Origin of the sequence: Streptococcus gallolyticus subsp. gallolyticus DSM 16831, from assembly GCF_002000985.1 — a bacterium.
GTDB classification, from domain to species: domain Bacteria; phylum Bacillota; class Bacilli; order Lactobacillales; family Streptococcaceae; genus Streptococcus; species Streptococcus gallolyticus.
The window spans coordinates 253,015-368,357 of the sequence record NZ_CP018822.1; the positions used below are offsets into that span (position 1 = coordinate 253,015).

A 115,343-nucleotide genomic window follows, 5' to 3' on the forward strand; every position below is an offset into this window, starting at 1 on the left:
TATTTGTGAATGGACATGTAATTTCTCCTTTATTTATTAGGTTTCGAAGCTTATAAAATAAAGAAATTATAACCAATTCAGATTATTTATTTAGTAATTGTTTTAAGTCATGTAAGGAAAGTTCTATTTCTCCTTTTTCGTTAGAGATTTTATTAAATATTTCAGTTGTTTGTACTTTGAATTTGTTTTGTAAGGTCTCTTCTTCCGCTTCTAACTTGAATAAGCAGTTCTGTAAGTCCTTTAGTTTATCTAAGGTCTTTTTCTTTTCTTCATGGATAGATTGTAATTTTTGAATATCCTCGTTATTTAGGATATTCAAATTTTTACTAGACTGTGCTAAATACACCAAATGAAGATAGACAATTTTAGCATCTTCAGTAAGATTTTTCAATGTGTTTTCTTTTTCATCTCTTCCTAACAAAAATGGAACTGATACACCAAAATAATTAGCTAGTTTTATAGCATTTTCTTTTTTAGGCGTCCTAATACCTTGATTGTAAGAACTTAAAGCACCGTAAGGAATGTCCGCTTCTTTACTAATCTCTTTTAATTTTTTTCCAGATTTTATAATTAGCTCTCGTATTCTTGTTGGTGGTTTTTCAAAAATATCATCAATATTAGACATATAAAACTCCTTTCAAAGTATTATTCTATCATTTTTAAACAAATAAGTATAATTTTAGTTGACAAAAACAAAATTGTTTTATAAAATCTAATTATTAAACAAATATGTTTATTTTTTCGAAGCTTATACAATAAAGAAAGGGGTCAGCTATGGCTTACACGCTAGAAGAACGAGAAACGATTATTCATTATGATGAAATGGATAACTGTTGGTATTTTGAAAGTAACGTTAGAAGACACATTACAAAGATTTTGAAAATGGAACACGCTTTCGATAACGTCGAAAAAGAGCTTGAAAATAATCTTTGTGTTTCTGTTCGTGCTAGATTGTCAGATTTAGATAATTTTTCTGTCAATCCATTTGTGAGAAACAAAATAAAATTAACTGATGAACAGAAAAAAGCAAGAGCCGAACGTTTAAAAACTAATTCAAGATAATATCGTCGATAATTTAGGGCAAAAATCGACCTAAAAATCTTCACCGGTATATTTACCCTAGGAAGATGTTTAAGTTCCGTAACGCTATATTACAATAAGCGTTTCAGAGCTTAAAATCGATTTTAAGAAAAAGGAGAACCTGCAAATGGCAGAAGAATTTATTTTACAATTACCTAAACGAAAAGAAAAAGAGCTACTAGCTCGCTACGATAACATGCTACAAACCGCCATTGAAAAAGCCCTTGAAGACAAGGAACTTTATAAACCTATTGTTCGCATGTCTGCCTTGTGTCGGTGGTTGTCAGTCTCAACCACTACAATAGTGAAGTGGCAGAAGGAAGGTATGCCCCACATGGTTATTGACGGAGTAACTTTATACGACAAGCACAAGGTCGCTCAATGGCTACAACAATTTGAGAGGTAAACAGAATGATTGATTATGAGAACGATTATTACTTGATTCCTAAGGCTTTCTATACGAGTCCTGATTATATGGGTTTACCTTTAAAAGCAAAGATAACCTATGCAATCTTACGTGACGAACAGCGTAAGGCGGCAGAAAAGGGGCAATTTGATGAGAATGGAGATGTCTTTTTAGCTTTTTCAAATCGAGAATTAGGAGTCAAGTTACAAATGAGTAAGCCTACTTTTGTAGGTATTAGAGATATTCTTGAAGAATATGGCTTATTGGAGACAGAAATAATGGTGTCGCAAGTTACAGGGTGCTTGCCAACAAGAATTTATGTCAAGGAGATTTAAATATGTTAAAGCTTTATTTTGATAATAATGCCGTTAGACGTCACAATATTGAACAATGGTTATTTAATCATAATATTCAATTCCAGAGTTACAGCATTGATGATTTAACTCAAACTGATTTACTTCGATTGTTTACCAAGACTGAAGATTGTTTTAGTTTTCTTAAGCGAACGACTTGGCACTATAAACTAGACAATCAGACAACTATGAAAGGCTTTATAGCTATAATTTTAGCAGACAAAAAGAAATATTTAGATTTTCCTTTGCTAGAGACGGATACACAAGTTTTAAGTAATGTTTTGGTTGATGATTTGGGTCAGTTTTTATCACGAAAGCAGAAGGGATATGAGAGAAGAGAGCTTCTTAGGAAAGCTCAAGAAATCTCTCAAGGTCGTATCTTTTGGGAAAATGTTGCTTTTTATCGTTCTAAATTCCATATGAGGTATTTAACTTTGTATCAGAATATCTTTACTTTGACACATACTTTAGAAATAAGCCCTATGGATTTTAATAGATTCTGCAACAAACTAAAGGAATATCGTAGTTCTTATCTTCTTCCTCCAGAAAATTGGGTAAAAGCCATTGCTGAAATTTTTGAGATTGGAGTTGATGAGCTTTTTCAAGAAAAAAATACAGAAATTTTGATACAAAAATAGCACACATTTTCATGGTTGGTACAGAAGACTTTTTTAGATAAAAATTTTGAAAGGATAACTATATGGCACAAAGAAGAATGTTCAGTAAAAAAATTACAGATTCTGATAAATTTCTTGATTTACCGTTGACTGCACAAGCCCTCTATTTTCATTTGAATATGCACGCTGATGACGATGGTTTTGTAGACAATATCAAAACTATCAAACGAATGATTGGAGCATCTGACGGTGATTTAAGAATATTAATGGAACAAGCTTTTGTTTTACCGTTTGAAAGCGGAGTGATTGTGATTAAAGACTGGAAAATTCATAATTACATTCCAAAAGACAGATACCAAAAAACCGTCCACACCACAGAATTTAGCCGTTTAACGCTTGAAGAAAATAAGTCGTATACAGAACGTATACAAAATGTATACAACTTGGATACGCAGGATAGGATAGATAAGGATAGGATAGATAAGGATAGGATAAGTAAGGATAAATTAGTAGTAGTAGAAGTTAGTGAACCTGCTACTGCTACTGAAAAATCTAATTTCAATGTCATTGATTATTATCAAGAAAGAATTGATGATTTAGATGATTATCAGTTGCAGAAACTTAAAGATTACATCCAAATTGATAATTTAGCTCCTGAATTAATTAAACGAGCAATTGACAGAGCAGCTGATAATTCTAAACGTAATTTTGGCTATGTCAATTCAATTCTTAAAAAATGGGCTCAAAACGGTATCAAAACAATTGTTCAACAAGACGAAGAACAACGCAATTTTGATGTCAAAAAAGCGCAACGTACTTATTCTAATCAGCAACCAGCAAAAAGCAACGTGCCTGAATGGGTCGATAAAGACTACAGACACGAAGCTACTGCTGAAGAACAAGCTCAGCTAGAAGAATTGAAAGCTAGCATGCTTGAAAATGAAAAAGGCTCTTAGCTAAAACCAAGAGCCTAACACTAGGGGCGAATTGTTTAATCGCAGTTCCAGTTCTTTAGGAGATGATTCTCCAGGGACAGCACCAAAGCCCGTTGAGTACGAAACTCAACCTGATTTTCCTACCAATGTTCCGTTATATTCTACCACACAAAAGCCAGATAAGTCAAAAAATAGCTTTCAACCTTTTGGTTGAAAATCCTATAATACCAAGGCTTTGAAAGGTTAAAAATGAGAATAAAAGATTATGCTGATAGCTAAAAAAGTGATGATGAGCTAATGAACAATTTTTAAGATTAAACACCAAAAAATGACTTTCAACCTTTTGGTTGAAAATCTTATAATACCAAGGTTTTGAAAGGTTAAAAATGAGAATAAAAGATTATGCTGACAGCAAGGGAGTTACCAGTCAGACGATTTATAAAAAAATGCGTTCCCAAAAATATAAAGACAGGCTGAAAGGTCATCTCTATCAGGATAACGAAAAGGTTGAAAATATTGATTTAGTAGGCATTAAGATACTAGAGGATTATCATTTTGAAAATGATGTTGCTGAATTAGAAGAAACCCTTAAAGTTCTTGAAGAAAAACACAAGCAAGAAAAAGAAATACTGCAATTGATAGTTGATGAACACGAACAAGAAAATGCGAAACTGGAACTAAGACTAGAGAAACACAAATCAGAAAAGAAAAACATGCAGGATAGAATAGATACATTAGTTAGTAAGCTAGACAATTCGCTTGAACAGAGATATGACTTGCTAGAATATATTAAGGCTTTGGAACGACAGAAAATTATTTTGGTTGTTATCATTGCTGTATTACTCGTTTTTCTGATAGTGATTTGGCTTGACGTTTTTTAACGGCATGTCGGACAATGCGAAGCCGTCCGACCTTTGGCACTGACTAAGTGCCCTACTCGCTTCGGCGAGTATAATCGAAACTCCTCTTGTGGCTCGAGAGGTGGTTCGAAGTCGCTCCTGTATTCGGAGCAACTAGCCGTCTGCAAGACCCTTCGGAGAACGCACTTTTACGAAGTAAAGCGTAGTGCGTTACACTTTACATGGAAGTAGTGCCGACCTCTTAAGAGGAAACTAATTGTGTGGTTGCTTATTCGTGGTGGCAATTTCAGCCACCACCTCGGCGACCTTTTGAGCCGAGAAAGGAGCATTGAAATATGAGCTATGTTGTAGCTAGAATGGAAAAATACAAGTCTAATCAATTGAGTGGTATTTATAATCATAACGAACGTGTTTTTAAAAATCACTCTAACAAAGATATAGACCCTAGTCGTTCTCACCTTAACTATGAACTAACCAATCGTGACAAAACTCAAACCTATCATAAACAAATAAAGGAGCACATTAATGAAAATCGCATATCTAGTCGTGGAATCCGTAAAGATGCTGTACTCTGTAACGAATGGGTTATTACATCAGATAAAACGTTTTTTGAGTCGCTAGACCAAGAACAAACTAAAAAATTCTTTGAGAGTGCTAAAAACTACTTTGCTGAAAAATATGGAGAAGCTAATATTGCCTATGCTAGTGTACATCTTGATGAAAGTACACCACACATGCACTTGGGAATTGTACCAATGAAAGATGGTAAATTGAGCTCCAAAGCACTTTTTGGAAACCGAGAAAAATTAAGAGAAATTCAAGATGAACTACCAAAATACCTTAATGAACAGGGGTATAATCTGCAACGTGGTGAGGTAGATAGTAAGAAAAAACATCTAAAAACCGAAGAATTTAAAGAAAAACAAAAAATACTTAAAAAAGCTGATGAAGCCATCAATAAGAAAAACAGCGAAATTGACAATGCCAAACATCAACTAAATAACTTACAAAATGATATTGATAATAAAAAACAAGCCCTTTCAGAACTTGAAAACAAGGAATGGGAGACTGTAGGAACCCTTGAAAGATACGAAAAAGAAATCAAGGAGCTTTCAAATTTAAAAATAGATTTAACAGAACTTGATAACTTTAACCTTGATAACCTACAAAAAAATAATCTCATCAAGCGAACATTTGACGGTAAATTGAAAATGGATAAAGAAACATTCGAAAAACTCTATCATACCGCAAAGAAGAATATATCAGATAACACTAAATTAAAACAAGAATTAAATAAACTTCAATCAGAAAACAATCAACTATCACGAAACTTATTGTCTTATCGTAAGACAAGTGATGAGAACTTAATATTAAAACAGGAAAATCGGCAGTTAAAAGACAAAGTCAAAAATTTAGATAGTCAAGTAACGCTATTAAACAAAAAAGTGGCTATTTGGAGAGAGAAAGCAAAAGAATTTATGCCAAAGCCAGTTTTCCAAAACACACTTTCACTTGTCAATAGCTTAAGCCCAATAGGGTTAGCTAAGACAGTTGTTAGGCAAGTTAAAAATCTTGTCGACAAAAATAGCTAGTATCACTTTTATGCCGTGAAAGCTACTTGATAGCAAGCCATGCGATTTAGACTAAATTTGACGAGCTGTCAGACTGAAGAGCTGACAACCGACAAATTAGAAAAAAATAGCATGGGTTACTTGCTGTCAAGTAGACCATGGAATAAATTTTTTAATGCAAGGAGTACATAAAATGATAAATAAAGAAGTCTTTTACTATTTTCATCATGACTTATCAAAAAAAGATAAAGGTGGCATAGATCCAATATATACTGGTAAAAATCTCTTATTTTTATTATGGTGGACTTTTATTCACACAGATTATAACAATTATGTTGATATTGAATCTGGTGTTCAAGATGATGTCACTAAAGCTGTTAGGGAAACAAAAGAATTTAAGGAATTTTACAAAAGCGAATTACAGCTTTATCGCATAAAACAGGAACTAAAAAAATATAATATCAAATTTGCATATGTAACAGATAAGGAATTCGAGAAACTCGGATACAAAGTTCCTGAAGAACATAAAGGAAAAATGCTAATTGGAATTGCACCTATGGACGAAGAAACCTATGTCAGAGGGTATTTAAAATTCATTGAAGATATTTCCAGTACTGATACTTGCTATGGGATATACCACAGGCTCATTAAGTCTGAAAGTACAATGCTTCCAAAGGAACATATCAATTACCTAAGAAAATTGACTGAAATGACTAAAAAATGATATATTAGTTCCAAGGATAGGAGAAAGTCGAGCAACTGGTAACAGCCTTGTTCAAAGGTATTGTTTATCAATACAGGGTTGGCTCTGCCTTGAGAATATCTAAACAGCCCAAACTAATTTTGCTCCTAACTTAAATCATCTTAAAAGCCTTAGTGTTACTACTAAGGCTTTTAGATTGCTATTTGAACAATTTCACATAATCACTTCGAGTTGAGACAATATGGGTAATGACAACTTCCTTTTTTTCATCATTAACAAAATATAAAGCTATATAATCTTTCCCGATTGTTAAACCTCTAGTTTTATGACGCTTATCTAAAGTTTTTCCAAATCTTTCATCAGCATCAAACCCTACTTCAGGAAAAATCTCTAAAGCACTTATTTTTTGCATGATATTATCAACTACCTTTTTCGCTGATGTTTCTGACTTGAAATTATTAATTATATATTCTTTTATTTCTACCAATGCTTCCAAAGCACCAGCGTTATAACTTATTTTATAATCCAAGACGTTTTCTCACCTCTTCAGCTGAATAAGTATTTACACCAGCTTCATAATCATCTATAGCTTGCTTTATTTCTCCTTGAAGTTGTCTAAATAACTTCTCTTTTTCTAGCTCTTCTTCGTTCAACAAGTCAATTTCATTAGTAACAACAACATTTTGTAAAAATAATCTTAAAGCATGTGATAATGTCAAATTCTTTTTATTTAAAACTTCTTTAGCTTCGCTTACTAATTCTTTATTAGCTTGAAAAGTGACGGCTCTATTTTTTTCTGCAACTACCATTTATGTAACTCCTTTATGTAATTTACTTAATTATCTCATATATATTAAAAAAGTCAATAAAAAACGCTCAATACAATTGAGTGAGATTTCATTATTTTATAAGCTCCGAAACTATAGAAAATTGATACCTTTTTGATACCGTTTAGGTTTAAATATTTGTCTATAAATAAGATTTCTAGTGATTTTTTACTTTAGAAACGTTGATTTTAAAGGGATTTGACTTTAAATAATATAGTGAACCAAAAACCAGGTCTTAAAAAAGCTCGTAAAGCTTCACAATTCTCAAAACGTTAAGAACAGCTTTACAGCAACGATTACAGACACTCAATGTTTACCTCATTGGGTGTTTTTTCGTACACTTTTTGAAAAACTCACCTCAAAATTCACCTTATTTTTACCTTATTTATTTTTGAGCTCTCTATAAGCAGTTTCGCCAGCACTAAGTGGAACAACATTTGAAGTATTAACATAAATCTTTGTTGTACTCAAATCACTATGTGTTAAAGCTTCTGAAATGGATTCCAGAGACATTCCTGCCTTCTTAGCTAAAGTAGCACCAGTATGCCTTAACATGTGAGGAGTGGCATGCCTAAGATTTTTATGGCGACGTTCTACAGATTTCATCTTGTTATTAAGGTAATCTGCATGCAGAGGGCTATTCACATTGCCTTTAGTGTCAATATAAGTAAATACATATTGTTCTGGAGTTTGAATGATACCAAATTTTGCTAATTCTGATTTTTGTTGAATTTTCCATTGATATAAGAGAACAGTTAGTTCTTGAGGAATAGCAAAAATTGTTTTCTTTTCTCCTTTAGTAGACTTAGGCTTCTTATATTTATCCAAGGCTTGAATTAAACCAATTTCAGATGTATCTAAGGAGATATGTTTCCACTGTAAAGCATAGCTTTCCGATTTACGGTCGTTTAAGATAAAAGTTGTAAAAAATAAAACATAATCTTTAAGCGACAATTTTTTGTTTTCTAGGTCTTCTTGGAACATTTCAAACCATTCCCGTAACTCACTTAAAGTAAGGTATAAATCTTCATCACGCTTAGCTTCTTGTAATTTGATTTTTTTAGTAGCCTTAATACGACTGATTGTTTTAGATAGGCGATTCATTTCAATATATTCTAATTCCTCTGCCCAGTCAAAAATGGAGTTAACATAACTACGTATGACTTTGAAATTTGCATATTCATTTGCTTTAGCAGTCATCAAATTTAAAACAACTGTTTTATTCTGATTTAAAAATTTAATGGAATAATTTCCAAACATTGGTAAAATATGTAATCTAAAAACAGTTTCTGTATTGTTAACTGTTGGAAGAGTGGGTGGTTTATTTGTTGAAGTCGTTTGACCTGCTTTATAGGCTTCCCACCAGACATTATGATAAAAATCTTTGAAGAGAATATCGCCATTGATTGCTTGATGTGGTAATGCACCCCCTTTTTGGATAGTGTTAATATTTATTAAAATTTGTAGTTCAGCTTCTTTAGCCTCCTTCTTTGTTTTAAAACGCTTATCGTAGTAATTTCCTGAAATTCCCAAAGAAGGTCTAGCTTCTGTTGGAACATAGAGTTTTAAACGATAAGAACCATTTGAGGTTTTTGTAATTGTCATAGTAATCTCCTTTTTACTGAGCTAGAAAATTACCCTGACTTTATTATAATGAAATCAAAAGTGATTTTCCAGTTGTATCATCCATCTACGGATACTGTCTTTATCAAATCGAATTGTTTTTCCAATCCGAATATGTGGCATTCCCTTTCTTATCCAGATATCCAGCGTGTTATTTGAAATTCCCAGATACTGACAGGTTTGCTTTTTATTTAAAAAAAGGACTAATTTGTCCTGAATCTTCTTTAACGGTTTCAATCTCATTTTTAATAAGATTTGCAACAAAAAGTTGAATTTCTTTTGTTTGTTCTTCTGGTAAAATAACTTGCATAGTTTTCCTCCCTTTTAGGCAATAAAAAAAGCAAGAGCTATAAAGCCCTTACCTTAAGGAGATTATGAAAAAGAAAAGTTTTAGGATTATTTATAATATAATCGTATAATCTTAATTTTCTCTTAAAAATTTTTCAAATCTCTGTTGGTCATTTTCTGTTAACTTTCCGATTAAGCGAACTTGAACAAGTTCTACGTCTAAATCATAAAGTTGAACGGTATCAATCCAAGATGGTTTCACTAACCCTGCCTCTTCCCATTCTTTTATTTCAAAGTATTTTGAACGGATATAAGATGATTTACGAGAATACTGACTAGTGATACGGTAGGTTCTGATAACTTCTTCATTATTTGCAATGACTAGAGCAGGACGTCTTTTAGCTCCTGTCCCATCACTAAAAGCAATAGTTGCTACCAGAATATCATATGGGTTATAGTTGGCCATGTCTTTCCTCGTATTCTGGATAGTCTTCATCAAAGAAATCTGCGATTGCTTCTGGATTAGAAGCAGTCACTTTGATAACATTTGAGTTTGCCAAAGCTAGTCTTTCTAAAGGATTATCAGAAATAGCATGGACTTGTTTTCTTAAATCAAATGGCAATCCATTCACCTCCTTTGATTTTTGTAAGAACATCACGAAAGCGTCACCTACAGAAGTTCCTAAGGATTTGTATAGTACCGATACTTCATCTAGTAATTCTGAATCTACTCGCTTTTGAAACATTTTTTTAGTCATACAATCACCTCTTTTGTACTTCAATTGTACGACAAATGTAGTTTTTTGTCAAATTTTTACTTCCCAATCACGTATGTAAATTGGTTAGCTGTTGCTTTATCAAATGTGCGGTAAGAAACCACTCCAAGCCCTTTGGCATTGGCTTCTGAAATGAGGATAGACCCGTCTGATTTGACCTGCTCCACAAATGCAATGTGTCCATAAGTTGGGTCTGCGCCAGCTTGACCAGGAGAGAAGCTAAGAGCACTATGCTCAGTTGGTGTATGTGTGGTTTGGTAGCCTACTTTCTGCTTCCAATCCCCACCATTGCCCATATAAGGGTCAAAATGAACGTCCACCTCTTCGGCTCGGTTATAGACAAACCATGTACATTGTCCCCAAGGATAAGTCGCAGAAGTATAGTTAGAAGTGTTGATTGCCTTTGTAAGGCTATATCCAGCTGGCACTCCATCAGAAGTTACGCCTCCACCGTCTCGTGTTTTGGCATTGGCTGTATCACCTGTTAAAGTGTCTTTGAAGATGTCATACCATTTTCTCGCATTCTTTTTTAGGTCACTAGCTTTGGTTTGACCGTCTGATAAAGCGACCCCTTCATAATGTTCTGACCAATAAAGGGCTGCCTCTTCAGGGTCAGTTGCTTTTTGCATTTCTGTTTTGACTTTGCTATAAGAGCCGTTTAGCTCGGTAGATAAAAGGTCTAGTTCAATATCAGAATCTAATTTCTTTTGTTTTGCCTTTGACCAGCGATTGCCATTGATAGTAGAAGACCAGCCCGACCATTGGAAATAGCCAGCCACACCGCCACCTGTATTAACTGCTTTAGGGTCAAAGCCACTTTCACGTTCCGCAACGGCTAAACTTCCAGAAGCTCCTGCGATAGTAAAGTGTTCTTGTGAGAGTTCATGATTCAGAATTTTGATGACATCACTTGCCCGTTCTTCTGAAATATTGGCTTTTTGAGCCACCTCTTTAGCAGTTAGTTTCGTTTGTAGTCCTTTGGCTTGCCCATTGGAAGACGCACTACCCGCAAAAGCTCCCATGATAATGACGACTAAGAACAAAGGTAAAAACAGAGCACTTAAAGCACTAACAATTACTAATTTTTTCTTCATCTTCCCTCCTAAGTCTTCACATAGATTGTCATCATCACTGTTTCAAATCGCCATTGAGCCGTTAAAATGAGAGGATTTTCTTTAATAGTTGCTAACAGTTGCTCCTTCTCAGCCTCTTTTACTGAAAATAAAAGGAGAAAGTCAATAGAAGGCTTTCTCCTTTCATAGGCAAGGGCAACCGCATTGTTCACCGTCTGTTCAAAACCTCTTTTAGAATAAATGCGTGTATTCATCATTCCTTTCCTCCTCTCAATCGTGCTAATTCCTCTATTATCTGATGTTTACGGTTGATATTGACTTTTAATTTATCGTCTTTTGGTAAGGTTTTACGATAGTTCCTGATAAAGGCATTTGAACCTTGCGCTTGGTATAGTGCTTCATCATCTTTGTAAGGTTCTAGTTCCTTTTCAAGTTTATTGATATGATGTTTCTGTCTCCAAGAGAGGCGATTTTGACGCCGTTCTTCAAACTCTTCCTGTTCTCTGCTTTGCTTTGTATCCATTAGCATTAGCGGAGAAGGTTCTGTGTCAAAAGGTTGAACGCTTGTGTCTTCTTCCTGAATAGCAGATTCAAAAGTCTCCATTGGCATATCTGGTTCTTGAAACGGTGTTGTTACCTCGTCAGAAGCGCCTGTTTCTTCAAAGGAAGAAGTAGTGGGTGTTTCCTCCTCGTCATTTTCTGGAGGCGTTGAAGTTCCTGTTTTTTCTGAAGTCGGATGTGGATTTGAAAAAAGACTTTTCATCTGCTTACCAGCATTCATGAAGAGTCCCACTCCAAATCCTGCTCCAGCAAGGGAAAAATTTCCGGATGTTTGAGCCATTTCAAAGGCGTTAGTGGCTTTTGCCGGCAGCTGCTTCATGGTTTCTTGTCCATTTGTCACGGTTTCTTTGACTTTGGTATTTACCTCATCAAACGTAATCTTAGCTCGTGAGCCGAGTAACAATTCAATCAATTCTCCTTTGTATTTCCAAAGCAACCAATAAATCACACCTTTGGCACAAACAGAGATGATTAGTTTAAAGAGAGCGCTAAAAGTAGACAAGGAAGAAAAATCTCCAATGACCTTGTCAAAGCCACTACTTACTAAGTTTTCAATGATTTTTTCAAGGTAAAGTAAAGCCAAAGTTAACAGGCTTGTAATGGCTGGAAAGGCAAGACCTCCAAACATGACCTTAAAAACTCCAAAGAGAATATCTTGCATTTTGGGAATAAAGGAAACCAAAAGGGTAATAGGGAAAAGAAGAATCATGATAAGGACAAGGGCTTGTGCAAGGACATTGAGCAACTGAATTAAAACAATAGGAATGGCAATGACAATCGCTTCTACCATTTTAAAAAGGATATAGAAGAACTTAACAGGGATATAGTCAGGAATAGCCGATACCCAACGGTTTTTCTCTTTATCATCGTTAGCTCCGTCTCCCATTTTTAAGTAATCATTCCTATCAGCGGTAGAAACGGCTTTAAACTTGCCTGATTTATCTAAGCTGCCTAGGACTTTTGAATCCTCAAACGGTTTTTCTTCTCCTGTTTGCCGGTCTTTGTATTTTCCGTTTTCTTGCCCCGTATTAACAAAAAGATAGGCTTTATAAGAAGTTTCTGCGATATAAGAATCAGCGATAGAAGACCCTACCTTTAAAGATTGATTTTCTCCATAGGAGACGGATACATTGGAAATGTGATGAATCGTGGTACTGGCGATACTGTCTACTGTGTTGAGCAGATACAATCCACCAGAAGTTCCAGCAACTGTCCCAAACCAACCAAAGCCTAGAAAGAGAACCAGAAGGACATGAAGCAATTTTCGAGAGAAATTGCCTTTAGAAATGAGGAACTGATAAAAGAGATAAAAAGCCAAGCAAAGGAGAAGCAGAAAGACTAATGATGATTGAGCCACACCAGAAGTAGCTCCTGTAAAGCCTCGCCAAATGGATTGAGCTCCATTGAAGACATATTGCTTGTAAGTATCGTAAAGATGGACATTTTCTAAAATCCGAATCATCAAGGAGAAGAAACCAACAATGAGGTTAAGGAGGAAAAAGGGGAAGTTGACAAAGATTTCGTTGAACATCACCCAGATTCCGCTAATATCCAAAAATCCAGTTTGTACTGTATAAGATTTTAAAGAAAAAATATCCATGCCCTTTAATTTTTCAAATGCTTCTTGCACAAGCTCACCTCCTTAAGATGCGTATTTATTTTCAAGATTGGAAGAAACCGTAGCTTTCATTGGTTTTAGAAGCGGGTCAATACTATCAAAAATGTTATAAATGGAAATCATATTGAGATTGCCATAAACATCTTTATAGAGGCATTGACCTGAAATCATATTCTTTATCCATTCCAGATTTTCTTCATTATCCGTTAGTCCAACGTGTTCTAAAATGTCGGAAAGTTCATTATCTTCTCTAAAGGCAAAGAGTGTCCCAAATCCTGTAGTATCATCATCTCCTTCAGCGTCATGGACGGATTGCGTAATCAGGCAGAGGACATTATTAAAGAAACGTCCAACACGGCGCATGGATTGAATAACGGCTCGTCCTTCTGCCGACTTCATCAGTACCCACGCTTCATCAAAGAATTCAATAGTATCTTCATAACGATTGAGTTCTCCAAAGCGTGTACAAAAAGCTCCCAAAGCAAACATCAGCGCTGTAGAATTGATTTCTTTATCTTCTGGGGTGACATCTTGTTGAGTGTCTTTATCTGGTAAGGATAAGTCCGCTACTTCTAAAACAGTCACCCGTTTATCATAGGACAATCCTTCTACATTGCCGTCTGAAAAAGCCAATTCCAAAATAGAATTTTCAACAATAGATGTTAGATAGTCTCCCACTTCAAAGATAGCACTATCTGGATTATTGGTGAGCTCTTGGAGGACGTGTTTTAACCCAACCGTTTCTCCCGCTTGTCTTTGAGCCACCACTTTGTTAATTGCTCTAGAAATAGCGGTCATTTGCTTCATGGTGACCTTAATTCGCTTGTTAGAGAAAATGAGGTAATTGAGCATATTCTTTGAAACCGAAACAGCGTCATCTTTATCGAGCATGACAATTGGGTCAAGAGCTCCATGATTGGATTTCACCTTACTATCTAAGGTGACAAAGTTTATCTGTTTGATATGTTTAGCCAGAAGCGGGAACCGTTTTTCAAAGTCTGGGTGGTGGGCAATTGCTTCAAAGTGTTTTCGGATAGAGCGTTTCGGGTCAACATACAAGCATTTTACATCTTGAAGAGAGGTGAGGAGAAAGATAAGTTCTGCCAAAAAGGATTTTCCTTCACCCGTTGCGCCAGTAATCAGGATATGTGGGTTCTTCGTGAGCTTCCCTGCAATCCCTTCTTTATTTCCAACGGTCGCATTAAAGAGCACCATATTTTTAGACGCTTCTTGTGCTTTTTCAATACTTTCCCACCGTCCTGTCCAATTATCCACCCGTCCGATATGCCAGCCAATATGGTTTCCTGAAGCTGTATTGGTAAAGGGCATTAACTCCGCAAAACCTCTTGGAGTGACATAATGTGTCCACGTTCTGGTCTTATTTTCAAGTGGTCGACCATAGAGGAGAGACTGGAAGAGGTAAGGCGTATCATGGCTAGCTTCACTGACCTCTACGTGCATATCCTCAAAGTAACTTAAGACCACCTGACGGCGACGTCGTAATTGGGACAGGTTAGACGCAGCAATAATGAGATAAGCTCCGTATTCAATGACTTCTTCTTTCCCACCAACTTTTTTCATCAAGTCTTTGAGAGACATTGCCCCCAGAATGATTTCATCTTGTTGGACGGTATCGGTACTTTCTGCCTCATTCATAATGTTGCGGTAGCGAATATTAGAACGTGCCATTCGCCCTTTTAAAGAGTTCTTTTCGATAAATTCTGCCTTTATCCGTAGTTCTACAGGGAAATTAAAGCGTTGAGTAAATTCTCCCAGATGAAAGCCATTAAAAATAATGGGTGTTTTAGCAATCGGAAGAATGGTGAGAAAAGAAGAACCATAGGGGCTATCTAATTTCATAAAGCCACCCGTCAGTGGTCTTAAGACAGTGTCTGTCACATTAAAGAGTGCCCGATTGGCTGTGACTTCTTGCTTTAGATGAGGAATATAGCGCAAGTATTGCATGCGTTGATAGTAAAAGAGCTCTTCATTGGTCAAACGTTGTGCCCGAAGAGCAGAAAGGGTTTGATAGATGGTCATTTCACTCATCAGATACTCTTGTGCCCAATCTTCAGGAATCTCATATTGAAAGCCCACGCTATTGGCAATCATTTCAGAGACTTCAGAGAAGCGCTCAACCGCCATATCCTGAACGGTGGTGTTTTGGTCATCTTTTAAAAGATTGACGCCAATCAACCAGTCAAATTGATAAGGAATTTCCATTTCTTGTGTCAATTTGTCTGTCGAATACTGCAACAGTTCTTCCCCCAATGCTTGACTATCAAAAGACAAGGCATGAGAAAAGTCTTTCATCTTTTCTTCTAGCAAATAGTCCTTTGGAATCAAGGAGACTTCAAAGGACTTGTTTTTAACTAGTTTTTTTATCAGTTGAGCAGTAGTCAACTTGTGTTTTAGTTTCTTGGCTTTATCGGTAATGGTGATGGGAGTATTGGGAATACGATAAAAACTCATCGCCATTTTATCTGTCGTTAAAGCTATATTATCCTGTGTTTTAAGAATCGGATAGACCAGTTTTAAAACCATTAGACCTCCTTTATAAATCTGTTTTTTCAAAGACGATTTCTTCTTCATCCATCGTTTTCATTCTATCTTCATGATAAATCGCTTTACGATTGAGGCGAAAATCCATAAGATAGCAGAGATAATCCCATAAGAAAACGTGCATTTTCTTTCCCTGTGGTTCATACTCTGTATAGAACTTAGCGAGTTTATAAGGGATATACCAATAAAGATAACATGAAATGGAATGCGTTAATTTGTTCAACGGAAGAAGAAGTGAGCTAAACACCGTCAACATTAAAATCAAGACGAGGGCAAAGACCACAAAAAAGGAAAGTTGCATGGGTGTTGCAAAATACCAAATGCGTTTTCCTTTTTGTGTTTTAACTTCTTGAATCCAGTAGGGAGCGTTTATCCCTCTAGCGTAATCATACAATCGTTCTTCTTCCATATCACAACCCCGTTTCAATTCCAAAGAGACGGAGGAACCAGCCGACAACATGAAGTAATTGTCGTCCGCCTCCTGTTAAAGAGGCAATCACTGCGTAGAAAACAAGCGTGGTAAATAGTCGCCCCCAAGAGCTGTTTCTCCAAGCTAAAATAATCAGGATAATCGCTCCAAAGGTAATAAACCAGAAACCATCTCCTTGTAACCATGTTTGTAAATTAGATGAACTCATCGATTAAACTCTCCTTTTATTCTTTTGTATCTGCGTAATTAGCAGGGATTGTATGGCTGACTTTCTCCACATAATAAGACTTCCCTTTTTCTGATAAGGTCAAGGTGAAGTTTTCAGCATGTGTCGAGCCTGCAACTTCAAATGTTACTTGAACATAGGCCATAACTGCTTTATCAGTTGCTTTGTAGTAACTAAAATCCAAGGTTTTAAAAGTGGAATTTTTTACAATTGTTACATTGTGAGCTACTAAGTCCAAGTTATCTTGGTCAGTCGTATAGTTAGTAAAGAAAACATTGAGAAATTTATCCAGTTTCTTCTTTGTTTTCTCTGAAAGCCTATCAGACTGATTGAGTTTGACTTCTGTATCGGTGTTTTTCTTATTTGCTTGGCTAGTAGACAAACCAGAAAACCAAGGTAAGCCGGTAACGTAGTAGCCTGTTTTTGTTTTGGCATAGGGGATATTAAACCCCGTCACCAATTCTTTTTCTTCTGTCTTATCCCCATTTTTTACCGTTTGCTTATAATGCACCTCATACGTTGCCACATTATCCGTAACCGTTAGTAGGCGTGACCAGCTCAATTGACTAGGATTTTTGACTTGACCTTGTGCTTGAATATCAGGATCTGAACCGTAGAAGCTCGTTAATTGCTTAGCTTGTTTGGTTTGACCGTCTGAATCATTAGGAACGGTAAAATAGCAATTAACAAAGTCATTCAGATAATACTGCAAGCGATTATCAATTGTTGTTGTAGCAGAAGAAGTAGAAGAAGTAGAAGAAGTGGCTTGTTTAGAAGCCATCAGTTTTTCAAGATTGGTGACTTTACTAGACATTGTCATAGCACGAATACCCCCTAATAGCCCTACAAGTAAAATAAAAGCCAATCCTGACAGAACGGCAAGATTGGCTGTTTTTTTGTTGGCAAGGGTTAATGTTGGTTTTCCTTTCTTTTTAGGGTGCTTAGAAAAACGTCCTAAATAAGCTTTTACTTGATGTAAAATAAGTTTCAATTTATCCATGATTTCTCCTTATTGATTGGCTAGTTCAATCAATTTATTTCCTTTGGCATAAAGTTGTTTATGAAGTTTATTGAGTTCCCCATTGACATAATAATAACCACGCAGTTCAGAGCGGAGGCTTTCGACCAGCGCTTCTGGTATTTGCTTAGCTTCTTCTTTTTTGAGGAGACTGTTTAATTCCCCTGCTTTTGTCCAAGCTTCTTTGTTATTGTGGGCTTTCATCAATTCTCCTAGCTCCAATGAGACCGCTCTAACTTTCTTTTCGAGTGTATTTTGTGTTGCCATTATCAGTTCCTCCCTAAATTTTGTTTGATTTTCTAAGATAACTTGTCTAAAAAGATGAATAAGTTGTGTCGTCATGTGTTGATTGAAGTCTAACACTTTACCATCCAATGTGAAATAAGCGTGTTGGTAGTGGGTAGGGGAATCAAGGTCAGGGTTTTTCCGTGCAAAAGCGTCTAAGAAGTAATCTGTTTCTTTCATTAAAACAATGTAGAGATTCCAGAATTCGTTTTTATCAGGAAAACAAGTAATGCCTTCATATAATTTTTTAACAAGTATCATTTTTAAAGCCCTATATATTATAATTCATCATTTTTCATTTTCTTCTCATAGTCAAGAATCTGTTCCCAAGTCAGCCATTCTGGTTTCTCTTGCTCAGGAAAACTTTGCCAGAGCTTTTTCATCTCTGCAATTTGTCCCTCTACACTGCCAGCCCATAATTGCGGTTCATAACGACCGCCATATCCTAAGAAATAATCACAATCTTGTTGGAGACGACCCAACATCATGTAATTAAAGTGATAAGGATTTTGTTGGTTTATGTAACTTTGAAGAAAGTCTTTTAGCTCATAGAAAGATAAATAGCCATCTAAACCATAACCAAAAGTATCTATACCTTCTATAAACATTACTCCTTCAAAGGTTTCATCAATACCAATTTTCGATAGAGAGCTCAGTGTAAATGGTAATGGGAATTGAGCCCTTTGTCTCGTCTTAGTATTAGTAATAGTTATCAATTATTAGTTCCTCCTTATAGCACCAATTGAGCATAGCCCGTCTGTATGAACATCTCTGCCACCCAGAGAGCGTTTTTGCTCATCTTTTTTAATGGCTTTGTTTTTAACTCCTCAAAAAAAGCCTGTCTAGCTTCTTGTCTAGTCGCTTTCTTTATCGCATTTTGTCGGTGGTTTTCATCTTTAAAGGGTTGCTTTCTAATTTGTTCCGCATATTTCAATTCAGAATCTTTCTTAGGTGGATAATATAAGAGCCCCCAGTAATCAATCAAATCTTTGACCAATTCAAAATCGTAAAACGATAGGTAGAGTTCCTCATAACCAACTGGAAAGGTTTTTATTTGAAGAGGGCGATTGAATTTATCGGGAACATTGAGTGGTTTATATCTGTCCGACAATGACATTAAAATCAACTCCATTTCGTTCACAAATTTCTTCTGCTAGTTTTGTATGATTGTTACTCAGATAGGCTTCAGAAATGATTTCTGAAAGCTCATCTGTCTGATAGACCATATCAACGATTTTCAACAATTTCAAAGCACTAGAGACTTGTTTTGTGACCCAATGTTTTGTCCTTGCATAGTTAATTTGACGGGGACGTGTGACAAATTTAAAACCCGCTTGTGTTCCAAGCAGGTTATCCCATTCACTATCATAGTTACCATTCCAATCTTTCACTTCAAAATAGTTATTTAAAATCCGAGCTCCTATTTTGGTCAAGTCTGCTTCCAACGTATACCATTCTTTCAAAATATCAAACGCCTTGGTATCATGTAGTTCAATCTCATAGCGGTTTTTGTAATTATAGGCTTCATGGATATAGTCAACAGAAACATCTTTTAAGAGGGCTTGTTCATAATCCTTTTGATAAAAGCGAATCATGAGGCTGGATTGACGACTGCCAAAGTTTAAGGTCAATCCCTGATTGACAAATCGATTTTCAACTTTTTTCAAGCCCTCAATAGCGGTAAAAGTGCGGAGTTTTCGCATGATGATTTTATTGTCAAAAATCCGATTTTTAATATCAAATAAGTCAAGATTCCCTGATTTTTTGTATAATTCATCAAGGGCAATATCAAAGCGTGGAAAGGCTAAAAAGTCTTCCAAAGGTCTATCTTTTCGTTCTTGTTCCGCAAAGAGAAAGACATCATGAAGAAAAGAAAACCAATCCCGGTCTTGTTGTTTTAATAACAATTCAAGCTCACGACAACCACTTCCCGTCAAGTCAATCAGCGTTCCAGCTTCTGTCTTCTTTTCAGAATGGGAATAAAGCACCCGAATTGAACCATAAGTCACCATATCTGAATAGCTATATAGGCTTTTTCCTTCATGAAAAAAGTCTGCTGGTCTTAATTTTAGAACAGAGGTGATGACAGCTTTAAAATCAAGTGTTTTGAAACGAATTTTTAACCAATCCACCGTGCTTTCTAGCTTGGTTTCTGATTTACGATTCAGAAAGTGAAAGAGTGCTTTTTCAAATTCTTTGGTCATTTTTCGTTGACCCTGTTCAATGTTTCGGTAGTTGTAGTAACTATAACCAATCATGGTCGCCATTTTGCGTTGGGTAAATCCTAACTCAAGCCTGATACGTTTTAATTCAGCATTTGTCACAATTTACTTTTCCTCCTTTTAACAATAAAAATAGCAGCCAATGGATAATGACTGCTTTTATTTATAATGGTCTCGAAAGGATAAGAAATAAATTTCATCTTCTTCCACCATATAGACTAATCGGTGTTCATCTGTAATTCTACGAGACCAAGCACCAGAATAACGGTATTTTAAGGGTTCAGGCTTTCCAATCCCTTCAAAAGGATTTCGTTTGATATCCTCAATTAAACGATTGATACGTTTAAGTATCTTTTTATCTTCTTGTTGCCAAGAAACATAATCTTTCCAAGCTTGTTCTGTAAAGTTAAACATCTTTCACCTCTAATAATGGGCGTTGAATGACTTTCTTTTGCTTGACTTGTTCCATTCCTGATAGAACCTTGTCTGAAAGATAATCGTTATTCATTAGGCGGATAGTTTCTTGAATACTATCCCAGTTTTCCTTAGATAAGACCACAATATTTTCATCAGGATTTTTATTGACAACCATTAGAGGTTCATATTCATCGTTGACTTTTTTCATGTAATTCTTTAAATTGTTTCTAAAATTTGAATAGACGACAGCTTCCATTTTATATCACCTCACTTTAAGACTATTCTTATTATAACACTTGACAGGAAATTGTACAAGTATTTATTTTTTGTGTTCATGCTAGCTAGGCTAGTCATTAGGATAAGAACAGCCTTTTAAAAGCTTGTGTTAGTTTTAAGCCCCTATTAGTATCGGGAGGTTAAGCCCTTTTGGGGCGTGCCTAGGGCACACCCCAAAACGCCCGCTTGTCAGCTCGGTCGGGCAGGTCGGACGGGCGTAGCCCTGACCTTGACCTTCGTGCCTACGCTGGCTCAGGAGGTGTTTCAAAGTGTTGAAGGACAACTTGCTTATAGGGCAAGTCAGCCTGTTCTTTCTCTGTCACAATTTCCTCCAACAAAGCCCTATCTGCTTCATCTAGCAGAATACGGTTGTCCTCTCTTCTGAATGTATAGTCCTGTTCTTCTATGTATTTCACAAGGTTTCGTAAGGTTGAAATGGGCACATCAAATTCTTTGGCAAAGTCATTCAGAGGAAGGAGGGGAGATTCTGCTTGTTCAACGGACAAGTCAGATGATGACGTTTGAGTAGTTTTTGTTGTTTCTAATAGTGGGTCATCTAAGACGGGTAGTTTCTTGTATTCCTCAAAGAAAGAAAAGCCTTCCTCAAAGGGAACAACAGGTGAATAAAATTCTCTAGCTACCTCTCCACCGTTTGCAATATAACCACGACCGAAAATCTCCTCTCCGTCAATTTCATCAATCTTTTTAAAGACTTTATTCGCATTAGCGTCTCCAAACATCATTTTATTCCCAACATCTTCTAAGTGCCCAACAGAAATCCGTTTCATAAATTGGTCACGTAGAGACGTTTTGAGGTATTCTCCGTCAGGGCGTTGCATAGCAACAATCATGATGACTCCAGATTGGCGACCTTTTAAAATCAATTCTGTTAGGTATTCGATAAAGTCTCCAGATGACTGGTAATCCCGTTCTAGTTTAGCCGCTAAGGCTGCCAATTCATCAATGACAATAAAGCGAGGCTTCAGTCCGTAAGCATAATACTTTTTCCCTGCCTGATAGTCAGGGTGACTAGTCATGTAATCATAACGTTTATCCATTTCCTGCTCAGCACGCTTTAAACAAGCTAACATTTCTTGTTTATCCCAGTAAACCCGCCCTTTAAAGACAGGAATCTGTTTCAATCCGACAAAATCAGAGCGCTTCGGGTCAAGAATTTCCACATAACCAATTTGTGCCAAGACCCAAATCAAAATCATCAAGAGAACCGTTTTACCGCCACCCGTTCCACCACCAATCAGCAAGTGTGGGTGTTTATTGAAATCCCAATAGACATCTTTCATTAGATAAATGCCTTTTTCAGTCATCTTAACATCAAAGATAGATAAGCGACCTGAAAATTGGTCAATGGCAATGGTGTAGGACACGTAGCCTTTGGTAAATTGCTTATTCATAAAGTCTCCGTCAAACATAATTTCAAGAGGCTTTTCAAGAGCAATAAAACGGTCTTGGAATCGGCTACCTTGAAGGTGGAGTGAAACGGTGATACTAAAACGGTCACGCTTCAAATACACTTTGGGTAATAGAATTCGCTCCCTTGTGTGATGATTTGATTTAACTTTCTTAACCTTATACAAGTTATTATCTAGCAAAAAGTGGGAAAGAATCCGTAAACTATCTAAACGGCTAAAGAAAAGAAATTTTCGGTAACAAATTACTTGCACTAAACCATCTAATAGTAACAATCCTAATAAACTTCCAGCAAAAAGAATCCCGTAGGTTAGCGGGTCACGTTGAAACTGATTTTGAAGCTGGTCTTGGTGCAGGTAAGCTAAAAGGCCACCTTCAAGGAGAAAGGGCAGCAGAAAAAGGGCAAAGGTTAGCTGTTTGATTTTTTCATGAAACTTCCGAACACGAATTCCCCGATAGGTGAACAGCTTCATAGGCGATTATCCTTCCTTTTTAGGTTCAGGCTTCCCCACTAACACCACATCTTTAGCCCGTAGTTTAACCCCACTTGTCAGGACACGGCGATTGTTAATAGTTTCTGAATTTGACCAGAAGCGAGCCGTAGGAGCTACCAGTGTTACTTCCTCATTGTAGTTCTTTTCCGCAGTCATTTGAGCCACTTTGGCTTCAGGAGGAACAGTTACAGTAATGTCCCCGTTTACAGCAGAAGAGTAGAGCTTCACATCTACATAGTCCACTTCGTCTGTTTCACGACGTTTTTCTTCACCTGTTCCTTCTTCAAGGTAATCTTCCCATTTCATACTAGGAAGAGCTTCAAGAAAATTAAGTGTTCCCAGCGTTTTTGCAGTATCAAAAGTTTCAATCACATCAGCAGCAAATTTTACAGTCATAGTATTTCTCCTATTCTATTTCTTATTTAGACTTTACCGTACGCATTTCTTCCGCAACAATAACATTTTCATGTTTACGTTTGCCTCCAAAACGGAAGTTACGGCGTTCAATGGCAATTCCACGAGGGAAGACGACTTTTTGACGCCCTTCAGGGACATCCGACATTTTAAACCCTTCTACAATAAGAAAGGCAGAGGGCTCTTTTCGACTTGAAATTTCAAAGATACGATAAGAGACAGGGTTATAATCGTTGGCACGGACTTCTTCCATACCTGAGACAAAGACCTCATTTCCTAAGACTTGGTTTTGGTCAACGAATACTTTTGTAATTTCCATTAGGTTTACCTCAATTTCTAGTTTGTTTAGACCGTTTTATGACTTGTCTAGGTCAAAAAATAAACTTATCTCTTCTAATATGCAGGTGCTCTTACTCTGGTCATACTATTCTCCTTACATTCCAAAATAAGCTTTTTTGATTTTAAACTGAAAAGCCTTTTTACAATTCAAAAGCTCTTTAGCAAATTTGTCATGGGTATCATGGCGTAAAAAAAGACTGTCCATTTCGTTTAGACAGTCTCGGTAGCACGTTTCACAGTGTGTAGGATTCGTGTGATAAATTTTAAGGGAGAAAAGAAACTTCTCATAGATTTGTTGGAATCGTTTTTCAAAATAATTCATGTTGTACCTCCATTCATGATGAAATCATGTTGAACTTTAAATTTGTAGTGATTTTTCCATTGGACTAATGGAACCGTTGGCAAGCCTAGTTTTTGGTAATCGTGAAACAACTTATCCATTTTTTCTAGCACTTGATAACATAAGACCTTTTGATAATGTTTATCCGGATAGATTTTCAAAGAAAAAACAAAGTTCTCATAAAGACGGCGAAAACTTTGTTCATAATCATTCATCTTTTTTCCTCGCTTTCCTTTAGAATGGCAATTTTTTGAACTGTCCGTTTGAAAGGACATGGATAGGCTAATGATTCATCAGCTTAAAGGAGTAGAAAACAAAAAAGACAGCTCACAAAGAACTATCTTCACATCTTAAACAAATCCGCATGACTGCCTGTATCGGCTAACGTTAGGGTCAAAATATCCTCTTCAATCAGATAAATCAAAAGCCAATCTGGTTTAATATGACATTCCCTAAAGCCAACAAAGTTTCCTTTGAGTTCATGGTCACGGTATTTTTCTTCTAGTGTCTGACCTAAACGAAGTTTTTCAATCACTTCATCTAAGAGTGCCATCTCTAAGCCTCGCTTTTTAATTCGTTTATAGCTCTTTTTAAAAGCAGAGGTAAACTTAACTTGGTACATCTAAGCGTCCAGAGCCTTCTTTAAATCTGCTAGATTGTCATAAGAAGCGACCGTTTCATCACGAGAAATACGCTTAGCTTCTGCCAGAGCTTCTAAGGTCTTTTGACTATAATTGGGGACTTCAACCGTGAAAGGAAGTCCACCACGCAATAGACATTGACGAAGAAAAATATTGACTGCACTAGACATATCCATCCCCAAGTCATTAAATAATGAAGTTGCTTGGGCTTTTACAGTTTCATCAATCCGAATTTGAGTTGGTACAGTTGCCATAAACGCCACCACCTTTCATTATTTATTGTAAACCATATAGTTTACGTTGTCAATCATTTGTATTTGTTTTAGTGTTTTCTACTCGTCTAAACAGATGAATTAATTATCTGTTTAAGGCGTGCTCATATCGTCGCACACTCATTGTTATTATCACCGTCCTATAGCTGTACTTGACTAATCTCTGTTATTATAGTCATCTCACTTCACTATAGCCACGATTAACCGCCTATGCTTACCCCAGCAGAACGTATCTTACCTGTCAGCATTTCCGACGCCACCAGCGCCAGCAGTTCCCCTTTGTTATTCGGTCAAGAGGGGCAAAAAGCCGAGTGCGTGAGATAACTCCAAAAAATTTTTGTGTTCATCTGCTCCAACCTCCTTGACTTTTTGCGATAAAACCTGTACAATAATAATTGCTAAATGATTATTGTGTGTTGGTCAGCTAAGCTTGAGTGAGGTTGTCTGACGCACTTTTTTATTCAATTTTCAAGGGACAAATTCAACTATTTTGCTAAATTGCCTTGTCTATTCTTTATTGAAGGTAATTTCACTTTTTAAGGAAATCTAGCAAAACCATTTTATAGCTAACAGCTATATTTATATAATATACCCTTTGGCTATATTTGTCAAGAGTTTTTTGTAAAAAAATTAAAAATTTTTAAAGAGGTACAAAATGTTTCCCGAACGCTTAAAAGCTCTGCGTTTAGAAGCTAATCTAACGCAAAATGATGTTTCGCGACAATTTGGAGTATCACAACCCACTTATTCAAATTGGGAAAAAGGCGAAAAAAAACCAACTCCAGATAAATATCCTAAGATTGCAGAGTTTTATAATGTTTCTACGGATTATCTTTTAGGTAAATCTGACTACAAAAATTCAGATGAAATTGACTTATCAACGTTTGAAGTTCTGTATCGGAAAACTTCTAAAAATTTATCTGATGAGGAGAAGAAAATACTAGAAGAAGATTTGAGAGAATTTCTGTTAGAGAGAGAAAAAGCCATTAAGGCTATGAATAAAGAAAAGAAAGACTGATGATTCGTGCAAAGAATTTACTTTAATGTTTGGAATCGTGTCAAACAAACACTTTATCCATTCATGAAATTAAATAAAGTCCATCCTCTTTATTATACTTTTCAGGATTACTTCAATTATGAAGTCAACAAGAAAAAAATACTGGTTATTCCTCACCATATCCGAATAGATATAGCAGGTTTTAATATCAATGATGATGTTTTAACGATTTCCTATCAAGATAGCGATTCTATCAATCGTCAAAATTTCACAAAATGTCATGAATTAGGACACATCTTATTAAATCACAGTGGGCGAGTATTCACTGATTTTCATGATGATTCTTTACAAGAAAGGGAAGCCAATTTTTACTCAGCTTTTCTCTTAATGTCTGATATTGTTTTATTAACTAAGATTTTTTACCAAAATAAAACATTTCAGGAAATAGAAGAAGAATTACAGGTATCAGGTCAAGCACTCAAAACTCGGTTAACTGATTTTCTTAACTTTGAATTGGAGCTTAATAGAATATCAGCCAATCAGATTGTCGAAGATTTCATTACTAGGAAAAATCTTCACATTTTAGGTTATTTTGACCAAGTTAAAGATTATATCATCTCTGATTACAACGAATTTGAGCCTAGCACATTAGAAAAGTTTAATCATTTAATGAATCAAGTAAACTTTATTTCAGATATTGATTTACCAGAGTTAGCAGATACTCAATTCATCTCTTTGGTAAAACAATGTTATCCAAAATTCAAAATTTGGGGATTGTATGACAAGGGACAATCTATTAGCTATGCTTGGAATCCTAAACAATTGACAGAAGTAGAAGCTAAACGCCATGCGAAACTCCTTTTAATAACAAGAAAATGACCTAGAGAAAGTCTCTAAGTCATTTTTTTATATTTTTCTTATAGGCTTCACTATCTTTTTTATAAACTGTTTGTTTATTTCCTCCTGTTAGGAAGTTTCCTGTATCAAATGTTAAAGTCCCATCTTTTTTAATATCATAGGTTGCAACATATTCTCTTCCAGAAGCTGAAAAACTAAATGTTTTATTTTGAGAATCTACATTAGTTATCGGATGATTGTGATTTTCATGATATGTTCCTTGATTTCCTTTAATTTCAAGTACTAGATAATCATATTGGTTATAATATTTTCCGTCAAGAGTATTTTGCTTGGAACAAGATATTAGAAATATAGTAGCAATTCCTAAAAGTAATAAGCTAAGTAATTTTTTCATTTTCCAAACCTCCTTTATAATATTATACTCGAAAAATATTACAATTATGTAATACAAAAATAGACAAACAAAAAATATTGATTAATAATTATTCAATTTCTATTGAAAAAACTAAAAAGAAGTTGTATAATGATTGCGAAAATATAGTAAAGGAATAATAAATAAGACATCAGAGCTAATTTTAATATAATAGTTAATTAAGCAAGGTAAAATAAGATGTTTTTCATCTTATTATGAGGGGGCATATTATGTCAAAAAAAAATAAGAATTTTTAATTTGATAATTACAGCAGGGTTTATTTTATTAGCCATTATTTGTACTTATACTCATATTGACTATTTGATAAGTCTAGTTGGATTAGGAGGCCTGTTAATTATACTTGCTTTAGGAAATTATTATTATAGATATTGGGATAAAAAGAGACACAATAATAAACGTAAACAAAATAGAAGTATTAATATTCCATTAATTTTATTTTTCACTTTTCTTATTTGTGAACTGATTATAATGGGTATAATGCTTAGCTTGGATGGTGATGTTTCGCTTAAAACCCAAAAGATACTAGCTTGTTTACTATGTGTTTCAATATTTTGCATGTTGGTTGCTGGATATAAATTTGAAAATAACAAATTCCAAGATTCTAAAAATTTTTCAGAAGTTAGATACCTTGGTATAGCTATAAATCCCAAACATCCAATAGGTCGTATAATCTATATTAGTGCCTTTATCCTAATATTTATTATATTTTGTTTACTATTAATTTTAGGTCCCACACATTAACTCATATAATTGAAGGAGGTAACATTATGAGTAATAAACGTATTTTTGGTGATTCTTTAAGAGATATGGATAAACAGTCTAAATTTAGTTTAGATGTCCCAACGGATATCGCAGCCTCATTGACTTTTGATAACCTATCCGAGCAAAATCTTCTAGCTCCATATGATTTTATAGAAAATGAAAGAATTCATTATGGTATGTCTAAGGATGATGTCTATTTACTGAAACCAACCGTAGAATATAGTAAAGGATGGTTTTATACCGTATCTTGTGAGACTGCTTAAGCCTTCCAGCAACTCATCGACTGCTTTGCTATCATGAACAGAAGCTGGCGTGACAATATAATTCAGAATATAGCCAGATAAGGTAACTAGCATGTGAACTTTGAAACCATAAAACCATGAGTGTTTAGACGCGTTGTAACCAATATTTGCCGACTCTTTAAAACTGCTTGCCCTATATGGTTACGAACAGGGTGACAAAGTGCTAACGGAAAACTATCTATGATGACGATGCTATCAGGTGATATCTCTTTATTCATAGCTTGACGAATCAGTTGCATCAACCAAATTAACTGTCTAGACCGACGATTAAAGCGACTTCGTTCTAGCAATCTTCCGCAAGGAAATAGTTGACAGATACGATAGAAATGACGTTGTTTCAGTGAGTCAGGACAATAATCACGATAAAGTTGATGACAAATTTTTGATAATTGTCGCATATTCCATTGTAAATGATGAGATTTAGCAGTATACTGTAAGTGGCTCATTGGGATGACCTCCTGTTTGTTTCGTCACTTACAGTATAGTCCTTTTGGGCTTTTTCTTGTTTTTTGAGTTTAACTAGCACCACGGGTACTCACTATCTTTTTCATTGTAAAGACCTCCTTTTTGAAATTTGAAAAAATTGTATCAGAAAAATGTTATAATTGTAATACATAAATGAAGAATGGAAATTTAAAAATATATTCTCTTTGTTATCTCATTCATTGCTTTTTAAATCCTTTAGAGATATAATATAAGCGGATGAAGGCGATTTTATTACAATGAATTGTAGAAGAAAATGCTATTCTTGAGAAGGATACACTGTTAACTAATATCAACATCTATTCCCATCAATAATAAATTTGAGTGATTGAATAACATATGCAAAAATCTATATTCATTTATATTTTTTAAACATATAATCCCTTTAGTTTAGTTATAATACAACAATGAAAAATATAACACTTTGAATTTTTGTATACTGTAATTTAAATGAAAGGAGCAAATTGTAATATGAAGAACTTAGGTTTATTTATCTCTGTTGTCTTTTTATTGGGGAGTATACTTTTATCATACTGTGGTTTTAAAAACGGAAATATTTTTTTAGTACTTTCTGGCATATTAGGGGTTGTTGTTTTTTTAACGAGTATAGTAAAATTAGTAAGAAAGTACGATTATGAAAATTAAAGACTAGTGGTAAAAAGTCAAGCTATGAATTGTTAAAGCTTATGCTTGAATAATTTCATAAATATAATATATATATTACGAGGAGGAAACAAATGACAAAAGTTAGTATTTTTGGTGGTAAGGGAAATATGGGTTCAGCTATCGCGGAAGTTTTTAAGCGTTCTGGCAATGAAGTAGATGTCATTGGGCGTGATTATCACGGGCAAAAGCTAGGTGACATTGTTGTTTTGGCAGTAAAATATACTGATCTAAATGCACTAGTTGAGGCCCAGGCAGAATACTTGGCGGGTAAAATTATTATTGACATTAGTAATCCTATCAGCTTTACCAATTTAAGTGAATTGCAGGTGCCTAAGGGGACCTCAGTTGCTGAAATTATAGCTAAAAAATTACCAAATAGTCAGGTGGTAAAAGGCTTTAATATTAATTTCTCGGATTCACTGGCAACTTGCCAAGTCAAGGGTAAGCCAGCTAGTCTGCTTTTTGCTAGTGATAGTGCAGAGGCAAAACAAACTATCTTTACTGCCCTAGAAAAAAGCGGAGCTAAATTGGTAGATGCAGGCCCATTAAGTCGAGCAAGAGAATTAGAAAGTGTAGGCTTATTACTTATTAGCCTAGCAGTTAATCAACAAATTGGGCGCGATGGAGGATTGGTAATTCTGTAAACGATAAAAAGAAAATCAAAACATGTCAAGTCCAAGTTAAAACGGATAGTTAAAAAGTATGTTTAGTCAGTAGAAGGTGTGATTCTAGAGTTGATAGGAGTCATACCTTTTAGTTTTTCCATAGTATGCTATAGTTGATGCAGTCTTTGATTTGGCTGATAAGACTCTCTTTATTTTGTGCTGGAAATAGCCTTAAGGATTCACTTTCGAGATGGGAGAAAAAATTCTCACAAGAAGCATTGTCATGATGAGTTTATTATCATTAAAATTCTGACAAAGTATATGCCAAAAAGAGTTGTATGACACTCAGGAACATCTTTCATTGTTTGTGTAATAGGCATGATTAACATCAGTCACTAACCTTTGGGAAAGACGTCTTGGCTAATATTCAGAGGATCCAGCAGTTATAAGAATGTAATTGACAGGTCGCTTTCAAGAAATGACTTGCCGATTTGTCTTATCTAAGTAACGGCGATTAGTAATTTTCCAAACATGAACATGTTATACTTAAGAGGACAATAAACATTTATGAATAGCAATCTAGCAACAGGTAAACTACAGTAGCAAGTCGAGGACGGTTGTCAGGTTTCAAGTTTTTGACTTAGAATTTCAACCTTGCTGAACCCATAGTAGTGTTGAAGCTTCTGTAATGGAAGTGGAGCGAAGGGGTGAACCAATAACTGAAGTGATGTTCCGCTTCGCCTGTACCTGTAACGTCGGTCTGGTAGGTAGAGAAAATTAACTCATATAGTTGATGGGAACCTACGGTGTCTCGCAGGTAACAAAACAAGAAAGGAATGACACGCCTGTCTCAACTATTTGCACAAATTCTATCCAAAGAAAATATGATGATTGCTTTCATGAAAGTGCCAATAAAGGTTCAGCTGGGGTAGATGGCATTACCGTAACTGATATTGGGTTGTATCTCAATGAGAATTGGCGAACCATTAAGGGCCAAATATTGGTGAGAAAATATAAACCATAGCCCGTCTTACGGGTAAAAATTCCCAGACCGCAGGGAGGGAAGAGGAGTCTAGGAATACCAACAGTGGTTGACAGGATTATCCAACAAGCGATAGTTCAAGTTATCACACCACTCTGTGAGCCAAACTTCCAAGAAACGAGCTATGGCTTTCGGCCTAACCGCTCTTGTGAAATGGTTATTCTCAAGCTGTTGGATTATTTCAATGACGGATACACATGGATTATGGATATAGACTTAGAGAAAATTCTTTGACACTGTTCCACAAGACCGCCTAAGGTCTTATGTTCACACTATTCTTAATGAATTGGATAAGGAACTTGAAAAAACGAGGACTACGTTTTGTTCGTTACGCAGATGACTGTGTTATCACCGTTGGAAGTGAGGCGGGCCATATCAAAACCAGTCCCATACATATAATTGTTGCTTGGCGTTTCCCAACGTCTGTAATCTAAACAAGCCTTTATCTGCCCAAAGACAGGTTCCACATCAACTGCCTTCTTCAGATAAAAGCGCCTGGCTTTCTTGGTGTTTTAACTCTTGATACCTTTCATTGACATAAAGAGCTTTTTGAGGGATGACATCTGGTTGTGGACTGCGATACACTTTGATTTTTTGTTCAAAACCTGTCTCAGTTTTCCTAGTTTGGGTATGTGAAAATGGATACACCCAACCATCAGGATGATGATAGGTCATTGTGCTTTTATCATAAGTCTAGATGTTCAGATGGTTTGATGACTGTTTGGAAGACCATTTTTGTTCGTTGTCAAATCGTCCATGTTTGATGAAATGCTTAATCCCTTGTTCATTCAACTTTACCAAATTTTCTTCACTGCTATAGCCTGCATCAGCGACAACCCTTTTTAAGGCATGAGGATAAGTTTCTAAAAATAGTGTTTTAGTGTCGGTTGGATTTGGGAAAACAGCATAATAAAGCACAAACTGATTTTCTGTGGCAATTTGAAAATTGTAGCCTGCTTTGAGTTGCCCATTTTTCATGTGGTCTTCTTCCATTCTCTTAGTGACACGGAAACGATTGGTGGTTCGATAATTGACAACAAGTTGACCAGTCAGATAGTGCATGGCTAGATTTTCAATCATGGATTTCTCGATTTTTCGCCCTGAAAAATGCCTTGAGAATAGGCAAATAAAAGAGCTGATAATAACAGTTTAGGATGGTAGGAAGGACGACCAAAATCATGATTAAAAGCAGTGAAAAAGTCTTCTTCCAAATCATTAACCACTTGTTCAACGGTAAAGACGATATGATCTTGTGGCAAGCAAGATCTGATTTCTAGTGGCAAGGTGGTTTGATTTATGTTATAGTGAATGTACATGAGATGGTCTTTCAAATATTTTCGAATCAACTATATGTTATCAAGACTATCAAGGTTCTTGATGAAAAATATTTTTTAAAATAGTAGTCATTGATAGACTATTGTCTTATTTATGGTACTGTACCGGCTTCAAAAAGGTACACGCAAACACCACTTTGTCTGGTATTTTTTAAAACAAGGTGCTACAATGAAGAGCATAAGTGGCTTTAGTGATTTTGGGTAGAACGATAATCGTAAAGCTTGTTATGCGTTATGAGGTAATACATTGTCCGAATGAGACGATGTACAGAGGCAATCGTATGTGGCTTAGTTGGATTTTTTCGTTTCTCATACAAGTCTGTGATATGACAGGGATTAGTATGATTAGCAGAGGCTATGTTGTGAATGCATTTGAAAAGAATCTTTCGAGCATACGATACGGATTCCCATGTTTGGTGATGTGTTCCTGAGCCAGATAGTTTCCAGATTCATAGTGTCTAAGATCAATGCCAATAAAGGCGTTGATCTGATTAGCAGACTGAAACCGACGAATATCACCAAGTTCGCCAATAATGCTTGTCGCAGTAGTTTCTGCGATTCCAGAAATAGAGAGCAAAATCTCATATTCTGGTAACGGTTGAGCTAGTCCTACCATTTGATCAAGAACAGCTTGTCTCTGTTCAGAAAGTCTAAGCAATTTTTTTGCATAGTAACGACCCTCTTCCATCAGGGGAGAGGTTTTCTTAACCGCACAATAAGACTGTTTAGCTAGTTCTGTAAGCTTATCTAAGTCATTCACACGCTTGTCAGCGATGCGTTTTGACGTAGACTGACGGATGATAGCTGATAATGCGTAGTCATCCACCCGTACAAAGCTATTACATGGAAAAGTCATGACCAAGTTCCAATATTGTTCACCAGTTGGCGCTGACAAGAGTGTCTCCAACTCTGGGAAAGTGACTTGTAAAACCTTGTGAAGTCGATTCTTCGCCTCCGTTAAATTTTGATGGAAACGACTTAAATCACGAAGTTCCTGATAAATCTCCTCCTGGACATAAGAGGTTTACGGTTGAGAATGAACTGAGACCGTGCTAACTTTTCTGCATCGCTTTTGTCAGTTTTGCAAACACGCAAGCTGTCAAGTTACTTCTTAGCCTCTAATGGGTTGAGCCGAGTATAAGCGTAACCATAATTCTCAAGGAATGCCTGAAGACGACGAGAATAGATTCCAGTTGCCTCAAAGATAATCTCAGGGTGATGAACGCTCTTCAAATTACCCAGTAGGCGAGAGAATCCGATAACGTCATTAGGTATGGTATAACCATGAATTTTATCATCATTGACTAAATAGCCACTTCTGAGCCGGCTTTACTCACATCAATTCCAAATACTGTACGTATGATAGTTACCTCTTTGTCTTGAGAATGATACCTTAGTTTTAGCGATATCGTTTTCAATACTCGATGTCTTATGTCCCACATACTTTGATAACATTCTACTAAAACAGGTGTCTTGTCAGTTTTAGTTACGACGTCTAGCACCAAAGGGCTCAGCGACTTAACAAGAACCTCTACTTTAACATAACGAAAAAGTAGTGAATACTCTCTGCTCTCTCCCGTCGGAGTTTTCCCAACTACTAATCTTAGTATGTTTTAATTTCGTTTTGATTTGTTTGTTATTGTCATAATCAATGTAATCAATAATGGCTTGTTTAAGTTCATCAAGTGACTTAAAGGTTTTCTCAAAACCATAAAACATTTCTGATTCGAGGATGCCAAAGAAAGCTTCCATCATGCCATTGTCGGAGCTGTTTCTCTTGCGTGATATGGAGGGGCAAATCCCCTTGGATGCCAAGAAGTTATGATAAGACTGGTGCTGATATTGCCACCCTTGGTCGCTGTGAAGAATGGTGCCTTTGTAAGACTCAGCTAGAAATATTTTTTAAGCATGGTTTGAACCTGTTTTAAATCAAGTGAGCGTGACAAGGATCTCACTATTATACCCATCAAAAACAGGTGATAAATAGAGTTTCTTATTAGTGTTTGGTAAAGCAAATTCCGTCACATCTGTATAACACTCCTTACAAAGTTTAGAACCTTTGAAGTGACGTTTAATCAGTTCTTGCCAACCTCACCCTTGTGAGAGGAATACTGACGTTTCCGACGAATACAAGTAGCCAACCCCATTAATGTCATCAAGCGTTGTACCTTCTTGTGGTTGATAACCACCCCACGATTTCGCAATTCCAAGTGAGCCCGACGATAACCATAATTCCCTTTATGCTCGTCATAAATAGCTTTAAGCTCCTTATATCCTTATTACCTTTATAAAGTTGTTTCAAGTGATAATAATAGGTTGAACGAGGTAAGCCTAAAACGTCAAGTAACATCGCTAGTGGAATCTCACCACTTAACTCTTGGATGATTTTTGTTGCTCTTCGAGCTTTACCTCGTCCTTCAAGCGGTATTCTCTCAACTTTTTTAGCACAGCATTCTCCGCTCTAAGATAGTCCAATTCTTTTTGAAGACACTCTAATTCTGTCATCTCCTCAGTCTTCTTTTTAGGCTTGCGTCCCATTGTTGGTCTCTCTCGTTGTTTCTCAACAATAGTATATCCGTTTTTCTTGTATTGTGCTAGCCAATTTGGAAGCATACCACGATTTGGTAAAGCGTAATCTAAGGAAACCAGGTCTTGTGATTGACCGTCAATCAGAACTTTTTCTATCATTTCTTGCTTTAATTCGAGAGAGTAATATCTGTTTTTACCTTTTCTAACAACCTCAACTCCATACCACTCCATGAGTTTAACTATGTACCGGAGATTAGATGGATTGATATCATATGTTTGACCTAAGCCGAGGCCATGACAATCCTTGTTTTCTTAAGTTATAAATCGTTACTTTATCTTTATAAGTTAATTTCATTCAAAAAGCACCTCAATCGTTAAATTTCATGTCTAACTTTTGGGATGCAGTTCATCAAACCATTATTTTTTGTTTTAGTCGGAGGGACTTTTGTCTTTAATCTGAAACTGAGTAAACCTCGGTTTCTATTTTTTTCAAAAAATAGCTTGAAAAAATAAAAACTCAGGAGTATAATTGCAAATATAAAAAAGAGTGAGTATTCACTCATTTTTTAAAAACAAGATTTACTGAAGGAGCTTCACATGCAACACATCTTATATTGTGGGGACAGTCAGATGATTGACGGCTTGATTTTATCAAGTTTATCGCTAGCTAAGAATACCAATGAAGCATTAGATATTAGGATTTTGACCGCAAGAATTGAGAGCGCTGAGAAAACTTATCACCCCTTGACAGAAGATTCGGCAGTTAAACTGGAAAAAATCTTGCAGGCCTATGACGAGCGTCATTGTGTGACTATTATTGATATCAGCGACTTACTCTTGTCAGAATTTCCAGTGGCTAATCAAGAGACGATTTTCACGCCAAATTGCATGTTGCGCTTATTTGCGGACAAGTTGTCTGATTTGCCAGAGCGCTTTCTTTATCTGGACACGGATGTGATTTGCTGTCGTGATTTTTCTGAGTTTTATCATCAGGAGTTGAATGATGTTGAGTTCGTTGGGGTCTTAGATTACTATGGTAAATGGTTTTTCCATCACCAATGGAGAACCTTTGACTACATCAACTCAGGAGTTCTACTGTTTAACACCGCTGAAATCCAAAAAACTAATTTGCTCGGACGCTGTCGAAAATTATGTCAAGAAAAGACTTTTTTTATGCCAGATCAGTCTGCGCTCAATACGCTTGCTAAGAAGAAAAAGATTACCAATCGCAAGTTTAATGACCAGCGTCGTTACCATAAAAACACCGTTTTTCAACATTTTACAACCAGTTTTCGCTTTTTCCCATGGGTACATACGCTAACCGTCAAGCCTTGGGAGATTGACAAGATGCACGACGTCCTGAAATTGCATGTCCACGATGACCTAATTGACCAATACTTGGCCTACAAAGAAGATTTTTTATATTAAGGAGAAGACAATGACAACTAAAACGATTCCCGTTTTTTTCGCGACTGATGACCGTTACGCTAAATACTTGCATGTTAGTCTGGTATCGCTGATTGCCCACACGTCGCCACTTCATAGCTATCACATTCATATTCTCAACCAAGGGCTGACCGACCAGCACCAAGCTAACTTCAAGAAACTTGAGACTGACAATGTGACTGTTGATTTGGTGGATATGGGTGAGCACTTTGCACAGGTCATGACTGGGGACACGTCAACTCTTCGTGGCGATTACAGCACCATGACCATTTACTTCCGTCTTTTCATCGCGGAGATGTTTCCTGCTTATGACAAGGCGATTTATCTGGACGCGGATACGATTCTTTTAAGGGATATTGCAGAGCTTTTTGAGACAGACTTATCTGGTAATCTTGTGGCAGCTGCTTTTGATAGTTTTGCCTCAGAAGTACCTATCACCAAGCGTTACGTGGAAGAGATTTTAGGGCTTGAGGCGACAGATTATCTCAACTCAGGTGTCTTGGTCATGAATTTGAAAGCCATGCGTGCGGTGAATTTCTGTCAACATTTTGTCAATCTCAGAACAGCTTACAATTTTGATTTGCTTGCTGGTGACCAAGATTATCTGAATGTCATGACTGACGGCGCTAAGGTCAAATTATCCTCTGATTGGAATGTCTTACCACAAATCCGTATAGATAGTCCAAAACTCATTCATTATAATCTCTTTGATAAACCTTGGCATTACGAAGGATTGGCTTATGAAGAATACTTCTGGGAGTATGCAAAGAAAACACCTTATTATCAAGATTTATTAGATGAACGCGCAGCTTTTTCTAAAGGGGGAAAAGAAAAAGACCAAGAAAGTTTGGCAGCACTACTTAAGCACGCCAACGAGATTGTAGGTGACAGCATAGCCAAGACCTTGAAGAAAGTGAGGGAAGAAGGACATGATGATTGGTGGCTCAAAGCGAGCGGTTATTGAAAATATGAAGCAGGCGTTGTTGGCAAGTGACCAGCATGCCAAGGTAGAGCTCGGCGACCCTGATTTGACGGCGTATGAGCGCCAGCAGTTGGTGGATGATTTTTTTGCCAATCAGAATAAGCCTTTGTTTAAGTTACAGCGCAGTTTGACGCGCTGGGCTGCGAATCTTTTGTCCCGTAGTTTAAATAACAAGACTAAATTTATTGGGCTCGACAATCTTGCAACAGTCAAAGGTGGTGCGATTGTGACCAGCAATCACTTTAATCCGCTGGAAAATACGGCCATCCGAACGGCGGCTCTCAAGACTGGGCACAAGCATTTGTATATCGTCAGTCAGGAGATAAACCTGATTGAGACGGGCTTTTTGGGCAGTTTAGTGCGCCACTATGACTTGCTTCCAGTCATGATAAATGGAAACAACCCGACTTATATGGCGCATACCTTTCCTGAAAAATTGGCTGATGTACTCGGTCAAAATGAGCTGGTTTTGATTTATCCTGAGCAGGAGATGTGGTATAACTACCGCAAACCACGCTTCCTACAACGCGGAGCCTATTTCTACGCGGCTAAAAATCAGGTGCCAATCGTTCCCTGCTTTGTAGAAATACGGGACTATGATAAAATAGAAAATGACGAATTTCTTGCAATCCAATTTGTAGTACATATCATGCCAGCGATTTATCCAACTCCTGACAAGTCGGTGAGAGAGAATTCTCAGATACTCATGCAGGCGGATTACGAAGCTAAAAAAGCTGCCTACGAGCGGGCTTATCAGAAGCCTCTGACTTATGACTTTGAAGTTGGTGACATTGCAGGTTGGCGGGATGAAACGATTTATCAGAAAGAAAGTGAAAATTATGGAGCAAAAGCAAACCCTATTTGAGCAGGCTTTGAAGTCTTACAATCTGCCCAAAAAGCAGGAGGCGGTGCTCTTAGCTAGTTTGCATCTGTTTGCGGAGCAAGGCTATGAAGCGACCAGCAGTAGCCAGATTGCGGCACGAGCGCAGGTGGCTGAGGGCAGTGTTTACAGACATTTCAAGACCAAACGTGGGATTTTAGAGGTCATTTTGAGCTCTATCACGGATGAGCTTCTCCCTCGCATGTCTGAAGAGTTTATCACTGAGCTTAAAGGTCAAACTGGACTTGATTTTCAGGATTTTTTGACATACCTTGTCCACAATCGCTTGGAGTTTCTGGTTGAAAATCAGCTTCAAATCAAGATTTTACTGCAGGAGACGGGTAGCAATCCTCAATATCTCAAGGTCTTGGTGGATAAATTTCATGACGTCATTGACACCTCTATTTGGCATATTTTTGATCATTATAAAAAGCAGGGCAGACTGGTGGATTGGGATGTCATGCGGATATTCACTTATGTGGCATGGGCGATTTTATCCGCAGCCCTTCCCTACATTTACTTACCAGCGCAGCCGTTTGACATAGACCAAAAAACCAAAGAAATCAGTGAATTTCTAGTAAAAGGACTAACACCAGGTAAACTTTAAATTTCTAGTAAAAGGACTAACACCAGGTAAACTTTAAATTTCATAATGTAGAAAAGCAAACTAAGGCTATTAGTTCTTATCAGTGTGCTTTATGAATCCTACAAAAGTCAGTAGGAAAAGTAAAGATGTTCATGACAGTATGATTGAAAGAGTAAGCTGAATCTTGAAACAAATTATCAGATTAGTTAAATGTCAATTTTAATTGCGCTAGCTTTTCAAGGTATTGGTAATAGCTGTCAGCACATGTGGAGGCAGTAGGACTGTTGGTGAAAATTGAGTCATTGGGATAGTGTGAAAAGCCTTGAAATTAAGGCTTTTGTCATATGAAGATTAGTATTAGAGTAAGAATTGTAGTTGAGAAAATAGGTTTGATAGCTTGGCAAAAGGAGGTGAGACACATGGTGAAGATTGACACGAGTGAGTGGAAATTTTTCGCTTTGTCTGAATTAGGTTTTGAAAACTTCCATGAAGAACATCTGAATAAATAAAAAACTTGAGGGAAGTATTCCCTTTGTGACTACTGGGAAAGATAATTGAGGTGTTACCCACAATATATCGGAAATAATAGAACTCTCTATACAAAGCCAGTTACAGTTGATATGCTTGGCAATTGTTTTTATCATCTATATGATTATGCTGGAGATGATAATATTTATTTCTTTGTTAATAATGATTTATCAGAAAATAAAAAGTTATTTATCTCTGTTTCAATAAATTCACAAACTTCAAAAAGTATGCTTATATTGACCAATTTAGGCAAGGAAATGCAGATGAATTGGGAGTATAACTTCCCTGTCGATCCCCAAGGGCAGTCTGATTGGTATTATATGGAAAATTATATGCCTGAGGTTTTTGCTGATGTCAAGATGTCTTTAAACTATCTACAAGCATAATAAAAGGGGCGAGCCCACTGAAAAAGTCATCGTCTAAAAAATAATATGAACAATGTAATTTAGACATTGTTCAAATAACTAAAAGACGAAAGATATTGGTCCTTCTTAAGTAAGAGCGCTATATATCATTCATTTTTTCTCTATTAGATTTTTCTAGTTTTTACTTTTCAGTGGCTTCAAAGGGGCAACTGCCTTTTTGAGTTGTTGGAGCCAAGTTTTGGCTCTTTTTACTTGTCTAGAAAGAATAGGTATTTTAAACTAAACATGACATACTGTTGGCATGGTTAGTGTGATATTATAATAGATGTAAAGGTGACAGTCATATGAAAATAGATAGGTTAATAGGGGCTCTTTCTGTTCTGCTACAGGGAAGGTAAAGTGCCAGCATCAAAGTTAGCAGAGAAATTGAAGTGTCAAGAAGGACAGTTAACAGAAATATGAACCATCTTTGTAATGCAGGTTGGTATCCCTAAAGCAAGTGGCAGTGATTGTGGCACAAAAAAGGAATCACTGGCAACAAGGAAAAATACAGTATTTCTGCCATGTGTCATCTTTGGAAAATACCACGTTTTAGCTATTATTACAAAGCCATTAAACCACTTTGGAAATAAAACTAGAGTCAAAAGTGAAAAGCTACCTTCCTGGAAAATGGAAAACAAAGCGAGATATGATGCTAGAAAAATTAAATGACTTTTTGCAATTAAAGGTATTCACCTCTCACGTCGTCGCATCATGAAACGTTTAAACCACCTCGTTTATTGTAGTATCAGAAGGTTGACTTCAAACCGCATTCTTAAAGGAAAAAATGAAGCCTGTGTCCAAACACTTAGATAGATAATTTGACCATCGAAAGCCGTTAGAAGTTCTGGTAACTGATTTGACCTATGTTAGAATGGGGAATACGCTGGGCATATGGTTGCTTCATTATTGACCTCTACAACCGGAAAAATCATCGGATTATCCTTTGTTTGGCACAAGACCGCAGACTTGGTGAAGGGAACCATTCAGAGCATCAACCCTTGGTCTTAACAAAAGCGACTATTTTTCATCATCCGACAGAGGAAAAGAGTTTGGCAATAGCGAGTAATTAATGCCTTTAACATCACACGTTCATTGAGTCAAGTCAAGCCGGCTATGCCATTATGCCATATCAGAGAGTATCTATCGTGCCTTCAAAATTGAGTTTACCAACCAAGAGAGGCTTTCATTTCCTAGAAAAATTAACTAATAAGACAAGAATTTATGCCCATTGGTGGAATTACCATCGTATACATGACAGCCTCAAGTATCAAACACCTATGATCATCCGATTAATCGCTTACCAAAAATACGCTTTATAAATTTTTTTACAAAAACGGTTGTATTTTCAATCGGTCACTAACCTTTGGGAAGGACATCTCTGCTAATGTTCAGAATGCAATCGGCAAGTCACTTTTAAGGAATGGCTTGCCGATTATCTTATCTGAGTAATGGCGATTAGTGTAATGGCGATTAGTAGTTTTCCAAACATGGGCATGTTATACTTAAGAGAACAATAAACAGCTTATGAATAGCAATTTAGCAACAGATAATCGTGCAGCAGTAGTAAACTGAGGGCGGTTTCTAAGTTTTAAGTTCTTAATTCAGAATCCCAACTTGAAATGAGCTTATCGTTTTTTAGTGATTAAGAATGATGGTCGTCTACTTTTTCTTTCTCATAGAACTGATAGTATTTTTCAAGAAAACACCATAGCTTGCACCGGAGGATTTTACCGCAATAGCTTGTGCTACGATAAGTGGTACAAATAGGTTAAGCAAACCAAGGCTGACATTTGCCCATGAAAAAAGCCCTTCCTGATTCATCACGTAGAAGCCCCAGATGGAACACAGTGGTAAAATCGTGTAGGCTGTCGCCATACCTGCATTGTAAATACCATGAATAAGTCCCTTATTATTCTTTTTCATACGAATGGCTGCGGTATGGGCTAATACCTCTACGAATCCAAGAATAAGAATGGACGTTGCTAGCCAAATTTGATTTGTAAAAAATAATGGTACAATCCCTACATAGACTGTGAGCAATAAGAGCATGATATAGCCAATACCACTATCTACCTTTGCATTACTGTCCATATTGGTTTCGTTCAATTCTTCGAAGCCAAATAGTTTTTCTTCCCAAGTATGGATAGATACACAAATAAACAGGATAGATGTGACTCGTTGCAAGGCTGGAATCTCTCCCCAGTTAAAGACTAGATAAATGCCAACGCAGATAGCAAGAACGGAAATAATAGCAAGACTATTTTTTTGAATTTTTTCAATCATGAGATGGACTCCTTTATGTTTGATGAGCTTATTATAGACTTAGTCTGGCCACTTAAACAAGACACAATTTTTGCAAAAATGTCGCTTTTTCAAAAATAAAGGTATAAACTATACTATATTAATTACGATTATGGTGAGGAAAAGGAAACTAATGAATGCAAAAGAACGTATCCAAAAAGCTTTTTGGCACTATTACCAAGAAAAACCAATTGACCAAATACGTATTAGAGAATTGACTGAAAAGCGGCCTGTAATCGTGGGACATTCTATAAATATTACATTGATATCCACGATTTATTAGAGCAAGAAGAAAACCAGCTTGTTGAAGATTTCAAAAATGGGATGCTAACCTTGTCTCAAGAAAAAATCCTCGAATCTTGGAAACTATCGTGTTACTCTACCAAACTTACGCTTTTAAACTTTCAGCTTTTTTAAAAGCAGGGAATCGCACCATTATCTATCGCCTGAGAGATTTGACTTTAGACATGTACCAAGAAAAGAGGGAATCACCTCTTTCAAAAGAAGAACGATTGACTATGGAATACTATTTTCATGGGCTAATCATGGCCTTTGACTATTGGTATAATCATGTTTCTGATATGACTATTGAAGAATTTCTAGCTATCTTAGGGAATATCAGAAAGATTTAGCTTTAACTGCCATAATAGAATGAGGTCAGTTTATGAGGGTAATTTTCGATGACAATGAATAGAGGGGAGAAAGATGTCTCAATTATTTATTGAAGAGAGAGGGCAAGAGCACCATCAGACGATTATTTTCTTGCATGCGACTGGTGCTAGTGGCCATATGTGGCACCATCATTTAGCAGTACTAGAAAGATATTTTCACTGTCTAGCGATTGATTTGCCAGGGCATGGTAGAAGCCGTGAGATAGAATGGACGAATTTTGAGGATATTACCGAGAACATAGTGGATATCATTAACAAAAAATCCCACGGGAAACCTCATCTAGTGGGACTTTCCTTGGGTGGCTCCCTCATCTTAAAGTTACTAGAAAGCCACAGTCATTTGGTGGACAAGGTCATCATTGATGGCGCCAGCCACCAGCCCATCAAGGGTTATCGGATAATGGTCATAATGGTGGGGCTGATGTCCCTGCTTAAAAACACAGCTTTCATCGAAAAGCTGCTAACAAAGATGATGGAAAAAGATGGCGTATCTAGCCAAGAAATCCAGTCCTTTTTGGCGGATATGCGAGCCGCATCCAGCAAATTTTTTCGCCGTGCCATGACTCAGGCGAATCTCTTAAGAGCTAAGCCTATCTTTCAAAGCCCTGCTCTCTTTCTTTCAGGAGGCAAGGAATCCCCCTCTATTCACGCATCACATCAGACCTTAGCTAAAGAAAATCCAGATAGCGAATGCGCCTACTATCCCGACAAAGGGCATGCCTGGCTATTCAGTGACGCCCCTACCCATATCGAGGCTGTCCAATATTTTTTACAGGGGAAGACCTTCCCAGAAAAATTAAAAGGCTTCTGACGCCGCTTTTTTTTGGATGAATCCTATTAACTGTATCAAACCTTGTATAGCATAATATCATTGAATGTGCGGAACAGAATGAGTATCAGAGCTTATAAAATAACCAGCAATCGCGAGATTACTGGTTATTTTTTCACAAAAATTTATTTCGTTAATGCGGCATTTTCAAAAATAGATGATTCACTTACTGGGGTACCTCTTTCTCTTCTAGCTTTAATTGCTTGGTCCAACGCTCTAATCTCTGAATATGCGGCAGTTCTACAATCTTCATTTTCAGGGCAAAGTGATTTCTACTTCTTGTTTAGAGTACTGTCTTCCTTCCCCTCCCCAGTTACCTCTGGCCAGTACCACAAAGTAAACAGCCTCCGAGTAATTCCTAAAAGTTCTTCGTCACTGATACTTTTCGGATTTTTTACCTGTGCTGCCAATGCCGAAAAAATCCCTGTCAGATAAATATTCATGACTATCTTATTCTTAGGCGTATCTGCAATCGTACTGTTCATCCGGTGTAGCGTTTTTTCCTGAATTCTTCGAATAAAATGAGCTCGGTTTTGATCACTTAAAAGAACATGAAGCCGATCCTTATATTCCCTGAATTTAGATAAATAAATACGAAAGAAGTCATCATTTAGTGCATTGCTCTCCCCCAACAACGGCAAAATAGAATCCAATAGATCGTTGATGAATTCATCCTCTGCGTATTCGATTAATGCAAAGATATCTTGGAAATAACGGTAAAAAGTTGTACGGTTATATCCTGCCAAATCTGTAATTTCCCGAATCGTAATACTGTAAATGTTCTTAACTTCTGCCAGTTGGAAGCATGTAGTAATAAATACTTCCCTTGTGGCATCTGTAATCTTCGGCTGCTTTTTCATCGTTTCTCCTTGTCATCTACTCTTATCATGCGACACTTGTCTGATATTGTTGCTTGATGATTCCCATGCTAAAAAGCTATACTGTAATTGTACGACATCTGTCGCACGATTTCAAGTGAGTAGGCTTCAAATATAAAGGAGGTACTTATATTATGAACATCAAAGAAAATACTGTACTCATCACTGGCGGGGCGTCTGGCATTGGATATGCTCTTGCGGAAAGATTTATCAAGGAAGGAAATGAGGTGATCATCTGTGGACGAAGCATGGATAAATTGGAAGCCGCCAAAAAAAAGCTCCCAGAACTTCATATCAAGCAATGTGACATTTCCGTAGAAGCGCAACGAATTGCGCTGTTCGAGGAAGTTACAAAAGAATTTCCTGAAATCAATGTCATCGTAAACAATGCAGGTCTGCAGGTTCAAAGAGATTTGACACAGGATGTCGACTGGAGCAGCTGTGCCAAAGAAATTGCCACAAACATGGAAGCGCCGATTCATCTGTGCACGCTGTTTGTTCCCGTACTCAAAGGAAAAGAAAATGCAACGATTATCAATGTCACTAGCGGACTCGCCTTCCTTCCAGCACCTTATGTTCCAATCTACACAGCAACAAAGGCTGGGATGCATAACTTCACCTTCTGTCTGCGTCAGCATGTAGCAGAGTGTGGCATTGATGTTGTTGAAGTTATCCCCCCTCCAGTAAATACAAACCTTGGTGGCGCTGGCGTTCACGCAAATATCGGTGCTGATCTGAACGTATATGCAGATAGTGTCATGGACGGATTAAAAGCAGGTGACAAAGAGTTGACCTTCGGTTTCAGCACGCAAAATCATGCCAAGTCCAGAAAAGAACTAGAAGCCATGGCTGCAGCCACATGGGCAAATCGCGGTAAGATGACTCCCCCCAGTCTAAAAGAACAGAGGTAAAGTAAGTGGCAAATATAGCACTGACAAATTTAAAAACACAACATTTTGTAAGAAGTGGCTGTGACAGAAAAACTGAACAAGAAAAACTAGACGCTCTCCTAGGTTTCGGTGATGGTTCAGTTTCCTTCACTAAAGAAAGAAAAAAGACGATAGTCGTATCGTCTGGGTGGAATAATGTATAAAAATTTTTTCAGTAAATGGTGTGATCAGATCTGGCTGTATCTTGTATACTTCCTGGGAATCCTGATGACCTGCTGTCTCATCTGGAACTGGGATACATGGGAACTAACTCGAAAACTTGCCTGCATGCTGACGATTGCGGTGACTTTACATATTTTTGAAGAAAATACATTTCCTGCCGGATTTTATTATATGAACAATTTAGGGTTTAAATCGAAAGAGCCGATGGTTTATCCTCAAAATCGCTGTACAAACATGGTCACAAATCTTGGCGCAACGATTGTACTGATGTTAGTGACATTCTACGTACAGAAAATTGAAACGAGTGCTATGGTTCTGATTGTATTCTTCGCACTTGGTGAAACCGTTAATCATACCCTCAGTGGAATTAAAATGCAGGCTCGTTATCAAGATAAAGGGAAAAAGACAATCTACGCTCCCGGTTTGATGACTTCTTGGTTCATTCTGATTCCATTGGCAACTTCAGCACTAAAATGGCTAGTGACAAATGGTGCCAGTTTACTTCAAATCCTAGGCGGAATCGGTATTTTTGTTGGAATCGCCGTTTTTCTCATTCTAGTACCTTTTGCCATCTCCACTCGAGTAAAAAGTAAAGAGTTTGCTTTTCGTGACAAAGGTTATTTTGAGAAATATGAAAAATAATGAAGGGAGGTTACCCCTGAAAATTCAATTATGGATGGATGACAATACCGAACGGTAGGTTGATGTCATCGCCAATGCAAGGTGTCCTCAGATAACAATACATTCAAACATAGAAAAGGAGATGTCCACATGAACGAAACCATTAAAACCCTCACAAGTCGTAAAAGTTGCCAGGCCTTCAAACCGGAACACATTTCCCGCGAAGTGCTTGACGAAATCATCGTCGCAGGATTAAACGCACCTTCCGGTATGAATTCACAGGGAGCATTACTTCTAGCTGTTCAGGATGACGAGACGGTCGCGGAACTAGCTGCTCTAAATGCCAAAGTCGCAAGAGCTATGCTGTTAAAAATGAATCCTGAGATGGCTGCTAAGTTTCCGGACGCCCCTTTCCATGGCGCAAAAGATCTGGTTGCAGTCGTTGTCAAGAAAGGACCTACTGCCACCTATGACGGCAGCCTCGTAATCGGAAATATGCTGAATGCTGCTTGGAGTCTGGGCATTGACAGCCGTTGGGTTCATCGCGGAAAGGAAGTGTTCGCTACAGACGAAGGCAAAGCCATCCTAGCGAAAGCAGGTATCACGGAGGAAGTCGAAGGAATTGGCTTCTGCATTCTCGGCCATGCGGCACAGGAAAAGCCTAAAACAGAGATTTAAGCCAACCGTACTTTTTATATCTAACCTATGTATGATGCAGAGTCGATTTGATTCTGCATCTTTTTATTGGGTTTGTTTCTTGCTTTACTCCATCAAAAGTCAGGAATGGTAAATCATTCTTGCATAATCAAGCCTAGCATATATCTGCCAGAAGTATTATAATGTGAACTTTACATGGATAAAATTTTATCACCTTTTTTTACAATATTGATATTCTCCCTATCTTTAAGAGAAAGATACTGGTAATATTGTAGCCTAAACCATATGCAGTTAATCATGCTATCCTCTGATAACCCCCGTGTGTCCTGCTAATATTATGATTCATCTCTTGTAAAAGGATTTTGTTGCGACACCAGTCCATCCATATTTCCCTTTCATCTCACAACACAGAATCCCCTCCTGTATACTAGCTATTTTCTCTACTAAAATTCCCTCGTAGGTAGTTGTCAATAGTATAGTATTTTTACCTATTTTTATAAGACTATCTTTTACTCTACTGATAGTCTCATTCAGCGTATTCTCTTCTACAAAGAGTTCATTATCCCAAATTTCTGATAATAATTTTTCACGAGTAATGATATTCGGGTGATGATTGAACAGAAGCTCTATCAATATCGCCTCATTTTTGGACAAATCAATTTGATTATTTTTGCACTTTATTGTAAATCTGTGCTTGTTAAAGGTACAATCTCCGCAATCAATTTCTGTTTCACTGCGGGCATATTCACCATAAGCTCTTCGAAGTTGAGAATTGATTTTTGCAAGCAATAACTCATGTGAAAATGGTTTTATTACATAATCATCCCCACCACTCACAATAGCTCTGATTTGATCCGCATCTTCCGCTCTTGCAGACGTAAATATAATAGGGACATTCGTTATTTTTCTAATTTCATTGCACCAATAAAAACCATCATAGTATGGAATATTGATATCCAGTAAAATTAAGTTAGGATTATAGTCTTCAACAAAGAGGTCTATCGTCTTGAAATCTTTACAAATACACACCTCAAAATCGTACCTGACAAGATACTCTTTTACAATAGCTGCTAAATCTGAATCATCTTCTATGATGCCTATTTTAAATGTCATATATATCTCCTGAATCAAACAGAGTCACAATTATTTACAGAAATAAAAGTTTTCTCCTTGTAGAATATTCCACTATTCTCATTAAATTTAGTTTTACCACTATAAAATAGCCATAGTGAAGATTGTTCTTTTTGGAACAAACAACTAGGAAGACTGTACTGAAACCCATTAATACTAAAAACTCTTTTTATTATAATGGTAGTATTATATCAAAATAACATTACAAATAGAAATACAAGGTATAATGAGAAAATATGGTGGATTGAATAATAGACATAAAAGTTACGTTAACCCCTTGAAACTACTTGATTTTTCTAGTAGAATGGTAACGGTATATTTAAATACCTAATAGTAAAAAATGGAGTTTTTGATATGAGAAAAATTAGAGATTATTTCCTATTGTTACTTACTCCCATAATTGTGTTTATGGGAGTATTGACAACGACAACAGGACAGATTGTTCATGCTGCTAGTGGGAATGAATTAACCAATGTTATTACAGATATTTCATTATGGGATGTTAACAATGGACAAACACTTCAACCAAACAGCTCAGGGACTTATAATTTAGTTAAAGATAATAGTTATCGGTATGAAACTACTTTTGATTTATCTAAATATGATGGAAAGCTGAATGACGGGGATTATTTTATATTTACTGTTCCAGCTCCAATTACAGTTGAAAATACTAGTTTTGATTTGGAAGACAAAGAAACAGGCGTAGCTATGGGAACAGCTGTTGTTACGTCAAGTGGAGACAGCAAAGGAGGAACGGTTAATGTTACTCTGAAAAATTTAAAAGATTATCTTGCTAAAAAAGGTGGAAGTCAAGTTCAAGGTGTCAAAGGAACCTTTTATACTGACTTTAAAATCACGAAGGTCACCAAAAGCGAAACACTGACATATTCAACGAACCAAACAACCAAAGAAATAACACATACCATTTCTGTAACAGAACGAGGAACGTCAGATTATACAGATACAATTGGTAAGGAAAATTTTGCCAAAATTGGTGGTGTTATGAAAAAAGAATCTTGGAGTTCGGAGATTTTAAATAAGAGTGGAGAATATATTCATAATTGGTATCTACGTGTAAACACTAACCAATCCACTTATGATTCTATTAGTCTTAAAGATGCTATTCCAAGCGATTCGGCACCTATGCAATATATTCCTGAAAAGCTAAAGATTTATGCAGGCTATTATAATACTAGTCTTGAGCTAACTGATATACAGTTGATGAAAAAAGGTGAAGACTATACCATTGAATATAATAGCGCCTATACTAGTTTTAATTTAAAAATCCTAAACACTGCTACTCGCTTAGCAACAAATGGAAAGCCAGCAACATATTCAATTTCTTATTCGACAACCTCTCCAGCAAACGGAACAGATGTTGTAAATGAATTATCAATGACTGGTGGAGAGCAAGAAATAACAACGCGTACAGATAGAACAACAACGATTAATCGTGTGACACGTTCTACAAAAATAACAACAGGTGGGACTATTCAGTTAGAAACTGGTTATCGTATTACGCTATATAAACAAGACGCAGAAACAGGTAATTTGCTGAATGGGGCAGAATTTGAAATTACATCTCCAAGTGGTGACAAAGAAACTGTCAAAATTGAAAAAGACGGTGTAGCACAATCTAAAGTTTATTCAGCTGAGGAAGCTAAAAAAGGAAAATTTACAATTGTAGAAATAAAGGCACCAAAAGGATATGTTTTAGATCAGACCCCAATTGAAGTAAGTTTAGGAGAAAACGGTATTATTCGTACAATCAAGAATAGCAAGGAAAAATTGTCTATTCCTGTGACAAAACAGTGGAATGATAACAATAACCAAGATGGTAAACGCCCAGAAGATATAACTGTTCAACTTTATGCTAATGGTCAAGTAGTTGATGGTCAAACTATGACATTGAACAATGAGAATAATTGGACGGCCCAATTTGAAAATTTAGCAAAAATAGATGATGATGGCAAAGAAATTGCCTATACAGTGAAAGAAATTAGTGTAGATGGTTATACTTCCAACATTTCAGGAGATACTGAAAATGGCTATACTATTACAAATACTTATTCACCAGGAAAAGTAGAAATTTCCGGAACTAAGACATGGAGTGATAATAACAACCAAGACGGTAAACGCCCAGATAGTATCACGATTAACCTTTTAGCTGATGGTGAAAAAGTAGATAGTCAAACTGTCACTGCTAATAACAACTGGGCTTACAACTTTACCGATTTAGCTAAATACAAAGATGGCAAAGAGGTTGTCTATACAGTAACGGAAGACCCAGTCTCAGATTATACGACAACTATTAATGGTTACAATATTACCAATTCTTATACCCCAGCAACAACCTCTATTTCTGGAACTAAGACATGGAGTGATAATGATAACCAAGACGGTAAACGTCCAGATAGTATCACGATTAACCTTTTAGCCAATGGTAAAAAAGTAGATAGTCAAAAAGTATCAGCAGCCACTAATTGGGCTTATCATTTTGGCAATTTACCACAGTATGAAAATGGTCAAGTGATTACTTATACAGTAAATGAAGATGCTGTTGATAGTTACAGTACAAGTATTAATGGTTATAATATAACTAATTCTTATACTCCTGAAACGGTTGATGTGAAAGCAACAAAAAATTGGGACGACAACGATAACCAAGATGGTAAGCGTCCAACTTCAATTACGGTCAATCTTTTAGCTGATGGTGAGAAGATAAATAGTCAAAAAGTAGTTGCTGCAGCTGATGGCACATGGACAGCTTCCTTTACTAATTTGCCAAAATATAAAGACGGTAAAGAAATTAAATACACCGTTACTGAAGAAGCAGTTGAAGAATATGAGACCATCATTAATGATTTCACCATTACAAATAAGTATATTCCAAAAGCTATTGAATATAAGGTAACAAAAGTTTGGAAAGATAATAATAACCAAGATGGTAAGCGTCCAAGTGCTATTACAGTTCAATTATATAAATCTGTTGGCGAGGCAAAACCGACACCAATAGCTGGCAAAACCTTAACTTTAACAGCCGATAATCAAACGAATGACAACACATGGGAAGCTTCCTTTACAAATCTCCCACAATTTGAAAAAGGACAAGAAATTGCTTACTCTGTGCAAGAAGTAGATACTCCAGAAGGTTATACTGCGTCAGTTGAGGGGCAAACTATCACGAATAGTCATGACCCAGAAACAATCATCATCTCAGGACAAAAGAAATGGGATGATAACGATAACCAAGATGGTAAGCGAACAACAACTGTCAAAGTTCAAATCTTGAAAGGTGAAGAGGTTGTTGATGAAATTGAAGTTAGTGAAGCAAGTAACTGGGCATTTACATCTAAAGCTTTGCCTAAATACGAGAATGGAAAAGAAATTACTTATACGGTGAAAGAAGTTGCAGTGACCGCTTATGAAACCAAAATTGAAAAAGATGATGACGGTCAATATACCATTACGAATACTCATACACCTGAAAAGATTAATTTGTCAGGGCAAAAAGTTTGGAATGACAATAACAACCAAGACGGTATTCGTCCAGAGAACATTACAGTTGAGCTTTTAGCCAATGGTGAAGCAACGGGTCAAACCGCAACAGCCAGTGAAGCAACTGCCTGGCAGTATAGTTTTGAAAATCTTGACCGTTATAAAGATAGTAAGGAAGTTAGTTATTCTGTCAAAGAAGTGAACATTCCAGAAGGCTATAAAGCTGAAGTGGACGGTATGAACGTAACAAATAACCACGTTCCAGAAACAATCACCCTAACTGGTCAGAAAACATGGGATGATAATAATGACCAAGATGGTATTCGACCACAATCCATCACGCTTCACCTTTTAGCCAATGGTGTTGATACGGGCTTAACTACGACAGCGACAGCTGATACTAACTGGACTTACAGCTTTAAAGATATTGCTAAATATCAAAATGGTAAGGAAGTTACTTATACAGTAAGTGAAGATACTGTTGGTGGCTATACTTCAGTAGTTGATGGTATGAATGTTACGAATACACATACGCCAACCACACCAACGACTCCTAAATCAGATAAACCAAATTCGCCATCAAGCAATCAAAAAAATAAACCGAAACAGTCATCTCTACTTCCAGCAACTGGAGATAAAGGTGACTTGACATTAACTATTTTAGGTGTTTTTCTTATTGTAGCTATTATCTCTGGCATGATTTATTATAAAATAAGAAAAATGTAAAATTCATGGTTAATTTAAAAATTATTAAGTCCTTATTGACTAATTAAGGTTTATCTTAAGTAATTACCTTAGTATAATGTCATTTCTGTTTCTAAGTATTTATTCTGAGGTAAATTATTTTCAATCAAAGAAAACGAGCAAATCTGTAGATGAACAGCTCCCTGTCAAGTGGATAATGAAATAATAAAAGATTTTAAGCAGCCTGATTCCTGAATTCTAAAGGAGTCAGGTTGTTTTTTTGTACTCTGATATCGCTCAGAGTTATAAAAGTAGTTATCTACTGCTTCCGCCAAACTTTCGTAAGTCGGAAAGAAATGGTAGTCATAAGCCTCTGTTTTAAAGTGACCATAGAATGATTCAATCGGCGTATTATCAATGCATTTCCCTACACGAGACATAAAACGTGTCATATTGGCCTGTGTTGTGACATGACGATACTCTTTTAAAGGTGTATTGACTTCCTCTATCGCTATGAATCAAAGGATGTGCTTCTGGATTAGCTTTTAAGGCCTTTCTCAGGGTTTCCGTCATTATAGTGACGCGACAATAGAGCCATGTATAGGTCTTTTATAGCGCTCAAATAAGTCTTTTTTCCGTCTCCATATTGTAGGAAGGTCACATCTGTACACCATTTCTGATTGGGAGCTTCAGCTGTAAAGTCTCGATTTAAGATGTTATTTTCAATATTGACATAGCTTGTTCTTGTACATCAATGACGTTTTCTGCGAATAACAGATGAGATCCCTAATATTCTCATCAAGCGATGAAACCGCTTCGGATTGTAATGAGTCTGATTGAAACGATTGAGAAAAGATCGTCATACGACGATAACCAAGAATACCGTTAAAAATCTGATGTAAAAGATAGGAGTTGCTCCATTAGCTTCTTATTCGTCTCCTCAGACTTCGTTTCGGATTTGTAGTAGCCCGCCGGGCTACGAGAAACGTTTAGAAGCTGGCAGAGAGCTTGAATGGAGAACTCAGGCTCTTCTTGGTGTAAGTCGTGGATTGTTTGGTAATCGTCTAGCTTTCTCCCCAATCTCGATGACGGTTTTGTCTCTTGATTTCTTCTAACTTTTTTAGGAGTTTAACCTCCATTTCAAGGTAACGATTGCGTTCTTCAAAGCTTGTTTTACGCCCTTGTTTCATCTTACTTAATCCTTTACTAGTGGTTGTTAGTTCTTTATCACTAGTATAGCGTTTTATCCACTTTCTGAGAACTGAATCACTTGAAATTTGATATTTATTACAAATATCTGGTAGGGAAATTTTCTGTGGAAGATAATCTTCAACAGCCTGTATTTTTAGAGCTTCAGGATAATTTCGCCATGTCCTACTTTCTACTAAGCCACCTACTCCCTACTCCCTCGTTCTGATACTTTCTAATCCATCTCATAACAGTAGATTTACCCACTTGATACCTATTTGCCAATTGGCTTATTGAGTCTTCATGATTAAGATAAGACTGTACACATTGTAATTTTTCTTCTACTGATTTTGGACTACGTTTAGACATACGAAAACTCCCCTTATAGTTTCTAGTGAATTTTTGTTTTTCACTGTCCACTATAAGGGGGGAGTATATCAAGAGATACTCGTTTTTTCTTTATATTAATAAAGATTAAAGGAGGTTTTTACCAAAATTATGAATATATTCGTTCACTAAGATATGATTCTAGACTTTTTATGAAGACTAGGCAACAGGAGGTGAAAGAAACAACCATGAGTTCATTCCATGACTCTATTGTTCTGGAAAACTTTGCAGTAGTCAAGTTATAAGAATTGTTAACACTTGGGATTGAAAACTCCCCATAAACTTATTTTACGAGGAGGGGAAGAGAAGCCAGAACCCTGATTTATCCCATCCTCTGTTAAAGTAAATTTTTTCATCTTTCACTTCTCCTTAACCCCGAGTATCTTAGCTAAAAATGCTTGTAGCTTAATATTGATAATGAGAAGATATAGCAACTTAAACGCTCTTAATCACTTGGACTTACCAATTTAAGAGTGTTTAATAGTATCACATACGTATATTATTAAAAACATAATTGGTAGTAATGCTAAAAGTAAAGCATGACGTAGCATTAATTTTTGAAAATATTGTGAAGTAAGTGCACCTATTACAAAAGAGAAAACAACTTTTGTAAATAATAATGCTAATCCCTTTTTGTTATCATCTTTAGTGAGTATAAAATCTGACCAATATAACACCATCTTTTTAATATTTCCTGTTGTAAATGCATCATTATAAGGTTGTCCATCAACTTTATCAAAACTAACGACGGTTAAAGCTAAACCAAATGACAAAGGAAATAGTGCAAGCGGGTCGCTAACTCTATCAATCAAAAAATAGCTACATATGATAGATGCTAAAAATAGAAATAGTAAATAAAATTCCAAGAAAATAAGTTGAACTTTTTGGGCAAGATATCTTGAAACAGTAATTCCTAAAATGAAACCGAGCAACGTGGAAAGTTTAATAGAAACTCCAGACCAATCTTTTAAAATGAAATCACTTGTCAGCAAAACCATATTTCCTGACTGTGTGAGTGGCAATGTATGATTGAAATTACTATAAGCATAACTATCAATAAAACCTCCCGTAAAAGTCAGGAACATAGCTATGGTGGCACGTTGATTGATAGACGTAATTTTTTTTGAAGTCTTCATTGCTTACCTTTCTAAAAAAGGAATTCATCATCAAAAGTGAATTCCTCTTTTATTGTTACGTCCAAATACCATACAAATCAGTCGCTATTGAAGGGTAAGCAAAGATGATATTTTGGACATCTTGCATACTAGCTCCCAAGTTAATGAGCAAGGCTAAATAATTTATCAGAATATCCGCAGTATCACTTAAGATTTCCGCACCAACAACTTGTTGATTTGAAGTATCAATGACAAGTTTTAACTGTGCTAGATCATCTCTAACACGCCTATAATTTTGCCAATGGCTCATATCAATATCTTTAATGTTATAGTGGTTAGGTGAAGTTTTTGCCTGACTAACAGGTATACCAACCTGACCTAACTTAGGGATACTAAAAACAGTTACAGCAGGAGCTTTAGGGTACGAAATTTTGTCATTTCGATGACCGAATAGTAAGTTTGCTAGGTATTTCGCCTGATAATCTCCATAGCTTGTTAATTTAGGAACAGGAGTATCGCAGCAATCTCCTAAAGCATAAATCCATTTTTTAGAAGTTTGCAAATAGTCATTGACTTTAATACCTTTGGAATTATAACTAATGCCTGCCTTCTCTAAATCTAGCTGTTGAATATAAGGAACACGTCCAGCAGCATCATAAATACCATTAACAATTAAGGATGTGCCAGTTGATAGTAATACGGAGTAAAATCCATTATCTTCTTTACAAACCCTTATTGGTTCTGCATTTAAATGAAATTCAGCCCCTTTTGATTGTAATCGTGTGACTAAGGTATCAACAAGCTCTCTATCAAAGCCCCTAAGAACGCCCTTGTTGTGCTGAATAACATGAACCTTGACACCAGCTTCGGTAAAGCTTGAAATGAGAGAGAGAGCAATAACACCAGCCCCAATAATAGCAATCTCTTTAGGTTTCCTATGTTGTCGTAACAAGTTACCGCTATCATCTACAAATTGAGCTCCTTCAAACGTTAACTCTCGAGGTTTAGAACCTGTTGCGATTACAATCGTATCGGCTGAAAGAACCTGTCCATCAACGATAACATGGTGATCATCTAGAAATCTTGCTTGTCCTTCAAAGGTATAAACACCAGAAGAAATAGCCCGTTCTTTTGCTCTAGCTCGCTGATCTTCAACTAACCAATCACGATGGCTAATCATATCTTCCCAGTTAATATCAGGAATGCTATCAAAGCCTTTTCCGTGAAATGCTTCAATTTTATGATGTAATTCACTTAACGCTAAGATAGCCTTTTTTGCCGTTGCACCACGGTTAATACTTGTTCCACCCCAATCCCTAGATTCGATTAGGGCAACTTTCTTCCCTTCAATCGCTAAATTACTTGAAACAGTTAATCCCGTAATACCTCCACCAATGACTAAAAAATCAAAGGCCTTTGTTTTCTTTTCAGAATTAGTCATTAAAAAGGCTTTTTTTCAGATTTATTAAACTGAATCTTTTCAGGGTCAAACCAGACAACGGGTTGAGCTTCTTGTGGGAAACGTTCTACAATGTCTTCTGATAGATTTAAGTGTTCTGCAACTGTCTTTGTAGGTACAGATGCCAGCCATTTGTTAAGGGAAATATCCGAATAATCAGGATTTGGAAAGACCTCAACAAAAACGAGTTTTTCTGTTCCTGTATTTTGAACATAGTGACCAGCGACATTTGGCACATAACCAACATCACCAGCTTTAAAATCAAATGTACGAGCTAAACCATTAGAATTAAAAACTCCCATTCTTGCCTGACCAGAAATGTAGTATTGCCATTCTGATGATTTAGGGTGCCAGTGAAGTTCACGCATACCACCTGGTTCAACTTCAACAATCGCACCTGCAATGCTTTTAGCCGCTGGAAAGACAGACTGATCAATAATCCAAACACGACCAGCTTCCGTTTCAATAGGATCAATATCGTCCAAGTGGAAGGTTAGTGGGTGAACGGTATCTCCTTTTGAGTTAGGACGTTTTTCTTCTTCAATGGATTGAGGTAGTGTTCCGTTAAAGATGTATTTTTCCTTTTTAGGAAGAGGTGCAAGAATTTCTTCACTTTGCTTGAAGTTAGCTTGAATAACTTCTTCTGGTGTATGTGCGAGCCAATCGCTTAGGAGGAGTGTCTGATTTTCTGAGAAATTTGCGTCATTAAAGACAAGTAGAAACTCACATCCTTCATCTAAAGCTTGAATAGAATGAGCTACTCCTGATTCAAAATTCCACAAATCACCAGTTTTAACATCATCAATAAAGGTTTGACCATGTTCATCAATACCTGTTACCCGTGCGTTACCATAAAGCATTAGTCCCCATTCGGCTTCTTTATGCCAGTGCATTTCTCGGTAAGCCCCAGGTGCTAAAGCCATATTGACACCAGCAAGTTCATCTGAAATTGGTAATTCACGGATTGTTACTTCACGAGCCCAACCCCCTTCTTCCATACGATTGTGGGCATCAGAGTAACTAAAGCGCATATTCGATAAGGTTCCATGGTCTGTAGCAGGAGGAACTAGAATATCCGGATTTTCACGATCACGTTCAATGTTACGAGGTCCAAAGTCTAACCACCCTTTATTATCTTTTTCACGAGTTGGTTGAGGAATATTTGTGTTAGTCATATGAATTCTCCTTTTATTTTATTAAAAATGCAAATTGAAATTAAGAAATAGAAGATTATCTTAACTTTGAAATTTTTCTCTAATATCAGATTTTAACTTATCAAACTTTTCACGACGAGCTTCTTTTTTGTCAGCAATTAAGCGTGCTTTAGCTTGATGTGCTAGATCTTGTTGAATTTCTAGGGCTGACTCTATTTCCGCTGCAACAGTAGCGACATCCCACCTAGCAATGTGAACCTGATACTTTTCAAAAATAGCATTTAAGACAGATTCATCACTTTCTTGAACAAGCGCAATAATTGCCACTTCACCATTAATAAGATTTTCGCTAACAGTTGTGATTAAGGTTGAATTAGCTAGCTCTTTATCTGCACCAATAGAAGCACCGATAGTCCCTCCTGCGGTAAAACCAAGTAGGATACCAAGTGGACCGCCTAAAATACCAACTAAGCCGCCAATCACTCCACCTTTGAAATAATCACTCCCTAAAGAATCTGTTAAATCAAAGCTATCCTTAACCTTAATAATTCCATTTTCAGACTTTACAATTGAAACCTGAGCTAATTTTGTTTTTTCAGTTTGACCAAATTGTTTTAGCTCTGAAAATGCTTGAAAAGCTTCACTTTCAATACGGAAAATTGAGACAATAATATTTTCCATAGACGACACTCCTTTTATTTTTATAGATAGACGGTATAGGGTTACTATACACAGTAGATTATAGCACTTTTGGGTATTTTATATAATACAAAGTATTATATAAAAGGTTAAAACTTTGTTACAAAACCTGTATCCTATAGTTATGGTAAAAGATAATTATTTACAGCGATACATTGCTAAAAAAGTTAAGTGCTATAGAAAAAATAAGCAACTCAGTCAGGAAGAATTGTCAGAAAAAGCTGGTTTAGGCTTAAAATACATTAATCAAATTGAAAATCAAAATATTAACATAAGTATTCAAACTCTTGAAAAAGTTATTACTGCTTTAGATTTAACGGTAGAGGAATTTTTTAATTTTAACTCTGAACCACTATCTGACCTTACTTTTAGACGATTTGAAATGAAAATAAAGCAACTTCCCAAAGAGAAACAAGCATCCCTCATTGAGATTTTTGAAAAAATACTTGATCAATTTGATTAAATCAAAATAGTGAACTACCACATTACATTATATTGATTTATAGAAGTTACTTTATGATTGACATTATAGAAAAAAGAATATAACATAGTCAAACAGAGCACTCCCTATAAAAATCTTCTATATGAGGTGATGAAATGAAACTTCGTCAATTGGAATACTTTAATGCTTTATGTACTTTAAAAACGTACTCAAAAGTAGCAGATAAATTTAATGTTAGTCAACCAACTGTTAGTTATGCTATTAAATCACTTGAAGAAAGTCTAAAGGCTTCACTTATTATTAGAGACCAATCACACTCAGAAATTTCTTTAACAAGAGAGGGAGAAATTTTTAGAAACTATTCAGAAAATGCAATACAACAATTAGATATGGGGAAAGCTGCTTTAAAATCTTTAAAGAGTAAGCGAATTAAATTTGGTATATCAGCAAACTTATCACGTTTCTATGCTCTTACTGATCATCTTACAAATATTGAAAACATTCTTCAAAATGAGGTAAGTTTAATTGAGGATGGCTCAAAAGAGATAACGAGTAAAATAGCATCTAATGAATTGGATATTGCACTATTTGCGTCATGTAAAGAGCTTTATAGTGATCACCTTGATTTAATGAAACTAGCCTCTTTACCATTTAAACTAGCAGTATCAAAAAAACATGAATTTTCTAATTCACATACAATTAGCCTGATAAACTGTAGTAACGAAGAGTTTGTTATATTTAATGAACATTTTGTACACAATGAAGTTTTCTGGAAATATGTTAATGATTCAAAGTTTATTCCAAATATTTTAGCAGAAGTTAGTGATGTAGGCAGCTTTAAAAACTTGATTGAAAGGAAAAACTCAATAGGACTATTGGTGGATTTAGGAAACTTTCAAGATATAAATTTAGTTGAACTAAATAATTCCTTTCAGTTAAATTTCAACCTTTACCTGGGTAAGCAAAAAGAATCGAAAATTAATAATACTTCTTTCAAAAAAATAGAGCGGTATCTCATTGAAGAGTTAAACAACATGTCAAAGTATGATAAATAAGCTGAACTATCTAGAAAGTAACTTTGATTACTTTCTAGATAGTTCAATTTTCTTTGCTTGGATGTAAAGTAGAAAGCGACTGAAAAGTTTTCGGCTAACCTGCAAAAACATTGCGTGAGTATTTTCAAGAAGAACTCCCTCTAGTTCATCAAGCTATTGATCAAGCTTAGCTTGAAATTTTCAAATATATTGAAACCTATTATAATCCTAAACGTCTCCATCCTACTTTAGGATATCAATTACCTATGAAATTTGAAGAAAATAGTTTCTAATTACCTTAACTTTGTGTACACTTTTTCTTGACTTGTCCAAACCCCTTAACTAAATTAATTGTTCAACTTTTTTGATGTTTTTCATCTCAAATCCAATCAAGGCTACACGTCACCTTCTGTCCCACATACCTGATATCCCATTTTCCATTAATTTGAACATCAATGTCACGACTTCAAAAATATCTTTATCTGAATCATTTTGATACCAGTAGCTTAAGGTTTGCAGAATAGCCGATATGTAGAATTCGAAAATATATATTACTTCTTGATTTTCTTCTACATCATAAAGTTCTTTTAGCCGTTCTTTAATTAGATTTTTCATCTTGATTTCGTACATGCTAGACCGTTTCTCCCTTATAAGCAAAAAAACTTGTAAGGCATTTTCTTCATAAAATTTTGCGATAGCTATTAAAAGATCAAGTGAATCAATAGTTTTTTCCATTTCTTCGGAAACCTTTTGCCATTTAGCTACCAGTCTATTTTCTTCTTGTTCTAAAAGATCATACAAATCTAAAAAATGTAGGTAAAAGGTTGAGCGGTAGACGCCGGCCTTGTCTGTTATTTGCTTAATACGGATTTTATCAAAATCCCTTTCTATCATTAAATCCCAAAAAGCATCAATTAAGTCTTTTTTGGTCTGCTGTGATTTAATTTCAAATTTATTCATTTTCGGATTAGCCATTCTGAGTTGTCTCCCTAGTTCGATTGTGTTTCGTGTTGGATTTTAGGTAAAAGGCACAACATTTTCAGAAAATTGTCCATTGATTTTCCAAAAAATCCTTATATAATATAATCTTACGACAGCTAGTCGTGTCATTAAATTTTATCATAAGGAGGTTATTATGACAAAAGAATCTATTCCTAGCGCTGAAAATTTCTTTCAGGAGTACTGGAAGGATGCTAAAACCAAAGAAGATGGACTAGCAGAAGAGCTTTGTGGAACATTGCAATTTGATTTTCGACCAAGTGAGGATGGGGTTTTCGTTATTCGTGTGGAAAATGGAAAGCTCTTACCTTTAGAACGGACAGCAGTTCCAAATCCTACCATGTCTATTCGTGTAGGATTCCCTGATTTTTATAAGGTAAAAATTGGCGAAGAAAAATTTTGGAAGTTATTACTTTTCCGTAAAGTCAAGATTTCAGGCGACAAATCTTTTACGAAAAATTTTGCTGCTGCTGGTATTAACTAGTTTTCATATCGAGAAACTCGACTCACACAAAAAAATCACAATAATTTAAAGTCTAGTGGTAAAAAGTCAATAGAAAGTTGATTAATTTTTAGTTGATTTTCTAGAAAAAAGGGTGCACTAAAAATACCTAGCAAAAAACGCTTTTTTCACTAGCTTAACCAAGGACTTGTGCCGATAATCACTTATCTTCCATAGGCCTCCTTGGTGGCGTATAGAGTTGGCGGTTACGTAGTAGCGCATCCACCAGACGCACAAATTTTCTAGCGGTTAAGACGATGGCTCGTTTGTGTTGATGTTTAGGAACTTCTTGATACTTCTTCTTGTAAAAGGCTTGATACTCGCTATCATGTCGTCTGACAGAGTTGGCGGCTTCAACTAAGTAATAACGGAGATAGCGATTGCCACGTTTGACAAGGTCAGTATTTTGAGAATTAGCGTTCCCAGATTGATTCTGTTTCCAATTCAATCCCGCATATTTAGCGACTTGAGGATGGTCTTTAAAGCGTTCAATCTGCCCAATCTCAGCGATAATCCCTGCAGCGTAAACTTTACCAACACCAGGAACAGAAGTTAAGCACTGGTATTCAGGGATGACTTCTACCATGTCTTCAATAGCTTTATCAATATCTTTAATCATTTGTTCCAGATTTCTGATTTCTCGAGCTAATAGCCCGAGAACAACATTGACGGAATCTTGTTGGAGTTTAGAGAGACGATAAGAGCCATTGATAGCTGCTTGAATAGCTTTAGCTAGCTTTTCAGGAGCTTTGAATCGTCCTCTCCCTAATTTTTGGATAAAGTCCGCTAGGTCTTTGAGAGGAACAGTCGCTAATTCGTCTAGAGTATAGTCTTCGGTCATTAGGGAAATGATAGCGCTAGACCAAAGAGAGGTCGTTAGATTCTCATTCTTGATTTCAGTTGATAAGGTATTGCACTTATAATAAATATTTTCGATAAAGTGTTGTTTTGTTCTTGTCAACTGTTCAATGAGTTGAAGCCTTGTTCTCGTTAGGTGTTGGAGAGCCATATACTTTTCTTCTTTGAGAAAAGCAGGTGAAAATCGCTCAATACGGAAATAATCGGCTATGTAGAAGGCATCAATGGTATCATTTTTACTTTCTTCAAAGGCATCTCGATATTTCTTAATCTTATTGGGTTGTTCCACCATGACTTCAACGTTTAAAGCTTTTAAGTTACTATCTTCATGAAAGAACATAGCAGGATGAAAACTATAGAGGCTAGTGGCTTCCATGCCAATGACGATACGTTCAAATGAATAGGTGTCATTGAGTTCAAGAATTTGGTTCTTGATTGCTTGAGCACCGATTAAGTTATTAGGAAGAGAAGATACAAAGGGAGTTGTTGTATCACTAAGCATGATACAGACATCTAATTTGGTAGAGCTAACGTCTAAACCGACAAAACATTTCATTTGGAAGGTCTCCTTTCATTTGTATTTGGAAAGTTTCTTGACTACTGTAAGGTTCCCCAGAAACACGTTGAACCAACAGCCTCGCCTAAGAGAATTCTAATCACTAGCTCACCTGCCGCCTGTACGCTACTACGCACAGAAGTGAGCGTAGTGGAAACAGCTAGTGTGTTGGAAGTAGGAACAACGCTTGGGTAACAGACTTAAAAATGAAGTCTAAGCAACAAGGAGAAAAAGAAACAACCATGAGTCCATTCCATGACTCTATTGTTCTGGAAAACCTTGCAATAGTCAAGTTATAAAAAATTGTTAACACTTGGGATTGAAAAATCCCCATAAACTTATTTTACGAGGAGAAAATTTATGTCATCAACTAATTGGATTTATCAAGTATGGCCTTGGACAGGGCTTGGCTTTGCACTTTCTATTTTGATTTTACTTCTGTGCACTGATTTCTTCCGCCAAGATTTTTCAAAATCACGTTGGCGTGACACAGCTTGGCTGGCCTGGTTAGGTACTTTCTGCTATCTTTTCCACAATGTAGAAGAATATGGGGTGGATATGTTTGGTAACTTCTTTCCCTTCCCAGATACGATGGAAGCGATGGTTGGATTTGCCCCACCACTTATTTTTTATATGGCAGTTAACATTTCTATGTTTTGGTTTGCTTCGCCCATTGCTGCAAAAATGGCACGCAAGTATCCTCTGATGGGGATGGGAATGTTCGGAGAACTATTTATTAATGCCATATCTCACCTTATTCCAATTGTAACAGGGACAGGGTACACGGCAGGAACACTTACAGCTGTTGTCATCTTCTTGCCAGCATCATTTTGGGCTTTCTATGTTGGATTTGGCAAAGGAGAAGGTAAATTTACGTGGAAAGCTTTTGCAACGATTATCCTTATTGCAATTGTCAATCATTTGGTCATGTTTGTGGGTCTCACCCTCTTCCAAAATGGACTATATGGTACAACAGGGCTTGTTATCTTCGAAATCTTGAATGCGACGTCTGCCCTTGCCATGTGGTACGCAGCTGACCATTTCTTAGGAAGGAGAAGAGGAGTCTAAATTTTGAGTTACAAACTCTTTCTTAAACTATTTAAAAGCAGTTAGATTTTCCAATAAGTTTACGTAGAGATAGATCAACTTTGGCATACAAGTAATGAAAAAATGGTTTGAATATGTTAAGATGAGGATGAGCTTTCATCAAATATTGTACAGGATGGGAATTCTAAACATGAAAAATGAACAAATTTCTTTAAATACCAAACGGAGACTTGCTCAAGGGCTCAAACATTTCTTGGATAGTAAGCAGTTTGATAATATAACAGTCAAGGAAATTATTGACTATGCAGAAGTCGCTAGACCAACTTTCTATTACCACTTTGAAGATATCTATAGTCTCATGGTCTGGATGTTTGAAGATGAATTGGTTGAACTTCTCAAAAAAAGTAAGGATTTATTTACTTGGGATGAGGGAATTTTACTAGTTTTAAACTATCTGGATGATCATCGACAAATGTGTTTGTCTGTCTATCAGACGATTGGACGAGATGAATTATATAGACTTTTTCATTCAAGTATTAGTCAAATTATGCAGGCATTTATTGATTATTTGCGGCTAGATATCCCAGATATTAAGGAAGAGTATGTTGATTTTATTAGAGATTTTTATACCATCGCTTTTGCTGGTACCTTGATTGAATGGCTGAAAAAAACTGATAGAAAAAGTCCTGAAGAGATGATTAACTTATTAGAAGTAACTATCCAAGGCAGTATCAAAAATGCCCTTGAATCAAGTGCCAATCAATTTTAATAAAAAAATTTTTCTAAAAAAGAATAAAATACTATACAAAGTAGCTACCTATGTAAGACATCTTACACAAGCAGCTACTTTGTATCTTTTTTTTTGCCATCAAGTAGGGGTATACTAAAACCATCAAAAGAAAGGAGCCAGACAAAATGATTGATGGCAACTATAATGTAATATTGAAAACTCCTATGGGAGCCAAGAAGGGTGAGCTTCACTTGGAAGCCACTAATGATGTTTTGACAGGGAATATCACAGTTGGTGGCAAGGGGACAGCACTTGAAAATGGAACAGTTTCGGGTGACAACTTCTCCTTCTCGGGTTCTTTGAAATCAGCTCTAGGGAACATCACCTATGATTGCTCAGGAACAGTCGAAGAGAATGCGCTTGTAGCAACCGTAAAAACGAAAAAAGGCAATTTCCAATTAAAAGGAAACCGGAAATAAGAAAGGATGTAAACATTATGCTAGGAAATTATAAGAGAACAGATGATGGACAATTTTACTTTATCGGTGGTGGTATAGGTAGTTTAACTGGTGCAGCTTATCTCCTTCGTGACTGTGGTTTTGATGGAAAAAATATTCATATCATTGAAACATTGCCAATTATGGGTGGTTCCAATGATGCGAAAGGAAATCCTGAGGATGGATGGATTATGCGTGGTGAACGGATGCTCAACCGCCAAACCTATGAGAATTTTTGGGATATTTATAGTAGCATTCCCTCTCTTGTTAAGGAGGGGATGTCTGTAACCGACGAAATTTTCGAACATTCAGAAATTCATAAAAGCATTGCAAAGGCTCGTTTCTTTGATGAAAATGGTGAAATTATGGATACATCAAGCTATGGTTTGAATAAGGCGCACCTAATGCAACTGATTAACCTATGGAAATCTACAGAAGTTGATTTAGACGATATCACCATTGAAGACTGGTTTGATGAAGCTTTCTTTGACACCATCTTCTGGTATGCCTATGAGGCAACTTTTGCCTTCCAACCTTGGTCTTCTGTTATGGAGTTCCGCCGTTATACCCTGCGTTTCTGGCATTTGATCCTCAAACTCATTACTTGTGAAGGAGTATCCTTGACACCTAACAGCCAATACGAGACTCTGATTGAACCTGTTATGGCAGTCCTTGAGGAAGCTGGTGTTGACTTCATCTACAACACTTCTGTTATTGATATGGATTTTGCTGAGGGGGATGGTATCACTGTTACTGGTTTGAAAACTGTATCAGATGGTCAAGAAGGCTATATTCCTATTCGAGAAAACGATAACGTGATCACAACTCTTGGCTGTATGACTGACAATGCTACATTTGGTAGTAAAGATACTCCTGCTACTCTTGATACTTCCTACCCGGTCAGTGCAACCCTTTGGAAAAATATTTCTAAGAAAAAAGCGGGACTTGGTAATCCAGATAAATTCTTCTCGCACCCAGATAAGTCAGCTTGGATGAGTTTTAACTGTACCTTTAAAGGACATACCTTTACAGAGTGGCTAGAGAAATATACTCATAATAAGACAGGAGAAGGGCTTACTAGTACCTTTGTTAAATCGCCTTGGGTAATGGAGTTACGACTTCAGGTTCCTGGATTCTTTAAAAACCAACCCGAAGACTATGATTTTGTTTGGATGTGTGCCTTTAATTCTTATGCCAAAGGGGAACATTATGGCAAGTCTGAATTCGACTGTACTGGTATGGAAATTTTGGATGAAATTCTTTTAAGCCTACCTATGGATGAAGAAACACGTCAAAAATGTCGTGATGAAGTTGTTGCAGCTATCCCAGTAGCCATGCCTTACATTGATGCTCAATTTCTACCGCGTTCTTTAGGGGATCGTCCTGATGTCGTTCCTGCTGGTTCAACTAACCTTGGCTTTACAGGACAATTCTGTGAAGTGCCTGAAGATGTGGTCTTTACAGAAGAATACTCAGTCCGTGCCAGTCGTATGGCAGTCTACCAGTTAACAGGAAGCAGACGTGAAGTGGCTCCAGTCAAACCAATCCGTTATGATGCTCGCATGATATTGGGTGCTGCTGTTCAATTTTTAAAATGAGATAAAAGCATAGCGACCTAGTTGAAGCGTTTTGTCCCTAAGAAACACGCTATTAGAAGATAACCCCATCTTCTTAGTTGACCTCATCAAAATAGACCTATCAGCTTGATTTGGCTCCAAAGGATAACCACTCTTGCTGATAAGCCTATTTTGATATTTTTTATTATTTAATCTAGCGACAATTATCCAAAATAATTTCCATTGCTTTTGCCACTCCACCACTAGCTTTAAAGTCCTGAGAGATTTTAATCGTTTGCTCTTTGTAAGTTGATTCTGTTAGTAATCTGTTTATACCTTGTGCGATAGTATCGGATTCAATATTATCAAGTTTTACCCCCGCACCTAATTGTAATACTTGATCCGCTACTATACTTTGTTCATCAGTTTGAGGGAAAAGTAACAGGGGAACTTGATAATAAAGGGCTTCACTGGTACTGTTCAAACCACAATGGGTCAAAAAAACGTCGGCTATTTTAAGAACGGCAATTTGATCAACTTGATGAACCACTTGGAAATTATCTGGAATATAACCCAAGGTTTCAATGTCTGTTTTATTTCCAACCGATAAAATGACAGTGACATTTTTATTGGCTAAAGCTTTGAAGCACTGTTGATAGAATTTTTCTGCTTGATTATTAACTGTTCCTAATGAAATATAAATGAGAGGGCGATTCCCTTTTTCTAGAACAGTCTGGCTTTCTCGAATAATTGGACCAACAAAATGAACATTTTGTCCAAATGTATTTCCAGCAGGTTGAAAATTTTTAGAAGTGGTAACAATAACTGGGCAATCACCTCTAGTAAAAGCGAGATCAGTTAGTTTTTTGGTAGGATAGCCTGATTTTTTGATTTTCTCATAATTTCTTAACAGTTCAGGTAATTCTAGAAGAGTCTTGAAATTGACTGAGCTATTCATCATACTAGGGGTGTGTTCATTAAAAGCAAAGTGAGTATTTGATGTTACGTAAGGAATTTCCAAGCGCTTAGCTATTACGGGTGCCCAGAAAGCAAGTGAATCCCCTACAATGACATCGGGTTGATAGTTACGAACGTCTTCCAAATAAGTGTTTATGACGTCATCCATAGCTTCTGAAATCAAAGATAATAAGCTGGTTAAGTGGTTTTTTTGATTATGAACTGGTTGATTGACGTGTTCAACTGTGAAATAATCAAGCTTATCATTGTAACAAATAACTTCTGCTCCAATATGTTCTAGAGTTTTTCGAAAATTGGAGACGCTGTAATAACGCACTTGATGTCCGTTATTGATCAATTCTTTAACAAGAAGAAGTGTTGGGTTTGTGTGCCCAAAGGCAGGAACTCCCATAAAAATAATACGTTTACCCATAAGTTTATCCGTCCTTTCTTTATGGTTAGTTAATAGTTTATCGAATCGTTAACAGGAAAACAATGGGCAAAAAACGATATTTGTTGTATAATCAACACATATCTCATATTGACTAGAAAGTGTTTTAAGTTATGACGAAGCAAGACCGTCGTTTTAAGAGAACCCAAAAGGCTATTTATACGTCTTTTGTCACTCTATTTTTAGAGAAGGATTTTATTGAAATTACGATTAATGAGATTAGCCAATTAGCTGATATCAACCGTTCTACTTTTTATCTGCATTTTGAGGATAAGTATGCTCTTTTGGATGACTATTTATTAAGCTTATTACCGATTATCGAGACTAATGGTACAGCTTTATCAAGTCAAGTTCAACTAAGGCAACAGTTAGGACAGATGTATGATTATTTGCAAGACAACCTCGCTTTCTTTAAGCGGTTATTCAATGAAACTAATTATCCTTTTGCTATTCGCTCTATTAAAAAAGTTTTAAAAGAGTTCTTTTATCAGAATGATTCTTTTTTTACTGAACAAGTTGGCAATTCAAGGGAATTTACGACTCATATTAGAATAGCCGGATTAATAGCCATGATTGAATGGTTTTTATCGCAAGAAAATTATGGTCGAAATCAGTTTATCAAAGAAACCCAAGATTTGGTAAATTTGCTGGATGGAGTGTAATAATGACTTTAAGTTTTAAAGTCTGCTAGTCTTAGAACTCCAATGAAGTATAGCAAGTTTAATAAAAAAACGTGGGATTAGTTACTTTAGAGGAACTAATCCCACGGGTATAAATATACTCAAATTGTACTTATCCTATAATTGAAGGTGGAAATAATTGAAGGTGGAAAAATTTTGGTCACCCATTTGGTCAACCTTTAAAATTTCAATACTATTAAGTAAGTGACAAAGCCCTGATAAATCACGGTTCTTGTTTTTCTATTTTGCTAATTTTAATTCAATTTTGACGGCCGCCGGTATAGTTAAAGGTCTTCGAACATAATTTGAAGGCTTTTTTCTTTGTTTTGGGCAATTTTATATTCTTTTATTTATTCATTTAATCGAAGTAAAAAGCACCTTGTCTAATAAGATAACCCCTAGCTCAGTATTTTATTTTTTGGAAGTGTTGCGAAATTTACCTTATTTAAATGAAATTATTTAAAATTATATAACATAAAGTGAAAAGTACATAGTGATAAAAGTGCAGTAATAAAGGCTTTTAGTATTTAAAGAGATATAAATTCCACCAACCAGGTCTTAAGAAAGCTCGTAAAGCTAGCCAATTCTCAAAACGTTAAGAATCAGCTACAATACAGCAATTACAAACACTTCATGGTTCACACCATGGGGTGTTTTTTGCTGATTTTTTAGCAAAATTCACACCACTTTTCACACCAAATTCACACCATTACTTTTTAAGGTTACGGTAGGCGATTTCACCAACAGCCATTGGTATGACATTTGAAGTATTGACATAGGTCTTAGTTGTAAGAGTGTCGCTATGCGTTAAAGCCTCTGAAATGGCTTCTAGTGATGTGCCAGATTGTTTGGCAAGAGTTGCCCCCGTATGACGTAATTTATGAGGTGTAGCGTGTATTAGTTCCTTATGACGGCGTTCGACTGACTTCATCTTATTATTAAGATAATCAGCATGTAAGGGACTATTAACGTTTCCTTTTGTGTCAATATAAGTAAAGACATACTGTTCATCAGATTGAATAATATTGAATTTTGCTAATTCCAATTTTTGTTGCTTTTTCCAAGCACGGAGTAAATCAGCTAGCTCAGTAGGAATATGGAAAGTCGTCTTTTTATTACCCTTAGTTGATTTTGGATTTTTATACTTATCCAAGGCTTTCACTAACTGAATTTCTTGTTTCTCTAGGTTAATGTGCTTCCATTGTAAGGCGTAGCTTTCAGATTTTCTATCTCCTAAGAAAAAAGTTGTATAGAATAACACATAATCTTTGAATAGAAGTTTGTCATTTTCTAAATCTTCTTCAAAAGCTGTGAACCATGCTTGTAGTTCTGATTGTGACAGATACAAATCTTCATCATTTTTAGCCTCTTGTAGTTTGATTTTTTTAGTTGCCTTAATACGGCTAATGGTTTTAGAGAGACGATTGGTTTCGATATATTCTAATTCCTCAGCCCAATCAAAAATAGAGTTAACATAACTTCTGATGACTTTGAAGTTGGCATATTCTTCTGCTTTTTGGGTCAATAGGTTCAAAACAACTTGTTTATTTTGATTGAGAAAATCAATAGAATAATTTCCAAGCAAGGGTAGGATATGTTTTCTAAAGACAATTTCTGTACCGTCAATAGTAGCTTGTGACGGTGGTTTTGTGGTAGATGTTGTTTGACCTGCTTTGTAAGATTCCCACCAAATATTGTGATAAAAATCGGAAAAGAGGATTGAACTATTTGTTTCCAATGAGGTTGAATCTCCGCTTAAAATTTTATCAATCCTGTTTTGTAATTCAAGTTCGTATTTTTTAGCCTCACTCCTTAGTTTGAAACGTTTTTCAATCACTTTTTTATCAATTCCCAATGATGATTTGACTTCTTCTGGGATATAGATACGTAAGCGATAAGTTCCATTTTTAGTTTTTGTAATTGACATAGTATTCTCCTTTTCCTGAATTGAGCTAGAAAAATACCGTGGCTTAATTATATCAAACCACGGTTATAATGCTACTGATTTTGTAACCAGTGATTGAGTTCAGTTTTATCGAATCGAACAGTTTTTCCAATACGGATAACTGGTAATCCTTTTTTTATCCAAGAATCAAGTGTGTTATTGGAAATTCCTAGATAGTCACAGGCTTGTTGTTTGTTCAAAAATGGACTTCCGATATTGCTATTATCTAGTCGATTTTCAATTTCTCGTTTGATTAAATCAGCAATCAAAAGCTGAATTTGATGAATCTGTTCATCTGGCAGAATGACTTGCATGCTTTTTCTCCTTGTTATTTTTATCATACCTTCTTGAATCTAGATACTTAGCGAAAAAGTAAGTCTTATCCATAATTAAGCTCAGTAATTTTGGGTTTTCTGTCCGTGCATAATGAACTAAGCTGTTAAATTCCAAGAAGTTGTGCTCTTCGATTGTATCAATTACCAATGTCAAAAAATCATCTGAGTTATTAGTGATTAGAAATTTGTCTAAATCAAAGCCACAACCTGATTCAATATCATTGATATCATAGAGAGTTTTTTCAGGGTTTTCAGCGTGAGTGAAATAGTCATACATACCTTTAGGAGACATAATCACTTCCACATGTGCTGGGGTGTTTAAGTGAGTGGTTACTAATTCCGAAACTTGGGAGTAACTTTTAAGAGAATCAAAGTAGAGAGCACCATGTTTGTGAGCTTTTTTGAATTCGCCAGTCTCTTTATTAACATCTTTGTCATGCCAAGGACTGAGGACAAAGGGAATGTGCATTTCTTCAAGAATATCTAAATAATTTTCAGGAGCACTTTCTTGGTAGAGTAAGAAAGCCCACTTGTTGGAGCGTTTTTCTTTTGCCATAGGCAGTTACCTCGTTTCTATTGGTTTATCTATCAGGAGAATTTTTAGGTGATTTTGGTAGTTTTTTTCAAAAATCGTGATTACTGATTATTGGTATCATGGGGGTCGTAGTAACCCCATGACATGATTAAATTAGATAGATTGAAAGAGCAGTGCTTCTGGCTTTCACTTTGTGAGCCAAGCACTGCCTGTTCTTTTATCGCCTTGTTCCAATGAACCAGAGTTTATTTCCAGCTCGGTTTGATGAAGAAAAGTAATAATTAGGATTGCGACTAGCAATCTCTTCTCTAATATGAGTTTCCATATCTCGAAGGAGTTTTTGAGCTTGTTGAGTTTTGGGATATTTAATACAAACTTTTACAGCTTCTTTACGGACATCTACAGTACTTTTTGATATTGTTCGATTAAATTTTTTTAAAATAGGATTGTATTTTGTTATAGTTGTTTGATTGTCAATCGAAATAACTGATTTTGAGTTTTCATCTTGCTTGAGAAATTGTCGCAAGCGAATTGTTTGATAGACGGATTTAAAGTAATTTAAAATAGAATCATTTGTAAAACGAAAAGCTAATTCTAACATAATAAATAAAGATGCTATCAATATAGAGAGACCTGTAATATTTTTAGTAATATGTTCACAGATAGTTAGCTTACTTTGTACAATAATGATTTGATTATATAACTCTGGAATGTTTATATTGTCAATAAGTTTAGTTACCAAGTAGATAATCAGGCTAAAAGTAAAGCTAATCGTTCCCAAAAACAGTAAGTTTCTAACAATATTATAGGACTTTTGAAAAAAACTCTTTCTCATTATAGGATGCCTTTCTTAGTATAGTAAGTTGGACAAAGAAGTGGGAGTACTTGGTAAGGGTGCTCATTGTCAATGATTTGGATAAGTCCCGTCCCCTTACCAACGGGAATGACAATCCCTTCAGGGTCTAAATCAGGAAAGAGAAACTGTGTAGTCTTCTTATTGATGTTTCCGATTTGGATAAGAACATTTAATTGTTCACGGACAGAGACAGGGATTGTATTGTGGTCAAAGCGCTGGCTTACTAAAAGAAGATGGACTTTAGTAGCACGACCGAGTAGAGCAATCTGAGATAATAGTGAGAAAAAAGAATCCTTGATTGTCTTATTGACCCCTTCAGAGAGTGCTAGCACTTCATCAATGACGATAGTCAAATGGTCGAAAACATGGTCTGGATTATCGTAGAGAATTTTTTGCCGTTGCTGGATGAGATTTAGGCAATTGCTAAGATTTTCATTAATTTCAGATACAAAATCTGACTTTGAACGGTTCTTTTGTGGATGAATGACAGAAATTGAATTTTCACGTGCCCATCGAGACGGGGTATCGAACTTGGGGTCAACGATAATGAGTTCTGAAAAATTTTTCAATAAACTCAAAAAATAAGTAAGGGAATAGGATTTCCCAGATCCACTGTTACCAGCGATAGCTAGTGACGTCACTTTATTAAAATCTAAAGTGAGGTTTTTCATAATCGGAAGCTTACCTTTTTTCTGTATTTTTGAAAAATCATCTAAATCCGAAATAACAAGACGCTCAGAGACACCTTTTTTCCAAGGAAAGAAGAGACCGCGTTGAACATGAATATCATCTGTGTCAAGTGCCATGAAATAGGCAGAGTTTTGTTTGAGTAACGTATATCGTGGATATAGTGAAGCATTGGCAATAAGAAAGATTTTTTGATACAAATCGTCATCAATGATATAACTAGCTGGTAAGCGAGGAATAAACAGAAAGCCATTAGGCATGATTTTAATGTCAAAGCTATTCGTATAGCTAGTTTCTCCTTGCATAAGGGCTCCAAGTCCCATGTTGAGACTCTGGAGTAGGTACTGAGCTAGTTCTTTATTGGTCATTATTTAACCTCCTTAATGTCAGTTGCACGGAAATAGACATTATAGCCAACTTCGCAGGCTTCTAAATTATTAAATTCAACCATTGCCATATAAGTTGGAAGCGCCACCTCAGATTCAAATTTCACTTGAAAAGGTGGTAGTCCCTTTTGAGAGAACCAAGATTTGTAGGCGATAATTTCGCCGGTTGGTTGTCCGTTCTCAAACTTGATTTGGGCTTCCAGTTCAGTGCTTAAGCAGTAGATTGCTTGTTTATTGTCAATATAATTATTAGCAATGTTAGAAGCATATCCAATTTTGCGATTATTTGTTTTCATAATTTTTACCTCGTAAATTTTGATTTTTATTAGCTAATAATTCTTATTTTTTGTGTCTTACGTATCGACATATTAATTATATAATCATTTTTATTCCAGAAATTGATGATAATAAATCAAGAATTAGTCATTTTGTGCCAGAAATTGGTCATATTAATGATTAACAAAAAAAGCATGAAGCCGTTTAAGACTTCATGCTTTTTAGATTTTATAAGCTATTCAAATAATATGCTACCCATTTTATTATCAGATTTTCAACTTTATTTGAGTCAAGGTTATCAATATCATCTATTTCTTTTGTTAAATTTTTAAAAGAAAATAGCATATCATTTTTTTTATCAGCAAAAAATTGTTCAAATTTTGCTTTTAAATTGATATTAACTAATTGATATTGATTATTAAAATATTCGTCAACATTAATTTTAAATTTTTTAACAATCGAATCATCCTGAAATTTTTCTTCATGAATCATTATTCTTAACAATTCATATATAAATGTTTCAAGAAAAATATCATTTGGAAAAAAGAAGAGTCGATTGGAATTGATTTTCAAACACTGTTTTAAATCAAATATGACTGAAGCAGTTAAAAAAGTTTTCCCGTTTTTTCGAACTTTTCCGTGTCTTATTCTTGACATGGTACCCGAATCGAGGGTGATATTTTTTTGTGAAGCTATATAAAATCCTAATTTTTCTCGGAATCTTTGTACAGATTCATCTAAAAAAGTGGTCATTTGACAAATTCTTTCTTTAATATTTGTCGCTATTATGAATTTAACATTCAAAATCCACTTTTGATATCTTTTTTATTTCTTCATTTTCAAAACGCATTCTTTGTGCGACATACAAAAAATGAAGTTTGACCCTCACTTTTTCATTATATATTAAGGATCGTTAATATATAATGTTTGAAATAATATTAATTTCATTTTTACTGCATCTAGATTATTAAAATAATTTAGAACTGATTTTTACAAATTTCAACAATACATATCACTGTTTTTAAGAAGATATCAAAACTTTAACAGTTATTAATTGTGTTATAAAAAGTTGAAATTGCTTTTTTTCTTGATAAAGTCTGCGAATGTTGACTTTATCACCTATTTTAAAAATTCCTCCAACAAAATCATTTTGATAAATGATTTTGCACCAATTATGTCTAAAATATTTTAGACATAATAAAAATATCAAAACTTGAAATCACAGTCAATCGCAAAAAACTATGATAGATTTTTTGAATTTTTCTCGTTTTAAAAGTAGATATAAAGGCTTTTTAACGTTTCCTATAGGCCTATTAAAAGTAGTAACGTTAGTGGTAGAATAATATATAAGATAAAATTTAGAGAATGAGGTTATTAGTGTAGTGGATGATGCTAAATGGGGAGTTGAAACAATTCAAGCAGCGGTTGTGTTGAACAATTTTGTTAAGAATGAAGAAGATTCCAATTACGAGTTGTTTTTATTGGAGTTTCTTAATCGTTCTAAATATTTTCAAGGGAAATCGAAGTATAATTTATATCAAAAGTCAGCCAAGGAAAGTAATGGAGAATGTGATGCCATCTCTATTGAGTATAGTATAGATTTTAAGTTATTAGTTTCACCATCTTGTTGTAAAGCGTTGAGATTAACAAGTAATTCAATTAAAAAAACTACAATGGGTGTTGCTTATGGTAATGCAAGAACAAGAGAAAGTCAGAAAATGACTTGGCTTCATAATTTATTTAGAGATAAGAAATTAAATGATTTACTTTTGATACGTAACGAAGAAGAAAATATAAGTCCTGAAGATATGCATGACTATGATATTCTTAATACATTGAAAACAATGGAAACCCAAAAGAATTTATTATTATTTTTCCCATTTCGTTTTTATACTGATGAAGAAATAGCATTTGATAAAATGTTAAAGGTAATTAACAAGAATTTGCAGAATTGGTTTGGAACATTAGCAGAATATAGAGAATTGGTTGGTACAGATTTTGAGACATATATATTAACTGAATACAGCAATCACTTTTTGTTGTATTTGTTTTCTTCAAGTGGTTTTGAATTGTTAGAAGTTTTTGATGATTATGAACTACCTACTTATCAAAAGTTATTAGATTATGCGAAGCCACTAAGACATATTCGATTAGATTAATGAAGATTGAAAAACAAGTACCGAATTACTTTATATGCTTTATCTTTCAAATAAAAAGCACCCTAGCATACTGCTAGAGTGCCTTTTGAATATCCAAATTTCTAATTTTATTTCACAAAAAATGTAGTCAAAAATGTAGTCATTTGGTTGATTTTCAATGCAATATACTGAAATTCAAAAAATCAATAATCGCATAAAACCAAGGTTTCTACCGCCTATTGACGTGTAGTGAATCCCTATTTCACCTCAGCACTTATTAAGTATTATGCTCTATAATTCTTTTAATATTTTATCAAACATTTCTTTCAAAGTCTCCATAGACTGTTCTGTCCATATAAAGGTTGTAAACTTCCTCATCTTATTCCGCTCAAGCATAGACATTCTGAAATAAATAGTTGTGAATAGCTAAAATATCACTAATAGAATTCAATGGTTTTTAAATGCAAGCCTGTAAACCTTCTAGCAACGAATGAGTGCTCATTTCGATAGGCTTCATCAATAATAATACTTATAATATTTGTTTGTTGATTAAGACTGTAGAATTCGGATAGGTATATTGGTGATTAGGGTCAATGTACTCATAGCCTTCGTATTGATTTTTAACCAATATTCAATTCTTTTCGTCTATTGATAATATAAGTTTTTAAAACAATCACCTCTTGAACAGTAGGTTCATAATTTTCAATCGTTGATAATCCAATACATACCAGACAATATTAAAATCTGAAAAGCTATCAAAGGGAATCCCTAAAATTGTTAATCCTTCTTTATTTATATCAAGAGTCATAACACATCTCCTTGTATAATGCTATTATACCATAAAATCGGTGTTTTCATATAAAGAGATGGGGGACCGTTATTAAAGTATGGATTTATGATAAAATAGGTTTATCATAAAAGAAATGATATAGGTGTAGCATGGAGTCATATATTACAGAAGAAAGTAGGATATGCAAAATGAGTTTTTTATGTGATTACGAGATAACAACTTTAGCTTCAGCTATTTATTCTATTACTTCATGGTTTCCTAATAGAAGGTTTTTGGGAATCGTAGATAAGCTAAATAGAGATTTTATTAATAATGAAAGTAAAATTTTGGGGAAAATTAAAATTGATTCATACGGTAAACTACTAGACTTCTATAAAAAAGTAATTGAGAATTATATACCCGAATACCCCAAAGAAAACTTCCCTATTGATACCGGAAGTGTAAGTTTTTATTCGAATAATAGGTTCCATAAAGTATTTATAGGTAATGGCAATGAAGATACTTATGAAACTTTATTTATAACGGAATCTTTAGTACATGACTTTGAACAATTTAAAGAAATTTGGTATGAAATTCTTAAATATGAAGATTTAATTATTTCATCGCTGAAGTCCTTTAAAAGTGAGTTTACGCAAGAAGAATTTGAATGTCCATCTGAAAAATATTATAATTTTATGTCTCAAAATTATAATATTTTTTATAATGATAAACTTGCTCAGTATTTTAAGACATTCAAAAGTAGCAATAGTGAGTTATATTCATTATTTACTCCTATCAATAACTTTCCAATATTTTTGCCGGTGATAAAGGATTGTTTCATAGAGAGAATGGAAAGAGAAATAGAGGAATCGAAATTTGAAAACTCCGTTTGGTTAAGTTTTTGGAGGAGATTGAATTGTAATTTCCCAAAATTCTTTGAACAAGAAGGAAATTCTTTTTATAATCTTAGGTTAACTTGTAAAGAGACTGGAGAAAAGATTGATTTAGAAAATACATTAGCGTTTTTAATTGAGGATAAATTAGTTATTTTAGAGTCAAGTGAAAATAAAATTTCAGAGCATTTGAAAAAAGGTATTATTGATAATATTTATCAGATAGCAGGTCTTTGTCAGGATGGAGAGGTTAGAGGATTTGAGTTTAAATCTCCAAGCAATATCACCTTTGTCGGGGTTGATACTAAGAATATATCTTCAAATATAGATAAAAGCTTCTTATTTAAGAAATTTGATGAATATGTACTAAATGCAAGTGCTTTAATTGGAATAATTAATAGTGCAAATGCTATAAAAGAAATTGTAGACTTTTTTATAGATATTAATAACAACAGAGACCGGCTAGTATCCTTTTCAAATGGGGACGCTCAATTCCGTATGTGGCAATCTGCAGATCATACAGTAAATGAAGGTGCTGTAGATCTTACACTATTATTCACCTCATATGAGACAGTTCGTTATAATATGGAATTATTTGATAGCATTGCTGATAATTATCCCTTTGAAGTTGGAGAATATTTTTATAATCTTTACAGTTGGAAAATAGTTGATAAGGAGCAAACTTGCTTATCACTTATCTCAAAAGTTTACCTTGGATCAATCGATATATTTTCTGATGGTCATAAGAAGATTATATATCATGAGCTACATTTTATATTAGAGGATATAGATATTAAAGATTACGAACAAGTAAAGTCTTTTGATGAAATTGTTTTAAATGCACTGAGTCGTAATAAAGAATTAATCTTATCTAGCTGTGAAAAAGATATTATAGAAATCAATTTAGTTTCTAAATCAGTACTTGATAAAAATGTCAATTCTTGGTATTTAATACAAGAAACTAAGTATTTTAATAAAATTGTTTTTAATCAAAATTCTAATCACCAGATTGCTTTAATAGCACCAAAATGGGATAGAATCTTTGCAGATAATCTTTCTAAAATTACATTGGAGTTTGAAAATACAATCCTAATAAATTTACTAGAAGGATTTCTTTTTAGGGAAAGAAGTTTATTTTTTGAAAAAATCAAACAAACAGATAATGAAAAACGTACTTCTAACATATTTGAAGTGAAAGTCAGATATTTTATTCAACCTCTTTTAGAATTTTCAGTTCCTAAAATCTCCTCTTTTAAAAATGTTAGGAAAAGTATTTCTAAAATTATCAAAGAACTTGATTTAAAACCTGGTTTATATCGTGAGGAAGATGTAGTAGGTATTGTTAGAGCTTTTAGAAATAAAATACGAAAAGATTTGGTTTCTATCATGTCTTTATATAATCAGGATAATTTAAATATTAAACTACAAAATATTTTGTCATCAATTATTTTTTATATTGATATCCACCATAAAAGATTAACCACATTTTCAGATAACGGAAATCTTCAAACTGATAAATTAAATAAATTTCGCGAACAAACAATCGATTTACGTGAAGAAGCTCGTATTTATAAACCAATATTAGAATACCTTATTGAAGAGAACTTAATAACAAAAAGGAAAGCTCATCCGTCAATTCCAAGTGATGATATCGTCGACAAATTAGTTGCTTATGGTAAATATATTTTGGATTTTCAAGTTCTTTCGGATGCAAATTATTATGGTGCTAGCAATTGGTTTCAATTAGAGATTAAAGATAATTATGTTGTAGATATCTCAGAGACTGATAAGTACTTACAATTTGCTAAACAAATGAAAGAAGTTAAATACAAATACGGTGAATATATGAATCGAAATAAAGATATTGATAGGAGTAAGCTTGCGAAGATTAAGGATGCCTTTTTTCAGGATACCAAAATTGACTTTGATTCCTTTGTTTATTTTCTCTCCATGTTTTCAAGTAATGGTAATATTTTAGAATTAAAACAACAAAAAATATTGACTGTACAAGGAAATGTTGTAGAAGGAAAAATAGAAGATTTAGCTAAATACTTTGTGGGTAATTCTAATTACTCAATTGAAATTTTTTATAGTATTTTACAATTTCTAACCTTAGAGAAGGACAAAGTAGCTTTTCATGGAGAAATTCCAATATGGGAAAAGAAGAAAAGGGTCAATAAGTTTTCTGCTAAGCCGATTGTTGTTAGTTACGAAAATATTATTTTTTCGCCTGTTATTCTTGATAGATTGGAAAAAGATTGGGTAGAAGGATTGATGAACTTTATTTTACCGTACGATACTGGTATGCAAAATACTTTAAATATAATGAATACTTGGAAGAAATTTTATGAACAACAGATAGTCCAAGATCTAAAAGACTTATTTAAAGATGATAGATACATTACTTATATAGATCAAGAATTATATAAATTGGATACTAAAGGGAATCATCCTAGAGATTTAGGTGATTATGATTTAATAGTGATAGATAATTATCTGAAAGAAATATTATTATTTGAGGTTAAATATATGCGTTTAAGTCAAACCATGAAAGATAGTATGGGGGATCAAAAGGACTACTTTTTTGGGAAAAAGGCTAAAGGTTTAAAGTTCAAACGCCGAGTAGAATATTTTGAAAAGAGTTTGGATGTAATTTGTAATAACATAAATCTAGACGGAAAGTATACTCTAAAATCGTATTTTCTTACAAATAAAATTATAAAATCTAGCTTTGTTGAATTTCCGTTTGAAATTATTAGTTTCAATGAATTTAAGGATAATATTTAGTAAAAATAATTTATTTTATAGCAAAATTGAAAGCTACTTTACCTAATATAGGATGAATTCATCCTATATTTTTATTTTTGCTTTTGTTGCTTAAAAATGGCATGAAAAACAAAAGGAGGCGATGATAATACAAATTAATTTTAAAAATTTAATTCCGAACACTGAGGCAAATCAAAATTTTTCTAAAGTTGCTCGTATAGTCGATAGTAAAGGTATAGCTATTATTTTGAAAAAATAATAAGCCTAAATATGTTTTGGTTGACTACAATACCTTGGTTCAAGAAGAACAGGCAGAAGCTGCTGCTGATCAAGCTAGTGTTGACGAGGTGGCAAGTTCTATCTTGTCACGCCATTTAGAAGCCTTTAAGGATTTAGCAAAATGAAGCGCTTAACCGTTGAACAGTTTGTTGCCTTACATAGCCAATTAATTACAGCTTCCGGAGGAATGGATGATGTGCGAGACAAGGGGCTAGTTGAATCATCACTTTCTAATATTTTTGATACTTATTTTGGTGTCGATCAATATCCAACTATTGAAGAAAAGGCCTCTAGATTTTGTTGTTCTTTGATTGAGAATCACGCTTTTTTAGATGGGAATAACGCATTGGTATTTTGTAATGCTTTTGCTACTAGAAATTAACGGTATTGTGTTTGATTGTGTTGATGAAGAGTTAGTTCATCTTGGATTAGGTGTAGCAGTATCAGAGTTAACCTATAAAGATATTTTAGATTTTGTAGAGAATCATTGATACAAAAAGCAAGTGATTATTAGAAAATCATTTGCTTTATTTTTTACTTATTCGCAGATAATAAAGGTGTGAATTTTCGATATTAGTTAGCTCAATTCATTTATTTTTGTAGTAAAATTCACACCATTCAGATGAAATTATTTAAAATTAGATGAAATTTGGTTTTCAAAAAAACGCTGAGAAAGCTTGGTATTAAAAGCTTTTGAAATTTATTCAAACAAAAGCTGTTCAAAGCAGGTCTTAAAAAAGCTCGTAAAGCAAGCCAATTCTCAAAACGTTAATCAATACGATTATATCAACGTTTCAAGACATTCAAGATTTTTATCTTGGATGTCTTTTTTTGTTTCCAAAAGCTGAAGAGCTGTCGTATTTGTTAAAAATCGGCAATATAATTCCTCTGTAGTGCATAATAAACTTTATGATAGGGAAAAATTAAACATAAGAAGATATAACTGCCGTTAAGGGTTGAAAATACCACTTGGAGTTAATACTACTGCAGTAAAAAATGCAAAAAGTAGTTGACAGTTTTTCCTAAGTTTAGTATACTAGATGAGCTGTCGCAAGAGGGCAGGTCTTAGGTTTACAGAAAAGCTAAAAAAGTTCTTGACAAAGTAAGCTTGAGATGATACAACTAATATAGTTGTTGTCCGAGAGGGGTGCGGCGGAAATCGGATTGAAACAGAGTTGAAAAAAACTTGAAAAAGTAGTTGACAAGCTGTTTCAGATTTGATAGAATATAGAAGTTGTCTCGCAAGAGGCAAAGACCTTTGAAAACTGAACAAGACGAACCAAACGTGCGGGTTGAGAAATCGACCTGTTAAGAAAATAAATCTGTCAGTGACAGAATGAGAACAAGATTAAATGAGAGTTTGATCCTGGCTCAGGACGAACGCTGGCGGCGTGCCTAATACATGCAAGTAGAACGCTGACTACTTTAGCTTGCTAGAGTAGAAGGAGTTGCGAACGGGTGAGTAACGCGTAGGTAACCTGCCTACTAGCGGGGGATAACTATTGGAAACGATAGCTAATACCGCATAACAGTGTTTAACACATGTTAGATGCTTGAAAGATGCAAATGCATCACTAGTAGATGGACCTGCGTTGTATTAGCTAGTTGGTGGGGTAACGGCCTACCAAGGCGACGATACATAGCCGACCTGAGAGGGTGATCGGCCACACTGGGACTGAGACACGGCCCAGACTCCTACGGGAGGCAGCAGTAGGGAATCTTCGGCAATGGGGGCAACCCTGACCGAGCAACGCCGCGTGAGTGAAGAAGGTTTTCGGATCGTAAAGCTCTGTTGTAAGAGAAGAACGTGTGTGAGAGTGGAAAGTTCACACAGTGACGGTAACTTACCAGAAAGGGACGGCTAACTACGTGCCAGCAGCCGCGGTAATACGTAGGTCCCGAGCGTTGTCCGGATTTATTGGGCGTAAAGCGAGCGCAGGCGGTTTAATAAGTCTGAAGTTAAAGGCAGTGGCTTAACCATTGTTCGCTTTGGAAACTGTTAAACTTGAGTGCAGAAGGGGAGAGTGGAATTCCATGTGTAGCGGTGAAATGCGTAGATATATGGAGGAACACCGGTGGCGAAAGCGGCTCTCTGGTCTGTAACTGACGCTGAGGCTCGAAAGCGTGGGGAGCAAACAGGATTAGATACCCTGGTAGTCCACGCCGTAAACGATGAGTGCTAGGTGTTAGGCCCTTTCCGGGGCTTAGTGCCGCAGCTAACGCATTAAGCACTCCGCCTGGGGAGTACGACCGCAAGGTTGAAACTCAAAGGAATTGACGGGGGCCCGCACAAGCGGTGGAGCATGTGGTTTAATTCGAAGCAACGCGAAGAACCTTACCAGGTCTTGACATCCCGATGCTATTTCTAGAGATAGAAAGTTTCTTCGGAACATCGGTGACAGGTGGTGCATGGTTGTCGTCAGCTCGTGTCGTGAGATGTTGGGTTAAGTCCCGCAACGAGCGCAACCCCTATTGTTAGTTGCCATCATTCAGTTGGGCACTCTAGCGAGACTGCCGGTAATAAACCGGAGGAAGGTGGGGATGACGTCAAATCATCATGCCCCTTATGACCTGGGCTACACACGTGCTACAATGGTTGGTACAACGAGTCGCAAGTCGGTGACGGCAAGCAAATCTCTTAAAGCCAATCTCAGTTCGGATTGTAGGCTGCAACTCGCCTACATGAAGTCGGAATCGCTAGTAATCGCGGATCAGCACGCCGCGGTGAATACGTTCCCGGGCCTTGTACACACCGCCCGTCACACCACGAGAGTTTGTAACACCCGAAGTCGGTGAGGTAACCTTTTAGGAGCCAGCCGCCTAAGGTGGGATAGATGATTGGGGTGAAGTCGTAACAAGGTAGCCGTATCGGAAGGTGCGGCTGGATCACCTCCTTTCTAAGGAAAAAACGGAAGCACGTTTGGGAAGTCTTGTTTAGTTTTGAGAGGTCTTGTGGGGCCTTAGCTCAGCTGGGAGAGCGCCTGCTTTGCACGCAGGAGGTCAGCGGTTCGATCCCGCTAGGCTCCATTGAATCGAAAGATTCAAGATGATTGTCCATTGAAAATTGAATATCTATATCAAATTCCACAATTAGAAATAATTGTAGAAAGTAACAAGAAATAAACCGAAACGCTGTGATTTAATGAGTTTAAGGTCAGAAGACCAAAATAAGGTTAAGTTAATAAGGGCGCACGGTGGATGCCTTGGCACTAGAAGCCGATGAAGGACGTGACTAACGACGAAATGCTTTGGGGAGTTGTAAGTAAACATTGATCCAGAGATGTCCGAATGGGGGAACCCGGCATGTGATGCATGTCACTCATTACTGTTAAGGTAATGAAGAGGAAGACGCAGTGAACTGAAACATCTAAGTAGCTGCAGGAAGAGAAAGCAAACGCGATTGCCTTAGTAGCGGCGAGCGAACTGGCAAGAGGGCAAACCGATGTGTTTACACATCGGGGTTGTAGGACTGCGTTGTGGGACGCAAGATTATAGAAGAATTACCTGGGAAGGTAAGCCAAAGAGAGTAACAGCCTCGTAATCGAAATAGTCTTAAACCCTAGCAGTATCCTGAGTACGGCGAGACACGAGAAATCTCGTCGGAATCTGGGAGGACCATCTCCCAACCCTAAATACTCTCTAGTGACCGATAGTGAACCAGTACCGTGAGGGAAAGGTGAAAAGCACCCCGGGAGGGGAGTGAAATAGAACCTGAAACCGTGTGCCTACAACAAGTTCGAGCCCGTTAATGGGTGAGAGCGTGCCTTTTGTAGAATGAACCGGCGAGTTACGATATGATGCGAGGTTAAGTTGAAGAGACGGAGCCGTAGGGAAACCGAGTCTTAATAGGGCGGCTTAGTATCATGTCGTAGACCCGAAACCATGTGACCTACCCATGAGCAGGGTGAAGGTGAGGTAAAACTCACTGGAGGCCCGAACCAGGGCACGTTGAAAAGTGCTTGGATGACTTGTGGGTAGCGGAGAAATTCCAAACGAACTTGGAGATAGCTGGTTCTCTCCGAAATAGCTTTAGGGCTAGCGTCGATGTTAAGTCTCTTGGAGGTAGAGCACTGTTTGATTGAGGGGTCCATCCCGGATTACCAATATCAGATAAACTCCGAATGCCAATGAGATATAATCGGCAGTCAGACTGCGAGTGCTAAGATCCGTAGTCGAAAGGGAAACAGCCCAGACCACCAGCTAAGGTCCCAAAATATATGTTAAGTGGAAAAGGATGTGGGGTTGCACAGACAACTAGGATGTTAGCTTAGAAGCAGCTATTCATTCAAAGAGTGCGTAATAGCTCACTAGTCGAGTGACCCTGCGCCGAAAATGTACCGGGGCTAAAACATATTACCGAAGCTGTGGATACCTTTTAGGTATGGTAGGAGAGCGTTCTATGTGTGAAGAAGGTGTACCGTGAGGAGCGCTGGAACGCATAGAAGTGAGAATGCCGGTATGAGTAGCGAAAGACAGGTGAGAATCCTGTCCACCGTAAGACTAAGGTTTCCAGGGGAAGGCTCGTCCGCCCTGGGTTAGTCGGGACCTAAGGAGAGACCGAAAGGTGTATCCGATGGCCAACAGGTTGATATTCCTGTACTAGAGTATATAGTGAAGGAGGGACGCAGTAGGCTAACTAAAGCGTGCGATTGGAAGAGCACGTCTAAGCAGTGAGGTGTGATATGAGTCAAATGCTTATATCTATAACATTGAGCTGTGATGGGGAGCGAAGTTAAGTAGCGAAGTTAGTGATGTCACACTGCCAAGAAAAGCTTCTAGCGTTAATTATACTCTACCCGTACCGCAAACCGACACAGGTAGTCGAGGCGAGTAGCCTCAGGTGAGCGAGAGAACTCTCGTTAAGGAACTCGGCAAAATGGCCCCGTAACTTCGGGAGAAGGGGCGCTGGCTTAGAGTCAGCCGCAGTGAATAGGCCCAAGCAACTGTTTATCAAAAACACAGCTCTCTGCTAAATCGTAAGATGATGTATAGGGGGTGACGCCTGCCCGGTGCTGGAAGGTTAAGAGGAGCGCTTAGCGTTAGCGAAGGTGTGAATTGAAGCCCCAGTAAACGGCGGCCGTAACTATAACGGTCCTAAGGTAGCGAAATTCCTTGTCGGGTAAGTTCCGACCCGCACGAAAGGCGTAATGATTTGGGCACTGTCTCAACGAGAGACTCGGTGAAATTTTAGTACCTGTGAAGATGCAGGTTACCCGCGACAGGACGGAAAGACCCCATGGAGCTTTACTGCAGTTTGATATTGAGTATCTGTACCACATGTACAGGATAGGTAGGAGCCTACGAAATCGGGACGCTAGTTTCGGTGGAGGCGTTGTTGGGATACTACCCTTGTGTTATGGCTACTCTAACCTAGATAGGTAATCCCTATCGGAGACAGTGTCTGACGGGCAGTTTGACTGGGGCGGTCGCCTCCTAAAAGGTAACGGAGGCGCCCAAAGGTTCCCTCAGAATGGTTGGAAATCATTCGCAGAGTGTAAAGGTATAAGGGAGCTTGACTGCGAGAGCTACAACTCGAGCAGGGACGAAAGTCGGGCTTAGTGATCCGGTGGTTCCGCATGGAAGGGCCATCGCTCAACGGATAAAAGCTACCCTGGGGATAACAGGCTTATCTCCCCCAAGAGTTCACATCGACGGGGAGGTTTGGCACCTCGATGTCGGCTCGTCGCATCCTGGGGCTGTAGTCGGTCCCAAGGGTTGGGCTGTTCGCCCATTAAAGCGGCACGCGAGCTGGGTTCAGAACGTCGTGAGACAGTTCGGTCCCTATCCGTCGCGGGCGTAGGAAATTTGAGAGGATCTGCTCCTAGTACGAGAGGACCAGAGTGGACTTACCGCTGGTGTACCAGTTGTCTTGCCAAAGGCATCGCTGGGTAGCTATGTAGGGAAGGGATAAACGCTGAAAGCATCTAAGTGTGAAGCCCACCTCAAGATGAGATTTCCCATGATTTAATATCAGTAAGAGCCCTGAGAGATGATCAGGTAGATAGGTTAGGAGTGGAAGTGTGGTGACACATGTAGCGGACTAATACTAATAGCTCGAGGACTTATCCAAAGTAACTGAGACGAATTGACAGCGCGTCGGAAACTTGTTAGAATATATAGGTATTCAATTTTGATTGGATAATCAATCAGAGTTAAGTGATGATAGCCTAGGAGATACACCTGTTCCCATGCCGAACACAGCAGTTAAGCCCTAGAACGCCTGAAGTAGTTGGGGGTTGCCCCCTGTTAGATATGGTAGTCGCTTAGCTTTTATCCGCCATAGCTCAGTTGGTAGTAGCGCATGACTGTTAATCATGATGTCGTAGGTTCGAGTCCTACTGGCGGAGTAAAGAAGACGGTGACAATAGCTGAGGCTGTTGTTTTTTTCTTACTTCATAAGCACTTTTGTGACCATGACAAAAATGTCATGGTCTTTTTGCGCTTTCCTTTTTATAATGGGATTACCTTTTAAGTAAGGGAAACTAACTGTCAAGGAGATTTGAAAATGATGGAAACCTTTGAAAGCTATTTTGAAAAGGTCAAACCGATTGTGCTTAAGTTGCGTCGTCACTATTTTGTCAAATTATGGGACTATGATGATTGGTTACAAGAGGGACGGGTGGTTCTGTTCTGTCTCCTGCAAGAAAAGCCAGACTTGTTGCAGGACGACTTGTCCCTTTATGCCTATTTTAAAACGAAGTTTTCCAACTATCTCAAGGATGTGATTCGCCATCAAGAGAGTTTGAAACGCAAGTTTAATCAGCTGCCATATGAGGAGATTAGTGACGTGGGGCATTGTTTGGCGCAAGCAAGCTTTCTGGATCTGGCGGATTATGTGGCTTATCAGGAGCGGCTGCAGGCGGTTGAGCAGCGACTGGGAGTAGGGGCACGAGAGAAATTGGCGAAGGTGATGCGAGGGGAGCGCTTTGAGGGCAAGAAGGCGTTTCTAACCCAAATTGAGCCCTTCTTTAACGAGTTTAGGGAAAAATAGCAAATAGAATTTTAAAACATGAATATTTTTTTAAAAATGCCAAAAATAATTCGCTTTTTGATGAATTTGTATCCGAATTAAATGGAATTTTTCTGAAAATTATGGTAAAATTGAACAAATATTATTTTGGAGGCTTCTCATGAAAGCAATTATTACTGTTGTTGGTAAGGATAAGACAGGTATTGTAGCAGGTGTTTCAGCAAAAATTGCTGAATTAGGTTTGAATATTGATGATATTTCTCAAACAGTTTTGGATGATTTCTTTACGATGATGGCTGTTGTTTCATCTGATGAAAAGCAAGATTTTACTTATTTACGTTCAGAATTTGAAGCTTATGGTGAAACGTTGAATGTTAAAATTAATATTCAAAGTGAAGCTATTTTTGATGCTATGTACAATATTTAAGGAGGAAAGACGTGGATATTAAACAAGTTACTGAAACCATTGCGATGATTGAGGAACAAAATTTTGATGTTCGTACCATTACAATGGGAATTTCTCTTCTTGATTGTATTGATCCAGATATTAATAAGGCTGCAGATAAGATTTATAAGAAAGTTGTCGAAAAAGCTGGTTCTTTGGTGGCTGTTGGAGATGAGATTGCGGCTGAACTAGGTATTCCAATTGTTAATAAACGTGTTTCTGTAACACCGATTTCTATTATTGGAGCAGCGACTGATGCGACTGACTACCTTCCGTTGGCTCATGCTTTGGATAAGGCTGCGAATGAAATTGGAATTGATTTTATTGGTGGTTTTTCTGCCTTGGTTCAAAAGGGTTACCAAAAAGGTGATGAAATTCTTATCAACTCTATTCCTCGTGCGCTTGCTGAAACTTCAAAAGTTTGTTCATCCGTCAATATTGGTTCTACAAAATCAGGGATTAATATGACAGCAGTTGCTGATATGGGACGCATTATTAAGGAAACGGCTGAATTGTCTGATTTGGGTGCAGCAAAATTAGTCGTGTTTGCAAATGCGGTTGAAGATAATCCATTTATGGCGGGTGCTTTCCATGGTGTTGGTGAAGCTGATGTTGTCATCAATGTCGGTGTTTCTGGTCCTGGTGTTGTAAAACGTGCTCTTGAAAAAGTTCGCGGTGAAAGTTTTGACGTTGTTGCTGAAACGGTTAAGAAAACAGCCTTTAAGATTACACGTATTGGTCAATTGGTTGGTCAGATGGCGAGTGAACGTTTAGGGGTTAAATTTGGTATTGTTGACCTTTCTCTTGCGCCTACGCCAGCGGTTGGTGACTCTGTGGCTCGTGTTCTTGAAGAAATGGGGCTTGAAACAGTTGGTACTCATGGAACAACTGCAGCGCTTGCACTTTTAAATGACCAGGTTAAAAAAGGCGGTATTATGGCTTGTAACCAAGTTGGTGGTTTGTCTGGTGCTTTTATTCCTGTATCTGAAGATGAAGGTATGATTGCTGCTGTTCAAAATGGCTCACTTAACTTGGAAAAACTTGAAGCAATGACAGCTATTTGTTCTGTTGGTTTGGATATGATTGCTATTCCTGAAGATACTCCTTACGAAACAATCGCTGCTATGATTGCTGATGAAGCAGCTATTGGTGTGATTAATCAAAAAACAACAGCTGTTCGTATTATTCCAAAAGGTAAAGAAGGCGATATGATTGAATTTGGTGGTCTTCTTGGTACAGCGCCTGTAATGAGTGTTAATCATAATTCATCTGCTGATTTCATCAAACGTGGTGGTCAAATCCCTGCCCCTGTTCATAGCTTTAAAAACTAATTATTTTGTTCGATATTTACCTAGAATAAGCAAAGGTTGCTATCCTAGGTATTTTTTTGCTTAAATTTAAAAAAATGATTTCAGGTTATCAAAGCTGCGTGTCAACTGATGAAGCTTTTGAAAAATATGATATAATAAAAGAGCTGAAAAAAGTAAAAAATTCATTATTTTTGTTGTCGTACACCTCTGTTTTTTATAGGAATCAAGTCTGGGAGGAATCGTTATGGTTAAAACAAGATTGTATATTGCTCGTCATGGAAAAACGATGTTCAATACGATTGGTCGTGCTCAAGGTTGGAGTGATAGTCCTTTAACTGTTGATGGTGAGCGTGGGATTCAAGAGCTTGGTTTAGGCTTGAAAGATGCAGGAATTGTTTTTAAAGAGGCGTTTTCGAGCGATAGTGGACGTACTTTACAGACAATGGAGATTATTTTACGTGAATGTCAACAGGAAAATATCCCATATACTCGTGATAAACGTATTCGCGAATGGTGTTTTGGTAGCCTAGATGGCGGATACGATGGTGAGCTCTTTAATGGTGTGTTGCCACGTGTATTTGATAAGGATATGACTAAGTTGACTTATCAAGAAATGGCGGCAGGTATTTATCAAGTCGATACAGCTGGTTGGGCTGAGACTTGGGAAGTTTTGAGTAGCCGTATTTTAGAGGGATTTACTGCTATTGCTGAGAAAATCGAGGCTTTGGGTGGTGGAAATGCTATTGTTGTTAGCCATGGGATGACTATTGGAACGTTTTTGTGGTTAATTGATCACGCAACGCCAAGAAGTTTGGGGTTGGACAATGGTAGTATTTCCGTTGTTAGTTTTGAAAATGGAAAATTTACAATAGAGTCTATCGGCGATGTTAGTTATCGTTTGCGTGGTAGGCAAATATTAGAAGAAAGAAAAAATGAGAAAAAAGCGTAGTTTACCAACTCTTATTCTAGGGTTGTTAGTTATTGTAATTTTTATAGTCGGTATTTTTGTTTTTGTCCAAGGTGACAAATTGTCATTGAGTGGAAATGCTCAAAAGTCATCAACGGATAGTTCAAGCTTGGTGAGCTCTGAGTCTTCAACGAGTTCAACAGCTTCAGCGACGGATTTGCCAGATGTTTCATCAAGTGATTGGGAGCTTGTTTTAGTTAATCGTGATAATATTACAGCTGAGATGAATCCTGATTTAACGCAAATTGATAATATCTATGTGGATTCACGTATTGCTGATAATGTTCGAAACTTTTTGGCAGCAGCGCAAGCTATTGATAGCAGTGAACATTTGATTTCTGGCTACCGAAGTGTGGCTTATCAAGAAGAATTATTTAATTCCTATGTGTCACAAGAAATGGCAGCTGATCCAAGTTTAACGCAAGAAGCGGCGGAGGATTTGGTTAAGACGTATTCACAGCCTGCTGGTGCTAGTGAACATCAGACTGGACTTGCTATTGATATGAGTACGGTAAATTCTTTGAATGAGAGTGATGCTGATGTTGTTGCGCAGGTCGCAGCTATTGCTCCTGAATATGGTTTTGTCCTACGTTTTCCTGAAGGTAAGAGTGATTCAACGGGAGTCGATTACGAAGATTGGCATTTCCGCTATGTTGGTGTTGAATCTGCTAAATACATGACAGAAAACAACTTAACCTTAGAAGAATATGTGGCTTTGTTGAAGGAGAATAATCGATGAAATCTCGTTTTTCTCTGAAACAATTTTTGACTTTTGTTTTTATCTTTTTTGTTGGAATTCTTTTGCTTTGCTTGCACCATGCAACGCCAAGTGCTACGAAGAAGCAGAGTGTTTCTTATACGCAAACAGAGTTTATTGAAGAAATTGCTCCGACGATTCAAAAAGTAGCAGCGTCATATGGCGTACGTCCTTCGATTATCATTGCTCAAGCTGTTTTGGAATCAAATTATGGGACGAATTTATTGGCAGTAAAATATCATAATTTATTTGCGGTGCAGGCACAGGATGGTCAAACGGCGATAGAATTAACTTATAAGAGTTATTTTGTTAATGAGTGGCAGACTGAGACAGGTCGCTTTGCGGTTTATAAATCTTGGACGGCTGCTATTTATGATTATTTTGATTTATTACAATCTGGCAAATTAAGTGATGGAGCGTATGATATTTTAGTGTCTAATATGGGTTATAAAAAAACAGCACAATCGTTGCAGGATATGGGATTCAGTACAGACCCTGACTATGCTACGAAATTGATTGCTATTATTGAAAAAAACAACTTAACAGCGTATGATAAATAGAAAAATTAGCACTCTACTAAAAAGAGTGCTAATTTTTTGAGTTTTTCTCTTGACACTCGTTTTTAAAGGAGTATAATAAAATCATGAATTAGCAGTCGAGGTATATGAGTGCTAAATGTAGAAAGGAGCGAGGTTATGATTACCCAACGTCAAAGTGATATTTTGAATTTGATTGTCGAATTATTTACACAGACGCATGAACCTGTCGGCTCTAAGACTTTACAGGCAACCATTGACTCGAGTAGTGCAACGATTCGTAACGATATGGCGAAGCTAGAAAAGTTGGGCTTACTTGAAAAGGCTCATACGTCAAGTGGGCGAATGCCAAGTGCTGCTGGTTTTAAGTATTTTGTTGAGCATTCATTGAGTCTTGACAGTATCGATGAACGTGATATTTATCAGGTCATCAAAGCTTTTGATTTTGAAGCTTTTAAGCTTGATGATATTCTACAAAAAGCAAGTCAGGTTTTGGCTGATATGACTGGTTACACGTCGGTGATTTTGGATGTTGAGCCAGCTCGTCAAAAACTTACAGCTTTCGATATTGTTCAATTATCGAGTCATGATGCTCTAGCTGTTTTAACCTTGGATGAATCCAAACCTGCGACAATTCAATTTGCCATTCCTAAAAACTTCATGTTGAAAGATTTGGTAACTTTGAAAGAAATCGTCGATGAGCGTTTGCTTGGACGAACGGTGATGGATATTCATTATAAGTTACGAACAGAGATTCCGCAGATTTTGCAAAAATATTTTACCGTGACAGACAATGTGTTAGATTTGTTCGACTATATTTTCGCAGAATTGTTTAAAGAATTGGTTTTTGTAGCTGGTAAGGTTAATTCGCTTGATTATGCTAATCTGGAAACATATCGTTTCTTAGATAATGACCAAAGGGTCGCGGTTGCTCTTCGCTCTTCAATGAAAGAAGATGAGATTGCGACTGTTCAGGTTGCAGATAGTCAAGAAGCAGCGCTAGCTAATGTGACTGTTTTGACACATAAGTTTCTGATTCCTTATCGTGGATTTGGGCTTCTTAGCTTGATTGGTCCGATTGATATGGATTATCGCAGAAGTGTTAGCTTGGTAAATGTTATCGGGCGTGTTTTGGCGATGAAACTTGGTGATTATTATCGCTACCTCAATAGTAATCATTACGAGGTCAACTAAGTTTAGTAATTAAATTGATAAAAAAGATAAGGGAGGGACACAGTGTCAGAAGAAACTAAAAACGAAGAACTTCAAGAAGAAGTTGAAGCCACTGATGTTGTGACTGAAGAAAAAGTAGAAGAGCAGCCTCAAGAAGATGCTCAAAATGAAGAATTGCAAAAAGCACTTGAGCGTGCGGAAGATTTTGAAAATAAATACCTTCGTGCTCATGCTGAAATGCAAAACATTCAACGTCGCGCTAATGAAGAACGTCAGCAATTGCAAAAATACCGTTCACAAGATTTAGCCAAAGCAATTTTACCAAGTTTGGATAATTTGGAAAGAGCACTTGCTGTTGAAGGATTGACAGATGATGTGAAAAAAGGTCTTGAAATGACACGTGACAGCTTGATTCGTGCGCTTAACGAAGAAGGTGTTGAAGAAGTGGTTGTTGAAAACTTTGACCACAACTTGCATATGGCAGTTCAAACTCTTCCAGCTGATGAAGAACATCCTGCAGATAGCATTGCTCAAGTGCTTCAAAAGGGTTACAAACTTCACGAACGTCTATTGCGTCCAGCTATGGTTGTTGTTTACAGCTAATCGTTAGCAAAGACTTGACCGCAATGTCATAAAACTATAACTGAAAGAAAAAAAGATAAATCATAAAAAAGAGGGATAAAATATGTCTAAAATTATTGGTATTGACTTAGGTACAACAAACTCAGCCGTTGCAGTTCTTGAAGGAACTGAATCAAAAATTATTGCAAACCCAGAAGGTAACCGTACAACTCCTTCAGTTGTTTCATTCAAAAACGGTGAAATCATCGTTGGTGACGCTGCTAAACGTCAAGCAGTAACTAATCCAGATACAGTTATTTCTATCAAATCTAAAATGGGTACTTCTGAAAAAGTATCTGCAAATGGTAAAGAATACACTCCACAAGAAATTTCAGCAATGATTCTTCAATACCTTAAAGGTTATGCTGAAGATTACCTTGGTGAAAAAGTAACAAAAGCTGTTATCACAGTTCCTGCATACTTCAACGATGCTCAACGTCAAGCAACAAAAGATGCTGGTAAAATCGCTGGTCTTGAAGTAGAACGTATCGTTAACGAACCAACTGCAGCCGCTCTTGCATACGGTCTTGATAAAACTGATAAAGATGAAAAAATCTTAGTATTTGACCTTGGTGGTGGTACATTTGACGTTTCTATTCTTGAACTTGGTGACGGTGTCTTTGACGTACTTGCAACAGCAGGTGATAACAAACTTGGTGGTGACGACTTCGACCAAAAAATTATTGATTGGTTAGTTGCTGACTTCAAGAACGAAAATGGCGTAGACCTTAGCCAAGATAAAATGGCTCTTCAACGTTTGAAAGATGCTGCTGAAAAAGCTAAAAAAGACCTTTCAGGTGTGACTCAAACACAAATCTCACTTCCATTCATCACTGCTGGAGCTGCTGGACCTCTTCACTTGGAAACAAGCCTTACTCGTGCTAAATTTGATGATTTGACTCGTGACCTTGTTGAACGTACTAAAACTCCAGTTCGTCAAGCTTTGTCAGATGCTGGTCTTTCAATCTCTGAAATTGATGAAGTTATCCTTGTTGGTGGTTCAACACGTATTCCTGCCGTTGTCGAAGCTGTTAAAGCTGAAACTGGTAAAGAACCAAACAAATCTGTTAACCCTGACGAAGTAGTTGCTATGGGTGCTGCTATCCAAGGTGGTGTTATCACTGGTGATGTTAAAGATGTCGTTCTTCTTGACGTTACTCCGTTGTCACTTGGTATTGAAACTATGGGTGGTGTATTTACAAAACTTATTGACCGTAACACAACTATCCCAACATCTAAATCACAAGTGTTCTCAACAGCTGCTGATAACCAACCAGCCGTAGATATCCACGTTCTTCAAGGTGAACGTCCAATGGCTGCTGATAATAAAACTCTTGGTCGTTTCCAATTGACTGATATTCCAGCTGCACCTCGTGGTATCCCTCAAATCGAAGTAACATTTGATATTGACAAAAACGGTATCGTGTCTGTTAAAGCTAAAGACCTTGGTACTCAAAAAGAACAACACATCGTTATTCAATCTAATTCTGGTTTGACTGATGAAGAAATTGAAAAAATGATGAAAGATGCAGAAGCTAACGCAGAAGCTGATGCTAAACGTAAAGAAGAAGTTGACCTTCGTAACGAAGTTGATCAAGCTATCTTTGCAACAGAAAAAACAATCAAAGAAACTGAAGGCAAAGGCTTTGATACAGAACGTGATGCTGCTCAATCTGCTCTTGATGAATTGAAAGCTGCTCAAGAAGCTAACAATCTTGAAGATATGAAAGCTAAACTTGAAGCTCTTAACGAAAAAGCTCAAGCTCTTGCTGTGAAATTGTACGAACAAGCTGCAGCTGCACAACAAGCCCAAGCAGGTGCTGAAAGTGCACAATCAACTGATTCATCAAACAATGGTGATGACGTTGTTGACGGTGAGTTTACTGAAAAATAATTCATCAATGATTATCAAGAATATATTTGACTGTTCTTATTTTAGTAAGTTTAGTGTGAATTTTTCTTGGTAAATTATAAAATTCAGAGGTTGCGAAAATATCAACCTCTGTTTTTGGATAAATAGAGAAATCATAGAATTATTTTTAATAACCTTTTTAATGATAAAGAAAGGAAAGTGTTCAGAAATGAACACGGGCTACGGACTGTGCCAAAAAGATAGATTTTCCTAGGACGTAAACGTCCGTTGTCAAGTCTTCTATTTTGGCTTTGTCCGCTTAACGCCCTTTGTATCTTAATTATGAACAATACAGAATTTTACGATCGTTTGGGTGTTTCTAAAGACGCTTCGCAAGATGAGATTAAAAAAGCTTATCGAAAAATGTCGAAGAAGTACCACCCAGATATTAACAAAGAACCTGGTGCTGAAGAAAAGTACAAAGAAGTTCAAGAGGCTTATGAAACGCTAGGTGATGAGCAAAAACGTGCCGCTTATGACCAATATGGTGCTGCGGGAGCTAATGGCGGCTTCGGTGGCGGAGCTGGTGGATTTGGCGGTTTCGATGGTGGTGCTGGCTTTGGTGGTTTCGAAGATATCTTCTCAAGCTTCTTTGGTGGCGGTGGAGGCATGCGTAATCCAAATGCGCCACGTCAAGGTGATGATCTTCAATACCGTGTGAATTTGAGTTTTGAAGAAGCCGTTTTTGGTGTAGAAAAAGAAGTGGCTTATAACCGTGAATCAACTTGTTCAACATGTTCTGGTACAGGTGCTAAACCTGGAACTAGCCCTGTAACATGTAGTCGTTGTCATGGTTCAGGAGTTATTAATGTTGATACACAAACACCTCTTGGTATGATGCGTCGTCAAGTAACTTGTGATGTCTGCCATGGTACAGGTAAAGAAATCAAAGACCCTTGTCATACTTGTCATGGTACTGGTCATGAAAAGAAAACTCATAAAGTATCTGTTAAGATTCCAGCAGGTGTTGAAACCGGTCAACAAATTCGCTTGCAAGGTCAAGGTGAAGCAGGCTTTAACGGCGGACCTTATGGTGACCTCTTCGTTATTATCAATGTTTTACCAAGTAAGCAATTTGAACGTAATGGCTCAACCATTTACTACAACATGAATATTAGCTTTGTTCAAGCAGCTCTTGGTGATACTGTCGAAGTGCCAACGGTGCATGGTGATGTTGAAATGACAATCCCAGCTGGAACACAAACTGGTAAGACATTCCGCCTTAAAGGTAAAGGTGCTCCGAAATTGCGTGGTGGAGGTCAAGGAGACCAACATGTAACCGTCAATATCGTAACACCAACCAAACTTAATGATGCTCAAGTCGAAGCGCTTAAAAACTTCGCAGCAGCAGGTGGTGACAAAGTTGTTAATCCTAAGAAAAAAGGATTCTTTAACAAAATGAAAGACGCCTTTGACGGTGAATAAACTCTCACAGAGATTGGAAATGTTCGGTTCTGATCTCTGTTTTTGAATATAGGGATAGGAGTTATTATGAAAGAATATTACATTAAGGAACATAGTGCGTATCTTCGTTATCAAGATTTTCTTGGAACAGAAAATACAATTTTATTCATTCACGGCTTAGGTTGCGCGGGTTCATTTGATTATTCAGGAGTAGCGGCACAAAGCGTCTTTAATGATACAAGATGTATTATTGTTGATTTATTAGGAGCTGGATACAGTGATAAGCCAACTGAATTTGATTATCGAGTAAGTTCGCATGTGCAATACTTAAAATCATTCATTGAAGATTTAAACTTAAATGACTTTAATGTTTTTGGACATAGTTTAGGTGGTCCGATTGCCATAGAACTCACAACTCTTTGTCAAGATAAGGTAAGACATTTGATTTTAACTGAGCCTAATCTCGATGCGAGTGTTAAAGGAAGTTCAAGTTTTGAAATAGCATCTTTTGAGGAACGTGATTTTATTGAGTTTGGATGCGAAAAAATACTGTCAAATAGTCGAAATTCTGGAGGAACTATGTGGGGTGCTACTTTATCTAATTGGTCGCCATATGCTGTACATCGATTATCTGTTAATGCTGTTCAGGGTGGGGAAGTATCTTGGAGGAAGTTGTTATATGATTTAAAGATTCCTAAGACCGTCATTTTCGGAAGAAAATCTTTGCCAGATGATGATTATGAAAGTTTAGACAGAGATGGGATTCCTTTAAAAGTTATTGAAAATGTAGGACATTCAATGGCATGGGAAAATCCAGTTGAAGTTGCTCAAGTTACATCTGATATTATAAAAAAATAAACTCTCACAGAGATTGGAAACTAACATTTCCAATTTCTTTTTTATGTAAAATTCTGTATGGGGACAGTTTGTTCTAAATTTTCTGGAAAGTCTTTTGTTAAGATGATAAAATACACTCATGGTAAGATATAAAGCAACGATTTCCTATGATGGTAGGCTTTTTGCTGGCTTTCAACGACAGCCGAGTGAGCGTTCTGTTCAGGAAGAATTAGAAAAAACATTACAGAAATTGAATAGCGGTAATCCAGTTAAAGTGCATGGTGCTGGTCGTACAGATTCAGGGGTGCATGCTTATGGACAGGTCGTACATTTTGATTTGCCACAGGCGCGTGATGTGGAAAAATTACGATTTGGTTTGGATACGCAGTCTCCAGAAGATATAGATGTGGTGAAAGTCGAGCAAGTCAGTGATGAGTTTCATGCCCGTTACAATAAGCACAGCAAGACTTATGAGTTTTTAGTAGATGCTGGACGACCCAAAAATCCAATGATGCGACATTATGCGACGCATTATCCTTATCCCCTAGATTTGACAAGTATGCAAGAAGCCATTAAGGATTTGGTAGGGACGCATGATTTTACAGGTTTCACGGCTTCTGGGACTTCTGTTGAAAATAAAGTTCGCACGATTACGCGAGCAACAGTTGCTATTGATGACAAAACAGGTTTCTTTGTGTTTACATTCAGTGGCAATGGCTTTCTTTACAAGCAAGTTCGCAATATGGTTGGAACCTTGTTGAAAATCGGTAATGGTCGTATGCCAGTTAGTCAGATTAAGACGGTTTTAGAGTCGAAAAATCGTGATTTAGCAGGTCCTACGGCAGCGGGGAATGGTCTTTATTTAAAGGAGATTAATTATGACGAATAACTACATTTTAGCCATTTCAGGAAATGATATTTTTAGTGGCGGTGGTCTCTATGCTGATTTGGCAACCTATACAACCAATCATTTGCATGGTTTTCTAGCGGTAACTTGCTTAACGGCATTGACAGAAAATGGATTTGATGTTTTTGCGACAGATGAGACAGTCTTTTCTCACCAATTAAATAGTCTCAAAGATGTTCCTTTTTCAGGGATAAAACTTGGTTTGTTGCCAAACGTGAAAGTTGCTGATTTAGCACTTGAATTCGTTAAATCGCACGTTGGAATTCCAATTGTTCTTGACCCAGTTTTGGTTTGTAAAGAAAAACATGATGTTGAAGTTTCAGCGCTTCGTGATGAACTCTTGAAATTTTTTCCATATGTGACCATTATCACGCCGAATTTGGTAGAAGCTGAGCTATTGACCCAAACCTCAATCAAAACTTTGGATGATATGAAAGCTGCGGCGAAAAAATTGCACCAGTTAGGAGCGAAAAACGTAGTTGTTAAAGGTGGCAACCGATTAAGTAAGGAAAAAGCGATTGACGTTTTTTACGACGGTGAAAACGTGACTGTTTTTGAGACACCTGTCCTTGAAAATAATAATATCGGTGCTGGTTGTACATTCGCTTCAAGCATTGCAAGCCAATTAGTGCTTGGAAAGTCTGCCAAAGCTGCTGTTGAACAATCTAAAGAGTTCGTTTATCAAGCGATTCGTCATTCAGACCAATATGGAGTGAAACAAAATTATGAAGAAAACTAATACGCGTGACTTAACCTTAATGGCTGTTTTGACAGCTTTGAGTGTTGTTTTGGCTTACATTCATGTTCCAACCCCAACAGGTTATTTGACCTTGTTAGATGTTGGAATTTATTTTACTGCTTATTATTTAGGTTCAAAATCTGGAGCAATTGTCGGTGGCTTATCTGGCTTTCTTATTGACCTTTTGCTGGGCTATCCACAATATATGTTTCATAGTCTGATTGCACATGGGGCACAAGGATTTTTTGCAGGCTGGAATGGGAAAAAACGTATTCTGGGTCTTGTACTAGCTAGTGTTTCAATGATTGGCTGGTATTTTGTAGCCGCCTTGCTGTTGGGGTATGGCTTGGGTGCTGCTTGGGCAGGTATTTTAGGAAATGTTTTACAAAATTTCTTTGGAATGTTTGTTGGTTACCTTGTCTATCTTGCTTATCTGCGTTTTGAAAAACATTAGTGTATAATGAAGTAAAAGGAGGATTGACATGAACCTACAAGAATTAGAAAAGCAAACACGTGCTATTGTGATTGATATTGTTGAACGCTCTGCTATTAAAAAAGGTCAAATTTTTGTTCTTGGCTTGTCCTCAAGTGAGGTTGCAGGTGGTTTGATTGGGAAAAATAGCAGTGCTGAAATCGGTGAAGTGATTGTTAAGACGATTTTAGATGTGCTAAATGAGCGTGGGATTTATCTAGCTGTGCAAGGTTGTGAACATTTAAATCGTGCTTTGACGGTTGAACGCGAATTAGCTGAGAAAAAAGAATTAGAAATCGTTAATGTCATTCCAAATCTGCATGCGGGTGGAAGCGGACAAGTCGCTGCTTTCAAGTTCATGCAAGACCCTGTTGAGGTTGAAGAAATCGTGGCACATGCTGGGCTAGATATTGGAGATACCTTTATTGGTATGCATGTCAAGCGCGTACAAGTGCCGTTAATTCCAGTGCAATGTGAGTTGGGTGGCGCTCATGTGACTGCTTTAGCGAGCCGGCCAAAATTAATTGGTGGCGCGCGTGCAACTTATACATCAGACCCAATTCGAAAATTTTAAAAATAAATAAAGAGGACGGTTGGCGTCCTCTTTTATGATATAATATTCTATTTTGTAAGTGTCGGGTTGGCATACATCGTTGGCAATGCAATGTCATTTTCCAAAAGCGCTTCTTGGTAAAGACGGTAAAAGTTAGAATAAATGTAACTTTGTTTGCCATTTTGCACGAAAATATCAACACGGAAAACAAGTTGTGCAGTGCTATTTGTACGTGGTCCTAAAATGGTTGGACTACCAACGATTTCAGGATAAGATGGTAGCTGTTCTTTGTTGATCGTCTTAATGATATTTGAGATTTTTTCTAAGTCTGTGTGAGCGTAGATTGGAATATCAATCTGAACACGCATATCACCACGTGATTTGTTAGAAACAACAGTAATATTACGATTAGGAATGAAATGAAGTGTTCCGTCGAAACCGCGAATTTGTGTGGTACGAATACCGACGCTTGAAATATTTCCTTCAACTGTTCCAATAACGACAGAATCACCGACTTCAAATTGATTTTCAAGAAGAATAAAGAATCCGTTAACCACGTCAGTTAAAAAGCCTTGTGCACCAAGCCCAATAGCGACCCCAGCAAGACCAGCACCAGCCAATAAACTAGAAACTGGAACACCAAGAATACTCAACACCCAATAAAGTAGGAAAAAGTAGATGGTGTAGTTCATGATGTTGTGCAAAAGTTTGCTGATTGTCTTTTGGCGAGCTTCCGTTTGGCGCGAAAGCGTAATTGATTTTTCTACCGCATGTTTAAAAATAAAATCAGCAACACGCTTTACAATTAAGAAAAATAGAAAAAGAAGTATCAATGAAACCGCCTTAGAAATAAGATCCACAGCGATTTGTTCGATTTGTAATTGTTCGAGATATTTAGAGATAATATTCATACCCTTAGTTTATTAAAAAAACGAATAGCAAGCAAGTTTTTAATATAAATTAAGAATTACCAAAAGTTTTATGTAGGACAGTAAAATGAGAAAAGTTGACTGCAATGTCATTAGGAGCCTATCTAATACGCAGCAATTCCGCAAATAGAGTGGCGATTGACCTAGGATTTTTACACAAAAAACTTTTAAAAGCCCGTAAAATATGGTAAACTAAACTGTATATAAAATTTTAAGGAGAAATGACTTCATGTCTGTATCATTTGAAAACAAAGCTACTAACCGTGGCGTGATTACATTCACAATCGGTCAAGATAAAATCCAACCAGCTCTTGATCAAGCTTTCAACAAAGTTAAGAAAAATTTAAACGCACCTGGATTCCGTAAAGGACACATGCCACGTGCCGTATTTAACCAAAAATTTGGTGAAGAAGCACTTTACGAAGATGCTTTGAACGCTATTCTTCCAGCAGCATACGAAGCAGCAGTTGCTGAACTTAGCCTTGATGTTGTTGCTCAACCAAAAATTGACATCCAATCAATGGAAAAAGGTCAAGAATGGACATTGACTGCAGAAGTTGTTACAAAACCAGAAGTAAAACTTGGCGACTATAAAGACCTTGAAGTTTCAGTTGAAGCTACAAAAGAAGTAACTGATGCTGAAGTTGACGAAAAAGTTGAACGCGAACGCAACAACCTTGCTGAACTTATCATCAAAGAAGACGCTGCAGAACTTGGGGATACAGTTGTTATTGACTTCGTAGGTTCAGTTGACGGTGTTGAATTTGACGGTGGTAAAGGTGATAACTTCTCACTTGAACTTGGTTCAGGTCAATTCATCCCTGGTTTTGAAGACCAATTAGTAGGTGCTAAAGCTGGTGAAACTGTTGATGTTAATGTAACATTCCCAGAAAACTACCAAGCAGAAGACCTTGCTGGTAAAGACGCTAAATTCGTAACAACTGTTCACGAAGTTAAAGCTAAAGAAGTTCCAGCACTTGACGACGAATTAGCTAAAGACATCGACGAAGAAGTTGAAACTCTTGACGAATTGAAAGCTAAATACCGTAAAGAACTTGAAGCAGCTAAAGAAATTGCATACGATGACGCTGTTGAAGGTGCTGCACTTGAATTGGCAGTTGCTAACGCTGAAATCGTTGAATTGCCAGAAGAAATGGTACATGACGAAGTGCACCGTGCTATGAACGAATTCATGGGCAACATGCAACGTCAAGGTATCTCTCCAGAAATGTACTTCCAATTGACTGGTACAACTGAAGAAGACCTTCACAAACAATACGAAGCTGACGCTGACAAACGTGTTAAAACTAACCTTATTATCGAAGCTATCGCTAAAGCTGAAGGATTTGAAGCTTCTGACGAAGAAATCGAAAAAGAAATCAACGACCTTGCTTCAGAATACAACATGGAAGTTGAACAAGTTCGTAATCTTCTTTCAGCTGATATGCTTAAACACGACATCGCTATGAAGAAAGCTGTTGACGTTGTCACAAGCACTGCAAAAGTAAAATAATTTATCTTAGATAAATACCTATAAAGTCAGGTAATCGTAAGATTACTTGGCTTTTTATGCCCTTTATCAGAAATTCTTATAAATCTTTTGACGAATTGACAAAATTAGCGTAAAATAGAGAGTAACGAAAATTAAGATAATAGGGTTTTTGTGGCTATTTGCTCATATCCTAAATAATAAGGAGAACTACCTTGGAATTAGAAGTATTTGCTGGACAAGAAAAAAGCGAACTTTCAATGATTGAAGTTGCCCGTGCGATTTTAGAAGAACGTGGACGTGATCATGAAATGTATTTCAGCGATCTTGTAAATGAGATCCAAAACTACCTTGAAAAATCAGATGCAGAAATTCGTGAAGCATTGCCATATTTTTATTCTGCATTGAACGTTGACGGAAGTTTTATTCCACTTGGGGATAACAAATGGGGGCTCCGTTCATGGTATGCTATTGATGAAATTGACGAAGAAATCATCACTCTTGAAGAAGATGAAAATGGTGCACCAAAACGCAAACCAAAACGTGTTAATGCCTTCATGGATGGTGATGAAGATGCCATTGATTATTCAGATGATGATCCAGAAGATGAAGATTTCACACCTGAATCATCTGATTTAGAATACGATGAAGAAAATCCAGATGACGAAAAATCAGAAGTTGAGTCATACGATTCAGAAATCAACGAAATTATTCCAGATGAAGATTTGGACGAAGAAGTTGACATCAACGAAGAAGACGACGAAGACGATGATTTAGACGAAGAGTAATCATCAGCATTAGTTTTTTACTAAATTAAAAAAAGTTGTCAATTATCATTTGACAAACGCCACAGGATAGTTTATATTATTATTCGGGCACCTCTTTTTTTAGAGGTCGTATGAAAGCTCCCTAACTTTTTAGGGAGCTATTTTTGTTTTCCTGGGAGTGGGACAAAAATCGGTAATTTCGAAGAAATTCGATTTTGTTGTCCCACCCCCGCACAGTTGAGTAGGGTTGTAAAAGCTGATTTATCAGCGCATTAGAATCCACTCAACCACTGCGTCTTGCAATTATAATTACACAAACAGAGAAGATGAATACTTTATTTCAGTCTCTTCGTTTATCAAATATCTTATGGATGTTTTGATTTGTTGTTATTCTTAATCTTCAAGCACTTATCGTTTGCTATCATTTTATTTAAAAGGAGTTTTATTTAATGACTAAGTATATTTTTGTTACTGGTGGTGTTGTTTCTTCTATCGGTAAGGGAATCGTGGCTGCAAGTCTTGGTCGTCTTTTGAAAAATCGCGGTCTTAAAGTAACTATCCAAAAATTTGACCCTTATATTAACATTGACCCAGGTACAATGAGCCCTTATCAACACGGTGAAGTTTACGTGACAGACGATGGTGCTGAAACTGACCTTGACCTTGGTCACTATGAACGTTTTATTGACATCAACCTTAACAAATATTCTAATGTAACAACTGGTAAAATTTATAGCGAAGTTCTTCGTAAAGAACGTAAAGGTGAATATCTTGGTGCAACTGTCCAAGTTATCCCACACATCACAGACGCTTTGAAAGAAAAAATCAAACGTGCCGCGACAACAACTGATTCTGATGTTATCATCACAGAAGTTGGTGGTACAGTTGGTGATATTGAAAGTCTTCCATTCCTTGAAGCCCTTCGCCAAATGAAAGCAGATGTTGGTGCTGACAATGTTATGTACATTCACACAACGCTTCTTCCATACCTTAAAGCTGCTGGTGAAATGAAAACTAAACCAACACAACATTCTGTTAAAGAATTGCGTGGTCTTGGGATTCAACCTAATATGTTGGTTATCCGTACAGAAAAACCAGCTGGTCAAAACATTAAAAATAAGTTGGCACAATTCTGTGATGTTGCTCCAGAAGCTGTTATTGAATCGCTTGATGTGGATCACATTTATCAAATTCCACTTAATATGCAAGCTCAAAATATGGACCAAATCGTTTGTGACCACTTGAAATTGGATGTGCCAAAAGCTGATATGTCAGAATGGTCTGCAATGGTTGATAAGATTATGAATCTTAAAAAATCAACTAAGATTGCTCTTGTTGGTAAATATGTTGAATTGCCAGATGCTTACCTTTCAGTTGTTGAAGCTCTTAAACACTCAGGTTATGTTAATGATACGGCTATTGACCTTAAATGGGTTAATGCCAACGATCTTACAGCTGACAATGTTGAAGAAATGCTTGGTGATGCTGATGGTATCATTGTCCCAGGTGGATTTGGTCAACGTGGTACAGAAGGTAAAATCGAAGCAATCCGCTATGCGCGTGAAAAAGATGTGCCAATGCTTGGTATTTGTCTTGGTATGCAATTGACTTGTGTGGAATTTGCTCGCAACGTATTGAACTTAGAAGGTGCAAATTCAGCCGAACTTGATCCAGATACTAAATATCCAATTATTGATATTATGCGTGATCAAATTGACATCGAAGATATGGGGGGAACACTCCGCCTTGGGCTTTACCCATGTAAATTAAAACCAGGTTCACGTGCAGCACAAGCTTACAACAATCAAGAAGTTGTTCAACGCCGTCACCGTCACCGTTACGAATTTAACACTAAATTCCGTGACCAATTTGAAGAAGCAGGCTTTGTTTTCTCAGGCGTATCACCAGATAACCGCTTGATGGAAGTTGTTGAATTGCCAGAGAAAAAATTCTTCGTGGCTGCTCAATATCACCCAGAACTTCAAAGTCGTCCAAACCGTCCAGAAGAGCTTTACACAGCCTTTGTGACAGCAGCGATTGAAAATAGCAAATAATCACTAGAACAGATTAACACTCTTTAAGCTAAAAGCTTGGGAGTGTTTTTTTTGATAATACAATTCTAATGAATCTGTACCCCTTTTATTTTTAGGAAAAAATAGTATAATAGTGAGCATGAGAAAAATAAGAATTAGAAAACGTCGTGTTTTATTAGGAATTATTGCTTTACTTTTTGTAGTAAGTGTCGGAGCAAGTTTTTATTTTTTCCATGTAGCACAAATTCGTGAAGAAAAATCATTCATTAATAATAATGGTCGTTCAAAAGACAATCCTCTCTACGCCTATGAGCAGAGTTTTGACCAACTGACAAAGGAAACGCTTTGGATGACCAACCAAGGTTTAAAACAAGATGCTTGGTATGTTCCTGCAGAAACAGCAACAAATAAAACGGTTATTGTTGTTCATGGTTTTACAAACGATAAGGAAGATATGAAGCCTTATGCATGGATGTTTCATGAGCTAGGTTACAATGTCCTTATGCCCGATAATATGTCGCATGGTGACAGCGAAGGGCAAATCATTGGATATGGCTGGAACGACCGCTTAAACGTCATAAAATGGGCGGAGCTGCTAGTTGAACAAAATTCAGACAGCGAAATTACCTTGTTTGGTGTTTCTATGGGAGCAGCAACGGTTATGATGGCTTCTGGTGAAGAAAGTTTGCCTGACCAAGTTGTTAATATTATTGAAGATTGTGGTTATAGTAGTGTCTGGGATGAGTTAAAATATCAAGCTAAAGAAATGTATAATCTCCCAGCTTTCCCAATTCTTTATGAAGTATCTGCCATTTCAAAAATTCGTGCAGGCTTTTCTTACGGTCAAGCAAGTAGTGTGAATCAATTAAAAAATAACACACGTCCAGTTCTTTTCATCCATGGCAGTGATGATACTTTTGTGCCAACAAGTATGGTTTACAAGAATTATCAAGCCACACAAGGCGAGAAAGAATTGTATATCGTTAAAGGTGCGGGACATGCCAAATCCTTTGAAACTGATCCTCAAGCATACATTGAAAAAATTTCAACTTTCTTGAAAAAATATGAAAAATAGTGTTGACAGCAAAAAGATAAGTTGATATAATTTTATATGTTGTTAAGGAACAGCGGAAATGGCGGAATTGGCAGACGCGCAGGACTAAGGATCCTGTGATCGCTTTAGATCGTGAGGGTTCAAGTCCCTCTTTCCGCAGAGCAGACAAGCAAAGGCTTGTCTTTTTTTGTTTTCAATGGAAAATAATAGTATGAAATAAGGCTTTCATTTTCAGTAAATTTTGTCATTTGTGGGCGTTTTTTCATAGAAAATCAGTCAAATTTCAAGTAACGCTAGCAATCTGATGAGATTTGTGATAAAATGTACGTGTAAAAGGGATTATCCCAAAAAATAAATAGGAGGCCTATATAATGGCAATCGTTTCAGCGGAAAAATTTGTCAAAGCAGCCCGTGACAACGGATATGCAGTTGGTGGATTTAACACAAACAACCTTGAATGGACTCAAGCAATTTTACGTGCAGCAGAAGCTAAAAAAGCTCCAATCCTTATCCAAACTTCAATGGGTGCTGCAAAATACATGGGTGGTTACAAACTTTGTAAAGCACTTATTGAAAACCTTGTAGAATCAATGGGTATCACTGTACCAGTTGCTATTCACCTTGACCACGGTCATTTTGAAGATGCATTAGAATGTATCGAAGTTGGTTACACTTCAGTTATGTTCGACGGTTCACACCTTCCACTTGAAGAAAACCTTGAAAAAGCTAAAGAAGTTGTTGCTAAAGCACACGCTAAAGGTATCTCAGTTGAAGCTGAAGTTGGTACTATCGGTGGTGAAGAAGACGGTATCATCGGTGACGGCGAACTTGCTCCAATCGAAGATGCTAAAGCTATGGTTGCTACAGGAATCGACTTCCTTGCAGCAGGTATCGGTAACATCCACGGTCCATACCCAGCAAACTGGAAAGGTCTTCACCTTGATCACCTTGAAAAATTAACTGCTGCTGTTCCTGGATTCCCAATCGTATTGCACGGTGGATCAGGTATCCCTGACGATCAAATTCAAGCAGCTATCAAACTTGGTGTAGCTAAAGTTAACGTTAACACTGAATGTCAACTTGCATTCGCTAAAGCTACTCGTAAATTTGTTGCTGAATACGAAGCAAACGAAGAAGAATACGATAAGAAAAAACTCTTCGACCCACGTAAATTCTTGAAACCAGGTTTCGAAGCTATTACAGAAGCTGTTGAAGAACGTATCGACGTATTTGGTTCAGCTAACAAAGCTTAATCAAACTTCGTTTCGTTAAAAAAACTTCCCAAACGGGAAGTTTTTTTTAGCTACTCAGTAGCTAAAAATAGAGTAAAGAATATCATTTACTATAAGGCATTGTTATATTGTAGACCACTTTTTTTGTGATATAATAAAAATATGGAAAAATATGAGATTTCAAGTCTGATTGACTTTATGACAATACTAAAAAAGATATCCTCAAGCAGTGAAAGTTTTTTCTTTAGAGGAGAAAGCGAAAAATATAAAACACCATTACTGGCTAGTGGTTATAGAAAAAATAAATTTCCAGAGTTATTAAAAAAAACGAAAAAAGAATATTTTAGAGAAGTTGGTTATTCTTTAGATTCCGATAGTAGAGAAAACTTTATAGCTTATTGTCAGCATCATGGTTTACCTACTGAACTAATAGATGTTACTGAAAACCCTTTAGTAGCATTGTATTTTGCATGTGAATCTAATAGGGATTCTGATGGAATTGTGTATGTTATTAAGAATGACACACATATTTCAGATCCTCTTACTTCTAAACTATTTGATAAAGAAGTTGATATAATTTCGATAAAAGAAGAGTTTAATATAGCAAGTCTATCCTTTCAGCAAAGTGGTGGCAGTTATATTAAATTCCAAAATACGCAATTCTATAATTTGATGTATGGAGATTTTTTTAGCCTTTTAATACTTGAAGATATTAATGATAATTATTCACATTTAAATTCGAAATTAAAATTATGTAAGTATATTTTAAAAGCTCATCGTAAAGGAGTTTTAGAAACAATAATTCATCATCAATCGAATATATTGAAAAATAAGGACAATATATATGAATTAATGGAGTTATTGGATAAATATAGTGAAAAAACAGAAATAGACGAGCTGGAAAAATTTTACTCTGAATTTAAAAGCTTAAAATTTACTAAGGAAGTTAAAATATATCCTGATAAAAATGAAAAAGATCCGCGCTATGATTTAATGTCTGAATTGGGGGATAATACACCTCTAATATTACTTTTTATAATGGCCTATGAAATAAGAGATGAGAAGTTTCCACCTTTTCCGAAAATTATTTATAAACCTTCAATAACCTTTGATAGATTAAAAAATCAGCAAGCTTTGTTTATTTATCAAATGAGTACTGACAAATATTCTATTTTAAATCCATCAGATGGCGACTCGGGTTTAAATGTTGTAAAAGAGGTAATTCAACAAATTGATTTTGATTATGAAATAATCATAAAAAGCAAAAATCAAATATTAAATGAATTAGACAGTATTGGAATAAATAGAAAATTCATATATCCAGATTCAGATAATATTGCTAAATATATCAAAGAGAAATATCGAATATAATTTTAGGTTTGATGAGTAGGGAAATTTATTGAATGGTTCGGGGAAACTGATAAGATTTAATGAAAAACCATATGGTAGTATAAAAACTAACAAAGCTTAATCAGACTTCGTTTCGTTAAAAAACTTCCCTTTTGGGAAGTTTTTTGAGTAAACTTAGCTCTTTTGTTGACAATTATTTAGTGAGTGCTATAATGAACCTGTTAGCCGATTTAGCTCAGTCGGTAGAGCAACGCACTCGTAACGCGTAGGTCGTAGGTTCGATTCCTGCAATCGGCAGATAATTTTAGATCCTGATAATCATCAGGATTTTTTGTTTACAAAATGTTTTAGAATTTCTGGCGGAAATCAGTTTGAAGCTGGGAAATTGTTAGTGCTTTCGCAATTATTTTTGCTGATTATTTGCTAAAAAGCTTGCGAAAACATGGTGAATATGATATTATTTTATGGTATGTGGTGTAAAGCACCTATAATCTAAGTAGGAGGACGCAGATAAATATGGCTAAGGTTTGTTATTTCACAGGTCGTAAGACTGTATCAGGAAACAACCGTTCACACGCAATGAACAAAACAAAACGTGTAGTTAAACCAAATCTTCAAAAAGTTACTATTCTTGTTAATGGAAAACCTAAAAAAGTTTGGGCATCAGCTCGTGCGCTTAAATCTGGTAAAGTAGAACGCGTATAAAATGAAAAGCCGAAAGGCTTTTTTCTTTGTTTTGTAGCCGGTAATCTTTTATTATTTTTTACAAGACGGCTAATATATGGTAAAATAAACTGATAAAAACTTTTGAGGTAGTAAATATGACTGTGAAAATTAATACAAAAGATGGCCAAATTGAGTTATCTGACGACGTTATTGCAACTGTTGTTGGAGGTTCCGCAACAGAAATTTTTGGTGTTGTTGGTATGGCAAGTAAAAGTGCTCTTAAGGATAATTTTCAAGCGCTTCTGCGTAAAGAAAACTACGCAAAAGGTGTTGTTGTCAAATCAACAGAAAGTGGTATTTCAGTCGATGTTTACACTGTAATGTCATATGGTGTAAAAATTTCTGAGGTATCAAAAAACATTCAGGAACGTGTCAAGTTCAACCTCGAAAACCAACTTGGCCTTTCAGCAGATACGGTGAATGTTTACGTACAAAATATTAAAGTTGTAGGAGAAGATTAGTGTCAAATATTACAACCAGTTTATTCCAAGAAATGGTTCAAGCTGCTAGCACACGTCTTGGAAATCAAGCAGAATATGTAAACTCCCTTAATGTTTTCCCTGTCCCAGACGGTGATACAGGAACAAACATGGGAATGACAATTGAAAATGGTGCCAAAGAGGTTGCAGATAAACCTGCAAGTACTGTTGGAGAAGTTGGACAAATTCTATCAAAAGGTCTTTTGATGGGAGCACGTGGTAATTCAGGTGTTATCACATCTCAATTATTCCGTGGTTTTGGTCAAGCAATCAAAGATAAAGAAGAGTTAACTGGTCAAGATTTAGCTCATGCTTTCCAATCAGGTGTAGAAGTAGCTTATAAAGCTGTTATGAAACCTGTTGAAGGTACTATTTTAACTGTTTCTCGTGGAGCAGCAACTGCCGCTCTTAAGAAAGCTGAAGAAACTGACGATGCTGTTGAAGTAATGCGTGCTGCACTTGATGGTGCTAAACGTGCTTTGGCTAAAACACCAGAAATGCTTCCTGTTTTGAAAGAAGTTGGTGTTGTCGATTCAGGTGGTCAAGGTTTAGTTTTTATTTATGAAGGATTTTTAGCTGCTTTGACTGGTGAATACATCGCTTCTGAAGATTTCAAAGCAACTCCAGCGGTAATGACTGAAATGATTAATGCTGAACACCACAAATCAGTAGCTGAACACGTTGCAACTGAAGATATTAAATACGGTTATTGTACTGAAATCATGGTTGCACTTAAACAAGGTCCTACTTATGTTAAAGAGTTTAACTATGAAGAGTTCCAAGGTTATTTGAGTGGTTTAGGTGACTCACTTATCCTTGTTAACGACGATGAAATTGCTAAAGTTCACGTCCATACTGAAGACCCAGGCCTTGTTCTTCAAGAAGGACTTAAATATGGTGCGCTTAAAAAAGTTAAAGTTGATAACATGCGTAACCAACACGACGCTGTTCTTGAAAAAGACCAAGCAGTAGCTATTAGCCAAGAAGAAAAAGACTTTGCTATTGTTGCAGTATGTGCTGGTGACGGTTTAGCTGATATCTTTAAATCACAAGGCGTTGACTACGTTATTTCTGGCGGTCAAACAATGAACCCATCAACAGAAGATATTGTTAAAGCGATTGATGCTGTTAACGCTAAAAATGTTATTATCTTGCCAAATAACAAAAATATCTTCATGGCTGCACAATCAGCAGCAGAAGTGTCTGAAGTGCCAGCAGCAGTTGTTGAAACACGTACTGTACCTCAAGGATTTACAAGCTTGTTAGCTTTCAACCCCGCACAATCATTGGAAGAAAACGTTGAAGCAATGACAGCTAGCCTTTCTGACGTTGTTAGCGGTAGCGTGACACTTGCTGTTCGCGATACTTCTATTGATGGTCTTGAAATCCACAAAGATGACAACCTTGGTATGGTTGATGGTAAAATCGTGGTTTCAAATCCAGATATGACAACTACATTGAAAGAAACATTTGCTAAAATGATTGACGAAGATAGTGAAATCATCACTATTTACGTTGGTGAAGAAGGAAATCAAGAATTAGCAGAAGAAATTTCTGAATATCTTGAATCAACTTACGAAGATGTTGAAGTTGAAATTCATGATGGTAAACAACCAGTTTATCCATACTTGATGAGTGTTGAATAAAAACATAATAAAGAGAGTCTGAACAATTCAGGCTCTTTTTTTCTGCCCTCAAAGAGCAATACCTATGTAAGAAATGTGTTGTTTTTATAGGAAAATAGTTTTATCTATAATAGAATCAATTTATCCTATTATATAATAGAAAACGGTGCTTATATTTTGAAAAGAGAAAAAATTTTCAACTAACAAAATTTTCTGAAAATTATCTTGACTTTATTTTATAAAGTGTTAACATGGAGTGTAAGATTTAATTGATAGGAGAAAACAGATGAGAAGTGACATGATTAAGGTAGGTGTGGATAAAGCACCAGCCCGTGGTCTTCTTTATGCAACCGGGCAAGTAAAATCTGCTAAAGACATGCAAAAACCATTTATCGCAATTTGTAATTCTTACATTGATATTGTTCCTGGACATGTTCATTTGCGTGAGTTGGCAGATGTCGCCAAGGAAGCTATTCGTGAAATGGGTGGTATTCCTTTTGAATTTAATACAATTGGTGTTGACGACGGGATTGCTATGGGGCATATTGGGATGCGTTATAGCCTTCCATCACGTGAAATTATTGCGGATGCTGCTGAGACAGTTATTAATGCGCATTGGTTTGACGGTGTTTTCTACATTCCAAACTGTGATAAAATTACGCCAGGGATGATTCTAGCTGCCCTTCGTACAAATGTTCCTGCAGTTTTCTGTTCAGGTGGACCAATGAAAGGTGGCGTTGATATGACTGGACATCAAGCGACTTTATCAAGCCTTTTTGAAGCGGTCGGAACATATCAAGCTGGCGATATGTCAAAAACAGAATTAGATTATCTAGAACAAAATGCTTGCCCAACTTGTGGTTCTTGTGCGGGAATGTTCACAGCTAATTCGATGAACTCTCTTATGGAAGTGCTTGGTCTTGCTCTTCCTGGAAATGGTACGGTTCTTGCTGTTTCTGACCAGCGTCGTGAATTGGTACGCCAAGCAGCAAAACATTTGATGGACAATGTCAAAAATAATTTGCGTCCACGTGATATTATCACAAAAGAAGCTATTGATGATGCTTTTGCCCTTGATATGGCTATGGGTGGTTCAACCAATACGGTTCTTCATACCCTTGCGATTGCGCGTGAAGCAGGTATTGAGTACAATCTAAAAGATATTAATGAAATTGCTAAGAAAACGCCATACCTGTCTAAAATTGCACCATCAAGCGTTTATACCATGCACGATGTTCAAGAAGCTGGCGGTATTTCAGCGATTATCAATCAATTGATTAAAAAAGGAACAATTAAGGGTGACCGCATTACAGTTACAGGTAAAACATTGAAAGAAAATGTAGCTGGCGCAGAAATCAAAAATGAGGAAATCATTCACCCACTTGAAAGTCCAATTTCACCAGTAGGTGGTTTGTCAATTCTTTACGGAAACATTGCCCAAGATGGCGCTGTTATCAAGGTCGGTGGGGTTGATCCATCTGTTAAAACCTTCCGTGGTAAGGCTATCTGTTGTGATTCACAGGATGAAGCCCTTGAATTAATTGATAATGGAACGGTTAAAAAAGGTCACGTTGTCGTTATTCGTTACGAAGGACCTCAAGGTGGTCCAGGTATGCCAGAAATGCTTGCGCCAACCTCTAAAATCGTCGGACGTGGACTTGGTAAAGATGTAGCATTGATTACAGACGGTCGTTTCTCTGGGGCAACACGTGGTATTGCGATTGGTCACGTTTCACCAGAAGCGGCAGAAGGTGGTAATATCGCCCTTATCGAAGACGGTGATGAAATCTATATTGATTTGACTAATCGTACACTGGATTTGCTTGTTGATGATGCAACACTAGCAGAACGTCGTAAACACTTAAAACCATTCAAATCAAAAATTTCAAGCGGTTGGTTACGTCGTTACACGGCTTTCGCCTCATCTGCGAATTTTGGTGGTTCAATGATGACCCAAGAAGAATTTGAAGAACGTAAAGCTGAACGTGAAAGTCAGGATAAAGAATAAAGTTAAAAATAATTTGTGAAAGTGGACAAATATTTGCTCACTTTCACTTGCTTTATTTTTTTTAAATGTTATTATAGTAACAAGCTGTTGGAATTTTTAGATAATTCGGAATTTACATGCAAAGGAGGACTTTGTGAAACAGATTAGATTAAAAGAATCCAAAAACGGATCAGAATTGCTATTGGAGACCTTAGCTAGTCTGGGAATAGATACAATTTTTGGCTATCCTGGTGGAGCTGTTTTACCGCTTTATGACGCTATATATAATTTTGATGGTATTCGCCATATTTTGGCACGTCATGAGCAAGGAGCCCTCCACGAAGCAGAAGGATATGCTAAATCAACAGGAAAACTTGGGGTTGCCATTGTAACCAGTGGTCCAGGTGCAACTAACGCCATCACTGGTATTGCTGACGGGATGAGTGACAGTGTTCCAATGCTTGTCTTTACTGGACAGGTTGGAATGTCAGGTATTGGGAAAGATGCTTTTCAGGAAGCTGATATTATCGGTATCACAATGCCAATTACAAAATACAATTATCAAATTCGCGATGTTGCGGATGTGCCTCGCATTGTAACAGAAGCCGTTCATATCGCAACAACAGGGCGTACAGGTCCAGTTGTTATTGATTTGCCAAAAGACGTTTCAGAGACGAAAACAAGCTTTTATCATGACCCAACGGTTAATCTTCCTAGCTATCAGCCAACGGTTGAACCTAATGTGCTTCAAGTGAAGAAAATTTTAACTCAATTGAAAAAGGCTAAAAGACCGTTGATTATCGCTGGTGGTGGCGTTAACTATGCAGGGGCTTCGCAAGAATTAATTGCCTTTGCCGAACGTTATAATATTCCAGTTGTTTCTACGTTATTAAGCTTGGGAGCTATGCCAATTGATCATCCCTTATCTTTGGGTATGGGAGGAATGCATGGTTCATACGCGTCTAATATGGCGTTAACGCAGTGTGATTTTATGATTAATTTTGGTTGCCGTTTTGCGGACCGCTTAACAGGAAATCCAAAGACATTTGCGAAAAAAGCAGTTGTAGCTCACGTTGATATTGACCCTGCAGAAATTGGGAAAGTTGTAAAAACACAGATTCCTATCGTAGGTGATGCCAAACGTGCTTTGGAAATTCTCCTTGAAGCAGATGAAGTTAAGACACGTCACGATGATTGGACAGAATCAGTTCTTGCTAATAAAGCAAAAGCACCATTTAGCTATGATTTCGATGAAACGATTATCAAACCACAGCATGCTATTGCAGCAATTGGTAAGATAACAAATGGGGATGCTATCGTTGTTACCGACGTTGGTCAACATCAAATGTGGGCAGCACAATTCTACCCATATAAAAATGCACGTCAACTCATTACATCTGGTGGACTGGGAACAATGGGATTTGGAATTCCTGCTGCTATTGGTGCTAAACTAGCCAATCCTGATAAAGAAGTTATCGTCTTTGTTGGTGATGGTGGTTTCCAAATGACTAACCAAGAGTTGGCATTGCTAAATGGTTACGGTGTTCCAATTAAGGTAGTCTTGATTAATAATCATTCACTTGGTATGGTTCGTCAGTGGCAAGAATCATTCTATGATGAACACCGTAGCGAATCAACATTTGATGATGAACCAAATTTCCAATTAATGGCAGAAGCTTACGGCATTGCTCATTATAAGTTTACAAATCCTAACACTTTGGAAGAAGATTTGAAAGTTATTACTGAGAATAAGCCAATGTTAGTTGAGGTTGCGATTTCTAATCGTGAACACGTTTATCCGATGGTTCCAACTGGTAAATCAAATAGTGAGATGTTGGGGGTGAAGTTTAATGCGTAGAATGTTGACAGCTAAGCTTCAAAATTCAACAGGTGTTCTTAACCGTTTTACAGGTGTTCTTTCACGACGTCAGGTTAATATTGAGTCTATTTCAGTCGGGCATACTATGGAACCAAACATTTCCCGAATTACAATTATCATTGATGTTGAGAGTTTGG

General features: G+C 36.6%; 108 protein-coding genes, 4 tRNA genes, 3 rRNA genes and 12 pseudogenes (2 of these 127 only partly in view). 73 read left to right on the forward strand and 54 right to left on the reverse strand.

Features of this window, described 5'->3' with window-relative positions; all coding sequences use genetic code 11:
• On the reverse strand, window positions 1–17 hold the 5' end (the start) of the coding sequence (locus tag BTR42_RS01440; protein WP_077496039.1) for a tyrosine-type recombinase/integrase. Its footprint begins 1,138 nt before the window's first position; the window shows 17 of its 1,155 coding nt (coding positions 1–17); its start codon is at window positions 15–17; the stop codon falls past the left edge of the window.
• A 65-nt stretch (window positions 18–82) separates the two neighbouring features.
• Entirely contained in the window at window positions 83–625 is a 543-nt protein-coding gene (locus BTR42_RS01445) for a helix-turn-helix domain-containing protein (protein ID WP_077496041.1), read from the reverse strand.
• 149 nt (window positions 626–774) lie between these two features.
• On the opposite strand from BTR42_RS01445, the gene BTR42_RS01450 reads away from it, so the two are divergent.
• The 8 genes from BTR42_RS01450 (at window position 775) to BTR42_RS01485 (ending at window position 6,546) form a co-directional block, all read left to right on the forward strand.
• The gene (locus BTR42_RS01450) at window positions 775–1,062 is read left to right on the forward strand and encodes a hypothetical protein (protein WP_077496043.1); all 288 of its coding nucleotides are present in this window, start codon (window positions 775–777) and stop codon (window positions 1,060–1,062) included.
• Window positions 1,063–1,207: 145 nt separating this feature from the next.
• Window positions 1,208–1,486: a hypothetical protein gene (locus tag BTR42_RS01455; protein ID WP_061459161.1), complete on the forward strand. Its 279-nt coding sequence runs from the start codon at window positions 1,208–1,210 to the stop codon at window positions 1,484–1,486.
• A gap of 5 nt (window positions 1,487–1,491) precedes the next feature.
• The gene (locus tag BTR42_RS01460) at window positions 1,492–1,821 is read left to right on the forward strand and encodes a replication initiator protein A (RefSeq protein WP_077496045.1); all 330 of its coding nucleotides are present in this window, start codon (window positions 1,492–1,494) and stop codon (window positions 1,819–1,821) included.
• A gap of 2 nt (window positions 1,822–1,823) precedes the next feature.
• On the forward strand, window positions 1,824–2,477 hold the full coding sequence (locus tag BTR42_RS01465) for a hypothetical protein (protein WP_077496047.1): 654 nt from the start codon (window positions 1,824–1,826) through the stop codon (window positions 2,475–2,477).
• A gap of 62 nt (window positions 2,478–2,539) precedes the next feature.
• Entirely contained in the window at window positions 2,540–3,412 is an 873-nt protein-coding gene (locus BTR42_RS12745; RefSeq protein WP_174564795.1) for a DnaD domain-containing protein, read from the forward strand.
• A 365-nt stretch (window positions 3,413–3,777) separates the two neighbouring features.
• Entirely contained in the window at window positions 3,778–4,272 is a 495-nt protein-coding gene (locus BTR42_RS01475; RefSeq protein WP_077496049.1) for a hypothetical protein, read from the forward strand.
• Between the two features lie 314 nt (window positions 4,273–4,586).
• Window positions 4,587–5,843: a MobV family relaxase gene (gene mobV, locus BTR42_RS01480; protein ID WP_077496051.1), complete on the forward strand. Its 1,257-nt coding sequence runs from the start codon at window positions 4,587–4,589 to the stop codon at window positions 5,841–5,843.
• A gap of 172 nt (window positions 5,844–6,015) precedes the next feature.
• The gene (locus tag BTR42_RS01485; RefSeq protein ID WP_077496052.1) at window positions 6,016–6,546 is read left to right on the forward strand and encodes a hypothetical protein; all 531 of its coding nucleotides are present in this window, start codon (window positions 6,016–6,018) and stop codon (window positions 6,544–6,546) included.
• A 178-nt stretch (window positions 6,547–6,724) separates the two neighbouring features.
• Here the strand turns inward: BTR42_RS01485 and BTR42_RS01490 are convergent, their stop codons facing one another.
• The 26 genes and pseudogenes from BTR42_RS01490 to BTR42_RS01615 form a co-directional block, all read right to left on the reverse strand.
• Entirely contained in the window at window positions 6,725–7,054 is a 330-nt protein-coding gene (locus BTR42_RS01490; RefSeq protein ID WP_077496054.1) for a type II toxin-antitoxin system RelE/ParE family toxin, read from the reverse strand.
• Window positions 7,044–7,334 carry a type II toxin-antitoxin system RelB/ParD family antitoxin gene (gene relB / locus BTR42_RS01495; protein ID WP_013642908.1) on the reverse strand — a complete coding sequence of 97 codons (291 nt, stop codon included), beginning with the start codon at window positions 7,332–7,334 and terminating at the stop codon, window positions 7,044–7,046. Before relB ends, BTR42_RS01490 begins: the two co-directional genes overlap by 11 nt.
• 399 nt (window positions 7,335–7,733) lie before the next feature.
• On the reverse strand, window positions 7,734–8,957 hold the full coding sequence (locus tag BTR42_RS01500) for a site-specific integrase (protein ID WP_077496056.1): 1,224 nt from the start codon (window positions 8,955–8,957) through the stop codon (window positions 7,734–7,736).
• Window positions 8,958–9,011: 54 nt separating this feature from the next.
• Window positions 9,012–9,285, reverse strand: a pseudogene (locus BTR42_RS01505) (helix-turn-helix domain-containing protein).
• 111 nt (window positions 9,286–9,396) lie between these two features.
• Window positions 9,397–9,729: a type II toxin-antitoxin system PemK/MazF family toxin gene (locus BTR42_RS01510; protein WP_077496058.1), complete on the reverse strand. Its 333-nt coding sequence runs from the start codon at window positions 9,727–9,729 to the stop codon at window positions 9,397–9,399.
• Window positions 9,716–10,021: a hypothetical protein gene (locus tag BTR42_RS01515; protein WP_000162871.1), complete on the reverse strand. Its 306-nt coding sequence runs from the start codon at window positions 10,019–10,021 to the stop codon at window positions 9,716–9,718. Before BTR42_RS01515 ends, BTR42_RS01510 begins: the two co-directional genes overlap by 14 nt.
• Window positions 10,022–10,077: 56 nt before the next feature.
• Window positions 10,078–11,133 (reverse strand): phage tail tip lysozyme, encoded by a 1,056-nt coding sequence (locus BTR42_RS01520; RefSeq protein WP_077496059.1) that lies wholly within the window; start codon window positions 11,131–11,133, stop codon window positions 10,078–10,080.
• Between the two features lie 8 nt (window positions 11,134–11,141).
• Entirely contained in the window at window positions 11,142–11,369 is a 228-nt protein-coding gene (locus BTR42_RS01525; protein WP_077496061.1) for a hypothetical protein, read from the reverse strand.
• Window positions 11,366–13,303: a conjugal transfer protein gene (locus BTR42_RS01530; protein ID WP_077496062.1), complete on the reverse strand. Its 1,938-nt coding sequence runs from the start codon at window positions 13,301–13,303 to the stop codon at window positions 11,366–11,368. The genes BTR42_RS01525 and BTR42_RS01530 overlap by 4 nt, the downstream gene beginning before the upstream one ends.
• Window positions 13,304–13,315: 12 nt before the next feature.
• Window positions 13,316–15,835, reverse strand: a complete 2,520-nt coding sequence (locus tag BTR42_RS01535; protein WP_077496064.1) for an ATP-binding protein — start codon at window positions 15,833–15,835, stop codon at window positions 13,316–13,318.
• A gap of 10 nt (window positions 15,836–15,845) precedes the next feature.
• Entirely contained in the window at window positions 15,846–16,262 is a 417-nt protein-coding gene (locus tag BTR42_RS01540; protein ID WP_077496066.1) for a conjugal transfer protein, read from the reverse strand.
• A 1-nt stretch (window position 16,263) separates the two neighbouring features.
• Window positions 16,264–16,491: a hypothetical protein gene (locus BTR42_RS01545; RefSeq protein WP_077496068.1), complete on the reverse strand. Its 228-nt coding sequence runs from the start codon at window positions 16,489–16,491 to the stop codon at window positions 16,264–16,266.
• A gap of 16 nt (window positions 16,492–16,507) precedes the next feature.
• Window positions 16,508–17,509: a conjugal transfer protein gene (locus tag BTR42_RS01550; RefSeq protein WP_077496070.1), complete on the reverse strand. Its 1,002-nt coding sequence runs from the start codon at window positions 17,507–17,509 to the stop codon at window positions 16,508–16,510.
• A gap of 9 nt (window positions 17,510–17,518) precedes the next feature.
• Window positions 17,519–18,073, reverse strand: a complete 555-nt coding sequence (locus BTR42_RS01555; protein ID WP_077496072.1) for a conjugal transfer protein — start codon at window positions 18,071–18,073, stop codon at window positions 17,519–17,521.
• 17 nt (window positions 18,074–18,090) lie between these two features.
• Window positions 18,091–18,528, reverse strand: a complete 438-nt coding sequence (locus BTR42_RS01560; protein ID WP_077496074.1) for an LPD11 domain-containing protein — start codon at window positions 18,526–18,528, stop codon at window positions 18,091–18,093.
• 14 nt (window positions 18,529–18,542) lie between these two features.
• Window positions 18,543–18,929 (reverse strand): hypothetical protein, encoded by a 387-nt coding sequence (locus BTR42_RS01565; protein ID WP_077496076.1) that lies wholly within the window; start codon window positions 18,927–18,929, stop codon window positions 18,543–18,545.
• Window positions 18,907–20,079: a replication initiation factor domain-containing protein gene (locus BTR42_RS01570; protein WP_420031095.1), complete on the reverse strand. Its 1,173-nt coding sequence runs from the start codon at window positions 20,077–20,079 to the stop codon at window positions 18,907–18,909. The genes BTR42_RS01565 and BTR42_RS01570 overlap by 23 nt, the downstream gene beginning before the upstream one ends.
• Before the next feature lie 114 nt (window positions 20,080–20,193).
• Window positions 20,194–20,448: a Txe/YoeB family addiction module toxin gene (locus tag BTR42_RS01575; RefSeq protein WP_049533167.1), complete on the reverse strand. Its 255-nt coding sequence runs from the start codon at window positions 20,446–20,448 to the stop codon at window positions 20,194–20,196.
• A complete protein-coding gene (locus BTR42_RS01580; protein WP_077496080.1) occupies window positions 20,441–20,707 on the reverse strand; it encodes a type II toxin-antitoxin system Phd/YefM family antitoxin in 267 nt (88 codons plus the stop codon). Before BTR42_RS01580 ends, BTR42_RS01575 begins: the two co-directional genes overlap by 8 nt.
• A gap of 262 nt (window positions 20,708–20,969) precedes the next feature.
• Complete coding sequence (locus tag BTR42_RS01585) at window positions 20,970–22,628, reverse strand: FtsK/SpoIIIE domain-containing protein (protein ID WP_077496082.1); 1,659 nt, start codon at window positions 22,626–22,628, stop codon at window positions 20,970–20,972.
• 6 nt (window positions 22,629–22,634) lie between these two features.
• Complete coding sequence (locus BTR42_RS01590; protein ID WP_003041912.1) at window positions 22,635–23,045, reverse strand: DUF961 family protein; 411 nt, start codon at window positions 23,043–23,045, stop codon at window positions 22,635–22,637.
• 22 nt (window positions 23,046–23,067) lie between these two features.
• Window positions 23,068–23,382 (reverse strand): hypothetical protein, encoded by a 315-nt coding sequence (locus BTR42_RS01595; protein WP_000406626.1) that lies wholly within the window; start codon window positions 23,380–23,382, stop codon window positions 23,068–23,070.
• Between the two features lie 114 nt (window positions 23,383–23,496).
• Complete coding sequence (locus BTR42_RS01600; protein ID WP_077496084.1) at window positions 23,497–23,724, reverse strand: TetR family transcriptional regulator; 228 nt, start codon at window positions 23,722–23,724, stop codon at window positions 23,497–23,499.
• Window positions 23,721–23,957, reverse strand: coding sequence for a hypothetical protein (locus BTR42_RS01605; protein ID WP_077496086.1), 237 nt, complete (start codon window positions 23,955–23,957; stop codon window positions 23,721–23,723). Before BTR42_RS01605 ends, BTR42_RS01600 begins: the two co-directional genes overlap by 4 nt.
• 128 nt (window positions 23,958–24,085) lie before the next feature.
• Window positions 24,086–24,364: a type II toxin-antitoxin system YafQ family toxin gene (locus tag BTR42_RS01610; protein ID WP_077496088.1), complete on the reverse strand. Its 279-nt coding sequence runs from the start codon at window positions 24,362–24,364 to the stop codon at window positions 24,086–24,088.
• Window positions 24,365–24,637: a type II toxin-antitoxin system RelB/DinJ family antitoxin gene (locus BTR42_RS01615; protein WP_077496090.1), complete on the reverse strand. Its 273-nt coding sequence runs from the start codon at window positions 24,635–24,637 to the stop codon at window positions 24,365–24,367.
• Between the two features lie 673 nt (window positions 24,638–25,310).
• On the opposite strand from BTR42_RS01615, the gene BTR42_RS01620 reads away from it, so the two are divergent.
• Together BTR42_RS01620 and BTR42_RS01625 are read left to right on the forward strand one after the other, a co-directional pair.
• Entirely contained in the window at window positions 25,311–25,673 is a 363-nt protein-coding gene (locus BTR42_RS01620) for a helix-turn-helix domain-containing protein (RefSeq protein WP_049533221.1), read from the forward strand.
• A gap of 6 nt (window positions 25,674–25,679) precedes the next feature.
• The gene (locus BTR42_RS01625; protein ID WP_174564796.1) at window positions 25,680–26,531 is read left to right on the forward strand and encodes an ImmA/IrrE family metallo-endopeptidase; all 852 of its coding nucleotides are present in this window, start codon (window positions 25,680–25,682) and stop codon (window positions 26,529–26,531) included.
• 19 nt (window positions 26,532–26,550) lie between these two features.
• Here BTR42_RS01625 and BTR42_RS01630 read toward each other — a convergent pair whose 3' ends face one another.
• On the reverse strand, window positions 26,551–26,904 hold the full coding sequence (locus BTR42_RS01630; protein WP_077496092.1) for a hypothetical protein: 354 nt from the start codon (window positions 26,902–26,904) through the stop codon (window positions 26,551–26,553).
• A gap of 267 nt (window positions 26,905–27,171) precedes the next feature.
• Here BTR42_RS01630 and BTR42_RS01635 point away from each other — a divergent pair, with 267 nt between their 5' ends.
• Window positions 27,172–27,684, forward strand: a complete 513-nt coding sequence (locus BTR42_RS01635; RefSeq protein WP_231873086.1) for a hypothetical protein — start codon at window positions 27,172–27,174, stop codon at window positions 27,682–27,684.
• Window positions 27,685–27,710: 26 nt separating this feature from the next.
• A complete protein-coding gene (locus BTR42_RS01640; RefSeq protein WP_231873060.1) occupies window positions 27,711–27,968 on the forward strand; it encodes a hypothetical protein in 258 nt (85 codons plus the stop codon).
• Window positions 27,969–27,971: 3 nt separating this feature from the next.
• Here BTR42_RS01640 and BTR42_RS01645 read toward each other — a convergent pair.
• Window positions 27,972–28,453: pseudogene (locus BTR42_RS01645) on the reverse strand (IS982 family transposase); the annotation flags it as partial.
• 487 nt (window positions 28,454–28,940) lie between these two features.
• Between BTR42_RS01645 and BTR42_RS01650 the strand changes: the two are divergent.
• The 3 genes and pseudogenes from BTR42_RS01650 to BTR42_RS01660 form a co-directional block, all read left to right on the forward strand.
• Window positions 28,941–29,135, forward strand: a complete 195-nt coding sequence (locus BTR42_RS01650; protein WP_077496094.1) for a hypothetical protein — start codon at window positions 28,941–28,943, stop codon at window positions 29,133–29,135.
• Window positions 29,136–29,227: 92 nt separating this feature from the next.
• On the forward strand, window positions 29,228–29,800 hold the full coding sequence (locus BTR42_RS01655; protein ID WP_077496096.1) for an NADPH-dependent F420 reductase: 573 nt from the start codon (window positions 29,228–29,230) through the stop codon (window positions 29,798–29,800).
• A gap of 806 nt (window positions 29,801–30,606) precedes the next feature.
• Window positions 30,607–31,171 (forward strand): annotated as a pseudogene (locus tag BTR42_RS01660) (reverse transcriptase domain-containing protein); the annotation flags it as partial.
• A gap of 51 nt (window positions 31,172–31,222) precedes the next feature.
• Here BTR42_RS01660 and BTR42_RS13005 read toward each other — a convergent pair.
• The 3 pseudogenes from BTR42_RS13005 to BTR42_RS12485 all read right to left on the reverse strand — a co-directional run.
• Window positions 31,223–32,119: pseudogene (locus tag BTR42_RS13005) on the reverse strand (transposase); the annotation flags it as partial.
• 206 nt (window positions 32,120–32,325) lie between these two features.
• Window positions 32,326–33,498, reverse strand: a pseudogene (locus BTR42_RS01675) (IS110 family RNA-guided transposase).
• Between the two features lie 175 nt (window positions 33,499–33,673).
• Window positions 33,674–35,021 (reverse strand): annotated as a pseudogene (locus BTR42_RS12485) (IS3 family transposase).
• A 242-nt stretch (window positions 35,022–35,263) separates the two neighbouring features.
• Here BTR42_RS12485 and BTR42_RS01695 point away from each other — a divergent pair.
• The 6 genes and pseudogenes from BTR42_RS01695 to BTR42_RS12795 form a co-directional block, all read left to right on the forward strand.
• Window positions 35,264–36,094, forward strand: coding sequence for a glycosyltransferase family 8 protein (locus BTR42_RS01695; RefSeq protein ID WP_077496102.1), 831 nt, complete (start codon window positions 35,264–35,266; stop codon window positions 36,092–36,094).
• A 10-nt stretch (window positions 36,095–36,104) separates the two neighbouring features.
• On the forward strand, window positions 36,105–37,076 hold the full coding sequence (locus BTR42_RS01700; RefSeq protein ID WP_077496104.1) for a glycosyltransferase family 8 protein: 972 nt from the start codon (window positions 36,105–36,107) through the stop codon (window positions 37,074–37,076).
• Window positions 37,042–37,959, forward strand: coding sequence for a lysophospholipid acyltransferase family protein (locus BTR42_RS01705; RefSeq protein WP_077496106.1), 918 nt, complete (start codon window positions 37,042–37,044; stop codon window positions 37,957–37,959). The genes BTR42_RS01700 and BTR42_RS01705 overlap by 35 nt, the downstream gene beginning before the upstream one ends.
• Window positions 37,934–38,581 (forward strand): TetR/AcrR family transcriptional regulator, encoded by a 648-nt coding sequence (locus BTR42_RS01710; protein WP_157769855.1) that lies wholly within the window; start codon window positions 37,934–37,936, stop codon window positions 38,579–38,581. The genes BTR42_RS01705 and BTR42_RS01710 overlap by 26 nt, the downstream gene beginning before the upstream one ends.
• Window positions 38,582–39,114: 533 nt before the next feature.
• A complete protein-coding gene (locus BTR42_RS01715; protein ID WP_077496110.1) occupies window positions 39,115–39,474 on the forward strand; it encodes a hypothetical protein in 360 nt (119 codons plus the stop codon).
• Window positions 39,475–39,943: 469 nt separating this feature from the next.
• A pseudogene (locus BTR42_RS12795) lies at window positions 39,944–40,814 on the forward strand (DDE-type integrase/transposase/recombinase); the annotation flags it as partial.
• A gap of 340 nt (window positions 40,815–41,154) precedes the next feature.
• Here BTR42_RS12795 and BTR42_RS01725 read toward each other — a convergent pair.
• On the reverse strand, window positions 41,155–41,778 hold the full coding sequence (locus tag BTR42_RS01725) for an HXXEE domain-containing protein (protein WP_077496114.1): 624 nt from the start codon (window positions 41,776–41,778) through the stop codon (window positions 41,155–41,157).
• A 389-nt stretch (window positions 41,779–42,167) separates the two neighbouring features.
• On the opposite strand from BTR42_RS01725, the gene BTR42_RS01730 reads away from it, so the two are divergent.
• Entirely contained in the window at window positions 42,168–42,428 is a 261-nt protein-coding gene (locus BTR42_RS01730; protein WP_077496116.1) for a hypothetical protein, read from the forward strand.
• A 73-nt stretch (window positions 42,429–42,501) separates the two neighbouring features.
• On the forward strand, window positions 42,502–43,278 hold the full coding sequence (locus BTR42_RS01735) for an alpha/beta fold hydrolase (protein WP_077496118.1): 777 nt from the start codon (window positions 42,502–42,504) through the stop codon (window positions 43,276–43,278).
• A 290-nt stretch (window positions 43,279–43,568) separates the two neighbouring features.
• On the opposite strand, the gene BTR42_RS01740 is transcribed toward BTR42_RS01735, so the two are convergent.
• Window positions 43,569–44,156: a TetR/AcrR family transcriptional regulator gene (locus BTR42_RS01740; protein ID WP_077496120.1), complete on the reverse strand. Its 588-nt coding sequence runs from the start codon at window positions 44,154–44,156 to the stop codon at window positions 43,569–43,571.
• Window positions 44,157–44,308: 152 nt separating this feature from the next.
• On the opposite strand from BTR42_RS01740, the gene BTR42_RS01745 reads away from it, so the two are divergent.
• From BTR42_RS01745 to BTR42_RS01755, 3 genes are all read left to right on the forward strand, one after another.
• Window positions 44,309–45,085 (forward strand): SDR family oxidoreductase, encoded by a 777-nt coding sequence (locus BTR42_RS01745; protein WP_077496122.1) that lies wholly within the window; start codon window positions 44,309–44,311, stop codon window positions 45,083–45,085.
• Between the two features lie 174 nt (window positions 45,086–45,259).
• Window positions 45,260–45,928 carry an HXXEE domain-containing protein gene (locus BTR42_RS01750; protein WP_077496124.1) on the forward strand — a complete coding sequence of 223 codons (669 nt, stop codon included), beginning with the start codon at window positions 45,260–45,262 and terminating at the stop codon, window positions 45,926–45,928.
• A gap of 129 nt (window positions 45,929–46,057) precedes the next feature.
• Window positions 46,058–46,585, forward strand: coding sequence for a nitroreductase family protein (locus tag BTR42_RS01755; protein ID WP_077496126.1), 528 nt, complete (start codon window positions 46,058–46,060; stop codon window positions 46,583–46,585).
• Window positions 46,586–46,906: 321 nt separating this feature from the next.
• Here the strand turns inward: BTR42_RS01755 and BTR42_RS01760 are convergent, their stop codons facing one another.
• Window positions 46,907–47,677, reverse strand: coding sequence for a response regulator transcription factor (locus tag BTR42_RS01760; RefSeq protein ID WP_077496128.1), 771 nt, complete (start codon window positions 47,675–47,677; stop codon window positions 46,907–46,909).
• 372 nt (window positions 47,678–48,049) lie between these two features.
• Here BTR42_RS01760 and BTR42_RS12950 point away from each other — a divergent pair, with 372 nt between their 5' ends.
• Window positions 48,050–51,919, forward strand: coding sequence for a Cna B-type domain-containing protein (locus BTR42_RS12950; RefSeq protein ID WP_077496130.1), 3,870 nt, complete (start codon window positions 48,050–48,052; stop codon window positions 51,917–51,919).
• A gap of 193 nt (window positions 51,920–52,112) precedes the next feature.
• Here BTR42_RS12950 and BTR42_RS01770 read toward each other — a convergent pair.
• From BTR42_RS01770 to BTR42_RS01790, 5 genes and pseudogenes are all read right to left on the reverse strand, one after another.
• Window positions 52,113–53,434: pseudogene (locus tag BTR42_RS01770) on the reverse strand (IS3 family transposase).
• A gap of 485 nt (window positions 53,435–53,919) precedes the next feature.
• Complete coding sequence (locus BTR42_RS01775; RefSeq protein ID WP_077496132.1) at window positions 53,920–54,588, reverse strand: YoaK family protein; 669 nt, start codon at window positions 54,586–54,588, stop codon at window positions 53,920–53,922.
• A gap of 55 nt (window positions 54,589–54,643) precedes the next feature.
• On the reverse strand, window positions 54,644–56,008 hold the full coding sequence (locus tag BTR42_RS01780; protein ID WP_077496134.1) for a dihydrolipoyl dehydrogenase family protein: 1,365 nt from the start codon (window positions 56,006–56,008) through the stop codon (window positions 54,644–54,646).
• Complete coding sequence (locus tag BTR42_RS01785; RefSeq protein ID WP_077496136.1) at window positions 56,008–57,201, reverse strand: oxalate decarboxylase family bicupin; 1,194 nt, start codon at window positions 57,199–57,201, stop codon at window positions 56,008–56,010. Before BTR42_RS01785 ends, BTR42_RS01780 begins: the two co-directional genes overlap by 1 nt.
• A gap of 60 nt (window positions 57,202–57,261) precedes the next feature.
• Window positions 57,262–57,861: a DUF1269 domain-containing protein gene (locus BTR42_RS01790; protein WP_077496138.1), complete on the reverse strand. Its 600-nt coding sequence runs from the start codon at window positions 57,859–57,861 to the stop codon at window positions 57,262–57,264.
• Window positions 57,862–58,003: 142 nt separating this feature from the next.
• On the opposite strand from BTR42_RS01790, the gene BTR42_RS01795 reads away from it, so the two are divergent.
• A complete protein-coding gene (locus tag BTR42_RS01795) occupies window positions 58,004–58,342 on the forward strand; it encodes a helix-turn-helix domain-containing protein (RefSeq protein ID WP_167367603.1) in 339 nt (112 codons plus the stop codon).
• 134 nt (window positions 58,343–58,476) lie between these two features.
• Window positions 58,477–59,376, forward strand: a complete 900-nt coding sequence (locus BTR42_RS01800; protein ID WP_077496141.1) for a LysR family transcriptional regulator — start codon at window positions 58,477–58,479, stop codon at window positions 59,374–59,376.
• Between the two features lie 381 nt (window positions 59,377–59,757).
• Here the strand turns inward: BTR42_RS01800 and BTR42_RS01805 are convergent, their stop codons facing one another.
• Entirely contained in the window at window positions 59,758–60,330 is a 573-nt protein-coding gene (locus BTR42_RS01805; protein ID WP_077496143.1) for a TetR/AcrR family transcriptional regulator, read from the reverse strand.
• Window positions 60,331–60,490: 160 nt separating this feature from the next.
• Between BTR42_RS01805 and BTR42_RS01810 the strand changes: the two genes are divergently transcribed.
• A complete protein-coding gene (locus BTR42_RS01810) occupies window positions 60,491–60,838 on the forward strand; it encodes an SCP2 sterol-binding domain-containing protein (protein WP_077496145.1) in 348 nt (115 codons plus the stop codon).
• Between the two features lie 178 nt (window positions 60,839–61,016).
• On the opposite strand, the gene BTR42_RS01815 is transcribed toward BTR42_RS01810, so the two are convergent.
• Window positions 61,017–62,270: an IS110 family RNA-guided transposase gene (locus BTR42_RS01815; protein WP_077496147.1), complete on the reverse strand. Its 1,254-nt coding sequence runs from the start codon at window positions 62,268–62,270 to the stop codon at window positions 61,017–61,019.
• Between the two features lie 360 nt (window positions 62,271–62,630).
• Between BTR42_RS01815 and BTR42_RS01825 the strand changes: the two genes are divergently transcribed.
• The 4 genes from BTR42_RS01825 (at window position 62,631) to BTR42_RS01840 (ending at window position 66,142) form a co-directional block, all read left to right on the forward strand.
• Entirely contained in the window at window positions 62,631–63,338 is a 708-nt protein-coding gene (locus tag BTR42_RS01825) for an HXXEE domain-containing protein (RefSeq protein ID WP_077496149.1), read from the forward strand.
• Window positions 63,339–63,507: 169 nt separating this feature from the next.
• Entirely contained in the window at window positions 63,508–64,086 is a 579-nt protein-coding gene (locus BTR42_RS01830) for a TetR/AcrR family transcriptional regulator C-terminal domain-containing protein (RefSeq protein ID WP_077496151.1), read from the forward strand.
• Window positions 64,087–64,232: 146 nt separating this feature from the next.
• On the forward strand, window positions 64,233–64,526 hold the full coding sequence (locus BTR42_RS01835; RefSeq protein ID WP_077496153.1) for a hypothetical protein: 294 nt from the start codon (window positions 64,233–64,235) through the stop codon (window positions 64,524–64,526).
• A 17-nt stretch (window positions 64,527–64,543) separates the two neighbouring features.
• Window positions 64,544–66,142, forward strand: coding sequence for an oleate hydratase (locus tag BTR42_RS01840; RefSeq protein WP_077496155.1), 1,599 nt, complete (start codon window positions 64,544–64,546; stop codon window positions 66,140–66,142).
• A gap of 172 nt (window positions 66,143–66,314) precedes the next feature.
• Here BTR42_RS01840 and BTR42_RS01845 read toward each other — a convergent pair whose 3' ends face one another.
• Window positions 66,315–67,490, reverse strand: coding sequence for a macrolide family glycosyltransferase (locus BTR42_RS01845; RefSeq protein ID WP_077496157.1), 1,176 nt, complete (start codon window positions 67,488–67,490; stop codon window positions 66,315–66,317).
• 131 nt (window positions 67,491–67,621) lie between these two features.
• Between BTR42_RS01845 and BTR42_RS01850 the strand changes: the two genes are divergently transcribed.
• On the forward strand, window positions 67,622–68,170 hold the full coding sequence (locus BTR42_RS01850) for a TetR/AcrR family transcriptional regulator (RefSeq protein ID WP_077496159.1): 549 nt from the start codon (window positions 67,622–67,624) through the stop codon (window positions 68,168–68,170).
• A gap of 727 nt (window positions 68,171–68,897) precedes the next feature.
• Here the strand turns inward: BTR42_RS01850 and BTR42_RS01855 are convergent.
• From BTR42_RS01855 to BTR42_RS01885, 7 genes are all read right to left on the reverse strand, one after another.
• On the reverse strand, window positions 68,898–70,115 hold the full coding sequence (locus BTR42_RS01855) for a tyrosine-type recombinase/integrase (protein WP_077496161.1): 1,218 nt from the start codon (window positions 70,113–70,115) through the stop codon (window positions 68,898–68,900).
• A gap of 71 nt (window positions 70,116–70,186) precedes the next feature.
• On the reverse strand, window positions 70,187–70,447 hold the full coding sequence (locus tag BTR42_RS01860; RefSeq protein ID WP_077496162.1) for a helix-turn-helix domain-containing protein: 261 nt from the start codon (window positions 70,445–70,447) through the stop codon (window positions 70,187–70,189).
• On the reverse strand, window positions 70,425–71,024 hold the full coding sequence (locus BTR42_RS01865) for a replication protein (RefSeq protein ID WP_077496164.1): 600 nt from the start codon (window positions 71,022–71,024) through the stop codon (window positions 70,425–70,427). Before BTR42_RS01865 ends, BTR42_RS01860 begins: the two co-directional genes overlap by 23 nt.
• 196 nt (window positions 71,025–71,220) lie before the next feature.
• Window positions 71,221–71,838, reverse strand: coding sequence for a hypothetical protein (locus BTR42_RS01870; RefSeq protein ID WP_077496166.1), 618 nt, complete (start codon window positions 71,836–71,838; stop codon window positions 71,221–71,223).
• Complete coding sequence (locus BTR42_RS01875; protein WP_077496168.1) at window positions 71,838–72,914, reverse strand: ATP-binding protein; 1,077 nt, start codon at window positions 72,912–72,914, stop codon at window positions 71,838–71,840. The genes BTR42_RS01870 and BTR42_RS01875 overlap by 1 nt, the downstream gene beginning before the upstream one ends.
• Entirely contained in the window at window positions 72,914–73,228 is a 315-nt protein-coding gene (locus BTR42_RS01880) for a hypothetical protein (protein ID WP_077496170.1), read from the reverse strand. Before BTR42_RS01880 ends, BTR42_RS01875 begins: the two co-directional genes overlap by 1 nt.
• Before the next feature lie 208 nt (window positions 73,229–73,436).
• On the reverse strand, window positions 73,437–73,961 hold the full coding sequence (locus BTR42_RS01885) for a hypothetical protein (protein ID WP_077496172.1): 525 nt from the start codon (window positions 73,959–73,961) through the stop codon (window positions 73,437–73,439).
• 629 nt (window positions 73,962–74,590) lie between these two features.
• On the opposite strand from BTR42_RS01885, the gene BTR42_RS01890 reads away from it, so the two are divergent.
• Window positions 74,591–75,367 (forward strand): hypothetical protein, encoded by a 777-nt coding sequence (locus tag BTR42_RS01890; RefSeq protein WP_231873062.1) that lies wholly within the window; start codon window positions 74,591–74,593, stop codon window positions 75,365–75,367.
• A 370-nt stretch (window positions 75,368–75,737) separates the two neighbouring features.
• Here BTR42_RS01890 and BTR42_RS13010 read toward each other — a convergent pair.
• Together BTR42_RS13010 and BTR42_RS12820 are read right to left on the reverse strand one after the other, a co-directional pair.
• A pseudogene (locus tag BTR42_RS13010) lies at window positions 75,738–75,974 on the reverse strand (Fic/DOC family protein); the annotation flags it as partial.
• Window positions 75,967–76,154, reverse strand: a pseudogene (locus BTR42_RS12820) (hypothetical protein). The pseudogenes BTR42_RS13010 and BTR42_RS12820, both read right to left, overlap by 8 nt.
• A gap of 131 nt (window positions 76,155–76,285) precedes the next feature.
• Here BTR42_RS12820 and BTR42_RS01905 point away from each other — a divergent pair.
• From BTR42_RS01905 to BTR42_RS02020, 23 genes and pseudogenes are all read left to right on the forward strand, one after another.
• Entirely contained in the window at window positions 76,286–79,795 is a 3,510-nt protein-coding gene (locus tag BTR42_RS01905; RefSeq protein ID WP_167367604.1) for a hypothetical protein, read from the forward strand.
• A 127-nt stretch (window positions 79,796–79,922) separates the two neighbouring features.
• Window positions 79,923–80,178 (forward strand): annotated as a pseudogene (locus tag BTR42_RS01910) (type II toxin-antitoxin system Phd/YefM family antitoxin).
• A pseudogene (locus BTR42_RS01915) lies at window positions 80,175–80,544 on the forward strand (type II toxin-antitoxin system death-on-curing family toxin). The pseudogenes BTR42_RS01910 and BTR42_RS01915 overlap by 4 nt, the downstream one beginning before the upstream one ends.
• An 857-nt stretch (window positions 80,545–81,401) precedes the next feature.
• Window positions 81,402–82,950: ribosomal RNA gene (locus BTR42_RS01920) — 16S ribosomal RNA — on the forward strand.
• A 57-nt stretch (window positions 82,951–83,007) separates the two neighbouring features.
• Window positions 83,008–83,080, forward strand: a tRNA-Ala gene (locus tag BTR42_RS01925).
• A 144-nt stretch (window positions 83,081–83,224) separates the two neighbouring features.
• Window positions 83,225–86,123 (forward strand): 23S ribosomal RNA (locus BTR42_RS01930).
• Between the two features lie 82 nt (window positions 86,124–86,205).
• Window positions 86,206–86,321, forward strand: a 5S ribosomal RNA gene (rrf, locus tag BTR42_RS01935).
• Together the 16S, 23S and 5S rRNA genes with 2 tRNA genes alongside form the textbook arrangement of a ribosomal RNA operon.
• 5 nt (window positions 86,322–86,326) lie before the next feature.
• Window positions 86,327–86,400: transfer RNA gene (locus BTR42_RS01940), tRNA-Asn, on the forward strand.
• A 158-nt stretch (window positions 86,401–86,558) separates the two neighbouring features.
• Window positions 86,559–87,044, forward strand: a complete 486-nt coding sequence (locus BTR42_RS01945; protein ID WP_077496174.1) for a sigma-70 RNA polymerase sigma factor region 4 domain-containing protein — start codon at window positions 86,559–86,561, stop codon at window positions 87,042–87,044.
• A gap of 139 nt (window positions 87,045–87,183) precedes the next feature.
• Window positions 87,184–87,450, forward strand: a complete 267-nt coding sequence (locus BTR42_RS01950; RefSeq protein WP_009853366.1) for an ACT domain-containing protein — start codon at window positions 87,184–87,186, stop codon at window positions 87,448–87,450.
• A gap of 11 nt (window positions 87,451–87,461) precedes the next feature.
• Window positions 87,462–88,799, forward strand: a complete 1,338-nt coding sequence (locus BTR42_RS01955; RefSeq protein WP_009853367.1) for a PFL family protein — start codon at window positions 87,462–87,464, stop codon at window positions 88,797–88,799.
• A 223-nt stretch (window positions 88,800–89,022) separates the two neighbouring features.
• Window positions 89,023–89,727 (forward strand): histidine phosphatase family protein, encoded by a 705-nt coding sequence (locus BTR42_RS01965; protein WP_039694351.1) that lies wholly within the window; start codon window positions 89,023–89,025, stop codon window positions 89,725–89,727.
• Window positions 89,711–90,484 carry a M15 family metallopeptidase gene (locus tag BTR42_RS01970; protein ID WP_009853369.1) on the forward strand — a complete coding sequence of 258 codons (774 nt, stop codon included), beginning with the start codon at window positions 89,711–89,713 and terminating at the stop codon, window positions 90,482–90,484. Before BTR42_RS01965 ends, BTR42_RS01970 begins: the two co-directional genes overlap by 17 nt.
• Window positions 90,481–91,062 carry a glycoside hydrolase family 73 protein gene (locus BTR42_RS01975; RefSeq protein ID WP_012961370.1) on the forward strand — a complete coding sequence of 194 codons (582 nt, stop codon included), beginning with the start codon at window positions 90,481–90,483 and terminating at the stop codon, window positions 91,060–91,062. Before BTR42_RS01970 ends, BTR42_RS01975 begins: the two co-directional genes overlap by 4 nt.
• A 135-nt stretch (window positions 91,063–91,197) precedes the next feature.
• Window positions 91,198–92,232, forward strand: coding sequence for a heat-inducible transcriptional repressor HrcA (gene hrcA / locus BTR42_RS01980; RefSeq protein ID WP_012961371.1), 1,035 nt, complete (start codon window positions 91,198–91,200; stop codon window positions 92,230–92,232).
• A gap of 42 nt (window positions 92,233–92,274) precedes the next feature.
• Window positions 92,275–92,814 (forward strand): nucleotide exchange factor GrpE, encoded by a 540-nt coding sequence (grpE, locus tag BTR42_RS01985; protein ID WP_003063213.1) that lies wholly within the window; start codon window positions 92,275–92,277, stop codon window positions 92,812–92,814.
• Between the two features lie 82 nt (window positions 92,815–92,896).
• Window positions 92,897–94,726, forward strand: a complete 1,830-nt coding sequence (dnaK, locus tag BTR42_RS01990; protein ID WP_061459093.1) for a molecular chaperone DnaK — start codon at window positions 92,897–92,899, stop codon at window positions 94,724–94,726.
• A 300-nt stretch (window positions 94,727–95,026) separates the two neighbouring features.
• The gene (dnaJ, locus tag BTR42_RS01995; RefSeq protein WP_009853374.1) at window positions 95,027–96,169 is read left to right on the forward strand and encodes a molecular chaperone DnaJ; all 1,143 of its coding nucleotides are present in this window, start codon (window positions 95,027–95,029) and stop codon (window positions 96,167–96,169) included.
• 66 nt (window positions 96,170–96,235) lie between these two features.
• Entirely contained in the window at window positions 96,236–97,006 is a 771-nt protein-coding gene (locus tag BTR42_RS02000; RefSeq protein ID WP_077496178.1) for an alpha/beta fold hydrolase, read from the forward strand.
• A 118-nt stretch (window positions 97,007–97,124) separates the two neighbouring features.
• Complete coding sequence (truA, locus tag BTR42_RS02005) at window positions 97,125–97,874, forward strand: tRNA pseudouridine(38-40) synthase TruA (RefSeq protein ID WP_003063219.1); 750 nt, start codon at window positions 97,125–97,127, stop codon at window positions 97,872–97,874.
• Entirely contained in the window at window positions 97,864–98,631 is a 768-nt protein-coding gene (locus BTR42_RS02010) for a bifunctional hydroxymethylpyrimidine kinase/phosphomethylpyrimidine kinase (protein WP_077496180.1), read from the forward strand. Before truA ends, BTR42_RS02010 begins: the two co-directional genes overlap by 11 nt.
• Entirely contained in the window at window positions 98,618–99,085 is a 468-nt protein-coding gene (locus tag BTR42_RS02015) for an ECF transporter S component (protein WP_003063224.1), read from the forward strand. Before BTR42_RS02010 ends, BTR42_RS02015 begins: the two co-directional genes overlap by 14 nt.
• Window positions 99,086–99,113: 28 nt before the next feature.
• Window positions 99,114–99,677 (forward strand): TIGR01440 family protein, encoded by a 564-nt coding sequence (locus BTR42_RS02020; RefSeq protein ID WP_077496182.1) that lies wholly within the window; start codon window positions 99,114–99,116, stop codon window positions 99,675–99,677.
• 47 nt (window positions 99,678–99,724) lie between these two features.
• On the opposite strand, the gene BTR42_RS02025 is transcribed toward BTR42_RS02020, so the two are convergent.
• Window positions 99,725–100,567 (reverse strand): mechanosensitive ion channel family protein, encoded by an 843-nt coding sequence (locus BTR42_RS02025; RefSeq protein WP_009853378.1) that lies wholly within the window; start codon window positions 100,565–100,567, stop codon window positions 99,725–99,727.
• 247 nt (window positions 100,568–100,814) lie between these two features.
• Here BTR42_RS02025 and tig point away from each other — a divergent pair, with 247 nt between their 5' ends.
• The 14 genes from tig to ilvN form a co-directional block, all read left to right on the forward strand.
• Entirely contained in the window at window positions 100,815–102,098 is a 1,284-nt protein-coding gene (gene tig / locus BTR42_RS02030; RefSeq protein WP_077496184.1) for a trigger factor, read from the forward strand.
• 191 nt (window positions 102,099–102,289) lie between these two features.
• Window positions 102,290–102,862: a DNA-directed RNA polymerase subunit delta gene (rpoE, locus tag BTR42_RS02035; protein ID WP_003063238.1), complete on the forward strand. Its 573-nt coding sequence runs from the start codon at window positions 102,290–102,292 to the stop codon at window positions 102,860–102,862.
• 428 nt (window positions 102,863–103,290) lie between these two features.
• Window positions 103,291–104,895 (forward strand): CTP synthase, encoded by a 1,605-nt coding sequence (locus BTR42_RS02040; protein ID WP_009853380.1) that lies wholly within the window; start codon window positions 103,291–103,293, stop codon window positions 104,893–104,895.
• A 118-nt stretch (window positions 104,896–105,013) separates the two neighbouring features.
• Window positions 105,014–105,949, forward strand: coding sequence for an alpha/beta hydrolase (locus BTR42_RS02045; RefSeq protein WP_012961372.1), 936 nt, complete (start codon window positions 105,014–105,016; stop codon window positions 105,947–105,949).
• Window positions 105,950–106,001: 52 nt separating this feature from the next.
• Window positions 106,002–106,087: transfer RNA gene (locus tag BTR42_RS02050), tRNA-Leu, on the forward strand.
• 212 nt (window positions 106,088–106,299) lie between these two features.
• Complete coding sequence (locus BTR42_RS02055; RefSeq protein ID WP_009853383.1) at window positions 106,300–107,181, forward strand: class II fructose-bisphosphate aldolase; 882 nt, start codon at window positions 106,300–106,302, stop codon at window positions 107,179–107,181.
• A gap of 141 nt (window positions 107,182–107,322) precedes the next feature.
• On the forward strand, window positions 107,323–108,531 hold the full coding sequence (locus BTR42_RS02060) for an FRG domain-containing protein (protein WP_077496186.1): 1,209 nt from the start codon (window positions 107,323–107,325) through the stop codon (window positions 108,529–108,531).
• A gap of 203 nt (window positions 108,532–108,734) precedes the next feature.
• Window positions 108,735–108,807: transfer RNA gene (locus BTR42_RS02065), tRNA-Thr, on the forward strand.
• Window positions 108,808–109,026: 219 nt separating this feature from the next.
• Entirely contained in the window at window positions 109,027–109,215 is a 189-nt protein-coding gene (gene rpmB / locus BTR42_RS02070; protein WP_077496188.1) for a 50S ribosomal protein L28, read from the forward strand.
• Window positions 109,216–109,331: 116 nt separating this feature from the next.
• Window positions 109,332–109,697 carry an Asp23/Gls24 family envelope stress response protein gene (locus tag BTR42_RS02075; RefSeq protein WP_009853384.1) on the forward strand — a complete coding sequence of 122 codons (366 nt, stop codon included), beginning with the start codon at window positions 109,332–109,334 and terminating at the stop codon, window positions 109,695–109,697.
• Entirely contained in the window at window positions 109,697–111,361 is a 1,665-nt protein-coding gene (locus tag BTR42_RS02080; protein ID WP_009853385.1) for a DAK2 domain-containing protein, read from the forward strand. Before BTR42_RS02075 ends, BTR42_RS02080 begins: the two co-directional genes overlap by 1 nt.
• A gap of 265 nt (window positions 111,362–111,626) precedes the next feature.
• Window positions 111,627–113,348 carry a dihydroxy-acid dehydratase gene (gene ilvD, locus BTR42_RS02085; protein WP_077496190.1) on the forward strand — a complete coding sequence of 574 codons (1,722 nt, stop codon included), beginning with the start codon at window positions 111,627–111,629 and terminating at the stop codon, window positions 113,346–113,348.
• A 133-nt stretch (window positions 113,349–113,481) separates the two neighbouring features.
• A complete protein-coding gene (locus BTR42_RS02090) occupies window positions 113,482–115,185 on the forward strand; it encodes an acetolactate synthase large subunit (protein WP_009853387.1) in 1,704 nt (567 codons plus the stop codon).
• Window positions 115,178–115,343, forward strand: the 5' end (the start) of a protein-coding gene (gene ilvN, locus BTR42_RS02095; protein WP_009853388.1) for an acetolactate synthase small subunit. It continues 317 nt past the right edge of the window; 166 of the gene's 483 nt are visible here — the first part of the coding sequence; its start codon is at window positions 115,178–115,180; its stop codon lies off the right edge, out of view. The genes BTR42_RS02090 and ilvN overlap by 8 nt, the downstream gene beginning before the upstream one ends.

What these genes read in the sequence shown, in the direction of transcription:
- BTR42_RS01740 (WP_077496120.1), bottom strand. Translation starts at nt 44,156, where the DNA reads ATGAAAAAGCAGCCGAAGATTACAGATGCCACAAGGGAAGTATTTATT.
- BTR42_RS01965 (WP_039694351.1), top strand. Translation starts at nt 89,023, where the DNA reads ATGGTTAAAACAAGATTGTATATTGCTCGTCATGGAAAAACGATGTTC.
- BTR42_RS01840 (WP_077496155.1), top strand. Translation starts at nt 64,544, where the DNA reads ATGCTAGGAAATTATAAGAGAACAGATGATGGACAATTTTACTTTATC.
- BTR42_RS02045 (WP_012961372.1), top strand. Translation starts at nt 105,014, where the DNA reads ATGAGAAAAATAAGAATTAGAAAACGTCGTGTTTTATTAGGAATTATT.
- BTR42_RS01565 (WP_077496076.1), bottom strand. Translation starts at nt 18,929, where the DNA reads ATGTCATTGTCGGACAGATATAAACCACTCAATGTTCCCGATAAATTC.
- BTR42_RS01500 (WP_077496056.1), bottom strand. Translation starts at nt 8,957, where the DNA reads ATGACAATTACAAAAACCTCAAATGGTTCTTATCGTTTAAAACTCTAT.
- BTR42_RS01905 (WP_167367604.1), top strand. Translation starts at nt 76,286, where the DNA reads ATGGAGTCATATATTACAGAAGAAAGTAGGATATGCAAAATGAGTTTT.
- BTR42_RS01825 (WP_077496149.1), top strand. Translation starts at nt 62,631, where the DNA reads ATGTCATCAACTAATTGGATTTATCAAGTATGGCCTTGGACAGGGCTT.
- BTR42_RS01830 (WP_077496151.1), top strand. Translation starts at nt 63,508, where the DNA reads ATGAAAAATGAACAAATTTCTTTAAATACCAAACGGAGACTTGCTCAA.
- tig (WP_077496184.1), top strand. Translation starts at nt 100,815, where the DNA reads ATGTCTGTATCATTTGAAAACAAAGCTACTAACCGTGGCGTGATTACA.
- BTR42_RS01585 (WP_077496082.1), bottom strand. Translation starts at nt 22,628, where the DNA reads ATGAAGCTGTTCACCTATCGGGGAATTCGTGTTCGGAAGTTTCATGAA.
- BTR42_RS01460 (WP_077496045.1), top strand. Translation starts at nt 1,492, where the DNA reads ATGATTGATTATGAGAACGATTATTACTTGATTCCTAAGGCTTTCTAT.
- BTR42_RS01705 (WP_077496106.1), top strand. Translation starts at nt 37,042, where the DNA reads ATGATGATTGGTGGCTCAAAGCGAGCGGTTATTGAAAATATGAAGCAG.
- BTR42_RS01745 (WP_077496122.1), top strand. Translation starts at nt 44,309, where the DNA reads ATGAACATCAAAGAAAATACTGTACTCATCACTGGCGGGGCGTCTGGC.
- BTR42_RS01525 (WP_077496061.1), bottom strand. Translation starts at nt 11,369, where the DNA reads ATGATGAATACACGCATTTATTCTAAAAGAGGTTTTGAACAGACGGTG.
- BTR42_RS02010 (WP_077496180.1), top strand. Translation starts at nt 97,864, where the DNA reads ATGACGAATAACTACATTTTAGCCATTTCAGGAAATGATATTTTTAGT.
- BTR42_RS01835 (WP_077496153.1), top strand. Translation starts at nt 64,233, where the DNA reads ATGATTGATGGCAACTATAATGTAATATTGAAAACTCCTATGGGAGCC.
- BTR42_RS01655 (WP_077496096.1), top strand. Translation starts at nt 29,228, where the DNA reads ATGACAAAAGTTAGTATTTTTGGTGGTAAGGGAAATATGGGTTCAGCT.
- dnaK (WP_061459093.1), top strand. Translation starts at nt 92,897, where the DNA reads ATGTCTAAAATTATTGGTATTGACTTAGGTACAACAAACTCAGCCGTT.
- BTR42_RS01555 (WP_077496072.1), bottom strand. Translation starts at nt 18,073, where the DNA reads ATGATACTTGTTAAAAAATTATATGAAGGCATTACTTGTTTTCCTGAT.
- BTR42_RS02025 (WP_009853378.1), bottom strand. Translation starts at nt 100,567, where the DNA reads ATGAATATTATCTCTAAATATCTCGAACAATTACAAATCGAACAAATC.
- BTR42_RS02000 (WP_077496178.1), top strand. Translation starts at nt 96,236, where the DNA reads ATGAAAGAATATTACATTAAGGAACATAGTGCGTATCTTCGTTATCAA.
- BTR42_RS01510 (WP_077496058.1), bottom strand. Translation starts at nt 9,729, where the DNA reads ATGGCCAACTATAACCCATATGATATTCTGGTAGCAACTATTGCTTTT.
- BTR42_RS01850 (WP_077496159.1), top strand. Translation starts at nt 67,622, where the DNA reads ATGACGAAGCAAGACCGTCGTTTTAAGAGAACCCAAAAGGCTATTTAT.
- BTR42_RS01450 (WP_077496043.1), top strand. Translation starts at nt 775, where the DNA reads ATGGCTTACACGCTAGAAGAACGAGAAACGATTATTCATTATGATGAA.
- BTR42_RS02060 (WP_077496186.1), top strand. Translation starts at nt 107,323, where the DNA reads ATGGAAAAATATGAGATTTCAAGTCTGATTGACTTTATGACAATACTA.
- BTR42_RS01520 (WP_077496059.1), bottom strand. Translation starts at nt 11,133, where the DNA reads ATGAAGAAAAAATTAGTAATTGTTAGTGCTTTAAGTGCTCTGTTTTTA.
- BTR42_RS01855 (WP_077496161.1), bottom strand. Translation starts at nt 70,115, where the DNA reads ATGTCAATTACAAAAACTAAAAATGGAACTTATCGCTTACGTATCTAT.
- BTR42_RS01700 (WP_077496104.1), top strand. Translation starts at nt 36,105, where the DNA reads ATGACAACTAAAACGATTCCCGTTTTTTTCGCGACTGATGACCGTTAC.
- BTR42_RS01695 (WP_077496102.1), top strand. Translation starts at nt 35,264, where the DNA reads ATGCAACACATCTTATATTGTGGGGACAGTCAGATGATTGACGGCTTG.
- BTR42_RS01615 (WP_077496090.1), bottom strand. Translation starts at nt 24,637, where the DNA reads ATGGCAACTGTACCAACTCAAATTCGGATTGATGAAACTGTAAAAGCC.
- BTR42_RS01775 (WP_077496132.1), bottom strand. Translation starts at nt 54,588, where the DNA reads ATGAAGACTTCAAAAAAAATTACGTCTATCAATCAACGTGCCACCATA.
- BTR42_RS02015 (WP_003063224.1), top strand. Translation starts at nt 98,618, where the DNA reads ATGAAGAAAACTAATACGCGTGACTTAACCTTAATGGCTGTTTTGACA.
- truA (WP_003063219.1), top strand. Translation starts at nt 97,125, where the DNA reads ATGGTAAGATATAAAGCAACGATTTCCTATGATGGTAGGCTTTTTGCT.
- BTR42_RS01590 (WP_003041912.1), bottom strand. Translation starts at nt 23,045, where the DNA reads ATGACTGTAAAATTTGCTGCTGATGTGATTGAAACTTTTGATACTGCA.
- rpmB (WP_077496188.1), top strand. Translation starts at nt 109,027, where the DNA reads ATGGCTAAGGTTTGTTATTTCACAGGTCGTAAGACTGTATCAGGAAAC.
- mobV (WP_077496051.1), top strand. Translation starts at nt 4,587, where the DNA reads ATGAGCTATGTTGTAGCTAGAATGGAAAAATACAAGTCTAATCAATTG.
- BTR42_RS01605 (WP_077496086.1), bottom strand. Translation starts at nt 23,957, where the DNA reads ATGAATGATTATGAACAAAGTTTTCGCCGTCTTTATGAGAACTTTGTT.
- BTR42_RS02040 (WP_009853380.1), top strand. Translation starts at nt 103,291, where the DNA reads ATGACTAAGTATATTTTTGTTACTGGTGGTGTTGTTTCTTCTATCGGT.
- BTR42_RS01485 (WP_077496052.1), top strand. Translation starts at nt 6,016, where the DNA reads ATGATAAATAAAGAAGTCTTTTACTATTTTCATCATGACTTATCAAAA.
- BTR42_RS01755 (WP_077496126.1), top strand. Translation starts at nt 46,058, where the DNA reads ATGAACGAAACCATTAAAACCCTCACAAGTCGTAAAAGTTGCCAGGCC.
- BTR42_RS01540 (WP_077496066.1), bottom strand. Translation starts at nt 16,262, where the DNA reads ATGGAAGAAGAACGATTGTATGATTACGCTAGAGGGATAAACGCTCCC.
- BTR42_RS01735 (WP_077496118.1), top strand. Translation starts at nt 42,502, where the DNA reads ATGTCTCAATTATTTATTGAAGAGAGAGGGCAAGAGCACCATCAGACG.
- BTR42_RS02055 (WP_009853383.1), top strand. Translation starts at nt 106,300, where the DNA reads ATGGCAATCGTTTCAGCGGAAAAATTTGTCAAAGCAGCCCGTGACAAC.
- ilvD (WP_077496190.1), top strand. Translation starts at nt 111,627, where the DNA reads ATGAGAAGTGACATGATTAAGGTAGGTGTGGATAAAGCACCAGCCCGT.
- BTR42_RS01455 (WP_061459161.1), top strand. Translation starts at nt 1,208, where the DNA reads ATGGCAGAAGAATTTATTTTACAATTACCTAAACGAAAAGAAAAAGAG.
- BTR42_RS01580 (WP_077496080.1), bottom strand. Translation starts at nt 20,707, where the DNA reads ATGGAAGCTGTCGTCTATTCAAATTTTAGAAACAATTTAAAGAATTAC.
- BTR42_RS01860 (WP_077496162.1), bottom strand. Translation starts at nt 70,447, where the DNA reads ATGCAAGTCATTCTGCCAGATGAACAGATTCATCAAATTCAGCTTTTG.
- BTR42_RS01640 (WP_231873060.1), top strand. Translation starts at nt 27,711, where the DNA reads ATGAGTAATAAACGTATTTTTGGTGATTCTTTAAGAGATATGGATAAA.
- BTR42_RS12745 (WP_174564795.1), top strand. Translation starts at nt 2,540, where the DNA reads ATGGCACAAAGAAGAATGTTCAGTAAAAAAATTACAGATTCTGATAAA.
- BTR42_RS01600 (WP_077496084.1), bottom strand. Translation starts at nt 23,724, where the DNA reads ATGAATTATTTTGAAAAACGATTCCAACAAATCTATGAGAAGTTTCTT.
- BTR42_RS01880 (WP_077496170.1), bottom strand. Translation starts at nt 73,228, where the DNA reads ATGAAAACAAATAATCGCAAAATTGGATATGCTTCTAACATTGCTAAT.
- BTR42_RS02075 (WP_009853384.1), top strand. Translation starts at nt 109,332, where the DNA reads ATGACTGTGAAAATTAATACAAAAGATGGCCAAATTGAGTTATCTGAC.
- BTR42_RS01810 (WP_077496145.1), top strand. Translation starts at nt 60,491, where the DNA reads ATGACAAAAGAATCTATTCCTAGCGCTGAAAATTTCTTTCAGGAGTAC.
- BTR42_RS01610 (WP_077496088.1), bottom strand. Translation starts at nt 24,364, where the DNA reads ATGTACCAAGTTAAGTTTACCTCTGCTTTTAAAAAGAGCTATAAACGA.
- BTR42_RS01630 (WP_077496092.1), bottom strand. Translation starts at nt 26,904, where the DNA reads ATGAAAAAATTACTTAGCTTATTACTTTTAGGAATTGCTACTATATTT.
- BTR42_RS01710 (WP_157769855.1), top strand. Translation starts at nt 37,934, where the DNA reads ATGGAGCAAAAGCAAACCCTATTTGAGCAGGCTTTGAAGTCTTACAAT.
- BTR42_RS01885 (WP_077496172.1), bottom strand. Translation starts at nt 73,961, where the DNA reads ATGACCACTTTTTTAGATGAATCTGTACAAAGATTCCGAGAAAAATTA.
- BTR42_RS01620 (WP_049533221.1), top strand. Translation starts at nt 25,311, where the DNA reads ATGTTTCCCGAACGCTTAAAAGCTCTGCGTTTAGAAGCTAATCTAACG.
- relB (WP_013642908.1), bottom strand. Translation starts at nt 7,334, where the DNA reads ATGGTAGTTGCAGAAAAAAATAGAGCCGTCACTTTTCAAGCTAATAAA.
- BTR42_RS01790 (WP_077496138.1), bottom strand. Translation starts at nt 57,861, where the DNA reads ATGGAAAATATTATTGTCTCAATTTTCCGTATTGAAAGTGAAGCTTTT.
- BTR42_RS01725 (WP_077496114.1), bottom strand. Translation starts at nt 41,778, where the DNA reads ATGATTGAAAAAATTCAAAAAAATAGTCTTGCTATTATTTCCGTTCTT.
- BTR42_RS01970 (WP_009853369.1), top strand. Translation starts at nt 89,711, where the DNA reads ATGAGAAAAAAGCGTAGTTTACCAACTCTTATTCTAGGGTTGTTAGTT.
- BTR42_RS01550 (WP_077496070.1), bottom strand. Translation starts at nt 17,509, where the DNA reads ATGGATAAATTGAAACTTATTTTACATCAAGTAAAAGCTTATTTAGGA.
- BTR42_RS01815 (WP_077496147.1), bottom strand. Translation starts at nt 62,270, where the DNA reads ATGAAATGTTTTGTCGGTTTAGACGTTAGCTCTACCAAATTAGATGTC.
- dnaJ (WP_009853374.1), top strand. Translation starts at nt 95,027, where the DNA reads ATGAACAATACAGAATTTTACGATCGTTTGGGTGTTTCTAAAGACGCT.
- BTR42_RS01845 (WP_077496157.1), bottom strand. Translation starts at nt 67,490, where the DNA reads ATGGGTAAACGTATTATTTTTATGGGAGTTCCTGCCTTTGGGCACACA.
- BTR42_RS01650 (WP_077496094.1), top strand. Translation starts at nt 28,941, where the DNA reads ATGAAAGGAGCAAATTGTAATATGAAGAACTTAGGTTTATTTATCTCT.
- hrcA (WP_012961371.1), top strand. Translation starts at nt 91,198, where the DNA reads ATGATTACCCAACGTCAAAGTGATATTTTGAATTTGATTGTCGAATTA.
- BTR42_RS01805 (WP_077496143.1), bottom strand. Translation starts at nt 60,330, where the DNA reads ATGGCTAATCCGAAAATGAATAAATTTGAAATTAAATCACAGCAGACC.
- BTR42_RS01785 (WP_077496136.1), bottom strand. Translation starts at nt 57,201, where the DNA reads ATGACTAACACAAATATTCCTCAACCAACTCGTGAAAAAGATAATAAA.
- BTR42_RS01780 (WP_077496134.1), bottom strand. Translation starts at nt 56,008, where the DNA reads ATGACTAATTCTGAAAAGAAAACAAAGGCCTTTGATTTTTTAGTCATT.
- BTR42_RS01570 (WP_420031095.1), bottom strand. Translation starts at nt 20,079, where the DNA reads ATGGCGACCATGATTGGTTATAGTTACTACAACTACCGAAACATTGAA.
- BTR42_RS01875 (WP_077496168.1), bottom strand. Translation starts at nt 72,914, where the DNA reads ATGACCAATAAAGAACTAGCTCAGTACCTACTCCAGAGTCTCAACATG.
- BTR42_RS01575 (WP_049533167.1), bottom strand. Translation starts at nt 20,448, where the DNA reads ATGTTTAACTTTACAGAACAAGCTTGGAAAGATTATGTTTCTTGGCAA.
- BTR42_RS01545 (WP_077496068.1), bottom strand. Translation starts at nt 16,491, where the DNA reads ATGAGTTCATCTAATTTACAAACATGGTTACAAGGAGATGGTTTCTGG.
- BTR42_RS01975 (WP_012961370.1), top strand. Translation starts at nt 90,481, where the DNA reads ATGAAATCTCGTTTTTCTCTGAAACAATTTTTGACTTTTGTTTTTATC.
- BTR42_RS01750 (WP_077496124.1), top strand. Translation starts at nt 45,260, where the DNA reads ATGTATAAAAATTTTTTCAGTAAATGGTGTGATCAGATCTGGCTGTAT.
- BTR42_RS01475 (WP_077496049.1), top strand. Translation starts at nt 3,778, where the DNA reads ATGAGAATAAAAGATTATGCTGACAGCAAGGGAGTTACCAGTCAGACG.
- BTR42_RS01865 (WP_077496164.1), bottom strand. Translation starts at nt 71,024, where the DNA reads ATGGCAAAAGAAAAACGCTCCAACAAGTGGGCTTTCTTACTCTACCAA.
- BTR42_RS01945 (WP_077496174.1), top strand. Translation starts at nt 86,559, where the DNA reads ATGATGGAAACCTTTGAAAGCTATTTTGAAAAGGTCAAACCGATTGTG.
- BTR42_RS01535 (WP_077496064.1), bottom strand. Translation starts at nt 15,835, where the DNA reads ATGGTTTTAAAACTGGTCTATCCGATTCTTAAAACACAGGATAATATA.
- BTR42_RS01950 (WP_009853366.1), top strand. Translation starts at nt 87,184, where the DNA reads ATGAAAGCAATTATTACTGTTGTTGGTAAGGATAAGACAGGTATTGTA.
- BTR42_RS02020 (WP_077496182.1), top strand. Translation starts at nt 99,114, where the DNA reads ATGAACCTACAAGAATTAGAAAAGCAAACACGTGCTATTGTGATTGAT.
- BTR42_RS01870 (WP_077496166.1), bottom strand. Translation starts at nt 71,838, where the DNA reads ATGAGAAAGAGTTTTTTTCAAAAGTCCTATAATATTGTTAGAAACTTA.
- BTR42_RS01515 (WP_000162871.1), bottom strand. Translation starts at nt 10,021, where the DNA reads ATGACTAAAAAAATGTTTCAAAAGCGAGTAGATTCAGAATTACTAGAT.
- BTR42_RS12950 (WP_077496130.1), top strand. Translation starts at nt 48,050, where the DNA reads ATGAGAAAAATTAGAGATTATTTCCTATTGTTACTTACTCCCATAATT.
- BTR42_RS01445 (WP_077496041.1), bottom strand. Translation starts at nt 625, where the DNA reads ATGTCTAATATTGATGATATTTTTGAAAAACCACCAACAAGAATACGA.
- BTR42_RS01760 (WP_077496128.1), bottom strand. Translation starts at nt 47,677, where the DNA reads ATGACATTTAAAATAGGCATCATAGAAGATGATTCAGATTTAGCAGCT.
- BTR42_RS01595 (WP_000406626.1), bottom strand. Translation starts at nt 23,382, where the DNA reads ATGGAAATTACAAAAGTATTCGTTGACCAAAACCAAGTCTTAGGAAAT.
- BTR42_RS01800 (WP_077496141.1), top strand. Translation starts at nt 58,477, where the DNA reads ATGAAACTTCGTCAATTGGAATACTTTAATGCTTTATGTACTTTAAAA.
- BTR42_RS01465 (WP_077496047.1), top strand. Translation starts at nt 1,824, where the DNA reads ATGTTAAAGCTTTATTTTGATAATAATGCCGTTAGACGTCACAATATT.
- BTR42_RS01795 (WP_167367603.1), top strand. Translation starts at nt 58,004, where the DNA reads ATGGTAAAAGATAATTATTTACAGCGATACATTGCTAAAAAAGTTAAG.